This is a genomic window from Nocardioides sp. OK12, from assembly GCF_024341885.1.
GTDB lineage: Bacteria > Actinomycetota > Actinomycetes > Propionibacteriales > Nocardioidaceae > Nocardioides > Nocardioides marinisabuli.
This window is the reverse complement of the sequence record NZ_BNET01000003.1, coordinates 482,872-593,926: the sequence shown is the minus strand read 5'-3', so window position 1 is coordinate 593,926 and position 111,055 is coordinate 482,872. Positions and strand designations below refer to the sequence as shown.

Below are 111,055 nucleotides of genomic sequence, written 5' to 3'. Positions count from 1 at the left end.
CACCACCAACGCCAAGAACCTGCCCAGCCAGCTCAAGCTGCTCTACGGCATGACGACCAAGGGCCCCAAGGTGCGCCGCGCCGCCCAGGCCCGGCTGCAGCAGCAGGCCCGCAAGCTCGCCCAGGCGGCCTGAGCCACCGCCGGGTCACGGCAGGGTCCGCCGCAGCCGGTAGGTGCCGTGGCGGACCTCGTAGCCCAGGGCCGCGTTGACGGCCCGGATGCCGCGGTTGTGCTCCTCGTTCTCCGTCAGGCAGAGCGTGGCGCCGGCCGCGGCCGCGCGGCGGTGGATCTCCATCTTGACCATCAGCGCCAGCCCCCGGCCGCGGTGGACCGGGTCGACGCCGGTGTAGGCGATGAAGAAGTCCTCGCCGACGACGGTGCCCTGGGCGATGGCCGCGGGGCGCCCGTCGACCCGGGCCAGCACCCCGACCGAGCGGGCCCCCTGGCTCGAGGAGAGCAGCGAGGCGGCGGTGACGTAGCGCCCGCCGCGGACGGCCTCCGGGTTGGTCTGGCTGGCGCGCAGCATGGCGTCGAAGGCGGCCTGGTCGGGCACCCGCAGGTCGTCGCAGGCCTCCAGCGCGACCCCGGACGGCGGCAGTGGCTCGGGCAGGTCGACCAGCGGCAGCGCCGACTCGATCGAGAGCTCCTCGACCTCGTAGCCCCAGTGCCGGGCCACCGCGAGGGAGCGGGGCTCGTCGTCGAAGACCCGGCTGGTCATCAGGGTCGTGCCCGCGGGGGTGCGGCTCGAGAGCGCCCGGTGCAGCGCCGAGCCGACCCCGCAGCCCTCCGCGCCCTCGGCCACGGTCAGCCACTCGACCGCCCAGCCCGGGGGCAGGTGGGTGCCGCGGGTGATCCAGCCGTAGCCGAGCGTGGTGCCGTCGCCGCGCACCGCCTGCAGGGCCACCAGGCCCGGCCAGGTCTCCGGCACCATCAGCTGCCAGCCGGCGTCGGAGCCGGTGAGGTGGCGGTTGCGCGCGACACCGAGCGCGATGAGCGCCTCGTACTGCTCGGGGGTGGCCTGCTCGACCCGCATCCTCCGAGGATGGCACCTACACGAGGTCGCTGGCGAGGGGCTCCCGCTCCTGGCTGTCGCTGACGGCCGTGCGCAACCGCCGCTGCTGGGTGGCCATCAGCACGGTGGCGAGCAGGGTCGTGGTGACCGTGACCGCGAAGGCGGCCGTCGAGCCGTGCACGTCGGCGAGCCGGCCGGCCACCGACGAGCCCAGCGCGTAGCCGATGCCGGTGGCGCTGGCCAGCGTCGTCATCGCGGCGCCCACGCGCGGCAGCGGCACCACCCGCTCGGCCAGCGAGAAGACCGCGATCATGTACGGCGCCACCGCGCAGCCCAGCACCAGCACGACCGCGGTGGCCCCGAGCAGGCTCTCGACCAGCAGCAGCGGCCAGCTGAGCGTGGCCAGCGCCAGCGCGGCGACCAGGGCGCGCCGCTCGTGGCCGATCCGCTCGGGCAGGTACGCCGTCGCGATGCCGGCGACCGCGCTGCCGACGCCGAGCGTGGCGTGCACGAGGCCGGCGACCCCGGGCTGCCCGGCCTCGGTGGCCAGCACCGTCGCGCCGGTCTGGGTGGCGCCGAAGAGCACCCCGACCAGCAGCTGGGCGGCGGCCAGCACCACGAAGACGAGGCTGACCAGGCGGCCGGGGTGCGCCGCGTGGTCGTGGCGGGGGACCAGCCGGGCGGAGCCGTCGAGGGCGAAGGCGGTGCCGAAGACGGCGAGCAGGGCCGCGGCCAGGACCAGGCCGCCGCTGGGGGAGACCAGCACCGCGGCCAGGCCGATGAGGGCGGGGCCGAGCGCGAACGAGGCCTCGTCGGCCGCGCCCTCGTACGAGAAGGCGGCGTCGACGAGGCGGCGCTGCTGCGGGCCGGTGCCCTCGGTCATCGGGCGCCAGCGCACCCGGGCGAGCGGGCCGACCTGGGGCATCGCCAGACCCGTCGCGGCCGCGATGGCCACGACGGCCGCGTCACCGGCGTCGGCGCCGACCGCCGCCACCAGGAGCACGAGGCCGGCGGCGCCCAGCAGCGACTGGACGAGCACGACCGGGCGCTGCCCGATGCGGTCGGCCAGCGAACCGGCGGCCGGGGCGCCGAGAGCGTTGGCCACGGCCAGGGCGCCGGCCGAGAGGCCGCCGAGGCCGTAGCTGCCGGACGCGGTCGAGACGAGCAGCAGCGTGCCGAGCTGGCTCATCGCCAGGGGCAGGCGGCCGAGGAACGCCACCAGGACGTAGGTGGGGCCGGCGAGGTCGATCAGCCGCCGGTAGGAGGACAGGGGGGTCACGGGGTGGTGCCTTTCGGGTGCGTCACAGCGACGCGCCGAACCCACCTCCAAGCGCGCGTTGAACCCTCTGCGCCGTCGATCGTACGGCGGCGCCGCGCCTCGCGGGCAATCAGCGGCCGCGGACGCGGCGCGTTTGGCGGGTCCGCTCCCGGGTAGAGAACCGACCGGACGGGAACCTGCCCGTCGCGCCGAGGAAGGGCGAGCAGATGACGTCTGGTCCGGACGACCGGGTCGAGCAGGCGCGGGCGAGCAGCCTGCGACGCCTCCAGGAGATCGCGGAGATGCAGCGCCAGCTCGCGGGGGTGTCGGGCCGGGCCGAGGCCGCCGACGGGGGCGTGCGGGTGAGGGTGACCCCGGCCGGGATGCCGACCGAGCTGATGATCAGCGACGAGGCCCTCGAGCTGACTGGGACCGAGCTGGCCGCCGCGATCATGCAGGCCGTCGCGAGCGCCACCGTGAGCGCCTCACAGGAGCTGCGGGCGATCGTCGGGCAGGTCGTCCCGCCGGACCAGCTCGACGCGCTGCTGCGCGGCACCACGTCCGACGCCGACGTGGCCGGGGTCCAGGAGCAGATCGACGCCCTGCGGAGCGACGTGCGATGAGCGGCGAGCTCTACGCGCAGTATCACGTGCTCGAGCAGGCGTCCGAGGCACACCTCGACGCCGCCGAGTACGCGACCCGGATCGAGCAGGACCGGCAGGAGGCCCGGCTCGACCCGGGGTCGCTGGGCAGGATCCTGCCGTCGCAGGACATCGTGAGCGGTTTCGAGCAGGCCACCGAGCAGACCCGCGAGGCGCTGGCCGACCTGGTCGAGGCCTGCGAGGGGCTGAGCCAGCTGCTGGGCGTCCTCGAGCGGCACTTCCGCGAGGTCGACCAGGCGGTCGCCGACCAGTTCGACCAGCTCAGGGGGGTCTGAGCCGTGGGGGCGTGGGACGAGGTCGAGGGCTGGATGGGCGGCCTGATGGGTGAGATCTACAGCATCATGAAGCCGCTGGTGAACCCGCTGGTCGAGCAGTGGGAGTCGATCACCGGTGATCCCGATTCGGTCCACCAGGTCGCAGCCGAGTGGCGCGGGATGGCCGCCTCGCTGGACTCGCTGGCCCGCTTCGAGACCGACGGGCTGGCTGCCACCCAGGGCGGGTGGACGGGGCTGGCGCACGACAGCTACAGCGCGGCCATCACGGACCTCGCCTCGACCATCCGCGACATCGCGAGCCAGGTGGGGGAGGTCGGGGGTTTTCTCGACCAGGCCGCCACCGAGGTCCGCGAGACCCAGCAGCTGATCCGGGACCTCGTCTTCGAGCTGGTCGAGTGGGCAGCGATCTCGCTGGCGGTCAGCGCGGCCGGGGCGATCTTCACCCTGGGCGCCTCGGTGGCGGCGGGGGCGGCCTCGGCTGCGGCCCGGGCGGCCATCACCGCCGGCAAGATCGCCACCCTACTGCGCAAGGTCGAGGCGGCGCTGCGCCGGATCCAGGCGATGATCGCCGCCTACCGGACCTGGTTGAAGGGACTGTCGTTCGCGCAGCGCTTCGCCTTCAAGGCCGCGGTGGAGAAGCCCCTCGTGCGTGCGGTCACCGGGCTGGACGGCAACTACAAGGACCCCGCCATCGACCTCGGCGAGGTCTACACCGGCTACGACCTGCCCGCGCCGCTCGACGGTGGCCGGGTTTGACCGGCCGCCTCAGGGCCGCGAGCGGCCGCGGACGCGGCGTACGCCGTCGCGCACGAGGGTGAAGGCGCCGTAGGCGAAGTACAACGCCACCAGAGCGGCACCGACCAGCGCGCCGACCACGAGACCGGGCCCGTCAGCGACCAGGAAGCCCAGAGCGGCGCCCACCAGGATCGGCAGCGCCACCAGCGCCGCCCCCTTCGCGTCGTCCCACAGGTTCGAGGCCGCGTCACGCGCGAAGCCGGTCTGGTCGGGTCCGGGGGCCTCGTGGGGGGGCTGGGAGCTCACGACGCAGAGCGTACGTGACCCGGGCCGCTCACAGCTCGAGCATCCTCGTGGACTCCTCACGCATCTCGACCTTGCGGATCTTGCCGGTCACCGTCATCGGGAACTCCTCGACCACCAGCACGTAGCGCGGGATCTTGAAGTGGGCCAGGCGGCCCTCGCAGAAGGACCGCACGGCGGCGGCGTCCAGCGGCGGCGCGCCCTCGCGGAGCTTGAGCCAGGCGCAGAGCTCCTCGCCGTACCGCTCGTCGGGGACGCCGATGACCTGGACGTCCTCGACGTCGGGGTGGGTGTGCAGGAACTCCTCGATCTCGCGGGGGTAGATGTTCTCGCCGCCGCGGATGACCATGTCCTTGATCCGGCCCACGATCGTGCAGTAGCCGTCCTCGCGCATCACCGCCAGGTCGCCGGTGTGCATCCAGCCGTCTGCGTCGATCGCCTCGGCGGTGCGCTCGGCGTCGTTCCAGTAGCCGCGCATCACGGAGTAGCCGCGGGTGCAGTACTCGCCGGCGGTGCCGCGGGGCAGCGTCTCGCCGGTGACCGGGTCGACGACCTTGATCTCGAGGTGGGGGTGCACCCGGCCGATGGTCGCCGTACGCCGCTCGAGGTCGTCGTCGACGCGGGTCTGGCAGCTGACCGGCGAGGTCTCGGTCATGCCGTAGGCGATCGCGACCTCGCTCATGTGCATGTCGTCGACGCAGCGCTTCATGACCTCGACCGGGCAGACCGAGCCGGCCATGATGCCGGTGCGCAGGCTGCTGAGGTCGTGCTCGGCGAAGGTGGGGTGGTTCTGCATGGCGATGAACATCGTGGGCACGCCGTAGACGCCGGTGCAGCGCTCCGCGGCGATGGTGCGCAGGGTGGTCTCGGGGTCGAAGCCGGGCGCCGGGATCACCATGGTGGTGCCGTGGGAGGTGCAGCCCAGGTTGCCCATCACCATCCCGAAGCAGTGGTAGAACGGCACCGGGATGCACAGACGGTCCTCGGGGCCCAGGCCGATGAGCTCGGTGGTCATGAAGCCGTTGCCCAGGATGTTGCGGTGCGTGAGCGTCGCGCCCTTGGGGTAGCCGGTGGTGCCCGAGGTGTACTGGATGTTGATCGGGTCGTCGGGGTCCAGCGAGCCGGCACGCTCCGCCAGCGCCTCGTCGCTCACGTCGTCGCCGCCGGCCACCAGGGCGTCCCAGTCGTCGGTGCCGATGTGCACGACCCGGCGAAGGTCGGGGCACTGCGGGCCGACCTCGCGCAGCATCGCGGTGTAGTCGCTGGACTTGAACGACGTCGCGGCCACCATCAGCGACAGTCCGCTCTGGTTGACCGCGTAGGCCAGCTCGTGGGTGCGGTAGGCCGGGTTGACGTTGACCAGCACCGCGCCGGTGCGGGCGGCGGCGTACTGCACGAGGGTCCACTCGGCGCAGTTCGGCGCCCAGATGCCCACCCGGTCGCCCTTCTCGACACCGGCGGCCATCAGCCCCTTGGCGACCCGGTCGACGTCGTCCTCGAGCTCGCGCCAGGTCCAGCGGCGTCCGCTCGCGACCTCCACCAGCGCCTCCCGGTCGGGATGGGCGGCCACGGTGCGCGAGAGGTCGGCGCCGATCGTGGTGTCCGGGAGGGGCGGCTCGGTGGGGCCGGCGGCGTAGGAGTCCTGGGTCACACCGCGTACCTCACCAGGCTCGACCGGCCTGGACAAGACCCGGGCGTGGCAGGCTCGGGCGGGTGAGGGTCAGCAGGGTCGGGTACGCCGCCGCGAAGGGCACCCGTCACCTCGCCCGCGACCAGGTGGTGCTGGCCGCCGACGGGGTGGTCGGTGACCGGCGCTGGTGCTTCGTCGACGTCGGCGCCCGGCAGGTGCTGCGGACCGTGGCCCACCCGGGACTCGTGGGGCTGCTGCTCGACGAGGCCGGTGACGAGCTGGTGCTCGAGGCGCCGGGGCGTGCTGCGCTGCGGGCTCCCGCGGTGCTCTCGGGGGAGTCGGTCACCTGCGACTACTGGGGTCGCGAGGTGGCGCTCGAGCTGGTGGACGGACCGTTCGCCGAGGCCGCCTCCGCCCACCTGGGTCGCCGGGTGCGCCTGGCACGGGCCCCGGCCGGCGGGGTCGTCTACGGCGGCTCGGTCAGCCTGGTGGGCGAAGGGTCGCTCGCCGCGCTCGGCGGCCTCGACCCCGCCCGAGTGCGCGCCAACCTCGTCGTCGAGGTCGGTCGGGCCTTCGCCGAGGACGACTGGGTCGGTCGCGACGTGGCCGTCGGCAGCGCCGTCCTCCGCTTCACCACCCGCACCCCCCGCTGCGCCGTCCTCGACCTCGACCCGGTCACCGGCGCCCGCGGCTCCGGCGTCCTCACCGCCCTCACCACCCTCCGCGGCACCCCCACCCTCGGCGTCGACGGCCACGTCCTCCGCCCCGGCACCGTCCGCCCCGGCGACCCGGTCACCGTCGTCGGTTGAGCAGGGAGGGCGCCGCCGTAGGTTGAGCAGCGAGGGCCGAAGGCTCGAGCGTCGCCGAAACCCGGTGAGCCCATGGCGTACGGCGACCACGGTTGCGGTCTGCGAGTCACTTACGGGGTCTCGGCGACGCGCGTCGCTGGCGCTCCTTGCTGCTCGACCAACGGTGCTGGTCAGGGGAGGAGGCGGACCTCGAGGGGGCTCTCGGCGACCTCGAGGGACTCGACCGCGTCGCCGGTGTCGAGGGCGTCACCGGCGCGGTGCACCCGGTAGGCGCCGGCTCCCTCGCGCTCGCTGACGGCCTCGACGAGCTCGCCGTCGCGCCACAGCAGCGCCACCCCGTCGTCGGCGGCGTAGCCGGTGGGCAGGGCGCCGGTGCCCACCAGGTCGAGGTACGTGGGGCGGCGCTCGGCCTCGCCGTCGTAGTGCGGGCAGGCGCTGCCGGGCAGCAGCCCGAGGCCGTCGGGCAGTGCGGCGAGCGGGCCGTAGGAGTCGGTGACCGAGCCCTCGTACCAGCAGTTCATGCCGGCGCTGATGCCGGCGAGCACCGTGCCGGCGGCGGCCGCTTCGCGCAGCACCTCGTCGAGGCCGTGCAGGCGCCACAGCGCCAGCAGGTTGGCGGTCGAGCCGCCGCCGACGTAGACCACGTCCTGGGCGAGCACGTGCGCGCGCAGGTCCCCGCCAGGGATCTGGTCGTAGTAGAAGAGCGGCAGCACGCTGGTCTCGGCGCGCCCGGCGAAGGCGGTCGTGAACCCGTCGACGTACGACGCCGCGTCGCCGCTGGCGGTGCCCACGAAGCAGACCCGGGGCAGCCCACCGGCGCCCCGCGGGCTCTCCACCAGGGAGAGCAGGAAGTCGTCGAGCGGCGCCGGGACGGACCGGTCGTCGGCCATCGAGAAGCCGCCGCCGCCCATCGTCAGGATCGTGCCGGTCACTGCGACGACCCGCCCAGCGCGGCGCTGACCACCTCGCGGGCCTGCTCCTGGACCTGCGCCAGGTGGTCGGGGCCGCGGAACGACTCGGCGTAGATCTTGTAGACGTCCTCGGTGCCCGAGGGACGGGCGGCGAACCAGGCCGACTCGGTGGTCACCTTGAGCCCGCCGATGGCGGCGCCGTTGCCGGGGGCCTCGGTCAGCTTGCCGGTGATCGGCTCGCCGGCGAGCTCGGTGGCGGTGACGGCGTCGGGGCTCAGCGCCGCCAGCGCGGCCTTCTGCTCGCGGGTCGCGGGCGCGTCGACGCGGGCGTACGCCGGGTCGCCGTGCTCGGCGACCAGCGCGGCGTAGTGCTGGGAGGGCGTCTGCTCGGTGGTCGCGAGGATCTCGGTGCCGAGCAGGCACAGCAGCAGGCCGTCCTTGTCGGTGGTCCAGGTCGAGCCGTCGCGGCGCAGGAACGAGGCGCCGGCCGACTCCTCGCCGCCGAAGCCGAAGGAGCCGTCGAGCAGCCCGGGCACGAACCACTTGAAGCCGACCGGCACCTCGACCAGCGGCTTGCCGAGCGAGGCGGCGACGCGGTCGATCATCGACGACGACACCAGCGTCTTGCCGATCCGGGCGGTCTCGGGCCAGTCGGGGCGGGCCCCGCCGAAGAGGTGCCCGATCGCCACGGCCAGGAAGTGGTTGGGGTTCATCAGGCCGGCGTCGGGGGTGACGATGCCGTGCCGGTCGGCGTCGGCGTCGTTGCCGGTGGCGATGTCGTAGGCGTCCTTCTGGGCCACCAGCGAGGCCATCGCCGAGGGGGAGGAGCAGTCCATCCGGATCTTGCCGTCCCAGTCGAGGGTCATGAAGCGCCAGGTGGCGTCGACCAGCGGGTTCACCACGTGCAGGTCGAGGCCGTGCCGCTCGGCGATCTCGCCCCAGTAGCCCACCGACGCCCCGCCCAGCGGGTCGGCGCCGATGCGCACCCCGGCGCGGCGGATCGCCTCGAGGTCGACCACGTTCGGCAGGTCGTCGACGTAGCCGCCGAGGAAGTCGTACGTCGTCGCTGCCGCCCGGGCCCGCGCGAACGGCACCCGCCGTACGGTGTCGAGGCCGCCGCGGATCAGCTCGTTGGCGCGCGCCGCGATCACCTTCGTGGCGTCGGAGTCGGCGGGGCCGCCGTGGGGCGGGTTGTACTTGAAGCCGCCGTCGGCCGGCGGGTTGTGCGAGGGCGTGACCACGATCCCGTCGGCGAGCCCCGAACCGGTCGTCCGGCCGCCGTTGGCGCGCAGGATGGCGTGGGAGACCGCCGGGGTGGGGGTGTAGCCGTCGCGGTCGTCGACCAGCACCGTGACGTCGTTGGCGACCAGCACCTCCAGGGCGGTCGACCAGGCCGGCTCGGAGAGCGCGTGGGTGTCGCGGCCGATGAACAGCGGCCCGTCGTAGCCCTGCTCGCGGCGGTACTCGCAGATCGCCTGGGTGGTGGCCAGGATGTGGGTCTCGTTGAAGGCGGTGCGCAGCGAGGTGCCGCGGTGCCCGCTGGTGCCGAAGGCGACCTGCTGGTCGGGGTCGTCGGGATCGGGCACGCCGGTGTAGTAGGCGGTCACGACCTGCGCGACGTCGATGAGGTCGGCTGGCTCGGCGGTGGTCCCGGCACGCTCGTGGCTCATTCCCGCATCATGCATCATGAGCGCATGAGCAACCGGACGAGCCACGTCGCCTGCACCATCGAGGACGGCGTCGCCCACGTGCGTCTCGACCGCCCCGACAAGCTCAACGCGCTGACCCTCGACGTCCTCGACGACCTCGTCTCGACGGCCCGGATGCTGCGCCGCGACAAGACCCTGCGCGCGGTCGTGCTCTCCGGCGAGGGCGATGCCTTCTGCGCCGGCCTCGACTTCGCGACCGTGATGCGCACCCCGGGCCGGGTCGCGCTGGCCTTCGTGCCGCGGCCCTGGCGCGGCACCAACACCTTCCAGGAGGCCTGCTGGGCTTGGCGCCGGCTGCCGGTGCCGGTCGTGGCGGCGGTCCACGGGCACTGCCTGGGCGGCGGGCTGCAGATCGCGCTGGCCGCCGACTTCCGCATCGCCACCCCCGACTCGCAGTGGTCGGTGCTCGAGGGCAGGTGGGGGATCATCCCCGACATGTCGGGCGTCCGCTCGCTCAAGGAGCTCGTCGGCATCGACGTGGCGAAGCGGCTGACGATGACCGCGGAGACCGTCACCGGCAAGCAGGCCCACGACCTGGGCCTGGTCACCGAGATCGACAGCGACCCCGTCGCCGCCGCCCTCGAGCTCGCCGAGCAGCTCAAGGGCCGCTCGCCCGACCAGCTCGCCGCCGCCAAGCGGCTCTTCGACGACACCTGGACCTCCTCGGCGCGCCACACCTTCGCCCGCGAGCGGGTCGAGCAGGCCTGGCTGCTGGTCGCGCGCAACACCAAGGCCGCCCGCGAGGCCGCCTTCCAGCGCATCGCCCCCGAGTTCGGGCCGCGCCAGCGCTGAGCGCGTGAGGTTCTGGCGCACCGCGGTCCTGCTGGGCCTCGGCCTGTTGTGGTGGTGGCTGGGGCCCCTGGTGCCGCTGCTCGCCCTGGTCGGCCTGGCGCACCCGCGGGTGCGGCGCGCCTGGCGGCCCGGTCGTCGTACGGTCGGCGGCTGGGGGTTGGCGCTCGCGGTGCTCGCCGGCCTGCTGGTGCTCGTGCCCGACGGTCTGCTGCCGCTGCCCAGCGGCTCGGGGGCGCTGGTCACCCCCGGCTACACCGGCCGGCCCGTCACCCCGCAGCCGCTCACCCTCGACGCCCCCGGCACGGCGGCCGTCGCCGGGCCGCTCGGGCTGAGCCCCGAGGTCGACACCGCCTGGTACGGCGCCGAGCAGTGCGCGGGGATCGACGTCACCACCGGCGGCCGGCTGGTGGCGCTGTGCGGCGAGGGCGACGACCAGCGCCTGCGCGTCATCGACGCCGACACCCTGCGCCCGCTCGCCGGCAAGGACCTGCCCGACCCCGACGGCGCGCCCGGCTGCGCCCGGGTCGGCTTCCACCTCGACGCCGCCGACCGGGTCGTCGTGCCCACCGCCGACCGGCAGGTGCTGGTCGTGGCCACCGCCGACGGCGCCGGCGAGGCCGACCTGACCACCCTCGAGACCCACGACCTGGGCGCCCTGGTGCCCGACGACGACTGCCTGCTCTCGGTGGCGCCCGACAGCGACGGCCGCACCTGGTTCGTCACCCGCCAGGGCCGGGCCGGCTTCCTCGACCCGCTCGGCGGCCCGCCGCAGCTGCTCGAGCTCGACGAGGAGGTCGCCAACCCGCTCACCAGCGGCCCCGACGGCGGCGTGTACGTCGTCACGGTCGGCTCCGTGGCCCGCCTCGACGTGCGCGGCGGCGAACCGGTGCTGACCTGGCGCAGCGACTACGAGCGCGGCAGCGCCACCAAGCCCGGCCAGCTCGCCCAGGGCAGCGGCTCACCGGCGACGCTGCTGGCCGACGGGCTGGTCGCGATCACCGACAACGCCAACCCGCGCATGCACGTCGTCGTCCTCGACGGCGCCGACGGCGAACGGGTCTGCCAGGCCGAGGTCTTCGACGACGACGCCTCGGCCAGCCAGGGCGCGCTGGTCGCCGTCGGCCGCGGGGTCGTGGTCGCCAACACCCACGGCTACGACGGGGTGCTGCGCACCGTCCTGGGCCGGGTCCCGACCGGCGGCCTGGCCCGCGTCGACGTCGTGGGGCGCGAGTGCGTGCCGGCCTGGACCTCCGAGGTGGTCTCGCCCTCCGCGACCCCGGCCGTCTCCGCCCAGGCCGGGCTGCTCTACTCCTGGACCAAGCGCAAGAGCTGGTGGGGCGTCGACGCCTGGTACCTCACCGCCCTCGACGTCCGCACCGGCCGCCCCGCCTTCTCGGTGCGCACCGGCCGCGGCCCGCTGCTCGACAACCACTGGTCCGAGGTCACCCTCGGCCCCGACGGGGCGGCGTACGTCGCCACCCTCGGCGGGCTGGTGCGGGTGCGGGACGAGCAGCGCTAGGCGGTCCGCCGCTCAGGGGTAGCTGATGCCGGTGACCCGCTCGCTGAGCTCCCACAGCCGGCGCTGGGCGATCTCGTCGTGGGCGAGGCGGCGCGCGGTGACGACCTGCGGCGCGCCGGACATCTCGCCCAGCCCGCCCGGCCCGCAGTACGTCGACCCGGGCAGGTCGGCGGTGGCGGCCATCAGCGTCGGCCAGGCGCCGTGGGCGACCGGCTGGGAGACGGCCTTGATGGCGCCGTCGAGGATGCTGGCGACCCCGCCGCTGGTGCGGCCGTACTGGCCGTTGACCGCGAGGTGGCTGCCGGCGAAGCCGGGGTGCGCCGCGGTCGCGAGCACCGGCACCTCCGCGGCCCGGCAGCGCCGGTCGAGCTCGAAGGTGAACAGCAGGTTGGCCAGCTTGGTGCGCGCGTACGTCGGCCAGCGCGAGTAGCGGCCGGTGGTGCTGCGCGGGTCCTCGAGCGGGGCGCGCCGCGCCGCCCGGTGGAACTGCGAGGACACCGCCACCACGCGCCCGCCCTCGCTGTCGACCAGCTGCGGCAGCAGCAGCCCGGTCAGCAGGAACGGCCCGAAGTGGTTGGTGGCCATCTGCAGCTCGAGCCCGTCGGCGGTGCGCGAGTACGGCGTGCCCATCACCCCGGCGTTGTTGACCAGCACGTGGATCGGCCCCAGCCGGCCGGCGGCCGCGGCCGCGCGGCGTACGGAGGACAGGTCGGAGACGTCGACGAGCAGCGGCTCGAGGTCGGCGCCGGGCACCTCGGCCTCGATGCTCGACCGGGCCTCGTTGAGCTTGGCCTGGGTGCGCCCGGCGAGCACCACCCGCGCGCCGCGGCGGGCCAGCTCGAGCGCGGTGACGTGGCCCAGGCCGCCGACCGACGGGCCGGTGACCACGATTGTGCGCCCGGCCTGGTCGGGGATGTCGGCCAGCCGCCAGGTGTCCACGGGCCTGCTCACCGGGGCGCTCACGGGGTGGTCGCCATCGACGCGACCACCCGGGCGCCGAGCTCCTGGTCGCCCTCGACCCGTACGGCGCCGGGCTCGGCGTCGCAGCGCCCGCCGGCCAGCCGGGCGAAGGAGTCGCGGTCGAGGTGCAGCGCCACGGTGGGGGTCGCCGGGGGAGCCACCGGGCGGCCGCGGCCGTCGTCGCCGACGGCGTGCGCGACCGGCTCGCAGCCCTCGACGTGCAGCAACAGCGTGGTGCCGGCCGGTGCCCCCACCTTCTTGGCCAGCACGTAGCCCATCGACTCCGCGAGGTACTCGATGGTGTGCTGCGCCGCCGCGCTGTCGAGGCCGCCGGGGCGACCGGTCGCGCGGCGCACGTCCTGCTCGTGCATCCAGACGTCGAGGGGCCGGTTGCGCAGCAGCGTTCCCCAGCTCCACGGCACCCCGCCGAAGGCCCGGTCGGGGGTCGCGGAGGCGTCGGACGGGGGGTCGGCCAGCAGCGCCGTGCGCCGAGCGGTCGCCGCGGAGCGGATCTCGTTGATGATCGCGTCGGGCGAGGCGTCGCGCCGGTTGACGACGCCGATCTCGGTGTAGAGGTTCATCAGGCCCCTCGCGTGGGCGGGCTCGCCGACCTCGGCGTGCTCCTCGACGCCGGTGGCCAGCACCTGCTCGAGGTGGGCGACGTGGGCGGCGACCGCGCGCACGTCCCAGCCCGCGAGGTCGGTGGGGGTCGCCCACTCGGCCTCGTCGAGGTCCTCGAGCAGGGCGGTGAAGTCGTCGATGGCCTGCCACCAGGTCTCGGCGTAGCCGGCGAGGAGGTCGCGGTCGTCGGGGGCGCTCATGGGCGGCAGCCTAGAGCCCCCGTAGTCTCGGTCGTCGAGGAAGCACGAGGAGGGGTGGCCATGGCGGCGACACGATCGGCGCGAGCCCGCAAGGCCACGGCCGAGGCCGGGGCGCTGGCCACGGTCACCATCGACGTGGGCGCCGACGACTCCTTCGTCTACCGCATCGGCTGCTCCGAGTGCACCACCTCGGCCTCGGCCCGGGCCACCGGTCGCACCCAGCGGCGCGCGTGGTCGACGTACCGACCGGGCGCCGACAACGGCTACCTGGCCGCGATGGACCGGTGGACCTTCCACCTCACCGAGCAGCACCCCGGCCACGAGGCGCCCTGCCTGGCCTACCTCGAGGCGGCCCAGCAGCGGCTGCACGAGCGCCGCCAGCACTAGCGGCCGCACTGGCGCCCGGCGGGGTCGGCGCCTCAGTCGTCGGGCGTGAACCGCACCGCCATCACCGCGATGTCGTCGTCGAGGTCGTCGTCGGCGAGGTCGCGCAGCACGGCGTCGAGGAACTTCTCGACCGGCAGGTGGCCGTGGTCCGCCACGGCGGCGGCCAACCGCTCGAGCCCTTCGTCCAGGTGCTCGCCGCGCCGCTCGACGAGCCCGTCGGTGTAGAGCAGCAGGGTCGAGCCGGCCGCGACGAGGACGCGCTGGTCGGCGCGCTCGACGTCGGGCAGCACCCCGATCATCAGGTCGGGCGGCCCGTCCTGCAGGTAGGAGCACCGGCCCTCGGGCCCGAGCAGCAGCGGCGGCGGGTGCCCCGCATTGGTCCAGGCCAGCCAGCGCCCGCCGGGCTCGTCGCCCTCCTGGCCGGGGGCCTCGATGCGGGCGTGCACCAGCGTCGCGAGGCCCTCGACCTCGAGGTCGTGCAGCGCGTGGTCGAGCAGGCGCACGTTGGCCGCCGGGCGGTCGTCGACGGCCCAGGTGATGGCGCGCAGCATGTTGCGCACCTGGCCCATCGTCGCCGCGGCCCCGAGGTCGTGGCCCACCACGTCGCCGATCATCAGCGAGGTGTCGCCGCCGGGCATCACCACGGCGTCGTACCAGTCGCCGCCGACCTGGTCGCGGGCGGCGGCCGGGCGGTAGCGCGCCGCGATCTCCTGGCCGGTGCTGCGCGGCAGCGCCGGCAGCAGCGCGCTCTGCAGCGTCACCAGGGCGTCGAGCCGCTCCTGCACCAGCAGCGCCCGGCTCACCGCCTGGGCGGTGTACGACGCCAGCGCGGTCATCGTGGTGACGTCCTCGTCGCTCTGGTCGCGGGCGGTGTCCCAGACCAGCGCCATCGCCCCCAGCGAGACGCCGTCGGTGTCGTAGAGCGGCAGGAAGGCGCGGGCCTCGCCGACCTGGGCGCTGAGGTCGAGGTGGCCGTAGTGCTCGTTCTGCGCGGCCCGGTCGTGGAACCACACCGGCCGCTGCAGGACCATCGCGCTGCCCAGCGGGTTGGAGTGGTCGAGGCCGAGGCGCTGGTTGAGCTGGGCCGAGCGCCAGTCGTCGCCGGTGCGGGGCACGTAGTGCAGGCGGGCGTCGTCGCCGACCGGGTCGGAGGAGCCCGGGTGCAGGGACGTGTCGTCGATCCAGATGCCGGCGCGCGAGCAGCCGAGCTGCTCGATCGAGACGGCCTCGACGGCGACGGCCACGTCGCCGAGGGTGCGGGTGCTGGCCAGGCCCTCGCTCAGGGCGAGCAGCACGCTCGAGCGGCGCGACAGGTTGGCCGCCGAGTCGGCGGCCCGGGCCGCCTCGGCCCGCAGCCCGCGCTGGGCCAGCTCGCTGGAGCAGGCCGCCGCGAGGTCCTGCAGCGAGGCCAGGTCGGCCCCGCTCCACTCGCGCGGCTCGTGGGTGATCGCGCACAGCGAGCCGACGATGGTGCCGTGCTGGTCACGGATCGGGTAGCCGGCGTAGCCGATCACCCCGAGGTCGGGGATCGCCAGGTTGCTGCGCAGCCGCTCGTCGAGACGGGCGTCGGTGATGACCAGCGGGGCCTGGTCGGCGACCACCCACTGGCAGAACGAGTGCGACAGCGGGGTCTCGCGCGTGGTCGCCAGCTCACCGGTGAGCCCGTCGGCGCCGACGAACGCCTGCCGCTGCTCCTCGACCAGGCTGACCAGGGCCATGTCGGAGCCCAGGGACCGGCGCACCAGGCGCGCGTAGCGGTCGAAGGCGACGCGCAGGTCGGCCTCGGGTCCGGCCCGGAGGTCGGGGTGGGACATGGCGTGCGACCTCCGTCTTCTCGAGGACGAACGCTATCCCAGACCTGGTCGCCGTCGGGCAGCAACCGGGAAGCCCGGTCGGGTCAGCCGCAGCTGACCTCGAGCTCGCCCTGGCCGACGTCCTCGAACTCGGTGCGCGACTCGTCGACCCGGTAGAAGCCGGGGGTGGCCGAGACGGACCCGTCGCCGGCCTCGAGACCGGCCATCGGCTCGGTGGGTCCGCCCCCGCCCAGCATCGGGTTGACCTCGTAGATCGTGTCGGCCTCGCCGAAGGCCTCGGCGGTGCCGACGTAGACGACCAGCTGGTTCGGGCCCACGGCGTCGACGAAGACCGGGGTGCCGTCCTCCGCCTCGCCGGGGCCGTTGATCGAGAACTCTTGGGCGTCGCCGGGGCTGAAGACGCAGGTGGTGGGGGTGAAGGAGTAGGTGGTGCCCGCGACGACGACCTGTCCGGTCCCGCCGTCGGAGGCCTGCGTGTCGTCCCCACCGGCGTCCCCACCGTCGTCCTCGGAGCCGGTGTCGGCGCCGGTGTCGAGGTCCGCGTCGGCGGTCGTGGACGCGGTGGGCTCGTCCTCACCTCCCCCACACGCACCCAGGGTCAGCGCCAGCACGGCGGCGGACCCGGTCAGAGCGGTCAGGACGGTGGGACGAGCGGTCATGGCTTCCTGGGGTCGTGGGCAGGTGACTCCAGCACCGTAACGAGACCCGCGGTCCTCGTCAGCGACTTCGCAAAGTTCCGGGCGGTCGCCGGGCGGAGGCAGAATCCGGGTCATGTCGCACCGCCCGCGCGTCCGCGCCCCCGAGCTCGCCGGCCGAGGCTGGCTCAACACCGACGGCCCCCTGACCCTGAGCGACCTGCGCGGCCGCTTCCTGCTGCTGGACTTCTGGACGTTCTGCTGCGTCAACTGCCTCCACGTCCTCGACGAGCTGCGCCCCCTCGAGGCGGCGTACGCCGAGGAGCTGGTGGTGGTCGGGGTGCACAGCCCGAAGTTCGCCCACGAGGCCGACCCCGACGCGCTCGCGGCGGCCGTCGAGCGCTACGGCGTGCACCACCCGGTGCTCGACGACCCCGAGCTGGTGACCTGGCAGGCCTACACCGCCCGCGCCTGGCCGACCCTGGTGCTGGTCGACCCCGAGGGTTACGTGGTGGCGCAGTACGCCGGCGAGGGCCACGCCCACGCGATCGAGGCGTTGCTGGCCGACCTGGTGCCCGAGCACCGCGAGCGCGGCACGCTCCAGCCCGCCGGGTCGCCGTACGTCGCCCCGGTCGTGGAGCCGACCGACCTGCGCTTCCCGGCCAAGGCGGTCGCGCTGCCCGACGGGCACCTGCTGGTCGCCGACGCCGGGCACGACGAGGTCGTCGAGCTCGACGCCGAGGGGGCTGTGGTGCGCCGTACCGGCGGGTTCCGCGAGCCCAACGGGCTGTGCCTGCTGCCGCCCGACGTGGCCGCCGAGGTCGGGTACGACGTCGTCGTCGCCGACACCGTCGGGCACCGGCTGGCCGGGCTCGAGCTGGCCACCGGCGCGGTCCGCACCCTGGCCGGCGACGGCCACCAGTGGATGAGCGGCGACGGCACCGCCCGGCTCTCCTCGCCCTGGGACGTCACCTGGTGGCGGGAGCGGGTGTGGGTCGCGATGGCCGGCATCCACCAGCTCTGGACCCTCGACCCGCGCACCGGGGTGGTGGAGGTCGCCGCCGGCACCGCCAACGAGGGCCTGCTCGACGGGCCCGCCGGCGAGGCGTGGTTCGCCCAGACCTCGGGGCTCGCGCCCGACGGCGATCGGCTGTGGCTGGCCGACAGCGAGACGTCGTCGCTGCGCTGGATCGACGCCGACGGCTCGGTCGGCACCGCGGTCGGCAGCGGCCTCTTCGACTTCGGCTTCCGCGACGGACCCGCCGACCAGGCGCTGCTCCAGCACCCGCTGGGCGTCACCGTGCTGGCCGACGGCTCGGTGGCGGTCTGCGACACCTACAACGGCGCGGTGCGCCGCTTCGACCCCGCGACCGCGACCCTCACGACGCTCGCGACCGGGCTCGCCGAGCCCAGCGGCGCGGTCCTCGACCCCGCCGACCCCGGGGTGCTGGTGGTGGTCGAGTCGGCCGCGCACCGGCTGGCCCGGGTGCCGCTCGGGGCCGTGGCCACCGTCGACGGCTTCGCGCACTCCACGCAGCGACCGGTCACCGACGTGGCCGCCGAGCTCGAGCTCGTCGTCACCTTCGAGCCGCCGCCGGGGCAGAAGGTCGACGACCGCTTCGGCCCGCCCTCCCAGCTCGTCGTCGAGTCGACGCCGCCGGGGCTGCTGCGCGAGGGCTCGGGTCGCGGTACCGCGCTGACCCGCACCCTGGTGCTCGACCCGCACGCCGGCGACGGCGTGCTGCACGTCGCCGCCCGGGCCGCCTCCTGCGACGTCGACGGCGGCGAGGGCGCGGCCTGCCGGATGCACCAGCAGGACTGGGGCGTGCCGGTGCGCGTGGTCGCCGGGGCCCCGGCCGAGCTCGTGCTGCCCCTGGGCGGCGCCGGGTGAGCGCCGCTCGCACACCGACGCTGGCCTCGATCCACCGCTACCCGCTCAAGTCGGCGCGCGGGGAGCGGCTCGCCGAGTCGTCGGTGGAGCCCTGGGGGCTCGAGGGCGACCGCCGGTGGATGGTCGTCGACCCCGACGGCCTGGCCGTCACCGCCCGCGAGGTGCACCCGCTGCTGCTCCTGCGCCCCGAGATCACCGCCGCCGGGCTGCGCATCGAGGCGCCGGGCTGCGACGCGCTCGAGGTGGCGACCCCCGACCCGGCGCGCCAGGTGCCGGTGCGGCTGTGGCGCTCCGAGCTGACCGCCGCCCACGCCGGCGAGGCCGACGCGTGGCTGAACCGTGTGCTGGGTCGCCCGGTGCGGCTGGTGCACCTCGACGACCCGACCCGGCGCCCGGTCTCCGCCGAGTACGCCGCCCCCGACGACCGGGTCTCGCTCGCCGACGGCTACCCGCTGCTGGTCACCACCCGGGCCTCGCTCGCCGCGCTCAACGACCAGGTGCTCGAGCGCAGCGGAGGCGTCCACGACCCGCTGCCGATGGAGCGCTTCCGGCCCAACGTGGTCGTCGACGGCGTGACCGCCTGGGCCGAGGACGACTGGCGCCGGGTCCGCATCGGCGGCGTCGACTTCCGCGCCGTCAAGGGCTGCGCGCGCTGCGTCATCACCACCCTCGACCCCGACACCGCCGAGGGCGGCAAGGAGCCGATCGCCTCGCTGGCGCGGATCCGGCGCTGGGACGGCGCCACCTGGTTCGGCACCAACCTGGTCCCCGACCTGCCCGACGGGCGGCCGGTCACGATCCGCGAGGGCGACGAGGTCGAGGTGCTCGAGGGGGTCGAGCCCGGCGCCGGGCCGATCCGCCCGGTGCGCTGAGCGGGCTCAGCCCAGCGCGAGCGAGACGGCCAGGGCCAGCATCACGATGCCGATGAGCAGGTCGAGCACCCGCCAGGCGCCGGGGCGGGCGAAGAGGCCCGAGGCCAGCCGGGCGCCGTAGCCCAGCCCGACGAACCACACCACCGAGCCCAGGGCGGCCCCCGCCGCGAAGGCCCAGCGGCCCTCGACGCCGTAGCCGCTGGCCAGCGAGCCGAGCAGCAGCACCGTGTCGAGGTAGACGTGCGGGTTCAGCCAGGTCAGCGCGAGCGTGGTCAGCACCGCGGGCCACAGCCGGGTCACCCCCTGTGCCGCCGCCTCGAGCGTCTCGCCCCCGCGAGCGGCCCGCCGCAGCGACAGCACGCCGTACGCCGTCAGGAAGGCCGCGCCCGCCCAGCGCACCACCACCAGCACCTCGGGGGCCTGCTCGACGATGGTGCCGATGCCGGCCACCCCGGCGGCGATGAGCACCGCGTCGGACACCGCGCAGACCACCACGACGGGCAGGACCTGCTGGCGGGCGAGGCCCTGGCGCAGGACGAACGCGTTCTGGCTGCCGATTGCGACGATCAGGCCGAGGCCGGCGAGCAGCCCGGCGAGTGCGGTGGAGGTCATGGGACGAGGCTAGGAGGGCCCTGGCCTGAAGGACAGCGAATGTTCTTGTGGATGGCTTAGCGTTGCTTCATGACGTACGCCGCCCCGCAACTCGCCGCGCTGGTCGCGGTCTGCGACACCGGCACCTTCGAGGCCGCCGCCCGCGCGCTGCACGTGACGCCCAGCGCGGTGAGCCAGCGGGTCCGGGCCCTGGAGTCCGAGGTCGGGCAGGTGCTGGTGCGGCGCGCGACGCCGTGCACCCCCACCGACGCCGGGGCCGTGCTGGTGCGGCTCGGTCGGGCCCAGGCGCTGCTGGCGGCCGAGGCCCGGGCCGAGCTGGGTCTCGACCCGGAGGACCCCGTCGGGGCTGCCGGGCCGCGTCTCGACCTGGGTGTGGCCGTCAACGCCGACTCGCTCGCCACCTGGTTCCGCGAGGTGCTGGGGGTCGTGGCGCAGTGGCCGGGGGTGGCGCTGGGCCTGCACGTGGAGGACCAGGCCTGGTCGCACGACCTGCTGCGCGAGGGGCGGGTGCTGGGCGCGGTGACCAGCGACCCGGTCGCGGTGCAGGGCTGCCGCGTCGAGCCGCTGGGCACGCTGCGCTACCGGCCCGCGGCCGCGCCCGCCCTGGTCGGGCCGGGGGAGGCGGCGCGTCCGGACTGGTCAGGGCTGCCGATGGTGGTCTTCAACGACAAGGACGCCCTGCAGGACCAGTGGCTCGCGCGGCGCGGCGCCGGCGCGCCCCGCGTGGTGCACCGGGTGCCCACCTCGGCCGACTTCGTGGCCGCCATCGAGGCCGGGCTCGGGTGGGGGATGGTGCCCGAGCCCCAGCTCGACCCGGCGCTGCGCGCCGGCAGCCTGGTCGCCCTGGGCGGCGAGGAGCACCTCGACGTCGCGCTGCACTGGCAGCGCTGGCGCCTGGGCTCGGAGGTCCTCGACCGCCTCAGCGACGCGGTGCGGGCCGCCGCCCAGCGCCGGCTGCGCCCCTGACGGGCGGCTCCGCCGTTTGTAAAGACGGGCGGGTGGCGGCTTCACTGGGCGCATGATCAGGATGCCGTCGGTCGGCGACGACGTGGGCCGCTACCGGCTGGTGCGCCAGCTCGGGCACGGTGGCATGGGCATCGTCTACGCCGCCCACGACACCACGCTCGACCGCGAGGTGGCGCTCAAGGTCATCAGCCCGCAGCTGGCCGAGGACCCGGAGTACCGGGTGCGCTTCCAGCGCGAGGCGCTGGCGCTCTCCCGCATGGACTCGCCCCACGTGGTGGCCGTCCACGACCACGGCGAGGTCGACGGCTGCCTGTTCCTGGTCACCCAGCTCGTCCCCGACGGCGACCTGCTCCAGCGCCTGCGGGCCGAGGGGGCCCTGGCGCCCGGCGCCGGGCTCGACCTGGTCGCCCAGGTGCTCCTCGGGCTCGAGGACGCCCACCGCGCCGGCATCGTGCACCGCGACGTCAAGCCCAGCAACGTGCTGCTGCGCCGGCGCGGTGAGCGCACCGAGGCGTTCCTCTGCGACTTCGGCATCGCCACCCTGCCCGGCGCCGAGGTCACCCGCACCGGCGGCCTGGTGGGCTCCTTCCCCTACATGGCCCCCGAGCGGCACCAGGGCCGGACCGCGGGCGTGCCCGGCGACGTCTACGCCACCGGCTGCCTGCTGTGGCACGTGCTGACCGGCTCGGCGCCGTACGCCGGCACCGACGTCGAGATCGCCATGGCGCACCTGCAGGCCCCGGTGCCGCAGCTGCCCGGCGGTGACGCCTTCGCCCGCGGCCTCAACCGGGTGCTCGCCCGCGCGATGCACAAGGACCCCGCCGCGCGCTACGCCTCGGCGCGCGCGATGCGCCTCGACCTCGAGGCCGTGCGCTCCGGGGCGCCCGCCCTGGTCACGCTGCCCGAGCACACCTCGATCAGGCACGCCGTCGGCGCCGTGCCGCCCGCCGCGCCGGCACGCCGCCGTCGACGCGGGGCCGCCCTGCTCGTCGGCACCGCGGCCGCGGCCCTGCTGGTCGGCGCCGGGCTCTACGCCGGCCTCGCCGTCGAGCGCCCCGCCGAGCTCACCACCACCGGCGCGCCGCTCGGCACCGCCGTCCCGACGCCCGCACCGACCGGCGCTGCGGACGGCGAGCAGGTGGCCCCCGGCGCGACCCTCAGCCCGCTCGACGCGACCGTGTCGCCCCGGGCCGGAGCCGGTGCGGGCGGCCGCTCCGGCGACGCCGGCGGCCAGCCCCTCGCGGGTGGTGCCCCGGCGGGGAGCCTGCCCAGCGCCCCTCCCGCCGTGCCCAGCCAGGCGCCGGCCCCCGGCGGCAGCGGCAACGGCGGTGGTTCCGGTGGCAACGGCGGTGGCGGGAACAACGGCGGCGGCAACGGCGGCGGCTCGCAGGAGCCCGCCGACGAGGGCCCGCCGCCCGACTTCCGCTGCTGGGACGGCAGCGAGGTCAGCGGCGGGCAGGGCGCCTGCCCGGCCGGGCCGACCGGCGCGACGGGGCTGCGCCACATGTTCGTCCTCGACGGCGAGTGCGTCACCGCCGGCACCGCGCAGGGCCAGGTGCACGCGCTGCGGTGCAGCCGCTCCACGCCGCACGGCGAAGCCCAGGCGCGGCTGCTGGAGTGGGTCGACGTGCCGACCATGAAGTCGGAGATCGCGGCGTACAACCGCGGCAGGAAGTCCTTCGACTGGCTCTACGGACGGGCCTACTCGCGGCCGACGCCCGACCAGGGCCTCGGCTACGTCCGGTCCAACCTCTACGGCAACAAGCGCTTCAGCGTCTCGGTGCAGGGCGTCAACAAGGCCTCGCGGTCCTGGATGCTCGACCAGATCCGCTACCGGGCGCCCGCCGACTACCGCGGCTACCCGATCTAGGGCGTGTCTCGGGAGCAGCTCGCAGCTCTCAGGCGGTGAGGACCCAGTGGCCGGGCCACTGCTCGACCCAGGTGGGTTGGGGTGGGAGGAGGCCGGGTGGGTCGGGGGCGCGGGAGTGGGTGGTCTGGCCGGCGGGTGAGGTGATCTCGACGTCGTGGGGGTCGAGGGCGTAGTGGTGCAGCACTTTGTGGTGCCAGCCGGGTTCTTCCTTGAGCTGGTTGCAGGCGGCGCAGAGGCCTTGGCCGTTGGGGGTGCTGGTGGGGCCGCCGGCGTGGTCGGGGGTGATGTGGTCGTGGTGGCGGATGGGGGCGTTGCACCACGGGGTGCGGCAGGTGCGGTCGCGCAGGGTGATGAACTGGCGCAGCAGTCCGTCGAAGGTCCGGCTGGTGGATTCCATGGCGACGAGCTGGTCGGTGTCGGCGAAGAGGCGGCGTACCCGGGTGCCCATCTCGGGGGCACAGGCCAGGAGGTTGCGGGCCACGGAGGCGGGGATGGGTCCGCCGGCGCCGCCGTACATGGGCACGACCTCGGCCGGCTCGTCGGCGTCGGAGCCGTCGCCGAGGAGTGCTTCGGCGGAGATCACGATGTTGAGGGCGATGGGGGTGTGGGTGGCGGTGACCTGGCCGGTCAGGCGGGCCACGAACAGGTCGGCGATGATCTGGGCGTGGGTGCGGTCCTCGTCGGGTTGGGCCTTGAGCTGGGTGGCGCGTTGGTGCAGGGACTGCATGACCGCGGCGGCCTGGACATCGGAGATCACGGCGGTGATCTGGGCGGTGCCGTCCTCGCGTCGCTGGTAGGTGAGGTGGCGGTTGCGGTGGGCGCGTTCGCGGCGCCGGGCGGCGGCGTGGTCGTCGAGGCGGATCGCGATCCGCTGCGCCGCGAGGCGTAGCGCCCGATCCCCCAGCGGTGTCCCGGTGGCGAGGAGCTCACCGAGGGCGGTGTCGAACGCGGGGCGCAGCGCGGAGTGCACGTGGTCGGCCTCGGTGGCGAGGATCTCGGCACGACGCTCGTTGATCACCCCGTCATCGAGCGCGGCCAGGACGTGGGGCAGGTCGTCGACCAGGGTGCAGGCCATCGCGCGCAGCCGGGCACCGCGGTGCGGTGACTCGTGGCGTGCGAGCGCGACCTGCGCACCCACCGACCGATCGCTGGCGTCGGCCTGGAGGTCGTCGAGGTGCGCGGCCAACCTGGCCTGGCGTGCTGCGAGGTGTGCCTTGAGGGCCTCGAGCTCCTCCAGCATCGCGACACACTCGCCCGGCGTGCTGGGGAGGGAGTCGTCGATCGTTTCGAACATGTGTTCTATTCTAGGCGGCCCGGTAGGCCATGTCCAGGGTCTAGATGCAGCTGTGGATGGCGCTCGACGCCGCGCGGGGGAGGTGGCGCAGCGACGCACGCAACCGGTCTGTTCCGGCTCTCAGGCGGGTTGTTCGGTGCGCGCCCCAACGTGTCGGCGCTGGAGAGCCGCGGTCGGTTCGACCCGTTGTGGCAGAGCGGGCAGAACCGGATGGGGGGCGACTACGGCATCGGACCCGCCGGCGCCGCCCGGATCCTGGTCGACGTCGGTGGCGTGGCCCGGTTCGCCGGTCGCAACCGCTTCGCGTCCTGGACCGGGACAGCGCCCCTGGATGCCTTCCCGGACCCGCACGGCAGTCGCTATACCCAGACCGCTAGCACATTTGGCAGTCAGAGCCGTGGTGATTCTTGGGCATCGCCTTCATCGTCTGCTCGATCCCGTCCACGGCGATAGGCGGCTGCCGCCTGTGGGGCCGGTCCTTCCTCGCCTGATCCCGCTCACCAGAGCTTCCGCTCGCCACGACGGCTGGTCGACATGTCCTGCGACACTGAACGCATGCCGTCAGGAGCCGTGCTGGTGATGCTGCTCCTGGCTGTCCCGGTGTCGGCGTTGGCCGTCCTGACGGCCTTCGGTGAGCGTCGCCGTGGTGGTTCGCTCCCGGTGGTGCTGGGCGCCGGTCTCCTCTTCCCCCTCGCCTGGGTCAGCTGGTACGTCCGTGACCGGCGAGCAGTGGCGCGCTGACCATCCTCGCGGCAGACCAGTACGTTCCTCGCATGGGCGACCACGCACAGCTGCCTGGCTACAGGTTCCTCGGTGGGGGGCCGGAGGCCACATCCGGCGGACGTGGCTGGCACCTTGCGGAGAACTGCTTCGGACGCTGCGGGGCCTGCGGGGGCTTGCTCCGGCTGCGGAACGACCGATCCGAGCGATGTCCCTGTGGACGGCTCTCCAAGGACGCCGAGGTCGGACGCTTCGGGTCCAGTGACGGCGACGACAGCATCGCCGTCTACCGCCAGCTGTCGTAGTCCGCAGGTCGGCACGGCCACGCACTGCGCGGCGTGCCGGCGTGCGTGCGCGCGCCCGGGCGGCCTACTACTCGGCCCTGGGCTTCACGCCGTACCTCGAGCGTGAGGGCTCCATCGCCCACCGCTTGGACCTCTAGCGCCCACGACTACGGAGCCGCCGCCGGCACCCGCTCTCGCGAGGCCGACGGCGGCTCGTGGTCGTGCGGTGGGTCAGATCAGAACGCGGCCTCGTCGAGGTCCATCAGCGACAGGTCGACCGCCTCGGCGATCGCACGCTCGCTGCTGATCTTGGGCAGGTTGTAGGACGCGAAGAACTGCGCGGCCGCGACCTTGCCCTCGTAGAACGCCTTGTCCTTGGCGGACACGTCGCCGCCCAGCTTCTCCAGCGCGACCTCGGCGCCGCGCAGCAGCAGCCAGGCGCAGACGACGTCGCCGAGCACCATCAGCAGGCGGGAGGTGTTGAGACCCACCTTGTAGATGTTGCGGATCTCGTCCTGCGCGCTCATCAGGTCGTTGATGAGGTGGCCGACCATCGCGTTGGCGTCGTCGAGGGCGGTGGCCAGCAGCTGGCGCTCGTTCTTCAGGCGACCGTTGCCGGCCTCGCTGTCGATGAAGCCCTGGATCTCGGCGGCCAGGTGGCCCAGCGCCTTGCCCTGGTCCTTGACGATCTTGCGGAAGAAGAAGTCCTGGCCCTGGATCGCGGTCGTGCCCTCGTAGAGGGTGTCGATCTTGGCGTCGCGGACGTACTGCTCGATCGGGTACTCCTGCAGGAAGCCGGAGCCGCCGAAGGTCTGCAGCGACTCGGTGCCCAGCAGCACCCACGAGCGCTCGGAGCCGTAGCCCTTGACGATCGGGAGCAGCAGGTCGTTGACCGCCTCGGCGAGCTTGGTCTCCTCGGAGTCCATGGTGCCCTCGTGCTCGGCGACCATGATCTTGTCCTGCCACGCCGCGGTGTAGAACACCAGCGAGCGCATGGCCTCCGAGAACGACTTCTGCACCATCAGCGAGCGGCGCACGTCGGGGTGGGCGGTGATCGCCACGCGGGGCGCGGTCTTGTCGCCCGACTGGGTCAGGTCGGCGCCCTGCTGGCGCGACTTCGCGAACTCCAGCGCGTTGAGGTAGCCGGTCGAGAGGGTGGCGATGGCCTTGGTGCCGACCATCATCCGGGCGTTCTCGATGACCTGGAACATCTGGGCGATGCCGTTGTGGACCTCGCCGAGCAGCCAGCCCTTGGCGGGCTCCTTCTCGCCGAAGGTCACCTCGCAGGTGTTGGAGACCTTGATGCCCATCTTGTGCTCGACGTTGGTGACGTACACGCCGTTGCGCTCGCCGGTCAGCTCGCCGGTCTCGTGGTCGAAGTGGTACTTCGGGAGCAGGAAGAGCGAGAGGCCCTTGGTGCCCGGGCCGCCGACGCCCTCGACGCCCACGGGGCGGGCGAGCACGAGGTGCATGATGTTCTCGCTCATGTCGTGCTCGGCCGAGGTGATGAAGCGCTTGACGCCCTCGATGTTCCACGAGCCGTCGTCGTTCTGGGTGGCCTTGGCCCGGCCGGCGCCGACGTCGGAGCCCGCGTCGGGCTCGGTCAGCACCATGGTGGCGCCCCACTGGCGCTCGACCATGATTTCGGCGATGCGCTTGTCGCGGTCGTTGCCGTTGCGGTGCACGACCCCGGCGAACGGCGCGCCCGCGCCGTACATCCAGACCGGGGCGTTGGAGCCCAGGACGAGCTCGCCGAGCGCCCAGACCAGGCTCGAGGGGGCGGGGGTGCCGCCCAGCTCCTCGCGGATCTGCAGGCGCCAGAACTCCGAGTCCATCCACGCCTGGTAGCTCTTCTTGAAGGACTCCGGGATCGGCGCGGTGCTGGTCTCCGGGTCGAAGACCGGCGGGTTGCGGTCGCTGTCCTCGTACGACGCCGCCAGCTCCTCGCGAGCCATCCGGTCGACCTCGGCCAGGATCTCGCGAGCGGTGTCGCTGTCGACCTCGCCGAAGGGGCCGGTGCCCAGCACCTCGTCACGGCCCAGGACCTCGAACAGGTTGAACTCGATGTCGCGCAGGTTGCTCTTGTAGTGGCTCACGGCCCCCACCTTCTTCGTCGTCAGGTTCTCGGCCGGCCATGAGACACGCGTCATACTGACCGGTAACTTATATGGTACGGGCCAGTAACTTGGCTCGCAACAACTTCACCCGACCGGGTCGGACCCGAAGTCGAGTGAGTTGATCGACTCGTCTGAGACACTGGACTCGTGCGAGTTTCCGCGAAGTCCGACTACGCCCTGCGGGCGCTGATCGAGATGGCGTCTCGCAGCGACCGCAAGGCCGTGAGCGCCGAGGAGCTGGGGCGGGTGCAGGACATCCCGCACGGCTTCCTCCAGACGATCCTCGCCGACCTGCGCCGCGCCGGCATCGTGATGTCGCAGCGCGGCCAGTCCGGCGGGTGGCGGATGGCCCGCGAGGCGGACGGCGTCTCGGTCGCCGACGTGATCCGGGCCGTCGACGGCCCGCTGGTCTCCGTCTACGGCCTGCGCCCCGAGGCAGTGGAGTACAACGAGTCCGCCGAGGTGCTCCAGCACGTCTGGATCGCCGCGCGCGGCTCGCTGCGCGACGTCTTCGAGCAGGTCTCGATCCGCCAGCTGGCCGAGCGCGACTTGCCACCGCAGGTCACCGAGCGCACCGCCGACGAGGACGCCTGGCAGCCGCACTGAGCTCGGGCGGCGCCGCCAGCCTCAGCTGATGGCGGCGGCCAGCCGGGCCTTGAGGGTGGCCTTCCTGCGCGCCAGCTTGGCGACCTTGGCCTCGAGCTCGGTGGTCTGCTCGCGCAGGCGGGTCGTCTCCACCAGCAGGTCGGCCAGCGCGTCGGTCGCCGAGGCCAGGCGCTGCTCGGTGGTGCTGGTGTCGGCGGCGTACGGCGCCCCCGGCCGGGTGCCGAGGCCCAGCGGCGACGCGGGGTGCAGGTGGGCGGTGTCGCCGACGAGGTCGTAGCCGCCCTCGGCGACCGCCTTGCCCCAGGTGTCGGCGAGCTCGCACAGCTCGTCGTGCAGCTCGGGGGAGAGCCCGACCGGGGCGCCGCCGGGCTCGCGGGTGCGCAGCTGCTCGTCGAGCACCAGGCGCGAGGTGCGCACCTGGGCGCGGTCGTCGACGGCGCGGTTGACGTGGCGCAGCACGCCGAGCCCCACCGGCCCGAGCGGGGCGCGGGCGGGCTCGCGCACCGGGAGGCCCTCGGCCTCGACGCCGACGAGCTCGGCGATGGTGCGCCAGGTCGCCTCGGTGCGGTCCTGACCGGGGGCGGGCACGACCACGTGCAGCCGGTCGGCCCGCTTCAGCTCGGCGCGCCAGCGGGCGAGCACCGGCCCGACGTCCTGCGCGGCCCAGAAGTCGCTCGCCTCGGCCGTCTCGCGCCCGCTGTCGAGCACCCGGCGCGCGTAGCGGCGCAGCGACAGCGAGCCGCCGGCCCGCACCGAGCCGGCCCAGGCGTCCACGAGCTGGGAGGCGGGGTCGCGCAGCGTCGCCACGACGTGCACCTCGAAGCCGCTGAGGGAGTCCAGGAGCAGGGCGACCTGGTCGGAGGACGCGCCCGCGAGCAGCTCCTCGCTCACGACCACCGCGGCGTGCGCGGTGGCGCCCTGCTTGCGGGCGCGCCGGACCAGGTCGGACCAGGCCCCCTCCACCTCGCGGCGCTTGAAGCCCCACGCCTTGTGCAGCCGGCGCATCTCGATGGCCGCGCGCAGCGAGTCGTCGGGGGTGCGGGCCGGGCTGCGCACGCCCAGCTCTGCGAGCCGCTCACGGTGCTCGACGAGACCGGCCGCGACACCGTCGGCGCCCGCGTGCTCGAGGCCGATGTGGAGGACGAACCTGCGCTTGCTCATGGCCGCCAGGCTGGCAGCGGCGCACGGCGCGCGGGTGAACCCCGGGTGTCGTGGTCGCCACCTGCTGACGAAGGTCGCCCCCACATCACTAGAACCTGTTCCAGTTCGGTCCTACGATGCGGGCATGACGACCTCGCTCCCGTCCGCGATCAGCTCACCCGCCGTCGAGTGGCACGCCAGCCTCGAGGAGCACCCGGCGCGGCTGGCCTCGATGCGCTCCTACTCCGCGGTGGCCAAGGGCGACCTCGATGAGTGGCTCGGGGTCTACGCCGAGGACGCGGTGCTGGAGGACCCGGTCGGCCCCTCGATGTTCGACCCCGAGGGTCGCGGCCACCACGGCCACGAGGGCATCGCCGCCTTCTGGCGCCTGGCGATCGAGCCGATCGCGACCTTCCGCTTCGTCATCCGCGACTCCTTCGCCAACGGCTCGACCTGCGCCAACGTCGGCACCATCCACACCGCCTTCGCCGACGGCGGATCGACCCGCACCGACCTGGTGATGGTCTACACCGTCGGCGACGACGGCCGGGTCAGGTCCATGCGCGCCTTCTGGGAGCCCGAGCGCACGATGGCCACCTACCAGGCCCCCGCCGGGTAGGGATCAGTCCTGGCAGTGGCGCTGGAGCCACTCGACGAGCGGGCGCAGCGTGCGCCAGTCGTCGCGCACCAGGTCGAGCGCGGCCGGGGTGTGGATCTCGGGGCCGAAGCCGTGGTCGCGGCCCAGGGTCAGCGACTTGTGCCGCAGCAGCTCGATGCGCGGGTGGTCGGCGTCGAAGCCGCGGGGCGAGGTCTTGAGCCGCTCGCCGCCCAGCTCGAAGCCCGCGGCGACGAGCCCGGCGACCATCTGCTCCAGCTCGCGCCCGAACCGCTCGTGGGCCACCGCCTCCCGGAACGAGGCCAGCCTGGTGCCGGCGGCCTCGTAGAAGCCGGCGCCGGTGCGCAGCCCCCGCGGTGACAGCTCGACGTACCAGCCGGTGGCCGGCCCGACCGGCACGAACGCGCCCTGGTGCGTCTTGTACGGCGTCTTGTCCTTCGCGAAGCGCACGTCGCGGTAGGGCCGGAAGATCTTGGCCTGCCCGAACTCGGGCTCCAGGGCCGCGCACAGCGCCGTCATCGGCGCCTTCACCGACTCGGCGTAGACGTGCTTGTGGGCCTCCCAGAACGACTTGGTGTTGTCGACCTCGAGGTCGTCGTAGAAGTCGAGGGCGGCGCTCGGGAAGCCGGTGAACCCCGTGGACCCGGTGGACCCCTCCGGCGTGCCCGTCCGCTCGGTCGGTGGTGGCGTCATGCCCCCGAGCCTAGGTCGCCGCGGGGCCACCGGTCGGGTGGGATCAGCTGCCCCGGGCCCAGTGGTCGGCCGGCACGCTCGCGGCCTCGCCCTCGACGGTGTGCAGCAGGTCGGCGGCGGAGTGCTGGTTGCCGGAGGTGGCGGCGGCCAGGAGGGCCTCCTCGCCCTGGTCGGCGCTGAACCCGGGCGGCACGACGGCCAGCAGCCACACGCTGCGGTCCGACATCGTCAGGTGCACCAGGTGGGTGTCGTCGTGGGGGAAGAAGCCGACCTTGACCTGGCCCGCGGCGACCGGCAGGGAGCGGACGGGGCGGTTGTCCCAGTCGGGCGGGGAGTAGAGGACCCGCACGACGCGCCCCCGCTCGGGCGGGAAGTCGTCGACGAGCCGGCGCAGCTCGGCGCTCAGGTCGCGGCTGTGCGGCCACCACCCGCCGTCGAGGTGGTCGTGCCCCTGGTGGGCGGCGAGCCGGAGCCGCAGCCCGGTCGGCTCGAGGCCGGGAGCCGTGGAGGTGGTGGGAGGTGCGGTGGCCGTCGTCATGACGTGTGCCTCTCGACCGTCTGCGCACCGGCCCGGCGGGCTCGTGCGGACGGTCATTCACCTCGAGGGTACGCCCGGACCGGCGGGCGGTTCATTCGTGGAGCGGACGACGAGACTCGAACTCGCGACATCGACCTTGGGAAGGTCGCGCTCTACCAACTGAGCTACGTCCGCACGCGCCACCGAGGTGGTGCGGGCCAATGCTAGACGATCAGGCGCCGGCCGGTGCGATCCGGGTGTACTCGGGGTAGCGCGGCGCCATCCCGTCGCCCGACGAGCGCCCGGTCACCCGGCGGTGCACCCACGGCACCAGGAAGGTGCGCACCCAGGTGGCGTCGGTGCGCACCCGCTGCACCCACGACGTCGGGCCGGGGTCGGCCAGCACGAGCGGCTCGAGGTCGTGCTCGACGCCGAGGGTGTCGAGGACCTCGATCGCCATCCGCTGGTGGCCGGCGGGGCCCATGTGCATGCGGTCGGCGTCCCACATCCGCCAGTCGGCGTACTCGGTGAGGTGCCAGTAGTCCACGACCCGCGCCCCCTGCCGCGCAGCGATCTCGCGCACGCCCTCGCTGTAGCGGCGGAACCGCTCGCGCACCAGCCGGTACGTCGCCGAGCCGCCCGGGTCCGCCGAGGTCCACACCAGCACCTCGGCGCCGCTGGCGCGCAGCCGCGCGATCATGTCCTCGTACGACGCCAGCAGCGCCTCGAGGTCGACCGAGGGCCGCATGATGTCGTTCGCGCCGGCGTAGACGGTGACCAGCTCGGGCTCGAGGGCCAGGGCCGGCTCGAGCTGCTCCTCGAGGATCGGGCCGAGCTTGCGCCCGCGGATGGCGAGGTTGGCGTAGGCGAAGCCGGGCTCGCGCGCCGCGAGGGCCTCCGCGACCCGGTCGGCCCAGCCGCGCACCCCGTTGGGGCGCTCGGGGTCGTGGTCGCCGACGCCCTCGGTAAAGGAGTCGCCGATGGCGACGTAGCGGGAGTAGGTGGGGGTCGTGCTCATGACGCCATTGTCCCCGAGGCCCGGGCACCTGCCGCCCGCGGGGCGCGGGCGGTAGGTTGGCGCCCGTGCTCCTCAGCGACCGCGACATCATGGCCGAGATAGACGCCGGGCGGGTCGCCCTCGACCCGTTCGACCCCGCGATGCTGCAACCGTCGTCGATCGACGTGCGCCTCGACCGGTTCTTCCGGGTCTTCGAGAACCACAAGTACCCGCACATCGACCCGGCGGCCGACCAGTCCGACCTGACGCGGATGATCGAGCCCGAGGGCGACGAGGCGTTCATCCTGCACCCCGGCGAGTTCGTGCTGGGCTCGACCTACGAGGTCGTCTCGCTGCCCGACGACATCGCCGCCCGCGTCGAGGGCAAGTCGTCGCTGGGGCGTCTGGGGCTGCTCACCCACGCCACCGCCGGCTTCGTCGACCCCGGCTTCAGCGGCCACGTCACCCTCGAGCTCGCCAACGTCGCGACGCTGCCGATCAAGCTCTACCCGGGCATGAAGATCGGGCAGTTCTGCTTCTTCCGGCTCTCCTCGCCCTCCGAGCACCCCTACGGCTCGGAGAAGTACGGGAGCCGCTACCAGGGACAGCGCGGGCCGACGCCCTCGCGCTCCTTCCAGAGCTTCCACCGCACGTCGATCTGATGCCCGTGCCCGGCGACGCCCCCGTCTTCCTGCTGGGCACCGGCTGCCAGAAGGGCGGCACGGCCTGGCTGCACGGCTACCTGTCCTCCTCCGAGGAGACCGACCTGGGCTTCATGAAGGAGTACCACGTCTGGGACCGGCTCGACCTCGCCGAGGACCGCCCCGGGCTCAAGCGGATGGTCAAGCGCGGCCGCGAGGCGCTCGACGCGCTGGCCGAGGGCGGTCGCGGCGGCGACGTGCGGGCGCTGCGCCAGGCGGCGTTCATGCTGGAGCCCGAGTCCTACTTCGACTACTTCGCCTCGCTGGTCGGGCCGGGTCGCGCCCGGCTCACCGGCGACCTGACCCCGGCGTACGGCGGCCTGGGCGAGCGCCGCCTGGCCTTCGTGCGCGACGGCGTCGAGGCGCGCGGGCTGCAGATGCGGGTGCTGATGTCGCTGCGCGACCCGGTCGAGCGGATCTGGTCGGCGGTGCGGATGATGCAGATGCGCCAGCCCTCGCGCTACCCCGGCGGCTCCGCCGACTGGGTGCGCAAGCTCTACGCCGACGAGCAGGTCGAGTCGCGCACCCGCTACGACCGCACCCTGGCCGCGGCCCGGGCGGTGCTGCCCGACGACCGGGTGCACGTGGTTCTGTACGAGACGCTCTTCGAGCCCGCCTCGCTGGAGGCGCTGACGGCGGGGCTGGGCCTGGCCCCGATCGAGCCCGACACCGAGACCCGCCCCAACGAGACGCCCCGCACCGCCGAGACGCTGCCCGACGAGCTGGTGGCCCAGGTGGCCGAGCACTACCGCGACGTCTACGACCACGTCGACCGCGACTTCCCGCACCTCGACGTCCGTCGCCGGTGGGCCTCGGCCCGCTTCCTGTGAGCCGCGCCCGGCTCGAGCAGGAGCGGGCCGAGGTGCACGCCCGGCTGGCGCTGCTGCGCGCGGACCTCGAGGGCTTCCGGGCGGCCTCCGAGCGCGACAACGCCGACGACGAGCACGACCCCGAGGGCGCCACCATCGCCTTCGAGCGCTCCCAGGTCTCCGCCCTCCTGCGCGAGGGCGAGCGGCGCCTGCGCGAGCTCGACGCGGCGCTCGAGCGCGTGGCCGCAGGCACGTACGGCGTGTGCGAGCGGTGCGGGCGCGACATCGCGCCCGAGCGGCTCGAGGTGCGGCCCGCCGCCCGCACCTGCGTGGCCTGCGCCTGAGCGCCTCGCCCCCAGGGGTGGGCGCCGCTCCGTCGTACGGGTCCTAGCCTCGACCGACCGCGCGACTCGGCGTGAAAGGACTGGCAGTGACCACTGTCTGGGCAGGCGACACCATCATCTCGGCGCACCCCGTCGACTACCTGATCATCGCCATCTACTTCGGCTTCGTCCTCACCATCGGCGTCGTGGCGCGACGCCAGGTCTCCGACTCGGTCGACTTCTTCCTGTCGGGGCGCTCGCTGCCGGCCTGGGTCACCGGCCTGGCCTTCATCTCCGCCAACCTCGGCGCCGTCGAGATCATGGGGATGAGCGCCAACGGCGCGCAGTTCGGGCTGCCCGCGGTGCACTACTTCTGGATCGGCGCCATCCCGGCCATGCTCTTCCTCGGCGTGGTGATGATGCCGTTCTACTACGGCTCCCAGGTGCGCTCGGTGCCCGAGTTCATGTACCGCCGCTTCGGCACCGGCGCCCACCTGGTCAACGCGATCTCGTTCGCGGTGGCCCAGCTGCTGATCGCCGGCATCAACCTCTACCTGCTCGGCAGCATCATCCAGGCGCTGATCGGCATCGACCTGATCATCGCGCTGGTGATCGCCGCCGTCGTCGTGCTGAGCTACATCACGCTGGGCGGGCTGAGCGCCGCCATCTACAACGAGGTGCTGCAGTTCTTCGTCATCGTCGCCGGCCTGCTGCCGCTGACCCTGCTGGGCCTCTCGCGCGTGGGTGGCTGGGACGGGCTCAAGGAGCGCATCGCCGCCGACGCCGGCGGGCCCGGGGTGCCCTCCGCGGCCGAGCAGCTGAACTCCTGGCCGGGCACGGCGCTGACCGGGTTCTCCTCCGACGTCCTCTCGGTGGTCGGCATCGTCCTGGGCCTGGGGTTCGTGCTGTCCTTCGGCTACTGGACCACGAACTTCGTCGAGGTGCAGCGGGCGATGGCCACCGACTCGATCTCCTCGGCCCGCAAGACCCCGATCATCGGCGCCTTCCCCAAGATCTTCATCCCCTTCATCACGATCCTGCCCGGCATGATCGCGGCCGTGCTGGTCAGCGAGATCGCGCGCACCAAGGCGGGGGAGGAGGTCGCCGGCGGCGCCGAGGGCACCGTGCAGTACAACGACGCGCTGATCTACCTGATGCGCGACGTGCTGCCCAACGGCCTGCTCGGGGTGGCGATCGCGGGTCTGCTCGCGGCGTTCATGGCCGGCATGGCGGCCAACATCTCGGCCTTCAACACCGTCTTCAGCTTCGACCTGTGGCAGCGCTACGCCTTCCAGGACCGCGCGGACCGCTACTACCTGCAGGTGGGGCGGCTGGCGACGGTCGGCGCCACCGTGGCTGCGATCGGCACCGCCTACCTGGCCTCCAGCTTCTCGAACATCATGGACTACCTCCAGACGCTGTTCGGCTTCTTCAACGCCCCCCTCTTCGCGACCTTCATCCTCGGCATGTTCTGGAAGCGGATGACCGCGACGGCCGGCTGGGCCGGCCTGGTTGCCGGTACGTCGGCCGCCGTCCTGGTCGGCTTCCTCTCCGACGGCACGCTCGGCGGGCTGAGCATCGGGGTGCTGCCGCTCAGCGGCCAGGGCGCGGCCTTCGTGGCCGCCGGCGCCGCCTTCGCCGTCGACATCGTCGTCAGCGTCGCGGTCTCCCTGGTCACCGCGCCCAAGCCGGAGGGCTCGCTGCGCGGCCTGGTCTACTCCGAGACCCCGCGCGAGGAGCGCACCGACCCCGACGAGGCGTCGTACCCCTGGTACCGACGCACCGTCCCGCTGGCGAGCATCGCGCTCGTCATCGTCATCGCACTCAACGTGGCCTTCTGAGGAGTCCCCGATGCCTGAGAGCACGACCGGAGCCACCCGCCGACACCAGGCGGGGGCCTTCGACATCCGCAACATCATCGGCTGGCTGATCGGGGCGTACGGCGTCATCCTCGTGCTGATGGGGGTCTTCGCCGACCCCGAGACCGACAAGACCGGCGGGGTCAACGCGAACCTGTGGGCCGGCCTGGCGATGCTGGTGGTCGCCGCCGTCTTCCTGGGCTGGGCGCGGCTGCGCCCGGTCTATGTGCCCGAGGGCGGCGACGAGTCCAGCGACGGCTGACGCGCGCGACCTCTCTCCACAGGCTCGCTGCTCGAGCGGTGGCGGAGGCTCGGTCCGGGAAGGGTCCCGTCCATGGACGAGACCTCCCGGCTGCTGCGCGACCGCGACCTCACCGAGGTGCACCGCGGCGTGTACGTCGAGCACACCGGCCCGCTGACCTGGTCGCAGCGCGCCTGGGCCGCGGTGCTGTGGGCCGCGCCGGCGGCGCTGTCGCACGAGAGCGCGCTGCGGGCAGCGGAGGGGCCGGGGCGTCCCGGGCGCGACACCGACCAGCTGCACGTCACCGTCGAGCGCGGGCGGCGCCTCGAGCCACCGCCCGGCGTCGTCGTGCACCGGGTCCGTGGCTTCGCGACCCGGGTGCGGTGGAACGCCGGGCCACCGCGGATGCGCTACGAGGAGGCCGCCCTCGACGTCGCCCTGGCGGCCGACAGCGAGCTCGACGCGGTCGCGGCCCTGGCCGACGCCTGCGGCTCGCGGCGCACGACGGCGCAGCGGATGGTCACCGCCCTCGACGCGCGGCCCTGGGTCCGGCGCCGGGCCTGGACCCTCCAGGTGCTGCTCGACGTCGCCGAGGGCACCTGCTCGGTGCTGGAGCACGAGTACCTCACCCGCGTCGAGCGCGCCCACGCCCTGCCGGTCGGCTCGCGCCAGGTGCTCGCCCGCCACGAGGGGCGCAGCACGTGGCAGGACGTCGTGTACGCCGACCAGGGCGTGGTGGTCGAGCTCGACGGCCGGCTGCACCACTCCTCGGTGCGCCAGCGCGACCGTGACCTCGACCGGGACCTGGCCCACGCGGTGGGCGCCACCGGCGGTGAGACGCTGCGCATCGGCTGGGGACAGGCGGTCGACCGCCCCTGCGCGACGGCCCGGGCGGTGGCGGCGGTCCTCACCCGGCGGGGGTGGACCGGCCGGCTGGGGTCCTGCGGAAAGTGTGGAGCCCCGGACCAACCAGGTTGATCCGGGGCTCCACACTCTGCCTCGGCGCGCGGGCCGAGCCTTGCTCAGAGGTCGAAGAGCGATCCCGACTCGTCGATCTCGACGTCGGTGCGCGGCGTGTGCGCGGCGCCGCTCGAGGTCGGCTTCGGGGCCGGCTCCTCGGCCGGCTCCTCAGTCGGCTCCTCGGTCGGCTCCTCGGCCGGGGTCTCCTCCACCACGGCCTCGGCCTCGGGCTGGGCCGGCTCGGGGGTCTCCTCCGCCGTGCCGGCGGCCTGGGTGGCCGCCGCGCTCAGCGCCGCGCCGTCAGGAGCGTCGGACGACACCGCTGCCTCCGGCTCGGGCTCCGGCACGGGCTCGGACGCCTCCGGCTCCGACGGCGCGGGCGCCGCCGCCTCCGGCTGGGCGGGGCGCTCGACGGTCGTGGCCTCCGGGGCCTCGATGTCGAAGAGCGAACCCATGGCGTCGAGGTCCACGTCGGTCTTCGGTGAGGTCGCCGACCCGGACGAGGGCGCCGGGGCGCCCGCCGGGGCCGGTGCGGCCTCGGCCTTCGCCTCGGGCTCAGGCGCCGGGGTGGCTTCGACCTGGGGCTCGGGCTCGGCCTTCGTCTCGGGCTCGGCCTTCGTCTCGGCCTCCGGCTCGGCCGCGGGGGCCTTCGCGGTGGCGGTCGGCTCGGGGGCTGCGATGTCGAAGAGCGAGCCACCACCGGACAGGTCGGGCGCCGGGGCTTCGGTCTTCGATGCCGCTGCCTCGGGTGCCTCGGTCGGCTCGGCCTTGGCCGCGGGGGCCGCGGGCTCGTCGCCGGCGATGTCGAAGAGCGACCCGCCGGAGCCCAGGTCGGCCTTCGGCGCCTCGGGCTCGGCTGCCTCCGCCTTCGGTGCCTCGGCCTTCGGTGCCTCCGACTTCGGTGCCTCGGCCTTCGGTGCCTCGGGCTGGTCGCCGCCGAGGTCGAAGAGCGACCCGCCGGAGCCGATCTCGTCGGCCTCGGGCTTCGCCTCGGGCTTCGCCGCGGTCTTCGCCTCGGGCTCGTCGCCACCGAGGTCGAAGAGCGACCCGCCGGCGGACGCCGGCTTCGCGGCCTTCGCCTCGTCGGCGACCGGCTTGTCCTCGGTTGCGGTCTCGGGGGTGTCGAAGAGCGACCCGCCCGAGGTGGCGCCGGCCGGCTTGTCGTCGGCGGCTGCGGCGTCGGGGGAGTCGAAGAGGCTGGAGCCGCCGCTGGCCTTGGCGAGCGGACCGGCGTCCTGGGTCTCGACGACGGTGTCCTCGGTGATGGTCGCGTCGCCGGCCTCGGGCTCCGCCTTGGTGGCGGTGTCGTCGGCGGGGGCGGCGGGCGCCGCCTTGGCGGCCGGGGCCGCCGCAGCCGAGCCGGGCGCGGCCTTGGTGGCCATCTCGCCCTTGACCGAGGCGAGCAGCATCTGCGCGACGTCGAGGACCTCGACCTCCTCGCGGGCCTCGCCCTTCGACTGCTTCATGGTCAGGCCGTCGGAGAGCATCACGCGGCAGAAGGGGCAGCCGACGGCGATCTGGTCGGCGCCGGTCTCCACGGCCTCGTTGGTGCGGTTGATGTTGATCCGCTCGCCGGTGTTCTCCTCCATCCACATGCGCGCGCCGCCGGCGCCGCAGCAGAAGGACCGCTCGGAGTTGCGCTCCATCTCCACGACCTCGGCGCCGGGCAGGATCTGCAGCAGCTCGCGGGGCGGGGTGTAGACGCCGTTGTGGCGGCCGATGTAGCAGGGGTCGTGGTAGGTGATCGAGCGCTTGTGGGCGCCCGCGCCCTCCTTGACCGGGGTCAGCTTGCCCTCGCGCACGAGGCGGTTCAGCAGCTGGGTGTGGTGGACCACCTCCAGCTCGATGCCGAACTCCTTGTACTCGTTCTTGAGGGTGTTGAAGCAGTGGGCGCAGGTGGAGACGACCTTCTTGACCTTGTACTCGGTCAGGGTCTCGACGTTCTGCGCGGCCAGGCCCTGGAAGACGAACTCGTTGCCGGCGCGGCGCGCCGGGTCACCCGTGCAGGTCTCGCCGTTGCCGAGCACGCCGAAGGAGACCCCGGCCATGTCGAGCAGCTCGGCCACCGCGCGGGTGGTCTTCTTGGCGCGGTCCTCGTAGGCGCCGGCGCAGCCGACCCAGAAGAGCCAGTCGACCTCGTCGAGGGACTCGATGTCCTCACCGACGACCTTGACGTCGAAGTCGAGGCCCTTGGCCCAGTCCATGCGCGCCGTGGACGACATGTTCCACGGGTTGCCCTTGTTCTCCAGGCCCTTGAAGAGGCCGTTGAGCTCGGCGGGGAAGTTCGACTCGACCAGCACCTGGTAGCGGCGCATGTCGACGATGTGGTCGACGTGCTCGATGTCGACGGGGCACTGCTGCACACAGGCGCCGCACGAGGTGCAGTTCCACAGCACCTCGGGGTCGATCACCGCGGCGCCGTTGCTCGGGTTGTAGAACCACTCGCCGTCCTCGAGGCCGTCCATGCGCCCACCGGTCTCGCCGACCAGGGGACGCTCGACCTCGGTGGCCAGGGCGGTGTCGCCCTCGAGCATCGCGGCCCGCTCGTCCTCGCCGGCGCGCAGGTAGGGCGCCTTGGCGTACGTCGCGTCGCGCAGCGCGGTGATCAGCAGCTTGGGCGAGAGCGGCTTGTCGGTGTTCCAGGCCGGGCACTGGCTCTGGCAGCGGCCGCACTCGGTGCAGGTGGTGAAGTCGAGCAGGCCCTTCCAGGAGAAGTCCTCGACGGCGCCGACGCCCAGCTTGGCGTCCTCGTCGAGGTCCTCGATGTCGTCGAGGCTGACCCGCTCGCCGTTGTTGGTCAGCGGCTTGACCGCACCCAGCGCGGTGGTGGCGCCGTCGGTGTCGCGACCGGTCGACTCGCGCTTGAAGAAGATGTTGAACCAGGCGGTGAAGCGGTGCCAGGCCACGCCCATGGTCAGGTTGGAGGAGATGACCATCAGCCAGATCATCGCCAGGACGACCTTGATCATCGCGATCACGACGATGGTCGTCTCCAGGGCGCCCTCGTTGCCGGCCACCCCGGCCGGGAAGAGCGCCTCGCCGACGATGCTCGAGATCGGGAAGTGGAAGGCCGTGAAGTCCTCGGGGTGGGCCGAGTCGATCTGGCCGAGGTTGTACTCCGCGCCGCGGATGAAGAGGATCGCGGCGCTCTCGACGAGCACGAACGCCTCGACGAAGTAGGCCTGCCACTGGTTGGAGCCGAAGAACCGGCTGCGGCGGCCCTTGTCGCGCGGGTGGTTGAGCTGGCGGACCACGATCAGGAAGATGATGCCGATCGTGCCGAGGAGGCCCAGGCCCTCGCTGACCCACTCGAAGAGGAAGAAGTGGCCGATGATCGGCAGCGCGAAGTCGGGGTTGAAGAGCTGGACGTAGCCGGTGGCCACCGCCGCGGAGAGCACGATGAAGGCGGCGTACACGAACCAGTGCATCACCCCGATCCAGTGCCACTGCAGCATCCGGGTGTGCAGGAGCGACTCCTTGAGCAGCGTCACCGAGCGTCGTACCGGGTTGTCGGTGCGGCTGATGGGGGTGCCGAGCCGGACGGTGGCCACGATGGCGCGCACCGCCCGCACGGTCATCGCCACGGCGACCGCCGTGAACGCCAGGGACACCACGATGGCGAAGGTCTGCATGCGGACGTGCTCCTCGGGTTCTGTTGGCGCGCGGCTACCTGCGCGCCTGCGTGAGCCTAGGCCCCAGCGTCGGTGCCGTCAGGCTCCAGTCGGGGTGAGATGGAGCCTACCGGGCGGTAACTTCAACGCCAGCGGGTGTCTGCGCAGCGGGCCGCCGCCCGGGGGTCACGAGCGGCGCACGCCGCGCAGGGTGCCGCGCTTGGAGAAGGTCGCGGTCATCTCGACCTCCGAGCCACCGCTCCGGGCGCAGAAGCCGAAGGTGCGGCCCAGTCGCGTGTAGGGCTGGCCGACCTTGCGCATCACCTGCGTCGTGGTCATCCCGCGCTCCAGGCGGCGCTGCACGGTGGCCACCGGCAGCTGCCGCTCGGGGTTGCGGCAGGAGTCGGGGGCGATGCCGTAGGCCCGCTCCCACATCTGCAGATAGCCCTCCGCGCCGCGGGTCATGTCGTCGAGCACCGCGCGGCCGTCACCCTGCTGGGAGTCCGCGACCCGGCCGAGGTCCTCGATCCAGTCGGGGTAGAGGCCGTACTGCGCGACCCCGTCGGCGTTGATGTCATAGACCCGCTCGCCGGCGCGCTGCTGGCGCACGGTGACGCCGCCGAGGCCCTTGAAGGGGTAGGTGACCGGGTTGGGCACGTCGACGCCGCGCGGGTCGCCCTGGGCGCCGAGGCCGTTGATGTCGGCGCCGTAGCCCATGGCGAAGTAGTAGCGATCGTCGGCCCAGCCCACGTGGCGGCGCCACTTCTCGACGAAGCCGGTGGAGTCGCCGGCGTACGGCGTGATGAAGCCGCCGAGCTCGTAGATGCGCGGGTAGGCGTCGGGCGTCGACCAGGAGTGGCTGGAGAGCAGGCCCTGGTAGCCCAGCTCCTCGATCTGGTCGAGGGCCTGGTTGCGCGCCTTGACGCTCATGTGGTCGGGGTCGAAGACGATCTTGCGCTCGGCGAGGCTGTTGATGGTGTGCTCGCCCAGGGTGGTCAGGCCGCGCGCGTTGCAGTGGTTGGTGCGCGGGTAGAGCGGCAGGGCGGGCAGGTTGAGGGTGCCGAAGAGCTGGCCGATCGCCCCGAAGAGCGCGTCCTGCTGGTCGGCGGAGATCTCGGGAGCCGCGAGGGTCTGGTTGCGGTCGTGGTTCTCGGTGTCGGCCGGGGCGCAGGTGCGCATGTCCCAGAACGTGCCGGTCTCGAGGAAGTTGGCGGCGTTGACCGCGACACCGGTCTCGCCGGCGTCGCCCGCGATGCCCGACAACGCGTTGTCGAACTTGTTGACCAGCTCCATCTGGCGCACGCCCAGGTCGTGCATCTCGTCCATCTGCTCGTCGATGGTCTCGGCGTCGCACTGGGCCAGGTCGCCCAGCGGCAGCTTCTTGAAGGTGCAGCCGAAGGGCACCGAGGTCTCGATGCCCAAGATCACGGCCATCTTGCCCTCGTTGATCACCTCGCGGGCCTCGAAGGGGCTGGTCACGATCCGGTAGAACCCCTTGCCGGGGCCGCCGAACTGGGCGTCGACGTAGTCCTGGAACTCGAAGGTGCGCTGGATCTGCAGGCGCACCGAGTCCATGTCGTCGCAGGAGTTCCGCTTCAGCGGGTAGAGCTGGCACAGCTGGTTGTTCTCCACCAGCAGGTTGGTGAACAGGCGCTGGCCGCCGCGCCAGGCGCGCTCCATCCAGCGGTAGTAGGTGCCCTCGTGGGTCAGGGAGTTCGGCGCGGGCCAGTCGACGAAGGTGGGCCAGCCGACCGGGTCGTGGCCGACCTCGCCCGACAGGGCGGTCTCGAGCAGGGCGCCGTAGCCGCCGGTGATGGTGTGGTCCTCGCAGTCGGTCAGGGCGACCTCGGCCCCGAACCGGTCCCAGGGCTTGCCGCAGTGCACCTCGCCGCCGAGGAACTCGTAGGCCATGTGGTGGGTGTGCGCGTCGACGTAGCCGCGGACCTCCTGGAAGGGCGTGACGCCGGTGTGCGGGCGGCCCTTGACGTCGACCTGGGCCTCGGGCCAGCGGGCGCAGCCCCGGGCGGTCGTGAGCCGGAACGCGGTGGCCCCGTCGAGCTCGAGCCGCTCGCCGTCGTTGGTGAACGTGAACCGCTTGCCCTTCTTGGTCGCGGTCCACACCGTGCTGTCGCTGGGCTGGGTGGCGGTGCCGCCCCCGCTGCTGCGCAGGGTCTCGTCGGGCAGCAGCAGCAGGTAGTCGCCCAGGTCGGTGGCCTGGAAGTAGGTCGGCTCCCCGCCGGGGACCAGCGTGTAGCAGCCGCGGGCCATCGCGTAGCGGGTGCGCGGGTGGGTGGTGCGCTTCGGGTAGGCCTTGGTGGAGCCGAGCCGGGGGTCGCGCCGGGCCCGCTCCTGCGCGACGTACGCCGCCGCGGCGGCGCGCTCGGCCGCGGTCGTGGGGTCGCGGGTCTCCGCGCCGAGCTCGCCGGCCCGCGAGACCGCGTTCTTGGTGGCGGGGTCGACGTCGAGGCGCACCTCGTGCCCGTGGGCGTCGGTGAACGGCAGCGTCCCCTGCCCGCTGGCCGCGTCGTGGGCGGCCTGCAGCCCGCCGCGGGCCTGCGCGCCCCGCGCGGCGTCCGTCGCGGGGGTGCTGCTGCCCACCAGGCCGGGGAGCACGAGCGCGGCACCGACCACCAGGGCGGCGCCACCGGCGGTCCAGGCGAGCCGCCGGGTGGTGCCGGGCTCGCGGGAGCCCCGGGTGGGGCGGGTGTCGGACGGGGTGCGGCGCATGGTGACCTCCGGGGGGAACGAGACACGAAAGTGACACATGTTCACTGACCTGTCGAGACGCTCGTCACAGTGTGGGCACCCCGCGACGCTCGCGCCGGGGTTCGCGGGAACTCGCCGGGCGTGGGATCAGTGCGGGTCGGCGTGCGGCGGCACGCCCGGCAGCGCCGCGGTCGGGCCGGCGCTCGCGGCCACCGCGTCCCCGTCGTCGCGAGCCAGGCCGGCGACGGCGCCCAGGATCAGCACCGTGCCCACGACGCCGCCGGGGCCGAGCCGCTCGCCCAGCACGACCGCGGCCAGCAGCGCCGCCGACAGCGGCTCCACCAGCGTGACCAGCGCGGCGGTCGAGCCGCTGGTGGTGCGCAGCCCCGCGTAGAAGGCGGCGTACGCCCCGGCCATCGTGAAGAGGCCGAGGTAGGCGAGCAGGGCCAGCGCGGCGGGGTCACCGGTGAGCTGCGGGCCACCACCGAGCAGGGCGACGGGCACCAGCGCCACCGCCCCGACGCCGGTCGTCGCGGTGGTCAGCACCAGCGGCGGGGTGTCGCGGGCCAGGGCGCCACCCCAGCCGGTGGCCAGGGCGTAGAGCACCCCGGCGGCCACCGCGACCAGGAGGCCGGCCAGGGGCCGTGGCCCCACGCCACCCCCACCGTGACCCGTCGAGGTCGAGACCAGGGCGAGGCCGGCCAGCGCGGCGGTCACCACGAGCAGCCGCGTCGGGCTCGGCGCCCGGCGGGCCGTCACCGCCTCGCTCACGCCCAGGAGCACCGGGGCCAGGCCCAGGCTCACCACCGTCGCGACCGTGACCCCGGCCCAGGTGACGGCCAGGAAGTAGAGGAGCTGGTAGCCCGCGGTGGCCAGACCCACGGCCAGCACCCGGCGCGGCCGCGCCCGCAGCAGCGCCAGCAACCGCCCGCCGGTGCGCTGGGCGAGCACCACCGCCAGCAGGGCGGCCAGGGCGAGCGCGAGCCGCCAGGCGCTGATGGTCGGCACCGACAGCGGCACCTGCTCGCGGACCAGCTGCACGACCAGGCCGCCGGTGCCCCACAGGAACGCGGCCAGGGCGATCTGCGAGACGCCCCACCGCGCCGACGTGCTCACCGGGCCCGCCCGCCGCCCAGGCGGCGGGTGAGCTGGTCGGCGGTGCGGCGCACCTCCGCGGCCAGGGCCTCGACGCCGGCCGGCCGCTCGACCTCCTCGACGGGGTAGGTCACCGCCACCCCCGCGACGGGGTGGTCGTTGTGGTCGCGCACCGCGGCCGCGACGCTGGCCATCCCCGTGCTCACCTCGCCGTCCTCGGTCGCGTGCCCACGCGCCCGGGTCTGGACGAGCAGCTCGCGCAGGGCCGCCGGCGTCCGCGGCCCGAGACCGGTGCGCTCGACCATCCCCTCGGGGCCCGGGTAGGTGGCGCGCACCTGGGCCGCGGAGAGCCCCGCCAGCAGCGCGCGGCCGCTGGCGGTCAGGTGGGCGGGCAGCCGCACGCCCACGTCGGTGACCAGCGGGGCGCGGCCCGGGGCGCGCTCCTCGAGGACGTAGAGCACGTCACGCCCGTGCAGCACCGCCAGGTGGGCGTTGTGTCCGGTGCGGTCGACGAGGGCGGCCAGCGCCCGTCGTGCGATCCGCTGCAGCGGCACCTGGCGGGCGTAGCCGCTGCCGACCTCGAAGGCCGCGACCCCCAGGCCGTAGAGGTGCTCCTCGGGCAGGTGGGTCACGAAGCCCTCCTCGACCATCACGCCGAGCAGGTGGTACGCCGTGGAGCGGGGCAGGTCGCAGGCGCGGGCGATCCGGTCGACCGGCACCGGGTCGGGCTGGCCGGCCAGGAAGCGCAGCACCCGCAGGGTCCGGGTGGCCGCAGGCACCTGCGAGCCCTGGGGCGCGGGCTGCCGCGGGGACGGGTCGGAGGCCATGCGCGCAGCCTCCCAGACAGCAAGCCGGTTCAGGCGCGGTGGCGTCCCTCGGGTCCGTCGTCGGTGCCCTGCGTGTCCTGGGTGCTCTGCGTGTCGTCGGTGCCCGTGCCGGTGCTCGTCTCGGGGGCCAGCTCGTCCGCGGCGCGCAGCTGGTCCTCCTGCTGCGCCTCGTCGTGGGCGAGCACCTGCTCGGCGAGGTGCACCTCGCGGTCGGCCTCGTCGGCCCGGGCGTGCGCCTCGTCGGCGCGGACCTGGGCCTCCTCGACCCGGTTGCGCGAGGCGGCGATCGGCTCGTCGTGGGCGGCCGCGGCGGTGCGCAGCTGACCGGCCTGCTCGACACGGGCGGCGCGCAGGCGGGCGTTGCGCCTCGTCAGCGCGACGACGGCGAGACCCACGAGGACCGCGACGACCAGGACGGCGATGACGAGGAGGACGAGGCTGGTGGTGGACATGGAGATCTCCTACCCCGCTGGCCAGCGGTCGAACCCCGCTCACCCCTCAGGACAGGTCGTGCTCCTCGCGCACCGGCACCAGCCCCACGGCCAGGAGCGGGAAGAGCCCCGCCAGCGCGAACGCCACGGCGTACCCGGCCCGGTCGACGAGCAGGCCGGCCAGCGGGGGGACGGCCGAGGCGGTGAGGTACTGCGCGGTGTTCTGGGCGCCCAGCGCCCGGCCCGACCAGTGCGGTCCGGCGCGCTCGGCGACGGCGGTGAAGGCGAGCCCGTTGTCGGCGACGGTCAGGACCGTGGCCAGCACCACGAGCGGCACCGCGACCGCGGCGTCCTGGCCGGCGGCCAGGCCCAGCAGCACCATGGTGGCGCCGGCGGCCACGGCCACCCAGCGCAGCGGGCGCAACCGGCTGGCGACCACGTCGCTGAGCTGACCGGCCGCGATCCGGCCGAGCGCGCCGGCCAGCTGGGCGCCGGCGACCAGGCTGCCCGCGGCCGCGGCCGACCAGCCCCGGTCGCTGACCAGCCAGACCAGCGCGAAGGTCCACACCAGGAACTGCGGCACCACCAGCAGCACCGAGACGCCGTGGATGCGCGCCAGGTAGGAGTCGCGGCGGTAGGGGTTGGGGGCGCGCTCGCCGGCGCTGAGGGCCGGGCGCGGCGGGTCGACCACGACCAGGGCCACCACCAGCGCGGCCGCGGCCGCGACGACGACCGGGACGGCCAGGGCGGTGGCGACGCCGTACGTGTCGGCGACGACGGCGATGCTGACCGCGGCGAGCGCGACCCCGGTGGGCTGGGCCATCTGGCGCACCCCCATCGCCAGGCCGCGCCGGTGCGGCGGGAACCAGCCGACGACGACGCGCCCGCTGGCCGAGCCCGTGCTGGCCGCGGCCGCGCCGGCGACCAGCAGCGCGATGAAGAGAGCGACCGGACCCCGCGCCGCCATCGCGACCAGCCCGACGACCGCGGTCAGGGCGAGCCCGCTGACCAGCACGAAGCGCTCGCCGCGGCGGTCGGTGAGCAGGCCCCACGCCACCAGCGTCAGCATCACCCCGATCGTCGGGGCGGCGGCGACCAGCCCGGCCTGCGGCAGGCTCAGCCCCTCGTCGCGCAGCACCGGGATCAGGAAGGCCGGGCCGTGGATGGTCACCGCGGCCGCGCCCTGCGCCAGCGTCGAGGCGCCGAGCATCGCCCACCGGCGGCGGGAGGAGGGCTCGGTCGCGGGCGGGCGGGTGGTCACCGCCCCATCTGACGCCCTCGGGGGCCGGGGGAGCCACCTCGTCCCACGGATCCGGGGTGTGAGAAACCAGACGGCCCGGGGCGAGGACCCGCGTGCTGCGGGTCGTCGCCCCGGGCCGGTGCCGGGTGGTGCGGGTGGCTCAGCGGTCGGCGATGGTCACCTTCGAGGTGGCCAGGTCGACCACCGCGCCGGTCCCGTCGAGCAGCGTGATCCGCAGCCCGATGATCCGGATGCCGTTCTTGATCTTCTTCTTCAGGCCGGTCTTGATACTGAGGACGCCGGGGATGCCGATCTCTTCGAGCTCCTCGAGGCTCTGCGGCTCTCCGTCCCCGTTTGTGATGGACCCGAACGTGGCCGAGGCGCTGCGCTTGAGCCGGCCGTTCTTGAGGCGGGTCACCTTGGCCTTCGACTCGATCGCGTCGAGGACCAGGGCGCCGTCGCCGAGGTCGAGCTTCGCGATGCGCGCCACCTCGGTGCCGACCGCCTTCTTCTTGGTCTGCTTGCCCTTCTGGCGGGCGCTGGCGGCCTGCACGACGATCTGGTCGCCGAGGTTGACGTCGGCGGCGTCGGCCGCCTGCCACTCGTTGTCGGTGCCCAGGCACGGCATCGTCTGCCGCACGACGCGACCGACCTGGACCAGCTCGCCGAGGACGTTGGCCTTCACCGGGATCGCGCTGCCGCCGAAGATGCCGGTCTTGAAGCCCTTCTCGAGCTTCGACATGCTGCGCGCGACCTTCACGGTGGTGCCGGTCGGGATCACCTCGATCACCACGCCCACGGCGTAGGCGCGCGAGCGGTTCTTGTCCGGCTCGGGCTTCTCGATCATCCGGCCCAGGCTGATGTTGGCCAGCAGAGGCACCGAGACCGTCTGGCCGGGCGAGGGGATGTCGATCTGGACGGGGTCGCCGCCCGCCGGGGTCAGGGTGATGCCCGCGATCTTGGTGACCGCGGAGGAGGCCCAGCCCTCCTCGGTGTCGAAGGAGGCCTTGGTCGTTGAGACGATGCCCGAGATCGACAGGCTGCCCAGCGGGGTCTCGGCGAGGACGATCTCGGCGACCTTGTGCTTGGACTTCTGGAAGGTCGTGGTGCCCTTCTTCTTGCTGACCACGCGGGAGAAGACGCCGCGCACGGTCCCCAGGCCCGGGACCTCGGTCTCCTCGACGAAGTTGCGGTTCTTCTTGCCGGCGATCGTGGTGCAGGCCATCGAGCTCAGCGCCACCCGGCTGGAGTCGACGGGCAGGTCGCCGCCCTCCACCACGGTGCCGTAGCCGTTGCCCTTGAAGACGAAGGGGGTGCGGGTGCGCTTCTCGGCGACGGCCGGGGCCGCGGAGGCGGCTGCGCCGTCGCGGGGGGTCGGTTCGGCGGCGGTGGCGGGGGCGAGCGAGAGGCCGAGGGCCAGGGCGGCCGTCGTGGCCAGGGTGGCCACGAAGGGCAGGGGCTTGGTGGGGGACATGAGACTCCTTCGACGCCTTCTCCTGGTCCCGAGACAGGATCTGCGTGGTCGGTGGGGGAAGCGGTGTACAGCTGGTACGGACCAGTCTGGCCGATCGTGGAGGCCGGTGTGGGGTTTTGCACCACCCGATCGGTCAAGACTGGTAAAGGCACGCCACACTGGCGGCCATGAAGGCACTCGTGCTCGGCGGCGGCGGCATCACCGGTATCGCGTGGGAGACCGGCCTGCTCGCCGGGTTGGCCGACGCGGGGGTCGACCTGACCGGCGCCGACCGGGTCGTGGGCACCTCGGCCGGCTCGATCGTCGGCTCCCAGGTCACCAGCGACACCCCGCTCGACGAGCTCTACCGGCGCCAGCTCCTGGAGCCGGGCCACCCCGAGGGCCCCACCGAGGCGGCGCTGGCCGCGATCGGGCCGCGGGTGCTGGCGACGTACGCCGTCGCGGTGCTGCGCTCGCGCCGCGACCCCGAGGTCTTCGGGCGGCTGCTCGGCTCCCGCGCCGTGCGGGCCGCAGCGCGGGGCCGCACCCCGAGCATCGCCGAGCGCTACGACCAGGTGCGCCAGCGGCTGACCACCACCACCTGGCCCGAGCGCGACCTCGTGGTGACCGCCGTCGACGCGGCCACCGGCGAGCTGGCCGCCTTCCGCGGCGGCGGCGACGTGGGCCTCGAGGACGCCGTCAACGCCTCCTGCGCGGTGCCCTGCGTCTACCCGCCGATCCCGATCGGGGGCCGCACCTACGTCGACGGCGGGATGCGCTCGGGCGCCAACGCCGACCTGGCCGCGGGCTGCGACCCGGTCGTGGTGCTCTCGCCGCTCGACCGCTCGGTCGGCCCGCTGCGCAGCGCCCGCCAGCAGCTCGCCGAGCTCGGCGTGCCGCACCTGGTGATCACCCCGGACGACGGCTCCCGTGCCGCGATCGGCTCCAACGTGCTCGACCCGGCCGCCCGGCCCGGCTCCGCGCGCGCCGGCCACGCCCAGGCCGCGGCGCACGTCGCCCGGGTGCGCGAGCTCTGGGGCTGAGCGGCCGCGCTCAGCGGGGGCTGTCGAGCAGCATCGTGATCGGGCCGTCGTTGACGCTCTCGACCTGCATGTCGGCGCCGAAGCGGCCGCGCTCCACGTGGGCGCCGAGGCGCTCGAGCTCGCCGCACAGCGCGTCGTACAACGGCTCGCTGACGGGGCCCGGGGCGGCGGCCGACCAGGAGGGGCGGCGGCCCTTGCGGGTGTCGCCGTAGAGGGTGAACTGGCTGACCACCAGCACCGGGGCGTCGTCGTCGGAGGCCGAGCGCTCCTCGCGCAGCACCCGCAGCTCCCAGATCTTCCGGGCGGTCCAGGCCACGTCGGCCGGGCCGTCGTCGTGGGTGACGCCGAGGTAGACCAGCAGCCCGGGCCGGTCGGTGCGGCCGACCACCTCGCCGTCGACGGTGACGCTGGCACGCAGGGTTCGCTGGATGACGGCTCGCACGCACCCATCGTGGCCCAGGACCGGCTGCGGCCTGGACGCCGCCCCGCGGGTCGAGCAGTCTGGGGCGGTGCCGCACCCGCAGATGTTCGACGACGACGACCCGGTCCTGGCGCGGGTCCGCACGATCGCGCTCGCGCTGCCCGACGCCGCCGAGAAGGTCAGCCACGGCCGCCCGGCCTTCTTCACCACGAAGGTGTTCGCCTACTACGGCGGCTCGGTGAAGGTGGCCGGCAGCTACGTGCAGCACGAGCAGGCCGTGATGGTGCTGACCGACCCCGACGACCGCCAGGCGCTGGTCGACGACCCGCGGGTCTTCGTGCCGGCCTACCTCGGTCCGTCGGGCTGGCTGGGCGTCGACCTCGACCTCGAGGGCTCGGACTGGGACGAGGTCGCCGAGCTGCTCGACGCCTCCTACCGGCGCACCGCCGGGGCGCGCCGGGTGGCGCGCCTCGACGGCCGCTGAGCGCGGACCCAGCCCCGCTCAGCCCGGGCTCAGGACTCGAGCGCCTGCACGGCCTCGTGGATCGAGAGGGTGCGCCGGGCGGACTCGACGTGCAGGTTCTCGACCATCTTGTTCTTGTAGGTCACCACGCCGGAGCCCTGTCCGTCCTCCCAGGCCTGGATCAGGCCGCGGGCGTCCTCGACCGCCTCCGGCGAGGGCGCGAACTGCTCGTTGGCGGGCGCGACCTGGCCGGGGTGGATCAGCGTCTTGCCGTCGAAGCCCATCTGGCGGCCCTGGGCGCACTCGGCGAGGAAGCCCTCGGCGTCCTTGACGTCGTTGTAGACGCCGTCGAGGATCTGCACGCCCGCGGCCCGAGCGGCCAGCAGGCTCAGCGACAGCGAGGTCAGCAGCGGGGCGCGGCCCGGCACGTGCTCGGCGTACAGCTCCTTGACCAGGTCGTTGGTGCCCATCACGAGCACCGCGAGCCGGTCGGAGGCGGCCGCGATCTCGCGGACGTTGAAGATCGCCTCGGGGGTCTCGACCATCGCCCACAGGCGGGTGTGGTCGGGGGCGCCGGCCTTCTCGAGGGCGGCGACCAGGGTGCGGACCTCCTCGGCGCTGTTGACCTTGGGCACCACGACGCCGGCGGGGCCGGCCTGGGCGGCGGCGACGATGTCGTCGTCGTGCCACTCGGTGCCGATGCCGTTGACGCGGATCGTCACGGTGCGCCGGCCGTACTCGCCGGAGGAGGCGGCCGCGGCGGCCTGGTCGCGGGCGGCGGGCTTGGCGTCGGGGGCGACGGCGTCCTCGAGGTCGAGGATCAGGCCGTCGCAGGCGATCGACTTGGCCTTCTCGAGCGCCCGCTCGTTGGAGCTGGGCATGTAGAGGACGCTGCGCAGGGGGGTCACGTCGGTCATCTCAGGCGTCCTCTCCGGGCAGGGTGATCGCGTCGTACTGCTTCTTCAGCTCGGGGTCGATCGCGGCCAGCTCCTCGGCCAGCTCGACCATCACCAGGCACTGCTTGAGGGAGGCGTCGTCCTCCATCTTGCCGTCGAGCATCACCGCGCCGGTGCCGTCGCCCATCGCGGCGACCACGCGCCGGGCGTGGGTGACGTCCTCGACGCTGGGGCTGAAGACGCGGTTGGCGATCGCGATCTGCTTGGGGTGCAGGCTCCAGGTGCCGACGCAGCCGAGCAGGAAGGCGTTGCGGAACTGGTCCTCGCAGGCCACCACGTCGGCGATGTCGCCGAAGGGGCCGTAGTAGGGGTAGATGCCGTGCATCGCGCAGGCGTCGACCATCCGGGCGATCGTGTAGTGCCACAGGTCCTGCTGGTACGTCGTGCGGGCGCCGTTGATCGCCTCCTCGCCGGAGCCGTCGGGGTCCTGGCGGACCAGGTAGCCGGGGTGGCCGCCGCCGACCCGGGTGGTCTTCATCCGGCGGTCGGCGGCCAGGTCGGCGGGGCCCAGGGAGAGGCCCTGCATGCGGGGGCTGGCGCCGCAGATCTCCTCGACGTTGGCCACGCCGCGCGCGGTCTCGAGGATCGCGTGCACCAGGATCGGCTTCTCCAGGCCGGCCTTGGCCTCGAGCTGGGCCAGCAGGCGGTCGACGTAGTGGATGTCCTCGGCGCCCTGCACCTTCGGGACCATGATCACGTCGAGCTTGTGCCCGATCGCCGGCACCAGCGTGGTCAGGTCGTCGAGCACCCAGGGGCTGTCGAGGGCGTTGATCCGGGTCCAGAGCTGGGTCGGCCCGAAGTCCGTCTCCTGGGCGATCTTCACCAGGCCCTCGCGGGCGGCCTCCTTGTTGTCGGCCTTGACGGCGTCCTCGAGGTTGCCGAGCAGCACGTCGACGCTGCCGACCATCTGCGGGATCTTCGCCGCCATCTTGGCGTTGCTGGGGTCGAAGAAGTGGATCGCCCGGCTCGGGCGGGCCGGGATCTCCGTCGGCGGGGTCGGCGCCCCCACGGCGAGGGGGCGGAAGAAGTCCTTGGCGCTGCGGCTCGAGCTGGGCATGCGCGCGAAAGTAGCAGCGAAGCATTACCCGTGGGTATGACGGATCTGACAGCGGTGGGGTGTGGAGGGGCCCGGCGGGAGTTTCATCGGGTACCCGATGGACCTCGCGCTACCTGCACGAAGGTTCAGTCCGGTGGCGCCAGTTTCATCGGGTACCCGATGAACCTTCGGCGGGGCCGGGGCGGGGGCGGCGCCACCAGGGGCGGCGGGGCGGGCGGGTGGCGGCGGCCAGCGCCTGGGCCTGCACCTGGGCGCGGACGGCGGCCGCGCGCGCCGTACGCCGCTCGGCCCAGGCGGCGAGGGTGGCCTCGACGTCGCGGGGCATGGTGATGAGCGGGGGCGTGCCGTCGGCGGGGGTGTAGCGGGCGCGGATGACGCGGGCGTTGAAGTCCTCGACCTCGCGCCGGGCCTCGCGCTCGACGGTGAGGGCGTCGAGGCGGGCGTCGAGCTCGGCGTCGTCCTTGCGCAGCTGCAGGCTCGGGGGCAGCACGCCGGTGATCTGCTCGCGCTCGACCAGGCGCTTGACCCACCAGTCGGGGTCGTGCTCGGAGCCGAGGTCCTCGATGGGGCGCCCGCTGCCGGGCAGGTCGTCGAACTCGCCCTTGGCCATCGCCACCCGGACCTGCTGGTCGACCCAGGCGGTCTGGTTGCCGATCCGGGCGGCGGCGATGCTCTCGCCGCTGCGCTTGCGCCGCTCGACCTCGTCGGCGGCCTGGGACTCGTCGGTGGGCCGCGCGGCGTCGGCGCGGCGGTGCGGCTCCTCGGACATGTCGCCACCTCCCTGGTCCCGATCCTAGGCGGTGGGCCCGAGCCGACCAGGGCTCAGAAGGCGTTGAAGCGCCACTGCACCAGCACCAGCGCGAGCAGCCCCAGCGTGCCGGCGCAGGCGGGTCCGACCAGCAGCCAGGCGAAGGCGGCGTCACGCACCCGTGCGCCGACCAGCACCACCACGGCGGAGACGAGAAAGGGGACCAGCAGCATGACCGCCACCGCGACGGCGAGCGGGTCGACGGAGAAGACGACGGCCAGGGCGACGCACCCGGCGACGGCCAGCGCGTCGAGCACGAGCGTGGCGCGCGCGGTCCGCCGCAGCGCCGGGACGCGTCGTACGGCGCGGTCGGGGCGGGGCTCGCCAGTGGTGGCGGAGCGGCTCTCGAGCGCGGGGTCGGTGGTCATGGGCACATCCTGGTCCCCGGCCGCGGCCGGCGTGGTCGTTGTGGGATTTCAGTGGGAGACGGTCAGTAGGCGAGGTGGCGGCTGGCCGCGAGCCCGACCAGGCCGACCACGCCGAGCGCGGTCCAGGCCAGCGCCCGGGCGCGGCCGGGGCTGTGCCGCCGGGCGCGGTGGGCGGCGCCCAGCAGCGCCAGCGACGTCAGCGCCGGGGCGGCGAGGATGACGACGTAGACGAAGCCCACCCCCGCCCACGGGTCGGGGTCGACCCAGGCCTGGGCCCCCAGCGCGACCGCTGCCGCCAGGGCGAGGGCGCAGGTCACCAGCGCGAGCAGCGCCGGCACGGCGTAGGCCGCGCCCGGGGAGCGCGGCGCCGTCACATCGGCCACAGCACGGCGAGGGCGCCGAACGCCAGCCACGTCATGCCGGCGGCGGCGACGCAGGCCAGCGCCAGCGAGACCCTCGGGGCGCGCGGGCGCAGCCGGCGCGCCGCCCAGATCAGCGCCAGCGCCAGGAGCACCGGCGCGGCCAGGAGGACGGCGACGAGGTAGTAGAAGTCGGCGTACTCGCTCGGGTCGGTGGCGCCGGCCACGCACAGGGCCACCACGCCGACCAGGGCGAGGGCGCTGAGGCCCAGCACGACCCGGGTGGCGACCCGGTACGCCGTGCGGGCGCGGGGCGAGCGGCCCGGCGGGGCGCCGTACGACGTCGGGGCGGGGGTGGTGGGGGAGCTCATGGGCACAGCCTTCCCCGCCGGCCCCCGCTCAGTCGTGAGCCCGGGTACTCGGATCGGTGCTCAGCCGACGGGCACGGCGTCGAGCGGCGTGTCGGGCACGGTCTCGACGGGTCGCGGCATCATCAGCAGCACCAGGGCGGCCGCGACGGCCGAGACCGAGCAGATCGCCCACACGGTCAGGTAGCCCGACAGCGGCGCCTGGCCCGCGCCCGGTTCGCCGAGGGAGCCGGTGGAGGCCAGCGCGATCGCGAAGACCGAGCTGGCGAAGGCGCCGCCGACCGTCTTGGTCGCGTTGGTCATGCCGGTCGCGAAGCCGGTGCGGTCGGGCGGGGCGGCGGCCGCCGCGGTGGCCGGCAGCGCCGCCACCAGGGCGCCGGAGCCGATGCCCGCGATCGCCATGTTGACCAGGGTCTGGGTCGTGGAGTCGTGGAAGGGCAGGAACAGCCCGTAGCCCAGCGCCACCAGCAGGGCGCCCGCCACCAGCGCCCCGCGGGGGCCGAGCAGACGGGCGGTCAGCGGCAGGGTGAGGGCGCCGACGGCCAGGAAGACGACGTAGACGCCCACGAGCGTGGAGACGAACGCGGCGTCGGCGCCGAGGCCGTAGCCGGCGACGTCGGGGTCGGTGCGCGCGAAGGTCGAGAGCGGGATCTGGGCGCCGAGCACCGAGATGCCGAAGAGGAACGCGGTCAGCTGCACCGGCCACTGGCCGCGCGTCGCCAGCAGCCGGACGTCGATCATCGGGTCGGCGCGGGCGGCCTCGACACGGTGGAACGGCACCAGCACGGCCAGCCCGGCCGCGATCAGCAGCCACGGCAGCACGCTGCCCGGGCCCTGGAGCCGGACCGCGATCAGCCCACCCATCACCAGCAGCAGCGCAGCGGTGACCAGGCCCAGGCCCGGCCAGTCGAACCCGCCGGTGGCCTCGCCGGGGGCGTCGTCGATGCCGACCCAGATGATGACCAGGCACGCGGTGACCACGACGGCCGGCAGCGCGAGCAGCACGGTCATCGAGGTGCTCTCGACCAGCGCCCCCGAGGTCAGCGCGCCGATGATGACGGCCAGCTCGAGAGCACCGACGAGGACCGCGGCCGAGCGGCGGGTCAGCACCCCCTGGCGACCGGAGCCGGCGGTGCGCCGGTAGATGATCGCGACCTCGAGCGGCAGCCACACGACGTAGAAGCCCTGCAGCGCCCAGGCGACCAGGAAGGTCTCGAAGGACGGTGCGAAGGCGACGCCCCACGAGGCGACCGCGGTGACCGCGGTCGAGATCAGCAGCACCTTCTTGTGCCCGACCAGGTCGCCGAGGCGGGCCAGCGGCGGCACGCACAGCGCCGAGACCAGCAGCTGGGCGGCCTCGAACCAGTTGACGTCGGCGTCCTGGATGCCCAGGTGGTCGGCGATGTCGCTGAAGATCGGGGTGTAGTAGCCCTGGAGGACGCCGCTGGCGAGCTCGACGACGACGAGGAAGCCGACGACGGTGGCCAGGCCACGGGCGCCGGGGGGCAGGGAGCGGTTCACGGGAGCCTCTCGAGGAGTCGGCGGTACCAGTCGACGCCGTCGAGGAAGGCCTCGACGCCGATGTGCTCGTCGTAGGAGTGGATCGACTCGCGCTGCTGCTTGGTCATCCGGAACGGCGCGAAGCGGTAGACCCGCTCGCAGATCGCGGTGAAGTGCCGCGCGTCGGTGGCGGCCATCATCACGTACGGCGCCGGCACGGCGTCGGGGAAGACCTCGGTGATGGTGTCCTCGAGCAGCGCGAACGCCTCGTCGACGCTGCCGTGCCCGCCCCGGCCGTCGGTGGTCGAGTACGGCGAGACGGGGCTGGCCTCGCTGCTCTCGACCACGTCGACCTCGACACCCCTGCCGACGGTGCGGCGCACGTGGGCCAGCACCTCCTCGACGGTGTCGCCGACCATCAGCCGCATGTTCACCCCGGCCTTGGCGGTGGCGGCGATGACGTTGAGGGCGGGGGAGCCCGACAGCGTGGTGACCGCGACGGTGGTGCGGGTCATCGCGGCGGTCTCGGGGCCGGCCGCGAGCAGGACCCGGGTCAGCGCCGGGCGCAGCCGCTCGGCGTTGGCCATCAGCGGCCGCAGCGGCAGCGGCGCGTGCGGCGCCAGGCGGCGGAAGAGCTCGATGGTGGGGGCCGGCAGGCTCGCGGGCAGCGGTGCCTTCTCCAGCCGGGTGACCGCGCGCGCGACGCGGGCGACCGGGCCGTTGCGCGCGGGCGTCGAGGCGTGGCCGCCGCGGCCCTCGGCGCGCAGCTCGACCGAGGTGATGCCCTTCTCGGTCACCCCGATGACCCCGATCGGCGCACCGACGCCGGGGAAGGCCTCCGAGGCGATGGCGCCGCCCTCGTCGAGCACGAACCACGGGCGTACGCCGCGCCGGCGCAGCTCGTCGACGGCCAGCGGCGCCGCGTGGCCGAAGACCTCCTCGTCGCAGCCGAAGGAGAGCCACACGTCCTGGGTCGGGGTGTGCCCGGCCTCGAGGAGCGTCTCGACGGCCTCGCAGATGCCGACCAGGCAGCCCTTGTCGTCGAGGGTGCCGCGGCCCCAGATGCTGCCGTCGGCGATCGCGCCGCTGAAGGGCGGGTGCTGCCACTCGCCCTCGACGGGCACCACGTCGAGGTGGGCCATCAGCACCACGGGCCGCGCGTCGCTCGCGCCGCGCCAGTGGAAGAGGAGTCCGTGGGTGTGCACCCGGGTCAGGTCCAGGTGCCGGTGCAGCAGCGGGAACTGCGTCTCGAGCTCGACGAGGAAGGCGTCGAAGGCGGCGGTGTCGACCAGGTCGGGGTCGCGGTGGCTCACCGTCGGGATCCGTACGAGTGCCTGCAGCTTGCCCACCGCGCGCGACTGCTCCGCGCCCTCCCTCAAGGTCACGGGCGGCAGGCTACGCGGTGCGGGGGCCGGCCCGGGGCCGAACGCCCGGTCCCACCTGGTCTCGCATCCGAGACACAGGCGGGCCGGGGGTCGTTGACCCGCCACGCGGCGGTGGCTGGACTGGTGCCGTGCCCCTCCGCCCCTGCTCAGCCCCAGCCGCCACGGTGCACCACGTCGCCCACCGGACGTCGGCGACGGGTGGCCGGCGAGCCCTTCGCGCCGGTGCCCTCGGCGCGGTGGCCGATCGTGATCACGCCGATCGGGTCGACGTCGTCGGGCACCCCGAACTCCTCGCGCACCTCGGGCTCGCGGTGCGGCGGCAGCCCGAAGAAGCAGGCGCCGAGCCCCTCGTCGACCGCGGTCTGCAGGATCAACAGGCTCGCCATCGCCGCGTCCATGTGCCAGTAGGGCACCGTCCACGGGTCGCCGGCCGGTGCGCCGTTGCGCCGGCGGGTGCCGTCCTTGTCGGGCTGGGCGTAGCGGTCGAGGTACGCCGCGCGGCTGCTGCACGGCACGACCACCACGGGGGCGCGCATCATTCCGGCCAGCCAGCGGTCCGGGTCGTCGACGTCGTCGGAGGTCGTGCGCCAGAAGCGGCGCACGTCGTCGGGGGTGTCGAGCACCAGGAACGACCAGCCCTGGCTGAACCCGGCGCTGGGCGCCCGGGTGGCGTTCTCGAGCATCCGGTCGACCTGCTCGCGTGCCACCGGCCGGTCGGCGTAGTCGCGGACCATCCGGCGGCGGCGTACGACGTCCTGGAACTCCATGGCGACGAGTATGGCCACGAGCTCGGACACGACCAGCGTGGGGCGAGAGGCAGGTGGCCCGGTGGCCGATGACTTCGAGGCGATGTGGGGCGCGCTGGCGCCGGTGGGCCGCTCGGCCGCCAGCGGCGGCTACTTCCGCCAGCCGTGGGCCGGCGCCGAGCGCGAGCTGCGGGCCTGGTTCGTGGAGGCGTGCGAGCAGCGCGGCCTGCGCGTGCAGGGCGACGGCCTGGGCAACCTCGTCGGCTGGTGGGGCGAGGAGCACGCGACCCGCCCCGACGAGCGGCTGCTGACCGGCTCGCACCTCGACTCGGTGCTCGACGGCGGGGCGTACGACGGCCCGCTGGGCGTCGTCTCGGCGCTCGCGGCGATCGACCGGATGCGGGAGCGCGGCGTGGTGCCGGCCCGGCCGGTGGGCGTCTCGGTCTTCGTCGAGGAGGAGGGCTCGCGCTTCGGCCTGGCGTGCCTGGGCTCGCGGCTGCTGACCGGCGCGACGTCGTGGGAGCGGGCGCGCGAGCTGCTCGACCGCGACGGCGTGGCGCTGCCCGATGCGCTCGAGGCGGCCGGGCTGCCGGGCCCACAGGCCGGCGACCCCGACCTGCTGGCGGGCGTGACGACCTTCGTGGAGCTGCACGTAGAGCAGGGCCGGGCCCTGGTCGACCTGGGCCGCGCGATCGGGGTGGCCAGCGGGATCTGGCCCCACGGGCGCTACCGCTTCGAGCTGAGCGGCACCGCCGACCACGCCGGCACCACGCGGATGGAGGACCGGGCCGACCCGATGCTGACCTACGCGACGACCGCGCTGGCCGCCGACGAGGAGGCCCGTCTGGCCGGTGCCCGCGCCACCTTCGGGCGCGTCGAGGTGGTGCCCAACGGCACCAACGCCGTGCCGTCGCGGGTCACCGCCTGGCTCGACGCGCGCTGCGAGTCCGAGGGCGCCCTGGCCGAGCTGGTGGCCGGGCTGGAGCGGCGCGCCCGGCAGCGCGCCGAGCTCGACGGCACCGAGGTGCGGGTGGTCGCCGAGTCGGTCTCGGGCCTGGTCTCCTTCGACCCCGACCTGGCCCGCCGCGTCGCCGCCGACCACACCGGCGGCGACTGGCCGGTGCTGCCCACCCAGGCCGGCCACGACGCCGGCATCCTCTCCGGCGCTGGCATCCCGACCGTGATGCTCTTCGTGCGCAACCCCACCGGCGTCTCGCACTCCCCGGCCGAGCACGCCGAGCTGCCCGACTGCCTGGCCGGCGTCGACGCGCTGGCCGACACCCTCGAGCGGCTGTGCACGTGACGGGGCCGACGGCGTACCTGCTCGAGCGGGCCTGGGTCGGTGGGCGGGTCGAGGACGACGTGCTGGTCGAGGTCGAGGGCGGCCGGTTCACCCGGGTCGAGGCGTCGGCCCGGGTGCCGTCCGGGGTCGAGCGGGTCCCTGGCCTCACCCTCCCCGGCCTGGCCAACAGCCACAGCCACGCCTTCCACAGGGCGCTGCGCGGGCGCACCCAGCGCGGGGGCGGGACGTTCTGGACCTGGCGCGAGCAGATGTACGACCTCGCCGGGCGGCTCGACCCCGACGACCTCCTGGCGCTGGCCACCGCGCTCTACCGCGAGATGGCCTCCGTCGGGATCGCGACGGTGGGGGAGTTCCACTACCTGCACCACGCCCCCGACGGACGCCCCTACGCCGAGCCCAACGAGACCGGCCTGGTCCTCGTCGAGGCCGCCCGGCGCGCCGGGATCCGGCTCACGCTGCTCGACACCTGCTACCTCTCCTCGGGGTTCGGGGCGCCGGTCGAGGGTGCGCAGGTGCGCTACAGCGACGGCGACGCCGAGCGGTGGGCGCAGCGGGTCGAGGCGCTGGCCGCCGCGGTCGCCGACCAGCCCCACGTGGTCGTCGGCGCGGCGGTGCACTCGGTGCGCGCGGTGCCGCGCGAGCAATTGGCGACCGTGGTCGAGGGCGCCCGGGGCCGGCCGCTGCACGTGCACCTGAGCGAGCAGCGCGCCGAGAACGACGCCTGCCGCGCGGCGTACGACGCCTCGCCGACGCAGGTGCTCGCCGAGGCCGGGGTGCTGGGCCCGCTGACCAGCGCCGTGCACGCGACCCACCTCGACGACGCCGACGTGCTGGCCCTCGGCGCGAGTCGCACACACGCCTGCTTCTGCCCCACCACCGAGCGCGACCTCGGCGACGGGGTCGGGCCGAGCCGGGCGCTGCACGACGCCGGGAGCGCGCTGACGCTGGGCTCCGACAGCCACGCCGTGGTCGACCTCTTCGAGGAGATGCGCGCCGTCGAGCTCGACGAGCGGCTCGTGGCCGAGCGCCGCGGGCACTGGGCCGCCGCCGAGCTCCTCGGGGCCGGGCTGCGACACGACGCGCTCGGCCTCGACGACGCCGGCGTGATCGCGGTCGGGGCGCGCGCCGACCTGGTCACCCTCGACACCACCAGCCCCCGCACCGCCGGCACCGGCGCCGACGCGCACACCGCCGTCTTCGCCGCCACCGGCGCCGACGTCACCCGGGTCGTCGTCGACGGACGCCTGGTGCACACCCGCGAGCAGGCCCCCGAGGTCGGCCGCGACCTCGCCGCCGCGATCGACCGCGTCTGGAAGGACGACCGATGACCTCCCTGCTGATCACCGGCATCGCCGAGCTCGCCACCAACGACCCCGCCCGGGTCGGGCCCGGCGACGTCCTCGGGCTGGTGCCCGACGCGGCCGTCGTCGTCGAGGGGGGACGGGTCGCGTGGGTCGGACCCGCCGTCGAGGCGCCCACGGCCGACGCCGCGGTCGACGTCGGCGGCCGCGCGGTGCTGCCCGGCTTCGTCGACAGCCACAGCCACCTCGTCTTCGCCGGCGACCGGTCGGCGGAGTTCGCGGCCCGGATGGCCGGTGAGAGCTACTCCGCCGGGGGCATCCGCACCACCGTCGCCGCCACCCGCGCCGCCACCGACGAGCAGCTGCTGGCCCACGCCGCCGGGCTGGTGGCCGAGATGCGCCGCCAGGGCACCACCACCGTCGAGATCAAGAGCGGCTACGGCCTCAGCGTCCACGACGAGGCCCGCTCGCTCGCGGTGGCGCGCGAGCTCACCGACGAGACGACCTTCCTCGGCGCCCATGTCGTGCCGCCCGAGCACGCGGGCGACCCGGCGGCGTACGTCGACCTGGTCACCGGCCCGATGCTCGAGGCGGCCGCGCCGCACGCGCGCTGGATCGATGCCTTCTGTGAGCGCGGCGCCTTCGACGCCGACCAGGCGAGGGCGGTCCTCGAGGCGGGCGCTGCCGCCGGGCTGCGGGGGCGGCTGCACGCCAACCAGCTCGGCCCGGGCCCGGGCGTCCAGCTGGCCTGCGAGCTCGGCCTCGTCGCGGTCGACCACTGCACCCACCTCGACGACGCCGACGTCGACGCGCTGAGCGGGAGCGGCACCATCGCCACTCTGCTGCCGGGCGTCGAGTTCTCGACCCGCCAGCCCTACCCCGACGCGCGTCGGCTGCTGGACGCCGGCGTCGACGTCGCGCTGGCCTCCGACTGCAACCCCGGCTCCTGCTTCACCAGCTCCATCCCGTTCTGCGTCGCGCTCGCGGTCCGCGAGATGGGGATGACCCCGGCCGAGGCCGTCCGCGCGGTCACCCTCGGCGGGGCCCGCGCCCTCGACCGCGACGACGTGGGCGTGCTGGCACCGGGCAAGAGGGCCGACCTGGTCGTGCTCGACGCCCCCAGCCACGTGCACCTGGCCTACCGCCCCGGGGTGCCGCTGGTGCGCTCGGTCTACCGCGGCGGCGTCCCGCTGCAGTGAGGTCTCGCCGGGTGTGTCCCGGTCGACGGCCGCGCCCGGCAGCGAGAAAGTGTGGAGTCCTGGATCAACCTGGTTCATCCAGGACTCCACACTTCCGATCCGGTCTGGTTCGCGCTGCCGTCTGACGATGACCAGCAGCAGTGGGAAGCCTTGGCCGCCGAGAGTCAGGCAGATGGTTCGTTCCTCGTGCGTGCAGTGCCCCTCTTCGCCTATGACCTGAACTAGGCGACCGGGTGTCGGCAGTCCCGTCCGCAGAGGGATCGCTGGTGGCCACGCGAGTGCTGGAGGACGGGCGCCGCTTCACCTTCCGCGTCGCGCTGCACGCTGGCGGCTCGACGGTCCCGGAGGTGGTGCGTACCTACGGGTCGTTGGGATGCCTCGTCGAGGGCTGGAGCGAATCGCTTGTCGGGCTGTCCTGCGAGGAGGTGCAGGCGCAAGCCGTAGCGGACCGCCTGGCCACTGACGAGGAGCAGGACCGCCTCGCCTACGAGACGGGGCGTCAGGCGTCCTAGCTCGTAGCGCCCGTACGCCGGCGGGGTGGTCATCGCGTGCTGCACTCCTCGTCCGTGACCGGCCGCGGCCATCCAGGACTGGCGCGCGGTGCGCGTCAGCTGCCCGCGTCGATCACTCCTCCGACGACTCGGCAGCCACGACGTCGCGCGACAGCCGTCGACCCGCTGCGAGCGAGACGACGGCGAGGCCGAGGACGAGCGCAGTGAAGGGCAGAGCACGTGCGTCGAGCTCGCCACGGGACCAGCGCCACGCCAGGAGCGCGGAGTAGATCACGAAGAACCCGGCGTACCCGATGCCCGAGATGTAGGCGTAGCGCGGGTCCCGCTCTGCGTCACGGGTGCGGACGAGGACCACGAGGCGCCACGAGAGCCACGCCCAGAAGGCCAGGCCGACGGCCGCCGCGAGCTGACGGCTCGGGTCCCCACTGACGAGCCCGCCGAACGACCGGGGGACCTGGAACACGACGAACCCACCGATCACGAACACCAGGACGATGCGCTTCAGGAGCCTGGTGGCGGGGTCGTCCGGCACCTGCTGGTCATCGGTCACGCCCCGACCCTCTCAAGCCCTGCACCCGTGGGGCCGACCAGCCCACGGCATCCCGGTCAGTAGCCCCGCGGCTTCCCGTCGCGCACCAGCCACTCACGGAACAACCCGTCCAGCTCCTCGCCCGAGACCCGTTCGGAGAGGCGCAGCAGGTCGCGGGTGGTCACGTTGGCGTCGTGGTGGCGGCGCACCCAGGCGCGCAGGATCGCGAAGAAGTCGGCGTCGCCGACCCGCTGGCGCAGCGCGTGCAGGGTCATCGCGCCCCGGGTGTAGACCGGCGCGCCGAAGAGCTGGGAGCTGTCGGTGAAGCGGGTGGGCGCGGGGCTCCACAGGTCGTCGGAGGCCGGGCGGGCGTAGAGCGCCTTGAAGCGCTGGCCCGGGCGCGGCCCGCCGTGCTCGGCGGCGTAGAGCCACTCGGCGTACGTTGCGAAGCCCTCGGCCAGCCAGATGTCGTGCCAGTCGGTGAGGGTGACCGCGTTGCCGACCCACTGGTGGGCGACCTCGTGCACGACGGTGGAGGTGGTCGCGGCGCCCGGCGGGTAGAAGGCACGGGTCTGGGTCTCGAGGGCGTAGCCGACCCTCGCGTCGTCGACCACGAGGCCGGCGGAGGTGAAGGGGTAGGGCCCGAAGAGCTCCTCGTTGAACGCGAGGATCCCGGGCAGGGCCTCGCGGGCGTCGGCCGCGTCGCCGGTGGTGGGGTCGGTGAACGACCAGATCGGGATGGTGCGGCCGTCGACCGACGTCGTCGCCGACTCGTGCACGTCGAACTGCCCGATCGCGACCATCGCCAGGTAGGTGGCCATCGGGTCGCGCGCGTCCCAGCGCCAGGTGGTCGAGGTCGCGGTCTCGTCGCGGCCCACCAGGTCACCGTTGGCGGCGACCTCGTAGCCGGTCGGCACCGTGATCGCGTAGCGGAACCGGGCCTTGTCGCCGGGGGTGTTGTTGGAGGGCAACCAGGTCATCGCGCCGACCGGCTCGCCCAGCGCCACCGCACCGTCCGAGGTGCGCACCCAGCCCTCGGTGGAGCCGTCGGCGTCGGTGTGCTCGGGCGGCTCGCCCTGCCACGACACCGACACCGTGAACCGCCCGCGGCGCACCGGCTCGCTGGGGGTCACGACCAGCTCGTGCGCGCCCGTACGCCGGTGCTGTGCCGCGACCCCGTCGACGAGCACCTCGGTGACGCGCGGGCCCGAGAAGTCGAGGTGGAAGGAGTCGAGGGTCCGCTTGGCGCTGGCGCGCACCAGCACCCGGGTCCGGGCCCGGTTGGTCAGCGGCTGGTAGTCCATCGCGACGTCGTAGACGCGGACCTGGTAGCCGCTGTTGCCCTGGGACGGGAAGAGCGTGTCGCCCGCGGGACGGGCCGAGGCCGGCGCACCGGGCAGCAGGGTCGCGGCGAGGGCGAGAGCAGCGAGGGTGGGGGCCGGGCGCGCGCGACGGCGCGGGGAGGTGGGCACCGACGAAGCGTACGGCCGCGGCGGGCGGGGAGAATCAGTTGACGCGTGTCAAATCGCGCCCTAGCGTGTCCCACGTCACACCGACGTCCGCCCATGCCCCAGGAGGCCCCGTGCCCGCTCCGACCCTGCCGACCACCGCCGTCATCGGCGCCGGCATCAGCGGGCTGACCGCCGGCAAGATGCTCACCGACTACGGGGTGCCCTACACCTGCTACGAGAGCTCTGACCGGATCGGCGGCAACTGGGCCTTCGGCAACCCCAACGGGCACAGCAGCGCCTACCGCTCGCTGCACATCGACACCTCCAAGCACCGGTTGTCCTTCAAGGACTTCCCGATGCCCGAGCACTACCCCGACTTCCCGCACCACACCCAGGTCAAGGCCTACCTCGACTCCTACGCCGAGGCCTTCGGGCTGCTGGACCCGATCGAGTTCCGCAACGGCGTCGAGCACGCCGACCCCGCGCCCGGCGGCGGCTGGGACCTGCGCCTGCAGTCGGGCGAGGAGCGCCACGTCGACCTGCTCGTGGTCGCCAACGGCCACCACTGGGACCCGCGGATGGCCGACTTCCCCGGCGAGTTCACCGGCACCTCGATCCACTCGCACCACTACATCGACCCGCACGACCCGCTCGACTTCACCGGCAAGCGGATCCTGGTGGTGGGCCTGGGCAACAGCGCCGCCGACATCACCGTCGAGCTCTCCAGCCGCAGCCTGCAGAACGAGGTCACCCTCTCGACCCGCTCGAGCGCCTGGATCGTGCCGAAGTACACCGGCGGGCTCCCGGCCGACAAGTACTACGTGACCACGCCGTACCTGCCGCTGAAGTGGCAGCGCAAGGTGCTGCAGAAGATGCAGTTCATGGCCGGCTCGAACCCCGAGCTCTACGGGCTGCCCAAGCCCAACCACAAGTTCTTCGAGGCGCACCCGACCCAGTCGGTCGAGCTGCCGCTGCGGCTCGGCTCGGGCGACGTCACGCCCAAGCCCAACGTCTCGCGCCTCGACGGCTCGACGGTGCACTTCGAGGACGGCACGTCGGGGGAGTTCGACGTCATCGTCTACGCCACCGGCTACAACATCACCTTCCCGTTCTTCGACCCCGAGGTGATCAGCGCGCCCGGCAACCAGATCCGGCTCTTCAAGCGGATGTTCCTGCCCGGGCGCGACGACCTGGTCTTCATGGGGTTGGCCCAGTCGACCCCGACGCTGTTCCCCTTCGTGGAGTGCCAGGCCCGCCTGCTCGGGGCCTACGCGGTGGGCCGCTACCGGCTGCCCGACGTCGCCACGATGGAGCAGGTCATCGACGCCGACCAGCAGAAGTACACCGGCCACGTGCTCGACCGGCCCCGCCACACCCAGCAGCTCGACTACTTCATCTACGAGCACGAGATGCGCACCAAGGAGATCCCGGCGGGCCGGCGGCGCGCCGAGCGGCTCGGCGGCGGCGTGCTGGCAGGCGCCCGGTGAACGCCCTCGACACCGCCACCCCGCGCGGCGACCAGCGGCGCACGGCGCTGCTCAACGCCCTCGACGCGCTGCTGCAGGACTCCTCGTTCGAGGCCGTCAACATCGCCGAGATCTCGCGCCGCGCGGGGGTGACCCGCTCGGCCTTCTACTTCTACTTCGAGAACAAGGCGGCCGCGGTCGCGGCGCTGATGGAGCAGATGTACGACGACACCGCCGCGGCCGCCGCCCTGCTGACGGGCGAGGGCACCCCGCAGGAGCGCATCGAGGGCACCATCCGCGGGCTCTTCGCCAGCTGGGACCGCAACGAGCACCTGTGCCGCGCCACCCTGGAGGCCCGCGCCTCCAGCGCCGCGGTGCGCGAGATGTGGGACTCCGACCGCGAGTCGTTCGTGCCCGTGGTGGCGTCGATGATCGACGCCGAGCGCGAGGCCGGCCGCGCGCCCGACGGGGTGGCCGCCACGACGCTGGCCACGGTGCTGCTCGAGCTCAACGACCGCATGCTGGAACGCAGCGCCATCGGCGGCCCGCTGGGCCGCGAGGAGCTGGTCGAGGGCGTGGTCGCCGTGTGGCTGCGCACCATCTACGGAAGGACGTCATGACCGACACGACCCTGGCTGACACGACACTGGCCGACACGACCCTGGCCGCCCCGGCCCCGACCCACCACGAGGTGCGCTTCGCGTCGGGCTCCGACGAGTGCGTGGCCACCCACGTGCCGGCCGCGCACGACCGGCTGGCCGGACCGGCCGGGCGCCCGGTCGTGGTGATGGCCCACGGCCTGGCCGGCACCGTCGACTCGGGGCTGCTGCCCTTCGCCGACGGCCTGGCCGCCGCGGGGCTCGACGTGCTCGCCTTCGACTACCGCGGCTTCGGGCGCTCGGGCGGGGCGGTGCGCCAGCGGGTCTCGGTGGCCGGCCAGCTCGAGGACTTCCGCGCCGCCGCGACCGCGGCCGCCGCGCTCCCGGGCGTCGACGCGGGCCGCCTGGTGCTCTGGGGCGTCTCGCTGGCCGGGGGTCACGTGCTCGCCGTCGCCGCCGGGCGCGACGACGTCGCCGCGGTGGTCTCGCTGACGCCGCTGGTCGACGGGGCCGCGGCCGGGCGGCTGGCGCTGCGCCACCACTCGCCGCTGACGCTGGCCCGCTCGACCGTCGACGGGGTGCGCTCGCGCGCGCTGGCCTCGCGGCGCGGCCCGGTGATGGTGCCGGTCGTGGCCGACCCCGGTGAGCAGGGCGCCCTGACCCTGCCCGGCTGCAAGGAGGACTACCTCGCGCTGGCCGGGCCGTCCTGGCGCAACGAGGTCGACGCCGCCGTGGCGCTGGAGCTCGGCAGCCACCGCCCGGTCAAGAGTGCCAAGGAGGTCACCTGCCCGCTGCTGGTGCAGATCGCCGACTTCGACCGGCTCGCCCCGCCGCAGGCGGCGGCCAAGGCGGCGGTCAAGGGGCGGGCGGAGGTCCGGCACTACCCCGGCGACCACTTCGACGTCTGGCCCGGCAAGGACTTCTTCGCCCCCGCCCTGGCCCACCAGGTGCACTTCCTGACCCGGCACCTGGCGCCGGCCCTCGACACGACGGGGTGACGTACTCCTAGTATGTGACATGGCCACCTCTCAGAACGCCCTGCTCGACGCGCTCCCCGAGACCGGGGAGCTCACCGAGGAGCGGTTCCGTCGGATGAGCGGCGCCTCGGTCGGCGAGGCCGGCGCTCCCCGGGTGGCCCCGCAGGGGCTGCCGCCGGGGCCGCGGTGGCCGGCCCTGGTGCAGACAGCGGCGCTGCTGCGCTTCCGGCACTGGATGCACCCCTACCTGCACCGCACCTACGGCGACGTCTTCACCGTGCGGCTGGTGCCGCGCGCGCAGCCGCTGGTCTTCTTCACCCGCCCCGAGCACACCAAGGAGATCTTCGCCGCCGACCCGGAGTTCTTCCACGCCGGCAAGGGCAACGCCATCCTCGGCCCGATCATGGGCGAGCACTCGCTGCTGCTGCAGGACGGCGCCGACCACAAGCGGGCGCGCAAGCTGCTGATGCCGGCCTTCAACGGCGCCGCGCTGCGCGAGTACCGCTCCCTGGTGACCGACCTGGCCGCCGACGAGGCGGCGCACTGGCCCGACGGCGTCGTGCTGCGCTCCCTGGACCGGATGAACGTGCTGACCCTCGAGGTGATCCTGCGGGTGGTCTTCGGTGTCACCGACGAGTCCAGGCTGGCCGCGATGCGCCCGCGGGTCAACGCCACCGTCGACATCAGCCCCGCGGTGCTGCTGGGCTGGGGCTACCCGCGGCTGCAGCGCTTCGGGCCGTGGCGGCGCACCGTGCAGAACCAGGCCGAGCTCGACCGGCTGATCTACGCCGAGATCCGCGAGCGCCGAACCGCCCCCGACCTCGCCGAGCGCAGCGACGTGCTGTCGCGGCTGATCCGGCACGGTGTGGAGGAGGGCGACGAGCTCAGCGACACCGAGCTGCGCGACCAGCTGATCACCCTGCTGCTGGCCGGGCACGAGACGACGGCCACCTCCTTGGCCTGGGCGCTCTACGAGCTGGGCCGCGACCCCGAGCTGCTGCGGCGCTCCCAGGCCGCCGCCGACGGCGACAGCGCCGAGGACGACGCCTGGCTCGAGGCGGTGATGAAGGAGTCGATGCGCCTGCACCCGGTCATCCCGATGGTGGTGCGCACCCTGATGCGGCCCGCCACCGTCGGCGGCGTCGACCTGCCGCGCGGGGTCACCGTCGGCCCCTCGATCATCGTGACCCACCAGAAGTCCGAGCACCACCCCGACCCCGACGCCTTCCGCCCCGAGCGCTTCCTGGGCCAGAACCCGCCGACCAACACCTGGATCCCCTTCGGCGGCGGCGTACGCCGCTGCATCGGCGCCGGCTTCGCGCAGATGGAGGGCGTCGCGGTGCTCCGCGAGGTGCTGCGCGTCCACGACGTCGCCACCCCGGTCGACGACGCCCCGAAGGTCCGCAACATCACCTCGGTGCCCCGCGACGGCGCCCGGGTCCGCGTCTCCCGGCGCGACCCGGCTCATATCTCCCGCTGACCCGTCCCAGATCTCGCGCCGACCCGGCGCAAAACCACTCGCGGCGGGGCCACGCTCCTGGCAGCGTGGCCCGTCGTGGTGGGCGATGTCCTGGGGTGAGCGGCTGCGCGCGCTGCGCATCGACCTGACGCCGCTGCGCACCTCGCGCGACTTCCGGCTGCTCTTCGTGGCCGGCACCGTCTTCTACCTCGGCGCGATGGTCACCTACGTCGCCATCCCGTTCCAGGTCTACCGGGTCACCGGCTCCAACCTCGCCGTCGGCGCGATCGGCCTCGTCGAGCTGGTGCCCCTGGTGGTCTTCGCGCTGTACGGCGGCGCGCTGGCCGACCACGTGGACCGCAAGCGGCTGCTCGTGGCCACGGGCGTGGCCCAGGCCGTGGCCACCGCGGTGCTGGCCGCCAACGCGTTCGGTGCCTTCGGCCCCGACCCGCACCTGTGGCTGGTCTTCGTGCTCGCGGCCGTGCTCGCCTCGACCTCCTCGATGCAGCGGCCCTCCCGCGAGGCGCTGATGCCGCGCACCGTGCGTCACGACGAGATCCCGGCGGCGCAGGCCCTGACCAGCCTCGGCATGGAGATCGGGGTCCTCGTCGGCCCGGCCCTCGGCGGCCTGCTGATCGCGTACGTCGGGCTGGGCTGGTGCTTCGTGGTCGACGTCGTCGGGCTGGGGGTGGCCACCCTGATGTACCTGGCGATGCGCTCCTACCCGCACCGCGAGGAGACCACCCCGCCGAGCCTGGCCGGCGTCGTGCAGGGCGCGCGCTACGCCCTGGCCCGCCGCGACCTGCTCGGCACCTACCTCGTCGACATCGCCGCGATGCTGCTGGCGATGCCGGTGGTGCTCTTCCCGGCGCTGGCCGAGACCGTCTTCGAGGCCCCCGAGCTGCTGGGGCTGCTCTACTCCGCGGAGACCGTCGGGGCGCTGGTGGCGACGGCGTTGTCGGGGTGGACCGGGCGGGTCCACCACCACGGCCGCGCGATCGTGCTGGCCGCGGCGGCGTACGGCGTGTGCATCGCGCTGGCCGGCCTGATGCCGAGCTTCTGGCTGGTGGCGGCGTTCTTCGCGCTGGCCGGCGCCGCCGACATGGTCTCCGGGGTCTTCCGCGGCATCGTGTGGAGCCAGACCATCCCCGAGGGGATGCGCGGGCGCCTGGCCGGGATCGAGATGCTGTCCTACTCGCTGGGCCCGCTGGGCGGGCAGGTGCGCGCGGGCGTCACCGCCGACCTGTGGTCGGTGCGCGGCTCGATCACCAGCGGCGGCATCGCCTGCGTCGCGGGCGTGGGCGCGACCGCGCTGTGGCTGCGCGACTTCTGGTCCTACGACGCCCGCACCGACGAGCACGCCGTCGCCGAGCGCGCGGTGCGCGCCGCCCGCGACGAGGCGTGATCGCGTGGCAGGCTGGGCCACCATGAGCGGCTACTACTCCTGCATGGCCTGCGGGCACGAGTTCGACCCGATCGCCACCCGGTGGTTCTGCCCGCACTGCAAGTTCAAGGCGAACTGCTGCGAGGGCGAGCCGCTCGGCTGAGGCGCCGTCGGTGACGGCTCAGCGCGCGAACGCGTCGCGCACCCTCGTCTCGGTGAGGCCGTAGTCCTTGAGCGAGTACTGGTGGGTGGGGCGGGCGTGGCCGGAGCGGGCCTCGGCGTCGATCTCGCGCACCCGCGCCTCGGCCTCGGTCGTGAGCGTCATGCCGAAGGCCTCGTAGACGCCGCGCACGGTGCCGAGCGGGTCGCCCTGGAGGTCCGCGAAGTCGACGTCGACGAACTGGGACTGGTCGTAGCGGGGCCGGGCGTCGTGGAAGGCGTGGAAGGCGCGCGACCACAGGTCGAGCTGGGTGTGGCCGACGACGCCGCCGACGAAGGTGTCGGAGTGCCCGGCGGTGGTGGCCGCCGACAGCGAGCACGACGACGCGATGCAGGTGACCGGGTCGCGGTGCGTGTAGACCACCAGCGCGTCGGGGTAGACGCTCATCAGCGCGTCGAGGGCGGTCATGTGCGAGGGGTTCTTCAGCACCCAGCGCTTCTCGGGGTCGTTCATCCCGATCAGCTGCAGGTTCTGGCGGTGCCGCGCGTAGGCGTCCGTCCAGTCCTGGCCGCGCAGCCAGTCGGTGTAGCGCGGCAGGTTGGCCAGCGACTCGTACGAGTTCGACTTGCCGGTCTGGCGCAGCAGCCGCCAGCACTCCTCCACCGACGTGGCGTCCATGTAGTGGATGCCCATGTACTCCGGGTCCTCGACGTGGTGGGCGCTGAAGGCCTCCTGCATCGCGGCGAAGACCGGGTCGGCCTCCCACGTCGCCCGCGGCGGGCGCGGCTGGGGGAACTGGGTCAGCCACATCTCCAGGCCCTGGTGGGCGGGGTCGGAGACCAGCAGCCGGTGCAGCGCGGTGGTGCCGGTGCGCGGCAGGCCCATCACGAAGACCGGCCGCTCGAGAGGTACGTCGGCGTGCTGGGGCAGCGCGGTGAACTGGGCCTGGGTGAGCAGCCGGCCCACGAGCGCGCTCTTGACCTCGGAGCGCTGGAAGTAGTTGCCGCGCCCGGTCAGCCCCGCCTCGGGGCTGTTCAGGTCCTCGACGAGCACCCGCAGGCCCTCCTCGTGGGCGTCGCCCCCGAAGTCGTCGAGGCCGGTGGTGCGCACCGCGGCGGCGGCGATGTCGTCGTAGGACCCGACGTCGGCGCGCTCGCGGGTCATCACGTTGGCACCGCTCACGAGTGGAACTCCCCGCAGTCGACGTTGAGCGTCTGCCCGCTCACCGCGGAGGCCAGGTCGGTGGCCAGGAAGAGCGCCGCGCGGGCCACCTCCTGCGGCGAGGCCAGCCGCTGCAGGTCGGTCGGGGCGGCCTTCTCGGCGTACACCTCGTCGTGGGTGCGCCCCGACTCCGCGGCGATCCAGTCGAAGTAGGCCTTGTTGACGTCCTCGTAGATGTAGGACGGCGCGACGCTGTTGACGCGGATGCCGCGCGGGCCGAGCTCGGTGGCCAGCGACTCGGCCAGGTGCGCCAGCGCACCCTTGGAGAGCTTGTAGCCGGCGTACTCGGGCTGGGAGGAGTAGCGCACGCAGGAGTTGAGCATGATGACCGACCCGCCCGGCTTGCCCGGCGCCGCGGCGAGCGCGTCGGCGAAGGCGGCGGTCAGCGAGAGCGGCGCGAAGACGTTGGTCTCGTTGGCGCGGCGCAGCTCCTCGACCGGGATGGTCGAGATCGGGTCCATCGGGGGGATCGCGAAGGCGTTGTTGATCAGGCAGTCGACCCGGCCGTACTCCGCCAGGGTCCGCTCCACGAGCGCGGCGCGGGAGGCCTCGTCGGTGACGTCGGTCGGCACCACCAGCGCGCGCGACCCGAGCTCGCGCACGACCGCGGCCATCTTCCTCAGCCGCGACTCGGTGCGGCTGACCAGCACGAGGTCGGCGCCCATCCGGGCCGCCTCCTCGCCCAGAGCGCGGCCCAGCCCGGGGCCGACGCCGGAGAGCACCACGACCCTGCCGCGCAGCAGCGGCTGCGGTTCGTAGCGCTCCTCGACCGAGGTGTCGTGGGTGGTGGCGGTGGTGGGGGTCACGAGATCATCCTCCGGGCGACGTGGCGCTGCCGGGCGGTGATCCGCTCGGCGTGCTGCTGCGGGGTGAGCGGGGCGAGGTGGGGCAGGTGCGCGGGCACCTCGGCCAGCGCGACGACCTGCACGCGCGGGCCGTCGTCGGGGCCGAGGTCGCGCTCGAGGCGCTGCCAGCGCAGCATCATCGAGCCGGTGCGGTGCCCGGTGGTCTCCAGCCAGTTCGCCAGGTACGGCGCCTCGGCGTCGCCGCTGGGCGGGTGCTCGCTGATGACGAAGCGCATCAGCCCGTCGGGGTCGGTGACCGCCTGGGCCTTGGTCAGCGAGGTCTGGTGGGTCTCGTAGTCGGTGGAGGCGTACCAGTCGGAGCCGACCTGGATCGCCTGGTAGCTGCAGTCGTCGCAGCGCGGCACCGTCACGATCATCGCCTCGTCCTCGGCGAGCTCGTAGTGCCCGATCGAGGAGCGCTGCGAGGCCAGCCCGCCGGGGGTCTGCTGGGGCGCGGTGAGGGTGTTGACCGGCTCGGCGTACTGGAACCAGTGCGGGAAGGCGAACCAGGTGCGGATCGAGCCGGTGAGGGTGCGGGCGGCGACGTCGTACCGCTTGGCCAGCAGGTCGCGGGTCAGGTCGCGGGCGGGGCGGCCCAGGGTGTCGGTGCGCTCGATCGTGAGGGTGCCGCGCTCCTCGGTGTCCCAGTCGTTGAAGACCTCGCGCACGATGAGGGTCTTGGCGCCCGGCTCGGCGGTGTAGGTGAAGTCGAAGGAGCCGTCGGGGGCCACGTCGAGCTCGCGGTCGTCGAAGGCCATCAGCGAGGTGGCGGCGGAGTCGGCGGTGTAGGCCCCGCCCATCACCTGGAAGGACAGGTCGGCCGAGCTGCCGCGCCGCCCGCGCACGACGTACTCGACGCCCTCGCGCAGGTAGGCGCTGAAGTAGACCGCGTCGGGGTTGTCGAGGCCCTGGCGGGAGAACTGGTGGGTGGCGTTGATGAACAGCGGTCGGTCGAGGTCGTGGTCGAAGGCCATCTGCATCGCCATCCGGATGCGGCCCGCGAGGTAGTCGTAGCCCTCGAGGCGGTCCTGCTCGGTGCGGATGAACGGGGCGGTCGCGACGAGGTGCTCGCCCTCGGCGATCGCCTCGCGCAGCGGTGCGGTGAGGTCCCAGCCGGGGTCCTCGGTCGGCTCCTGCGACGGGCCGCTCACGCGCCGACCCGGCTGATGACGGACTCGGCGTACCGCTCGAGGTGCTCGACCTTGGTCGCGAGCGGCTCGGTGTCGGGGCCCTTGATGTAGGGCACCCGGAAGCCGACGATGCAGTCGGTGACGCCCTTGTCCTCGAGGCGCTTGACGCCGTCGGGGTCGTAGGCGTCGTAGGAGATCACGTGCACCTCGAAGTCGTCGCGGCTGTCGCCCTCCTCGCGGCGGATCTCGGCGAGCCGGGCCAGCAGCCGGTCGAGCTCCTCGCCGTCGCCGCCGGCGTGCATCCAGCCGTCGCCCTTGCGCACCGCGCGGCGCAGCGCCGCGTCGGCGTGCCCGCCGACCAGCAGCGGGACCGGGCGCCCGGGGGCGGGCCGCTGCTGCATCGACTCGATCGAGAAGAACTCGCCGTCGTAGGAGAAGAACTCGCCCGAGGTCAGCCCGCGCACGATGTCGAGGCACTCGTCCATCCGCCTGCCGCGCCGCTCCCACGGCACGCCCATGGCGGTGAAGTCCTCCGGCCACGGCGAGAGGCCCACCCCGAGACCGAGCCGGTCGCCCGACAGCGCGGCCAGGCTTGAGGCCTGCTTGGCCACCAGCACCGGCGGGCGCACCGGCAGCTTGAGCACGAACGGCGTCAGGCGCAGCGTGGTGGTCAGCGCGAAGAGGTGCGCGCACATCACCATCGTCTCGACGAAGTCCTTGCCCTGCAGGAACTCCCGGTCGCCGGTGTCGGTGTAGGGGTAGGTCGAGTCCGACACCTCGGGGTAGATGAGGCTGTCCGCGACCGTCATCGAGGTGTAGCCGGCGGCCTCGGCGGCCTGGGCCAGCGGCGCGTAGTGCTCGATGCTGGTCATCGCCTCGGCATAGGTGAAACGCATACCGGCACACTAGAACGTGTTTCAGTTCTGTGCCAGAGTTCCGACCGTGGACCTCCCAGAGATCAGCGACCGGCTCGAGGCGGCAGACGTGCTGACCCGCTACACCCGGGCCATCGACACCGGCGAGTGGGACCTGCTCGACACGGTCTTCACCCCCGACGCCCAGATCGACTACACCGCCTCCGGCGGCATCGCGGCCGGGTACGCCGAGGTGAAGCCGTGGCTGGCCGAGGTGCTGCCGGCGTTCTTCCTGCGCCGGATGCACATGCTCGGCCAGGTCGAGACCCGCCTGGAGGGCGACACGGCGACCACGACGGCGTACTTCCACAACCCGATGGTGATGAGCGACGGCGCCGGCGGCGAGAAGGTCGTGGAGCTCGGCGGGATCTACCACCACCGGCTGGTGCGCACCGCCGAGGGCTGGCGCAGCCGGCACCTGCACGAGGAGATCGTGTGGAGGCGCGGCCTGTAGCCGCTGCCCGCGGGGACGCGGCTTGGTCCGCGCCGCGTTGTCCGCGACAATGAGCAGCGACTGCTCGCCGAGACGACGACGGAGACCCCCGTGGCCCTGCACGACGACCGCCCCGTCCTGACGGGGCTGCTCGCGCTGGTCGGCGTCGGCCTGGCCGTCGGGCTGGTGCTCGGCGGTGGCGCCCTGGCCGTGACCCGGGTGCTGGGCATCGACGGTTCCTCCGGCGCCAGCACCGCGACCGACGCCGCCTCCCTCTACCTGCCGCGCCCCTCGCGGACCGAGGGCCCCTCGGGGCCGCTGCTGACGCTGGCCGCCGAGCCGGGCGAGGGGTCCAGTGCGAGCCAGGAGCCGACCCAGGAGCCGTCGAAGAGCGACGACGCCGAGGGCCAGATCTCGCTGTCGGCGGGGCAGACCCAGGTGGCCCCGATGGGCCAGATCGACCTCACCGGCGTCTACCCGGGCGGCGAGGGCCGGGTGCTGCAGGTGCAGAAGTTCGTCAGCGGCGGCTGGCAGGACTTCCCGGTCACCGCCGTGGTCAGCAACGAGACCTTCGCGACCTACGTGCAGACCAGCGCGCAGGGCGTGAACCGCTTCCGGGTCGTCGACAACGACTCCGAGACCGCCTCCAACGAGGTCAAGGTGACCGTCGGCTGAGCCTGCGGCTCCCTGCTCGCGCGTAGTCTCGGAGCATGCGTACGACGGGGCTGACCGGGCTGACGGGTCTGGTGGGCCTGCTGCTGACGGCTGTCGTGGTCGGCGGCTGCGCCGACGAGGGCTCCTCGCCCTCCCAGCCCAGCCCCGGTGAGGGCGTGGCCCCCACCCCGACGAGCCCGGCCGGCCCGTCGGAGGACGCGGCGGGGGAGCCGGCGCCCTTCCAGGCCCGGCCGGTGCTCGCGGCGCAGGGGCGCAGCCCCGACGGGCTCGACCCCGCCCTCGCGCGGCGCCTCGAGGCCCTCGACTGCCTGCGCAGGCCGCCGAGCGCCAACGGGCCCGGCGGCGAGGCGATGCTCGCCTGCGACGCCCGCGGCGCCGGCTTCCTGCTCGGCCCCACGGGGGTCGACGGCGGGGTCGAGGGCGTCGAGGTGGTCGAGGTCGACGGCGGGTACGCCGTGCAGGTCGCGCTCGACGAGGCCGCAGCCGGTGCGCTGGACGAGCTGGTGAGCGGGCTGGTCGGCTCCGAGGGCCGCTTCGCCGTCGTCGTCGACGGCACCCTGGTCGCGCTGCCGCGCGTCGCCGACGGGGTCGGCGCGACCCTGCAGGTCGGCGACGGCTGGACCCGCGCCGAGGCCGACGACGTCGCCGCCCGGCTCACCTGAGGCGGGCCGGGCGGCGTACGGGTCGTGCGGGGGCGGGCTCAGCCCGGGACGTAGTCGAACTCGTCGGGGTTCGGGCCACGACGGCCGTCGGCGCCGCGGTCGAGGGCGGCGATCGTCGCGACCTCGTCGGCGGTGAGGGAGAAGTCGAAGATGTCGAAGTTCTCGCGCATCCGCTCCTCCTTCATCGACTTGGGGAAGACGATGTCGCCGCGCTCGACGTGCCAGCGCAGGGTGACCTGCGAGACGGTCTTGCCGTGGGCGGCCGCGATCTCGCCGATGGTCTCGTCGGAGAGCACCGCGCCCTGGGCGATCGGCGACCAGGCCTCGACCTCGATGCCGTGGCGGATCGAGGCGGCGCGCGCCTCCTCGTTGGTGAAGTAGGGGTGCACCTCGATCTGGTTGACCGCGGGCACGACGCCGGTCTCGGCGATGATCCGCTCGAGGTGGGCGGGCTGGAAGTTCGAGACGCCGATGGAGCGGGCGCGCCCGTCGGCCACGAACTCCGACAGGGTCTGCCAGGTCGAGACGAAGTCGCCGTCGTAGAGGGTCGGCAGCGGCCAGTGGATGAGGAAGAGGTCGATCTGGTCGAGGCCGAGCTTGCTCATCGTGTCGTCGAAGGCGCGGCGGGCGTCGTCGGGGCGGTGGAAGCCGTTGTTGAGCTTGCTGGTCACGTACAGCTCGTCGCGGGGGATGTCGGCGTTGGCGATCGCGACGCCGACCTCCTGCTCGTTGCCGTACATCTGCGCGGTGTCGATGTGCCGGTAGCCCACCTCGAAGGCCTTGGTCACGGTGTCGGCCGTCTGCTCGGGCGGCACCTGGAACACGCCGAAGCCGAGCTGCGGGATCTGCGTCTGGTTGTTCAGGGTGATGGTGGGAACGCTCATGGTGTCCACAATGCCCCGCAGGCCCTGGCTCATTCCTGTCACCGGGGTGAGGAGAGGATGCTCACGTGCACTACACCGACTACGACACCCGGCTCGCGGCGTACGCCGTCATCACCGACGACCAGGGGCGCGTGCTGCTGGCGCTGTGGAACGAGGGGTCGCGGCGGCAGTGGACGATGCCGGGCGGTGGCGTCGAGCTCGAGGAGGGCGTCGAGCAGGCCGTGGTGCGCGAGGTGCGCGAGGAGACCGGGTACGACGTCGTGGCCGGCGCGCTGCTCGGCGTCGACACCTACGTGCTGCCCCCGCACCGCCGGCTCAACGACAGCGACCGGTCCCTCAAGGCCGTGCGCACCGTCTTCCGCGCCGAGGTCGTCGGCGGCGAGCTGACCCCCGAGCGCGACGGCAGCACCGACGAGGCGCGCTGGTTCACCCTCGACGAGGTGCGCGGCCTCGACCGGGTCTCGATCGTCGACATCTCGCTGCGGCTCGCCGGCCTGCTTTAGGCAGGGGGCCCGGGAGAGGGGCTGACGGCCACCCTCCTGCGTGGCACCATCGGCTGATGGACGGCGAGCCCCGCACCGGTGCGCCGGTGGGGCTGACGGGGCTCGCCGTGCTGGCCGTGGCGGTGCTGGTCGTCGTGCGGGTCTCCGACCACCGGCCAGGCTCGCCCCCGCTCGCCGACGTCGCGGTCCCTGCCGAGCGGGCTCCTGCGGTGGTGCCGCCGCTGGTCGACGAGCCTGTGCGGGTCGGCCCGGAGGTGCTGCGCGGTCTGGCCTTCGAGGACGTCACCGCCCGTGCCGGGCTCGCGCGGGGACCGGGGGGCGGCCCGTCCCTGCCCGACGAGCTCGACGGCGGGGTCGCCGTGCTCGACCTCGACGACGACGCCGACCACGACCTGGTGCTGACCGCGGCGGGCCCCGCCAGCGGTCTCTACCGCAACGTCGGGGGCAGGTTCCGCGACGTGACCGCGGGGTCGGGACTGACCGGGTTGGCCACCGTCAGCGCGCTCGCGGTGGGCGACCTGGACGCCGACGGCCACGAGGACCTCTTCCTCGGTGGCCCCGAGGGCAGGTTCGGCCGGCTCCTGCTCGGCGACGGCACCGGTGGCTTCCGCGACGCGACCCGGGCCGCGGGCATCGACGACCGGCCAGCGGTCGCGGGGGCGCAGCGGCGGCGCATCCGGGGAGCCGACATGGGTGACGTCGACGGTGACGGCGACCTCGACCTGCTGGTCACCGACTGGAACTCCGCCGCCATCGTGGCGGCGTCGATGGCGGGGCGGGGCCCGACGGGTTTCGAGACGCAGTGCGAGTTCGCGGCCTTCATCGACCGGGAACGGGTGCGTGGGGGGCTCGAGGCCACCGGCGACACCCGGCTGCTGCTCAACGACGGTGCGGCCGGTTTCCGCGACGCGACCCGCGAGTGGGGGCTGGAGCCGCTGCGCACCCGGCTGCCGATGACCCCGCAGCTGCACGACCTCGACGACGACGGGCGGCTGGACCTCGTGGTCGCCGGCGACGTGTGCACCTCGCGGGTCTACCGCAACGTCGACGGCGAGCGGTTCCTCGACCAGACGCCCTCCTCGTCCGCCGGAGGGGCGGAGAACGGCATGGGCTCCTGGCTGGGCGACCTCGACGGCGACGCCCGCCCGGACTGGCTCGTCAGCTCGATCGGCTACCCGACGAGCGACGGCGACTGCCCCGAGGTCTCCCTCTTCGCCGGGTGCTCGGGCAACCGTGCGTTCGCCAACGAGGGCGACCTGACCTTCGCGGACCGCACGGACGACTGGGGGCTGCGCGACGGCTGGTGGGGCTGGGGCATCAGCGCCGCCGACCTCGGCAACGACGAGCGGGAGGTGGTCGTGGCCGTCAACGGTCGAGCGGCGGGGCCGGGGCCCGCGGCGCCGGACGACGCCGCCGACGTCTACTACCGGGCCTTCGTCGACGACCCGAGCCGGGTGTGGGTGCCGGACGGCGGGACCTACGTCGACGTCGCCGAGCAGGTGGGGATCGACCACACGGCTGTCGGCTTCGGGCTCGTCGTCCTCGACGTCGACCGGGACGGCCGGCTCGACCTCCTGGTCGCCAACGGCGGTGCGGCCCCGACGCTCTACCGCAACGTCTCACCGCGTCGTCACTGGCTCGCGCTGAGGCTCGAGGACCCGCGCTCGACCGGCAACGCCGCGGGGATCGGGGCCCGGGTCGAGGTCCGGCTGCCCGACGGGCGCCGCGTGGTGCGCTGGGTGCACCGCTCCGGGTCCTACCAGTCCCAGCGGCCGCCCGAGGTGCACGTGGGACTGGGTGCGGTCGGGGGTCCCGTCGACGTGCTGGTGACCTGGCCGGGAACCCGGCTCCCGCAGCGCGTCGACGACCTGGCGGTCGACCGGCTGGTCACGCTCGCGCGTCGCTGAGTCCCGGCCTCAGGCCGCGGCGGGGTCGATCTCGTCGACGAGGAGCCACACGCCGTCCGCCGGCTCCAGCACGAACACCCGGTCGAGCGGACGCCCGTCGACGCTGCCGGTCGCGTGCAGGCCGAAGCGGGGCACGGCCTGCTCGTCGGACGGGTCGCGCACCAGCACCAGCTCGACGGCGTCGACGTCGTACGTCGCCGGCGCGACCCCGGCGCGGATCGCGTCCGTCGTCGCGGCCAGCCGGGTCGCCCCCAGCGCGGTGGCGGCCATGGCCGGGTCGCGCTCCTCGAGCGCCCGGTGCTCGATGGCGAGGGCGGCCAGCAGGTCGGTGGCCATCTCCCCCGCGTCGAGCCCCGAGGTGCCTCCCCGGATGCTCTCGACCTCCGCGGAGACGCCCACCTCGGGCGGCGCGGGCAGGGTCACGGCGGGGCGCGCCCCGGACGGGGTGGATGCGTCGTCGGACGCGGAGGTGGTCGGGGTGGGCGCGGGGGTCGTGGCCCCGACGACGAGCACGAGCGGCACGAACGCGGCGGCCAGCGCCAGGACCGTGGCGCGCGACATCGGGGACGCCGGGGACGCCGGCACCGCGCTCCGCTCGCGTGCCCACCCCAGCACCGGTCGCAGCGCGCAGACGGCGACCAGGCCCCCGAGCAGCCCCACCTTGGCGCCGAACTCGGTCTCGGCGGTGGCGATGAGCAGCGTGCACGCCGCCGCCACCGCGGCGCCGAAGGCGACCCGGGACCGAGGGTCGCGGGGCGAGGTCATGGGGTCGGTGATCATGAAGAACATGAAGACCAGGACCTCCGGCGAGGCCAGCACCACCAGCCACAGGTCCGCTCCGCAGACCGGTGCGGTGCTCCAGCGGGCCGAGAAGCAGTGCCCGGTCAGCGCCAGCGCTCCCACCCCGACGCCCAGGACGCCCCAGAACGCCAGCGACATCGCCAGCAGGCCCAGGCGCCGGGTCACCGCCAGCGCGCCGGCCAGCAGCACGGCGTACACGACCAGGAGCGCCGGCCCCAGGTCGCCCCACCAGAAGTCGAGCGGGTTGACGAGGTCCTCGCCGACCACCAGGAAGCAGACCACCAGCCCCAGGTTGGAGGGGTTGACGAGGGGTCGCCCCCGGTGGCGGAGCACGTACTTGGAGAGGAGCGCCAGGGCAGCTGTCGCCGCGAAGACGTACCAGCCCTGCAGGCTCCACCAGTCGCCGTGCTCGGTGCCGTTCCAGCGCAGCACCAGCGCCACCCCGTTGCCGGTGAGGAGCGCGCTCGCGGGCCAGGCGAGCACCCCCGACTCCCGGGCCACCACGACGATCTCGATCGCCGCGCAGGTCCCGAGGCAGAGCAGGATCTGGGCGATCGAGACCTGCCAGCCCAGGACGGTCTGGCCCAGCACCTGCAGCGTGCTGATGGTGACGGCCAGGTGCAGCCGGGGGTCGCGCGGTGACGGCAGGCGCACCGGGTAGTCGGTGCCGCCCAGCCGGACCGTGCGCCCGGCGGTCGCTGGCTCGGTCGCGGGCATGCGTGATCGTAGGCCGCCAGCACCGCCGCGGTCAGCCCGTCGGCACCTGTGCCTTCCAGGCCGGTCCCGCGGGTCGCTGCCGGCGCGGGCGTCGGTTTGGCGCCACCGCGGCAGGGCAGGATCGGCCCGTGCTCGACGTGCATCCCCATGCGGTGGCCACCGCCGCAGGCCGCGTGGACGCGGCCGCGTCGGCGATCCTGGACGTCGACGCGGCGCAGACCGCCGCCACGGTCTCCGGCGCCGACGGCGGCGCCAGCACGCGGTTCGAGCAGGGGAGGCCCCGATGAGCGGGTGGACGATCCCGCTGGTGCGCTCCTGGCGGCCCGCCGCCCTGACCTCCGCCGCCGACGACCTCGGCAGGGCCTCCAGCGCCGTCGACGACCAGGTCGACGAGCTCGACGACTCCCAGCGCGAGACCGCCCGGCGCATCGCGTACCGCTCCCTGCTGGCCCGTGGGGTCCTGGACCCGCCGACGCCCGAGGCGATCGCGCGGACGGCCGCGGTCCGCGACGACACGGATCCGCCGGCCCTGACCGTCTTCTCCGGCCCCGACGGGTGCTGGGTGGTGGATGCTGCGGACGAGCCGCTGCGTGCCGAGCTGGAGGTGCTGCGTGGCTGAGAGTGCGCAGCTCGACATCCCGCGGCTGCTGTCACGCCAGCCGACGACGTGGCTGGCGTTCGGAGGCACCGTGGTCGCCGTCCTCGCCATGGCGGGGTGGGCCGTGGCCACCGAGACCGGGGTCAACCAGGTGATGGCGGGACTGGTCGTCGCGGCGACGGTCGTGGCGGTGGCAGCGGTGGTCTGGCGCCGCACGTGGCTCGACACCGGCGACGGGACGCTGCACCACCGGGTCGCGTTCCTGCCGGAGCGCAGGGTGGCCTGGGCGCAGGCCACGACCGTGGACCTCGAGCGCAACCGGGCGGGCCAGCTGGCCCTGCGCGCCCGGGGCGAGCGTGGGACGGTGCGCGTCACGCTGCTCGCCGACGACCTCGGGGGCGAGCGCAGCGCCGGCCCCGACCTGCTCCGGGTCCTCGCCGACGAGATCGACCGGTGGGCCCCCGAGCGGCGCCGGCTCACCGCGCGGCTGCGGGCCCAGGCCGACCACGTCGAGTCCGGCGGGGCGCCGCGCGAGTCCCCGCTGGCGCGGCACCTCTGACGCGTCGCCCCGGAGTCCTGCTGCTCAGAGCCCGGTCGGCACCCAGTAGCGCTTCTTCGCCGCCACCGTCCCGGTGGCGGGCGCGACCCCGTCGGGCACCCCGTCGCAGGCCTCGATCACCGCGGCCGAGCCGACGTTGTCGACGTCGCAGGTGACCAGCGCGTGCTCGATGCCGTGCCCGCGGCACACCTCGAGGCAGCCGCGCAGGATCGCGGTGGCGTAGCCGCGGCGGCGGTGGGCCGGGCGCACGCCGTACCCCACGTGGCCGCCCCAGGTGGCCAGGAAGTCGTTGAGCCCGTGGCGCACCGAGGCCCGCCCGACGATCTCGCCGTCGACCTCGGCGACCAGGAAGGTGGCCGGCACCATCCAGTCCTCGAGGTCCTCGCCCCGGCGGTGCGCGTCGAGCAGCGCCACGTACTCGCCCCAGGGCTGCTCACCCGGTTCGGGCAGCAGGAACCCGAAGCCGTCGGCGGCCAGCTCGGCGTGCGCGGCGCGCGCCTGCGCCTCGTCGTCGGGGCCCAGCGGTCGCAGCAGGAGGTCGCTCATGGGACGCAGCCAAGCACGGGAATGAAAGCGGCTGCCATTGCATTGGAGCCAGTGAGCAAAGTTGAGTTGATTGGGCTCAAGTAATTTGCCAGACTCTCGGCAGCGACGCACGATGGTCGCACCGGACTTCCCCAGCACGTCCCCCTAGATGGAGGTAACACCATGGCCAGAGCGGTCGGAATCGACCTCGGCACCACCAACAGCGTCGTGTCGGTCCTCGAGGGTGGCGAGCCCACCGTCATCGCCAACGCCGAGGGCGCCCGCACGACCCCCTCGGTTGTCGCGTTCGCCAAGAACGGCGAGGTCCTCGTCGGCGAGGTCGCCAAGCGTCAGGCGGTCACCAACGTCGACCGCACCATCCGGTCGGTCAAGCGCCACATGGGCACCGACTGGAAGACCAAGGTCGACGACAAGGACTTCACGCCGCAGCAGATCAGCGCGTTCGTCCTGCAGAAGCTCAAGCGCGACGCCGAGGCCTACCTCGGCGAGACGGTCACCGACGCGGTCATCACCGTGCCGGCCTACTTCTCCGACGCCCAGCGCCAGGCCACCAAGGAGGCCGGCGAGATCGCGGGCCTCAACGTCTCGCGCATCGTCAACGAGCCCACCGCGGCCGCGCTGGCCTACGGCCTCGACAAGGGCGACGACCAGACGATCCTCGTCTTCGACCTCGGTGGCGGCACCTTCGACGTGTCCCTGCTCGAGATCGGCGAGGGCGTCGTCGAGGTCAAGGCGACCTCCGGCGACAACCACCTCGGTGGTGACGACTGGGACGCCCGCGTCGTGGAGTGGATGGTCAAGAAGTTCAAGGACAACAACGGTGTCGACCTCGCCGCCGACAAGATCGCCAAGCAGCGCCTCCAGGAGGCCGCCGAGAAGGCGAAGATCGAGCTGTCCTCGAGCTCCGAGACCACGGTGCACCTGCCCTACATCACGCACGGCGAGTCGGGCCCGCTGCACTTCGAGGAGCGCCTGACCCGCTCGGAGTTCCAGAAGATGACCTCCGACCTGCTCGACCGCACCAAGGCCCCGTTCCAGGCCGTGCTCAAGGACGGCGGCGTCGCGATCGACAAGATCGACCACGTCGTGCTCGTCGGCGGCTCGACCCGGATGCCCGCGGTCACCGAGGTGGTCAAGGACCTGCTCGGCGGCAAGGAGCCCAACAAGGGCGTCAACCCCGACGAGGTCGTCGCCGTCGGCGCCGCGCTCCAGGCCGGTGTCCTCAAGGGCGAGGTCAAGGACGTGCTGCTCCTCGACGTCACCCCGCTCTCCCTGGGCATCGAGACCAAGGGCGGCGTGATGACCAACCTCATCGAGCGCAACACCACGATCCCGACCAAGCGCTCGGAGATCTTCACCACCGCCGACGACAACCAGCCCTCGGTCGAGATCAAGGTCGCCCAGGGCGAGCGCCAGATGTGGGCCCAGAACCAGCCGCTCGGCAACTTCGAGCTGACTGGCCTGCCCCCGGCGCCGCGCGGCGTGCCCAAGATCGAGGTCACCTTCGACATCGACGCCAACGGCATCGTGCACGTCTCGGCGAAGGACCAGGGCTCCGGCAAGGAGCAGTCGATGACCATCTCCGGCGGCTCCGCGCTGTCGAAGGAGGAGATCGACCGGATGGTCAAGGACGCCGAGCAGTACGCCGAGGAGGACGCCAAGCGTCGCGAGGCGATCGAGGTCCGCAACCAGGCCGACCAGCTCGTCTACACGACCGAGAAGTTCCTCTCCGAGAACGGCGAGAAGCTGCCCGACGACGTCAAGACCGAGGTCCAGGCCGACGTCGACGCCCTCAAGGCCACCCTCGAGAAGGACGACGCCGACGCCGACGAGCTCAACGCCGGCCTCACCAAGCTCAACGAGTCGAGCCAGAAGATGGGCGCCGCGATGTACGCCGCCGCGGAGGCCGAGCAGGCCGCCGCCGGTGGCACCACCGGGGCGACCGGCGAGGGCGACGACGACATCGTCGACGCCGAGGTGGTCGACGAGGAGCCCGGCACCGACGGCACCGACGGTGCCGACGGTGGTGAGAGCAAGTGACCCAGCCCCGCGACGAGGAGAACATCCCCCCGCCCGAGGGGTCCTTCCCCGACGAGGCGGCCGAGATGGTCTCCCAGACCGACGTCGAGGCGGGTGCGGCCGGCGGTGACCCTGCCACGGCCGACCCCGCCGCCGACTCCAGCGACCCCGGTGCTGCCGGGGCCTCGGAGCCGGCCGACGACGAGCTCACCCTGGCCCGCATCGCCCTGGAGGAGCGCACGCTCGACCTCCAGCGCCTGCAGGCCGAGTTCGTCAACTACAAGCGCCGGGTCGAGCGGGACCGCGACCTGATCAAGGAGAACGCGACGTACGCCGCGCTCGCCCCGATCACCGAGGTCCTCGACACCATCGACCGGGCCCGCGAGCACGAGCCTCTCGAGGGCGGCTTCAAGGCCGTCGCCGAGCAGCTCGAGCGCACCGTGGGCGCGGCGGGGCTGACCCGCTACGGCGCGCCGGGCGACCCGTTCGACCCCAGCCTCCACGAGGCCCTCTCCCACATCGGGGAGGATCCCGAGGTGAGCGTCACGACCTGCAAGGTCATCGCCAAGGCCGGCTACCGCATCGGTGACCGGGTGGTGCGCGCCGCGCAGGTGCTGGTGGTCGACCCGGCCGACGCCGACGCGCCGGCCGCGACCGACCAGCCGGCCGAGCAGGACCAGCCAGACCAGTAGCACCAGCACGACCCGCTGCGGGTCGGCCCCCGGGCCGGCCCGCAGCACCCGTACCGAGACCTGCACCGACCGCCAGGAGCGAGGGGAGGACCACGTGAGCGACACCGACGGCATGCGCGCCGACTGGGCGCAGAAGGACTTCTACGCCGTGCTCGGGGTCAAGAAGGACGCCTCGACCGACGAGATCAAGAAGGCCTACCGGCGCCTCGCGCGGGCCAACCACCCCGACACGCACCCTGGCGACACCGCCAAGCACGACACGTTCAAGAAGGTCGCCGAGGCCTACGACGTCGTCGGCGACCCGGCCAAGCGCTCCAAGTACGACGAGATGCGCCGCCTCTACGCCTCCGGGGGCTACCCCGGCGGCGGGGCCGGTGGCTTCGGCGGCGGTGGCTTCGGCGGCCAGCAGGGCGGGGTCAACCTCGAGGACCTGCTGCGCGACGGCGGCGGGGCCGGCGGCTTCGGCGACATGTTCGGCGACCTCTTCGGGGGCGGCGGCGGTGGCCGGCGGCGTACGGCGCGCCCGCGCCCCACCAAGGGCAGCGACGTCGAGACCTCGGCGACCATCAGCTTCACCGACGCCATGGACGGCGTCACCGTCTCGCTGCGGCTCTCCTCCGAGACCGCCTGCACCACCTGCGGCGGCTCGGGCGGCAAGCCCGGCACCAGGCCGCACATCTGCACCACCTGCGAGGGCGCCGGCTTCGTGGTCGCCTCGATGGGCGGCTCGTTCTCGGTCAACGAGACCTGCCCCGCCTGCGGTGGTCGCCAGCTGGTCTACGACGACCCGTGCCCCGCGTGCCGCGGCACCGGTCGCGGCACCTCCGCGCGCACCATCCAGGCCCGGATCCCCGCCGGCGTCAAGGACGGCCAGCGCATCCGGGTGCGCGGCAAGGGCGCCCCCGGTGAGAACGGCGGCCCGCCCGGCGACCTGTTCGTGGCCGTGAAGGTCTCGCCGCACCGGGTCTTCGGCCGCAAGGACGACAACCTCACGATCGACGTGCCGGTCTCCTTCGACGAGCTGGCGCTCGGTGCCGAGGTCCGCATCCCCACCCTCGGCGGCAGCCCGGTCACGCTGCGGCTGCCGGCCGGCACCCCCAACGGTCGCACCTTCCGGGTGCGCGGCAAGGGCGCCAAGAAGGCCGACGGCTCGTACGGCGACCTGCTGGCCACCGTCGAGGTGCAGGTGCCGGCGGTGCTCGACGCCGCGACCCGCGCCGCCATCGAGGCCTACCGCGAAGCGACGGCGTCCAAGCCGCTGCGCGCCAACCTCTTCGAGCAGGCAGGTGCCTGATGGCCGGGCGGTCGGGCAACCCCTTCGGTGACGCCCACCCCGACGCCGCCGTCTTCGTCATCTCGGTGGCCGCCGAGCTCACCGGGCTGCACCCGCAGACGCTGCGCACCTGGGAGCGCCTGGGCCTGATCACCCCCGGTCGCACCGGGGGCGGCGGGCGCCGCTACTCGGGGCGCGACATCGAGCGGCTGCGCGAGATCGCCGAGCTCTCCGGCGCCGGCATCGGTATCGAGGGCGTGCGCCGCATCCTCGACCTGGAGAACCGGGTGAGTGCCCTCTCCTCCCGCAACGAGGAGCTGGTGGCCGAGCTCGAGGCGACCCGCGCCGCCCTGCGCCAGGCCGTCGCCGTGCGCCGCGGCGACCTGCCGCCCAACAAGCTGCCCGTCCTGCGCGCCCCCGACGCCTCCGGCTCGATGGTGGTCTGGCGCCGGCGCTGACCAGGCACAGATCTCGCGCCCACCCGGCGCAAATCTCACCCTGACCTGGCGCAAACCTCGCGCTGACCCGGCGCAAACCTCCCACGAGGAACTTCGGGCCGGCTCGGTGGGAGATTTGGGCCAGGTCACTGCGGCGGGTTCTAGGTAGTGATGCAACACCTCGATGACTGAGGAGTTGTGCCATGGCTCGTCCGATGCGGCCCAGGGAGTTCGATCGTCCGTTCTGGGAAGCGATCCGGTCAGGGTTGGGGGTGAAGTCAGCGGCGCGGGTCTCGGGCATGTCGTCGACCACCGCGAAGCGGGTCTTCGGCAAGGCTGGCGGGGTGAACCCTGTTCCTGTGAACCCGCCGGTGGGTCGGTATCTGTCGTGGGCCGAGCGCGAGGAGATCGCGGCACTGACCCACGCCGGTCACGGGGTCCGCGAGGTCGCGCGTCGTACCGGCCGCAGCCCGGCCACGGTCAGCCGCGAGTTGGCCCGGGGCGCGACCGGTCGCGGTTACCGAGCCTCCGTGGCCCAGGCCAAGATCGACCGTGGCCGTACGCGATCGCGGTCCGCGAAACTGGCCACGAACCTGGCGCTACGCCGAGTGGTCCAGGAGTACTTGGTCCAGCACCTGAGCCCCGAGCAGATCGCTGGCAGACTCGTCCTCGACTTCCCCGACGATCCGGAGATGCGGGTGTCGCCCGAGACGATCTACCAGTCGCTGTACATCCAGGCCCGCGGTGGGCTCAAACGCGAGCTGACCACCCATCTGCGCACCGGGCGCTACATGCGCAAACCCCATCGCCGTGAGGCCGAGCGCCGCGGCCGGATCCCCGGCATGGTGATGATCAGCGAACGCCCCGCCGAGGTCGAGGACCGCGCGGTGCCCGGGCACTGGGAAGGCGACTTGATCCTCGGCTCGACCGCCTCGAAGTCGGCGGTGGGCACCCTGGTCGAGCGCAGCACCGGGTTCGTGATGCTGCTGCACCTGCCAGGCGACCACGGCGCCCTGGCGGTCCAAGACGCACTCGTGGCGAAGATGGCCACCCTGCCCGAGCAGCTGCGCCGCTCGTTGACCTGGGACCAGGGCGGCGAGATGGCCAACCACGTCCAGATCGCTGAGGCCACCGGCCTGGAGATCTACTTCTGCGACCCCCACTCGCCCTGGCAACGCGGCTCGAACGAGAACACCAACGGCCTGCTGCGCCAGTACCTGCCCAAGGGCAGCGACCTGTCCTTCTACGGACCCGGCCTGCTCGACAAGATCGCCTCCGAGCTCAACGCCCGACCCCGCAAACGCCACGGCTTCCGCACCCCAGCAGAAGTGCTGGACCAACTACTCTCACAACCCACCACCAACAACGGTGTTGCGTGACTACCTAGATTTCGCCTGCAACATTTGCGCCGGGTCAGGGTGAGATCTGCGCCGAATCGGGGAGCCAGGTCGCGGCAGCGTGGTGCGAGGGGTGGCGTGAGTCACCCCACAACGCTATCGAGCCCTGTCGCGGGACCGACCTCGACGCTAGTCTCGCCAGGTCAGCCCGGGTGCCGCGCGCTCGGGGCAGGCTCTGGGGAGGGTCGGACGAAGGGCGAGACGTCGGTGGACTGGTTCTACGAGTGGGTGGCGGGAATCCACTGGGTCCACTTCCTGACGATCCCCGTCTTCACCGGCGTCGTCGGCTGGCTGATCAACTGGTCGGGGCTCTTCATGCTCTTCAGCCCGCTGCACTTCAAGGGCGTGCGGATCCCCGGGATGCGCGAGCTGGCCTCGATCCTGCCGCGCAAGGTCCAGGAGGTGCCCGGCGTCCTCCAGGGCGGCATCGGCTGGCAGGGCATCGTGCCCGCCCGGGCCGCGAAGATGGGCTCGATCGCGGTGGACAAGGCGATCTCCAAGCTCGGCACGCCCGCGGAGTTCTACCAGCAGCTCGAGCCCGAGCGGATCGCCGAGCACATCGTCGAGTCCTTCCGACCCGAGGTGCCGGGCCTCGTCGAGGAGGTGATGCGTCGCGAGCACCCGCGGCTGTGGCGCGACCTGCCGCGACCGATCCGGCAGGCGATCATCGACCGGGTGCAGTCGCAGCTGCCGAGCGTGGTCAGCGGCATCACCACCGAGATCGGCGTGCACATCGACCAGCTGCTCGACCCCAAGATCATGGTGATCGACCACTTCCGCGACAACCCGTCGCTGGTGGTGCGGATCTTCCGAGACTTCGGCCAGCGCGAGCTCAACCTGATGGTCGCCTTCGGGTTCGTCTTCGGCTTCGCCCTCGGCGTGCCCGTGGCCGTCGTCGACAGCATCTTCGGCCAGTGGTGGCTGCTGCCGGTGATGGGCGTGGTGGTCGGCTGGATCACCAACGCCCTGGGCATGTGGCTGATCTTCGAGCCGCCCGAGCCGCGCCGCATCCTGGGCGTGAAGGTGCACGGGCTCTTCCTGCGCCGCCAGGCCGAGGCGGCCGAGGTGTACGCCCGGATCATCGCCGAGGACGTCATCACCCTCGAGCGGATCGGCGACTTCCTGCTCGACGGCCCCAGCGGCGACCGGACCCGCCAGATGCTCGCCCACTCGCTGCGCCCGGCCATCGAGCGGGCCGCGGGCCCGGCCCGCGGCGCCGTGCGGGTGGCGGTCGGCACGCGCCGCTTCGACACCATCCGCGACCAGGTCGCCCAGGAGGCGGTCGGACGCACCCTGACCCCGTTCCGCGACCCCGAGTTCAGCCGGCAGCAGTCCGACAAGATCCAGGTGCTGATCGCGCGCCGCACCAAGGAGCTGCCGCCGCGCGACTTCGTCGAGATGATGCGCTCGGCGATCCGGGAGGACGAGTGGATGCTCTACGCCCACGGGGCCATCATGGGTCTCGGCGGCGGGTTCCTGCACCTGTGGATCTTCGGTGTCGCGTGAGCCGACAGGAGGGCTGGTCATGACCGATCTGCACGACGAGGTGGCGCCGCCCGCCGGCGCGCCCCTGCCCCCCGAACCCCAGCCCCCCGAACCCCTGCCCCCCGCGCCCCAGCCCCCCGCGCCCCAGCGGGACGACCCGCGTGCCCACCCGAGCGCCCACGACCGGCTCGCTCCCGCGGTGGAGGCGCTGCCGGGCCTGGCTCGCGTGGCCGCCTCGGCGGCCTGGCACACCACCGGCTGGGGCGTGCGCCAGTCGCTGCGCAACACCGCGCGGCTGGCCCGCGCCGTCACCGACCGCGACGAGGCGGCCGCCCTGGCCCACGAGGCCACCGAGGCGGTGCAGGTCGTCAGCGACCTGGCGCGCTCGGTCTCGGCCGGCATCCCCGTCTCCTCCGCGCTGGTGCGCGCCGGCGAGACCCTCGGCTCCTTCTCCGAGCCGCCCGAGCGCCGGGCCCGCCGCCACGACGAGGACGCCCCGCCGCGGCCCCACCCGCGCCGGCCCTCGCTGCGCGAGCGCGGCGCCGAGCTCCTGGAGCGCTCGCGCGACGTGTGGAGCGAGCGCGACGGGCACCCGGCGTACGAGCGGATGCTCGGCGAGCTGGCGCCCGACGAGGCCCGCGTCCTGCTGCTGCTGCTCGAGCACGGCCCGCAGCCCAGCGTCGACGTGCGCACCGGGGGCCCGATCGGGATGGTCAGCAGCCAGCTCATCGCGCCCGGCCTGACGATGATCGGGGCCCGCGCGGGCTGCCGCTACGTCGACCAGGTGCCGGCCTACCTCAACAACCTCTTCCGTCTCGGCCTGGTGTGGTTCTCCCGCGAGCCGCTGCGCGACCCGATGGACTACCAGGTGCTCGAGGCCCAGCCCGACGTGCTGGAGGCCTGCCACACGGTGAAGTTCGCCAAGGTGGTGCGACGCAGCATCCACCTCACGCCCTTCGGCGAGGACTTCTGCCGCACCTGCCTGGTCGACGAGGTCACCGCCGAGCGCTCCTTCCCCGAGCACCAGGCGCCGCCCGAGGCCGAGAGCGGCGAGCCCTCCCAGCACGGCGGCACCGCCGACTGAGACCCCCGGCCCAGAGGTGGGGCGGGGTCCGGAGCAGGGTCCGGCCCCCGACCCGGTGGCCGGGTCGGGAGCCGGTGTCGCTGGCGGCGTCGACGCCTACTCCGAGGAGTCGCCCACTCCCTCCACAGGCGGCTCGGGGAGCGACGGGGCCTCCACCGCCAGCGAGATCGTGAAGACCGAGCCGCCGTAGCGGCCCGGCGCGTAGCCCACCGTGGCGTCCTGCGCCTCGGCCAGGGTGCGGACGACGTACAGCCCCAGCCCGGTGCCGGTCGCCACCGTGCCGCTGGCCCGGGTGAACTCCCGGAACAGGTCGTCGCGGAAGCCCTCCGGCACCCCGGGGCCGTGGTCGACGACGTCGATGCAGACCCGGTCGTCCTCGCCGCGCACGTGCACCAGGAACGGGGCCCGCCCGTACTTCAGGGCGTTGCCGAGCAGGTTGCCGACCATCTGCTCCAGGCGCAGCGGGTCGACGCGCACCTCGCGGTCGTCGTCGACGCGGACCTCGACCACCGGGTCGGGGTCACCCCGGTAGCGGTCGTGGACCAGCGACTCCACGACCTGGCGCGGGCGCACCGGGCGCAGGTCGAAGCGCAGGGTGCCGCGCTGGATCTGCGCCGCGGTCAGCAGGTCGGCGGTGATCGAGTCGAGCATCCGCGCCTGGCGGGCCACCGAGCCCATCAGTCGGGCGCGCACCTCGGGCCCGAGGTCGTCCTCGCCCCACTCGCTGGTCTCGGCGATGCCGCAGATGACCGCGACGGGGCCGCGTATCTCGTGGGCGGTGGTGGCGATGGCGCGGCGCAGCAGGCCCACGTCGTCGCTGGCGGAGTCGAGGAAGACCAGCACCGACCAGCCGGTACGCCGCATCGTCGCGCGCACCGTCGCGCCGTCGAGCTCGACCTCGAAGGAGGCGTCGGCGTCGAGGCGGTGGTAGGCCACGAGCGTGGCCAGCGGCCCCGACGTGAAGCCCAGCGGGGTGCCGGGGCTGGCCGAAGAGCCCAGCAGCCGCTGCGCGGTGGTGTTGGCGAAGACGATGCGGAACAGCGGCTCGTCGGCGAGCTCGAGGATGCCCATCGGGGCCATGCTCAGCGCCTGCCACCAGGAGATCTGCGACGCCGAGGCGGGGTTGCGCGGCGCCTGCTCGACCGGCTCCGGCGCCCCGGCGGCGCCGGCGGCCCCCGCGGCCTCCGCACCCGGGGCCCCGTCGTCCTCGCGGACCGGGTGGGTGCGGCTCTCGGACTCCTCCAGGGGCGGCACCACCGACAGCGAGCGCGGTGCCCGGGGCGACGACGCCCCGGAGGTCATCTCCCCGACGTAGTCGAGGATCGAGTCGAGCGAGGCGCCCTTCTGCACGTAGCCGTCGGCGCCCACGGCCAGCGCCCGCTCCGACATCTGGGTGGCCCCGAACCCCGAGAGCACCACGACCTTGGCCCGCGGCACGCTGCGCCGGATCGAGGGCAGCGCCTCGAGGCCGTCCATCACCGGCATCGACAGGTCCAGCAGCACCAGGTCGGGGCGCTGCTCACGCACCACCTCGATGCCGCGGCGCCCGTCGCCGGCCTCGCCGACGACGTCGTACCCGCCGCGGCCCAGGGCCAGGCGCAACAGCTCGCGCAGGTCGGCGGTGTCGTCGATGATGACGACCCGCAGCGGTCGGGCTCGGGCGGCTGCGCTCACGGGGCAGGCCTCTCTGGTGGGGCGGTGGGGTCGCCGTCGGGCGGCTCCTTGAGGATCTCGGCGGCGGCGCTGCGCACCAGCTCGAGGGACTGGCTGGCGCTGTTGCCGAGCAGGTCGGTGATGATGCGGCTCGCCGAGTCGATCGACGAGGAGAGCGCGGCCTGCGCCCGGGCGGGGTCGTCGAGGTCGAGCGCCATCTTGGCCACCACCAGGCCCTGCAGGACGGTGTCGTTGAGCTCGAGCGCCTGCTGCTCGCGCTGGCGCAGGTCCTGGAAGAGCTGGGCGCCCTCCATCAACGAGGAGTACTGGCGTCGCTGCGACCAGTAGTAGACGCCCACGGCGGCGCCCACGACGTCCCACAGCGCCAACGGCCAGCCCCACGCGGTGCGCATCGCCAGGCCCTGCACGTCGTCGAGCCCGAAGCTCGGCAGCAGCATGTGCACCGAGTGGGCGCCGTGGTGGACCGCGCAGGTCAGGAAGATGGCCGCGGTGGCGGCGCCCAGCGGGTTGGTGCGCAGCTGGTTGCTACGGGCCAGCGGCACCACGATGGCGGTGCTGATCAGCAGGTAGGCGATCGCGATGACGGTGTTGCAGACCAGTCCGACGACCCAGGGCTCCACGCTCATCCGCCCGCCCCGCTCAGGGAGAGCAGCGCCAGCGCCGTCACCGAGACGCCGAGGTACGCCGTCGCGGCCGGGTGCCAGCCGGCCGCAGCACCGCCGGGCGCCGGCGGCGCGCCGCGCAGCAGGGCGACGCAGACGCCGACGACGACGAGCTGCCAGGCCACGGCGGCGAGGTCCCAGGCGCCGACCGCCTCGGGGGTCCCCATCAGGCCCAGGGGCAGCCCGACCGTGCGGGTCAGCGCCCACAGGGCCAGGCAGGCCGCGTTGCCGACGGCGCCGAGCAGCAGCAGGCGGCGGCTCGGTCGACCGGGGCGTTGCAGGGCGGCGGCGGTCCAGGCCAGCTGGGCCAGCGCGGCCGCGGCGAAGAAGAGCCCGAAGAGGGTCTGCTCGCGCAGGTGAGCCGGGCCCATCGCGGCGTGCACGCCCGCGGCGGCGGCGCTGGAGACCAGCGCGAGCGGCAGCAGCAGGGTGCCCGCGGTGCCGGCCCGGGGCCGCGCGGCGGGGCCGGGGGTCGTCGCGAGCGGGCGGACCTGCAGGGTGCCCGTGGCCGCGGCGTGGCGCAGCGCGGCGACCCGCAGGTCGTGGGCGTCGGGCGCGCGGTGGGCGGTCGGCAGCAGCCGGGCGCCGAGCAGACCGGCGAGCGCGACGAGTCCGCCGACCACCAGTGCGTAGTGCACGGTGTGCGCGGCGGCGCTGGCGCTCGTGGCGCCGACCCAGGCCGTCACCGGCTTCCCTCCCGGGTCCCTCCTCCCCAGGCGGGACCCTGCTCCGCGCACCACCGTAGGGCGCGAGGAGGGCCGTGCGAGCCGAATCACAGAAAAATTGTTGACCGGACAAAGTTGAGTGGAACAGACTCAACTTGTCGGGCGTTGAGGCCAGTGACCGACCCGCACGACCCAGCCAGACACCGCACGACACCGCACGAGACAGGGAGAGCAGCCGTGAGCCAGTTCGGGGCCGAGAAGTTCACCACCCGCAGCCGCGAGGCGATCGAGACCGCCCAGCGGCTCGCCACCACCTCCGGGCACAGCCACACCGAGCCCGTCCACCTCCTCGTCGCGCTCCTGGGCCAGGACGACGGCATCGCGCGCAGCCTGGTCACCAAGGCCGGCGTCGACGTGCAGCAGCTGGTCACCGGTGCCGGGGCGGCGCTCGAGGCGCTGCCGCGCGCCAGCGGTGCCACCGTGCAGCAGCCCTCCGCCTCCGCCGCGCTCACCCGGGTGCTGGCCGGGGCGCTCGACCTGGCCTCCTCGATGAAGGACGAGTACGTCGCCACCGAGCACCTGCTGATCTCGATGGCCGGCACCGAGTCCAGCGCCCAGAAGGTGCTCGCCGACGCCGGGCTGACCGAGGCCGGCCTGCGCGAGGGGCTCACCGCGGTGCGCGGCAACCGCCGCGTGACCAGCCAGGACGCGGAGTCGACGTACGAGTCGCTCGAGAAGTACTCCGTCGACCTCACCGCGGCCGCCGAGGAGGGCCGGCTCGACCCGGTCATCGGCCGCGACGCCGAGATCCGTCGCGTCGTGCAGGTGCTGAGCCGGCGCACCAAGAACAACCCGGTGCTGATCGGCGAGCCCGGCGTCGGCAAGACCGCCGTCGTCGAGGGCCTGGCCCAGCGCGTGGTCGCCGGCGACGTGCCCGACTCGCTCAAGGGCCGTCGGGTGCTCAGCCTCGACCTGGCCGCCATGGTCGCCGGCGCGAAGTACCGCGGCGAGTTCGAGGAGCGGCTCAAGGCCGTGCTCGAGGAGATCAAGGACGCCGGCGGGCAGGTGATCACCTTCATCGACGAGCTGCACACGGTCGTCGGCGCGGGCGCCGGCGGCGACTCCTCGATGGACGCCGGCAACATGCTCAAGCCGATGCTGGCGCGCGGCGAGCTGCACATGATCGGCGCCACCACCCTCGACGAGTACCGCGAGCGGATCGAGAAGGACCCGGCGCTCGAGCGCCGCTTCCAGCAGGTCTTCGTCGGCGAGCCCAGCGTCGAGGACACCATCCAGATCCTGCGCGGCATCCAGGAGAAGTACGAGGCGCACCACGGGGTGCGCATCACCGACGCGGCGCTGGTGGCCGCGGCCACCCTGTCCGACCGCTACATCAGCGGGCGCCAGCTGCCCGACAAGGCCATCGACCTCATCGACGAGGCGTCCTCGCGGCTGCGGATGGAGATCGAGTCCTCGCCCGAGGAGATCGACCAGCTGCGCCGCCACGTCGACCGGCTCAAGATGGAGGAGTTCGCGCTGGCCAAGGAGAGCGACGAGGCCTCCGTCGAGCGGCTCGAGGCGCTGCGCGCCGACCTGGCCGACGCGGAGGAGGAGCTGCGCGGGCTCGAGGCCCGCTGGGAGTCCGAGAAGGCCTCGCTCGAGGGCGAGGGCGAGCTGCGCCGCCAGCTCGACGGGCTGCGCATCGAGGCCGAGCGGCTGCAGCGCGAGGGCGACCTGGGGCGCGCCAGCGAGATCCTCTACGGCCGCATCCCCGAGCTCGAGCAGCAGATCGAGGCCGCCGCGGCCGCCGAGAGCGGCGAGGTCGAGGGCACCGAGCCGCTGGTCGGCGAGGAGGTCGGGCCCGAGCAGATCGCCGACGTCGTCGAGGCCTGGACCGGCATCCCCACCGGCCGGATGCTGCAGGGCGAGACCGCCAAGCTGCTGGAGATGGAGCAGGTCATCGGCGAGCGGCTCATCGGCCAGCGCGAGGCGGTCGCCGCGGTCAGCGACGCCGTACGCCGCTCGCGCGCCGGCATCGCCGACCCGAACCGCCCGACCGGCTCGTTCCTCTTCCTGGGCCCCACCGGCACCGGCAAGACCGAGCTGGCCAAGTCGCTGGCCGACTTCCTCTTCGACGACGAGCGCGCGATCGTGCGCATCGACATGAGCGAGTACTCCGAGAAGCACTCGGTCTCGCGGCTGGTCGGCGCGCCCCCGGGCTACGTCGGCTACGACGAGGGCGGCCAGCTGACCGAGGCGGTGCGCCGCCGGCCCTACTCGGTGGTGCTGCTCGACGAGGTCGAGAAGGCGCACCCGGAGGTCTTCGACATCCTGCTGCAGGTGCTCGACGACGGCCGGCTCACCGACGGCCAGGGCCGCACCGTCGACTTCCGCAACACGCTGCTGATCCTGACCTCCAACCTGGGCTCGCAGTACCTCGTCGACCCCACGCTCGACGCGGCCACCAGCCGCGAGCAGGTGCTGGCGCTGGTGCGGGCCTCGTTCAAGCCCGAGTTCCTCAACCGGCTCGACGAGATCGTCACCTTCGAGTCGCTGAGCCAGGAGGCGCTGACCCACATCGTCGACCTGCAGCTGGCGCTGCTGGAGAAGCGGCTGGCGGTGCGGCGGATCTCGATCGACGTCACCGACGCGGCGCGGACCTGGCTCGCCGAGACCGGCTACGACCCGGCGTACGGCGCCCGGCCGCTGCGCCGGCTGATCCAGACCGCCATCGGCGACCGGCTGGCGCGGATGCTGATCGGCGGCGAGGTCGTCGACGGGGGCTCGGTGCAGGTCGACGTCGGCGACGACGGGCTGGTGCTGCGCACCTGACGTCGCAGGGCGGCCGGGCTCAGGCCCGGTCGCCCCGGTCGTCGCGGCGGCCCAGCCAGCCGCCGCCGAAGAGGGCCCACAGCACCAGCACGGGCTGGAAGAACAGCCGCACGAAGCGGGCCCGGTCGGTGGTGAGGCCGAAGGCGTCGGTGCGCTCGAGGTACTGGCCCACGTTGCCGGGGAAGATCGCCACGAAGAACGCCGCCAGGAGCGCGCCGACCAGGCGACGGCGCCTCGGCAGCGCCACGAAGGCCGCGCCGAGGCCGATCTCGACGACCCCGGAGCCGACGACGACCAGGTCGTCGTCGAGGGGGAACCAGTCGGGCACCTGCGCCTGGAACTCCTCGCGCTGGGAGGTCAGGTGCAGCACCCCGGCGCCCACCATCGCCGAGCCGAGCAGCAGCCGCGCGGCGGTGCGCAGGGCGGAGGAGCGGGGCGCGGACCGGGCGGGAGTCATGGCCCCAGCGTAGGCAGCCCGGCGGGCTCCCTTGGTCGTCTGGTGGAATGGGCGTCATGTCAGATGCCGCTCCCGCCCGCCCGCGGCAGGTGACCGTCGCTGCCTGGTTGATCATCCTCGGCTCGGTCTTCGTCGTGCTCTCCGCCTTCGGCCAGGTCTCGGGGGTCAGCTCGCTCGAGACCCGCGAGCGCATCGAGGCGCTGCTCTCCGAGCCCCCGGCCGACGGCCTGGGGCTCTCGGTCGGCACCGTGCTCGACATGCTGCGCGTCGTGGCGATGGTCGCCGCGGCCACCGCGACCGCCACCGCGATCCTCGGCACCCAGGTCCTGCAGCGCTCCCGTGCCGCCCGCACCTGGCTCTCGGTGCTGGCGGTGCCGCTGTTCCTCTCGGCCGCCTTCATCGGCGGCTTCATGGGCGCGCTGGTCGCCGCGGCCGTGGTGATGCTGTGGCTGCAGCCCGCCAAGTCCTGGTTCGCCGGCGAGCCGCTGCCCGAGCGCTTCAACGCCGACGGCACGCTGCGCAAGGACGAGTCGGCCCAGAAGCCGGCCCAGAAGCCGGCGCCGGCACCCGAGCGGGACCACCAGCCGGTCGGCCACGGCGCGCCGCCGCAGCAGCCGTCGGCGTACCCGCCGCCCCCGGCGTACCCCCAGCAGCAGCCCGGCCCCGCGCCGTACGCCGGCTTCGGCCACCCGCAGGCCGAGCGCCCGCAGGCGGTGCCGGGTGGCGCGCCCGCCCCCGGCCCCCGGCGGCGCCCGGCCGCCCTGGCCTGGGCCTGCGCCCTGACCTGGGTCGGCAGCGGCCTGGTCTCCCTGTTCTGGTTGCTGGCCACGCTGGTCTTCGTCGCGGTGCCCCAGGCCGACTTCGACGAGCTGCTGGAGGGCCAGCCCGAGGCCCAGGCGCAGCTGGCGGCCTACGACTGGGCCGAGGTGACGCAGAGCGTCTACGTCATGACCGCGGTCAGCGTGACGTGGAGCATCGTGGCCATCGTGCTCGCGGTGCTGGCCTTCCGGGGCGTGGCCTGGGCGCGTCTGGCCCTGACGGTCTCGAGCGCAGCGCTCGCGGGCGTGCTCTTCGTCTGGGGTGTCGTCTGGGCCCCCGCGATGCTGCTGGTCATGGTGCCGGTGGCCGCGACCGTGGTGCTGCTGCTGCGCCCCGACGTCCGCGCCTGGCGCCGCTGACCAGGCCGCCACCTCGCGCCGACCCGGCGCATACTTCGCGCCGACCCGGCGCATACTTCGCACCGACCCGGCGCGAACCGGCGCCGGCGCGCGCTCAGGCGGTGAGGTCGGCGGCGGCCAGGCGGGCCAGCCCGTCCTCGATCACCGGCACGGTCTTGCAGAAGGCGAAGCGCACCAGGTGGCGCCCCGCGTCGGAGTCGGGGTAGAAGCCGCGCAGCGGGATCGCCACCACGCCGGCGCGCTCGGGCAGCGCCCGGCAGAAGGCGGTGGAGTCCTCCCAGCCGAGGTGCTCGACGTCGACGCTGGCGAAGTAGGTGCCCTGCGGCACCCGCGCCGGCAGCCCCGCGGCGCCCAGGCCCTCGCAGAGCAGGTCGCGGCGGCCCTGCAGGTCGCGGGCGAGCTCGAGCGGGAAGTCGGCCTCCTCGTCCAGCGCCTGCGCCACCGCTGGCTGCAGCGGCGAGCCCGAGGTGAAGGTCAGCCACTGCTTGGCGTTCAGCACGGCCTCGACCAGGTACGACGGCCCGGTGGCCCAGCCGACCTTCCAGCCGGTGAAGGACCACGACTTGCCGACCGACGACAGGCTCAGGGTGCGCTCGGCCATCCCCGGCAGGGTGCTGATCGGCGTGTGCACGGCGTCGTCGTAGACCAGGTGCTCGTAGACCTCGTCGGTGATCACGACCAGGTCGTGCTCGATCGCGACGTCGGCCACGGCCTGCAGATCCTCGGGGCCCAGGACGGTGCCGGTCGGGTTGTGCGGGGAGTTGAGCAGCACGAACCTCGTGCGCGCGGTGACCGCCGCCCGCAGCTCGGCCACGTCGAGGCGGTAGTCGGGGGCGCGCAGGGTGACCGGGCGTCGTACGCCGCCGGCCATCTGGATCATCGCGACGTAGGAGTCGTAGTAGGGCTCGAGCACCACCACCTCGTCGCCGGGGTCGACCAGGCCGAGCAGCGCGGCGGCGATGCCCTCGGTGGCGCCGGTGGTGGCGCAGACCTGGGTGTCGGGGTCGAGGTCGATGCCGTAGTGACGGCGCTGGTGCTCGGCGACCGCCCGGCGCAGCGCGGGGACGCCGGTGCCGGGGGCGTACTGGTTGGCCCCCTCCTCGACGGCGCGCGCGACCCGGGCGCGGCTGCTCGCCGGCCCGTCGACGTCGGGGAAGCCCTGGCCCAGGTTGACCGCCCCGGTGCGCAGCGCGAGCGCCGACATCTGGGTGAAGATCGTCGGCGGGATGCCGTCGAGGCGGTGCGCGGGCGAGGCGCCACGCGGCCGGGAGGCGGGGGCGGAGGTGGAGGACGTGCCGGGTGCAGCCATGGCCCCACCGTAGCCACGCACCCGGGTCGGGTTGAATGTCTCGCGTGAGCGAGACGACTGCTGCCCCCGACGCCGCCCTGGCCGCCGACATCGACGCGCTGTGCCGCCTGACCGGCAGCTTCACGCTGCGCTCGGGGCAGGTGGCCTCGGAGTACTTCGACAAGTACCTCTTCGAGTCCGACCCGGCGCTGCTGCTGCGCGTGGCGCGCCAGATGGTCGGGCTGCTGCCGGATGACACCGAGCTGCTGGGCGGTCTCGAGCTCGGCGGTGTCCCGATCGCGACGATGGTCTCGAGCCTGACCGGGCGCCCGGCGCTGTTCGTGCGCAAGAAGGCCAAGGAGTACGGCACCTGCAAGCTCGCCGAGGGCCCCGACGTCGAGGGCCGCCGGGTCACGCTGGTGGAGGACGTCATCACCACCGGTGGCGCCGTGCGCGACGCGACGAACGCGCTGCGCGCCGCGGGAGCGGTCGTCGAGGTCGTCGTCTGCGCCATCGACCGCAGCCCCGAGGGCGAGAACCCGCTGGCCGACGTCGGCCTCGAGGTCCGCCCGGTGCTCACCAAGGCCCAGCTGGACGCCGTCTCGTGACCGAGGCCCGCACCCTGGCGACCAACCGCCCCCGCCACGCGCTGCCGCTCGACCTGGTGCGCGGCTTCCTGATCGGCTGCGCCGAGCTGGTGCCCGGCGTCTCGGGCGGCACCGTCGCGCTGGTCACCGGCGTCTACGAGCAGCTCATCGACTCCGCCCACCACGTCGTCTCCGCCGTACGACGCCTGGTCACCGGCCCCGACCGGCTCGCGTCGGCGCGCGCCGAGCTCAGGCGCACCGACTGGTTCCTGATCGTGCCCGTGCTGGTGGGCATGGCCGCGGCGCTGCTGACGATCGCGGGCGTGATGGGCGCCTTCGTGACCGACCACCCCGAGCTGTCGCGGGGGCTCTTCCTGGGGATGGTCGCGGTCTCGATCGTGGTGCCGCTGCGGATGCTGCCGGCCGGGCACCGCCCCGCCTGGGTCGACGCCCTGCTGGTGGCGCTGGTCGCGGTCGCCACGTTCTGGACGGTCGGCCTCGCGGGCGGCGGGGCCGAGGTCGACCCGTCGCTGGTGGTCGTCTTCGGGGCGGCCGCGATCGCGATCTGCGCGCTGGTGGTGCCGGGGGTGTCGGGGTCGTTCTTCCTGCTCACCGTCGGGCTCTACACCACCACGCTGGAGGCCGTCGACAGCCGCGACCTGGTCTACGTGGGGGTCTTCGCCCTCGGTGCCGTCGTCGGGCTGGCGTCGTTCGTGCAGCTGCTCAACTACCTGCTCGACCACCGCCGGCGCACCACGCTGCTGGTGATGGTCGGGCTGATGCTCGGCTCGCTGCGGGCGCTGTGGCCGTGGCAGTCGGTGCCGGAGGCGTCCTCCGACGGCGAGGCCCACGGGCCCGGCGCGCTGCTGGCGCCGTACGCCCCGTTGGCCGGCCCCGTGCTGCTGGCGCTGCTGGGCGCCGCGGTGGTGCTGGTGCTGGTGGTCGTCGAGGCGCGCGCGACCCGCGACACCGCCCGAGGCTGACGGTTCGTGCCGGCTCGAGGCGAAGTTCGCGCCGGGTCGGCGTGAGATCTGCGCCGGGTCGGCGTGAGATTTGCGCCGGGTCAGCGGGTGGTGCGCGACTCCCGGCGCCACTCGAGCACGAGCGGCACCGCGAAGACCGCGAGGATCAGCAGGATGGCGAAGTCGAGGTTGTCGCCGAGCCAGGGGATGCCGCCCAGGAAGTAGCCCAGCAGGGTGATCCCCACGACCCAGAGCACCGCGCCGACGAAGCTCCACAGCCAGAAGGTGCGCCTCGGCATCCCGGTCGCACCGGCCACGACGGTGACGAAGGTGCGCACGAACGCCACGAACCGGCCCAGCACCAGCGCGGTCGAGCCGTGCCGGTCGAAGAAGTCGTGGGTCTGGTCGAAGTGCTTGCGCTTGATGATGCGCCCGTCGCGGGCGTAGAGCGGTGGACCGATGCGTCGCCCGATCTCGTAGCCCGCGACGTTGCCGGCGAAGGCGGCCGCGATCAGCAGCACGATGGCGATGGCGAGCTCGGTGACCACGCCGCCGGGGAACAGGTCGATCTGGCCGGTGGCGATGAAGAGCCCGAGGCTGAAGAGCAGGGTGTCGCCGGGCAGGAACGGGAACAGCAGCCCGCACTCGACGAACACGACAGCGAGGGCAATCCAGAAGAGCGTCTGCCCGAAGTGGCCCAGCCACCACTCCAGCTGGAGCCACTCGATGCCGAACAGGAACGGCTCGATACCCAGCACGGACGTGAGCCTATCGGTCGACGCCGACTAGCCTGCGGACGTGTCCGCGCAGAGTCCCCCTCCCGTCGGCCCCGACCTGCCCGAGGAGGCCCGCCGGGCGCCGTACGACCCGATGCCGCACGGCCCGGCCGAGGTCGGGGTGGGCCCCTGGGAGGGTCCCTGGCCCACCGGGGAGCAGTGGGACGCCGAGCTGCTCGCCGGCGGTGACCGGCGCAACGTCGTCGACCGCTACCGCTACTGGAGCCTCGAGGCGATCCGGGCCGACCTCGACACCCGCCGCCACGACTTCCACGTCGCCATCGAGAACTGGCAGCACGACTTCAACATCGGCACGGTCGTGCGCAGCGCCAACGCCTTCCTGGCCGCCGAGGTGCACATCGTGGGCAACCGTCGCTGGAACCGGCGCGGGGCGATGGTCACCGACCGCTACCAGCACCTGCGCCACCACGAGGACGTGCCGGCGCTGCGCGACTACCTGCACGCGCTGCCCGGCGGCCCGGTCGAGCTGCACGGCATCGACAACCTGCCGGGCTCGCGCCCGCTGGAGGCCGGGCCGGTGCCGCGACGGGTGTGCTTCCTGCTGGGCCAGGAGGGGCCGGGGCTCTCCGAGGGGGCCCGCGAGGCCTGCGACGCGACCTTCTCGATCGCCCAGTTCGGCTCGACGCGCTCGATCAACGCCTCGGCCGCCGCGGCGATCGCGATGCACGCGTGGGTGCGCGACCACGCCGACCTCGGCGACGAGCGGGCCTGGCGCGGCTGAGCCGGCCCCCGCGGTGCGCGGGAGCCGGCTCAGGGCTGGTGCTGGGTGCTGCTGGGCGTCGCTGGATCAGCGGCAGGCGCGCTTGAGGTTGAAGCGCTTGACCTGGCCACGGTCGATGAAGACCTTCTTCGACGCCAGGGTCTTGCCGCCCACCTCGCAGCTGAGCGTGTACTTCTCGCGTGCGCCGTCGGTGAAGGTCGACCGGCTGGCGTACTGCCCCACCTCGAGCGTGTACGACGGGCTGACGGAGGCGTAGTTGACGACCCGCAGCACGTAGGTGCCCTTCGCCGCGTCGAAGACCTGCACCTCCTCCTTCTCACCGGGGGCGTTGCCCGAGGTGCCGACCTCGACGAGCTCGCCGGAGGCGTCCTTGCGGTAGACCTCGAGGTCGAAGTCGTCGGGGGTGGACCAGTCGAGGTTGATGCGCAGCACGTCGGAGTCCTCGGTGGCGACGTACTCGTGGTCGACGGTGCCGACCACGGGCTCGGTGGCGCCGCCCTCGATGGTCTCGCCGGCGAACGGCTCGTCGTCCAGCTTCTCGATGGGCCGCGACTGCAGGAGCGGGCGGGTCGAGGGGTTGACCACCCACGAGAAGCGCCCCTTCTTGCCCACGGTGATCGTCGAGTCGAGGAAGTCCTCGAAGGAGGACTCCCAGGTCGGGGACTCGAAGTCCTTGCGCAGGCGCAGCGTCGCGCCCTTGGGGGCCTTGCCCTTGATCACGCCGTGCTGGCTGGTGTCGATGGTGTGCTGCAGCGCCAGCAGGTACGCCGCCCGGTTGCCGCGGCCCTCGTGCTCGCCGGCGCCGAGGTACTCGTCGACGACGTGGGGGAACGGCGGGTGGAACTCGTCGGGGCCGATCTCGAAGGTGTAGCCGAAGCCGCCGGTGGCGTTGTAGGACCAGTCCTCGGTGGTGCCGGTGGTGTCGTAGAGCTGCCAGCTGTTCTGGTTGAGGTAGCCGTTCTGCGCGGCCATCTTGGCGCCGAGCGCCTTGAGGCCCTTCTCGTCGGGCGCGTTGCCGACGGGGTTGCCGTCGGGGCCGATGGTGGTCGGCGCGACGCCGTTGGGGCGCAGGATCAGGTTGGAGAAGGTGTGGTTGGAGATCATCATCGTGACCTGGCGCTCGCGCACCAGCGTCTGGATGTTCTGGGTCTCGGGCTCGGAGAACGCCGAGGCGCCGCGGTAGGTCGGGTCGAGGAAGCCGGTGTCGACCTCGGCGGGGTTCGGGAACGTGCCCGCGGCGCCGGGGCCGCCCCAGAAGCCGCCGTAGTTGCGGTTGAGGTCGACGCCCAGGCCGAACCCGCCGGGGCTGGCCAGGGTGGCGCGGCACGAGCCGTCGGGGATGTCCTGGCCGTCGACGACGCGGCAGTTCTTGCGCTTGTAGGCCTGGCCGGGGGTGGCCAGAATGGTGGTGGAGCCGCCCAGCGGGTCCGCGCCGGTGTCGTTGAGCGCGCGCAGGTCGACGTACTCGCCGTCGGTGCGCGAGAGGTCGAAGCCGTCGGGGTTGACGACGGGGACGACCAGCACCCGGGCCTTCTTGAGCATCCGGGTGATCTGCTTGTCCTTGCCGAAGCTCTGCGCCAGGTCGGTGGCGAACTCCATCGCCAGCTCGCCCGAGGGCCACTCGCGGGCGTGGTGCAGGCCCATCAGCAGGAAGGTGGGCTTGCCCGAGGCGGGCTTGTCGACGTCGGCGCCGATCTCGATGGCGTGCACGGTGTTGCCGTCGAGGGTCGGGTTGGCCAGGTCGAACATCCGCACGTGGCCCGGGAAGTCGGCGGCCAGGGCGGTCATGTCGGCGACGTAGTCGGCCAGCACGCGGTAGCTGTCGCGGCCCGAGGGGAGCGGGGAGACGTCGACGGAGGCGGCGTACGCCTCGTTGATCTCGGCGATCTCGACGCCGCGCTCGACCAGGTTCTCGATCCGCACGTCGTAGGTGAAGCCGGCGGCGCGCAGCGCGGCCCGCTCGGCGGCCGTGTGCAGGACGACCTCGACGTAGTCGTGGCCGGCGTGCTCGGTCAGGTCGAGGCCGAGCTTCTGCAGCCGGGTGCGGTCGGCGCGGTCGGGGGTGTCGACGGTGACCAGCTGGGGTGCGAAGACGCTGGGGGCGCCGGGGGTGGCGGCGCTGCTGCCCACCGTGGCGGCCATCGGCGCGGTCACGGCGAGCGCGGCCAGGGTCGCCAGGCCGGCGACGCGGCGGCGCGCCCGGTGGCGGTGGGGGACGGGGCGGGGTCGGCGGGTCATCGTCGATCTCCAAGCGGGGTCGGGGCGAGCGGATGTGCCCCTTACAACGCCGCTTTGCCCCGTGGGTCACGCCGGCCCCCGACCCGCCCCGCCGACCCGGCGCCACTTCCTCGCCGAGTCGGCGCCACTTCCGGAACTGGCGCCGGCTCGCGGGGGAACTGGCGCCGGCTCGCGTCAGGTGGGCGGGGTCAGGGTGCGCTGCAGGGCGGCCAGGCCGCGCGAGGAGTGGCTCTTCACGGTGCCCTCCGAGATGCCCAGCTCGCTGGCGGTCTCGGCGACCGAGAGCCCCAGCCAGTGCCGCAGCACGACCACCTTGCGCTGCTGCGCCGGCAGGGCCTGCACGGCGGCGAACAGCTCGCTGCGCTCCTCCAGGCCCGGTACGTCGCCCGCGGCAGGGTCGGCGACCCCGCTCAGCGTCTCGCCGGCCTGCGAGGAGGGCACCTCGCGGCGCCAGGGGCGCCGCCGCTCGTCGACGTCGGCGCGCACGATGATGCGGCGCGCGTAGGCCTCCTCGCGCCCGTCGCGGTGCAGCCGCGGCCAGGCGACGTACAGCTTGACCAGCGAGGTCTGCACGAGGTCCTCGGCGCGGTGCCAGTCGCCGCAGCAGGCGTAGGCCACCCGGCGCAGGTGGGTGCGCCGGGCGGCCACGAAGTCGCTGAACTCGCTGTCGCGCGTCACCGCATGCCCGTGCCGCCCTGGTCGGCGTAGCGCTCGGTGGCCAGCTCGAGGAAGCTGTCGATGTCGTCGCCGGTCTCCTCGGAGAGCGGGGTGGCGACGTAGTCGCGCTCGCCCTCGAGCTCGCGGGCCAGCACGAACCAGGTCAGCCCGTCGCGCTCGACCTGGGCCACCGCGGTGCGGGCCGAGGCGGGCGCGAACGGCGCCGGCAGGTCGGGGTCGGGGCGCTGCTCGAGGATCGTGGCGCCCTCGCCGGCCTCGAGGCTCTCGCCGCCCCCGAAGCGCACCAGGTCGCGACCGATCGCCTCCACGGTGTCGACCGCGTAGGCCTCGAGCCACTCCTCGAAGCTCCAGGCCGGCACCGTCGAGCTCTCCTGCGCGAAGCGGGGCCGCTCGCCGTCGGTCCACAGCAGGTAGCGCCAGGAGCGCCTGCCGTCGGTCTCGGCCAGCGCCAGCGCGGTCGAGGAGAAGGCCGGTTCGAGGCCCAGCGGGTCCTCGGCCACCTCGGTGACCTCCAGCCCCTCACGCACCACGACCTCGCCGTCGACGTAGCCGGCGAGCTGTCCCTGGCCCCACGAGTCGGGCACGTCGTCGGAGTACGTCGGCGGCTCGGGCTCGGCGCTCGGCTCCTCGCCGGGCTCCTCGCTGGGCTGGTCATCGGGTTGGGCCGGCTCCGAGGCGCTCGTGCCGCCCGCCACCAGGTCGTCACCGCCGCCGGGGGTGCCGGTCTGCGCCACCACGGCGCCCACGCCGACGACGCCGAGCACGGCCAGCGCGCCGCCCCAGGTCGCGGCCCGGCGCCGGCGCAGCGCCCCGCGCCCGGCGGCGACGACCTCGTCGACCGGCCCGGCGGGGGGCCCGTCGCCGAAGGAGTCGTCGATGCGGCGGGAGAGGTCGCGCTCGTTGTCCTGGTCCATGCCCTGTCTACGGATCTCGTGGTCGATCGGTTGTCATGCGTCGCGACGGATCTTCGCCCAGACCGGCCCCGATCAGGGGGCGGCGCGCTCGAGGTCGCGCACGACCCGTCGGTGCACCAGCTCCATCAGCGCCTCGCGGGCCGGCACGTCGGTGAGCAGGTAGGCGCGCCCCAGCACCCCCGAGGGCGTGAACGTCACGGTCTGCGCCACCCGGCAGCAGCGCGGCCCCTCGGGGGTGACCTCGGTGGTCAGGCGCACCGTGCCGGGCGCGCGGACCTGCGCCTCGAGCACCAGCCGGTGGTGGTCCGCGGGCCCCTCGGCCACCGGTCCCGACTCCACGACCTCCCAGAAGCCGGCCGTGTCGCCGGCGCGCAGCACCGGCCGGTCGGGCACGGGCCAGCGGCGCCCACGCCCCAGCGCGAGCCGGTCGACCGCACCGCGGAGGACGAACGGCGCGGCGTCGACGTACCACTGCGGTCCGGCGCGGGCCGAGGCCACCAGCCGCCAGGCGTGCGCGGCGTCGAGGCTCAGGCGGCTCGCGCGGGTGGCGCTGGTCAGCGACGTGCGACGCTCCATCCTCCGCAGCGTACGCCGCGCGCGGGCTCCACTAGGGTGGCCTCGCCCACCCACGACCGTGACCCAGGAGCCCGCAGTGCCGATCGCAACGCCCGAGAAGTACGCCGAGATGCTCGATGCCGCCAAGGCCGGCGGCTACGCCTTCCCCGCCATCAACGTGTCGTCGTCGCAGACCCTCAACGCCGCGCTCAAGGGCTTCGCCGACGCCGGCTCCGACGGCATCATCCAGGTCTCCACCGGCGGCGCGGAGTACCTCTCGGGCCCCAGCGTCAAGGACATGGTCACCGGCTCGGTCGCCTTCGCGGCGTACGCCGCCGAGGTCGCGAAGAACTACCCGGTCAACATCGCGCTGCACACCGACCACTGCCCGCAGGACAAGCTCGACGGGTTCGTGCGCCCGCTGCTGGAGATCTCGCGCGAGCGGGTCCAGCGCGGCGAGGCGCCGCTCTTCCAGTCGCACATGTGGGACGGCTCCGCGGTGCCGCTCGAGGAGAACCTCTCCATCGCCGCCGAGCTGCTCGAGCGGTGCATCGAGGCCAAGATCATCCTCGAGATCGAGGTCGGCGTGGTCGGCGGCGAGGAGGACGGCGTCGAGAACGCGATCAACGACAAGCTCTACTCCACCCGCGAGGACGCCATCGCCACCGCCAGGGCGCTGGGCCACGGCGAGCGCGGCTACTACATGACCGCCCTGACCTTCGGCAACGTGCACGGCGTCTACAAGCCCGGCAACGTCAAGCTGCGCCCGAGCGTCCTCAAGGACGCCCAGGAGGCCGTGGTCGGCGAGTTCGGCCTCGAGCCCGGCTCCAAGCCCTTCCACCTGGTCTTCCACGGCGGCTCCGGCTCCAGCGCCGAGGAGATCGCCGAGGCCGTCGACTACGGCGTGGTGAAGATGAACGTCGACACCGACACCCAGTACGCCTTCACCCGCCCCGTCGCCGAGCACATGCTGCGCAACTACGACGGCGTGCTCAAGGTCGACGGCGAGGTCGGCAACAAGAAGCAGTACGACCCGCGCGCGTGGGGCAAGGCCGCCGAGGCCGGGATGGCGGCCCGGGTCGTCGAGGCCTGCGAGAACCTGCGCTCCGCGGGCCGCGCCCTGGCCTGAGGCCCCGACGGGGCGGCGTGCGGCCCACGCCGCCCCCGGTCAGGTCGTGGCGCCGTCCTGGAGCACCATGACGGCGAACAGCGCCGCGGACGACGACAGCGAGACCAGGACCAGCCCCCACAGCCGGGAGCGTCGCCACCCGGCGAGGGTGGCGACCGACACGGCGAGGAAGCCGACCGCGCCGACGACGGTGCCGGCGGCGCGCACCGCCGGGTCGGCGTCGCTGAGCAGCCCTGCCAGCAGGCACAGCGCGGCGACGAACAGGGCCGCGTAGGTGGCGAGCCCGCGGGCGACGTCATCGCCGACGTGCGCGAGGAGACCGGTCGTGGTGGTGCCCTCGGCCCCGCTGGCCGGGGGCCGGTCGGACGGCAGGTCGTGGTCGCGCTGCTCGGCGGGCATGGCGGCAGCCTTCCCCCGGTGGCGCCGTCGACACCAGGGCCGGGTGGCCGGACCCCGGGTGGCACCATGGCGGCATGAACATCGGACAGGACCTGATGGCCGGACCGCCCCCGACCCACCTCCCCGCGGATCCCGCGCAGGCGCTGCTCGCCTCGGGCACCGACCGCCACGACGTGGCCCGCACCCACCCCGCCTCGCCCTTCGCCTGGGCCGCGCTGGCCGGGGCGGCGGCGGAGGCGCAGGAGGACGCGATCACCGTCTACGCCTACGCCCGCGTGGGCTACCACCGCAGCCTCGACATGCTGCGCCGCAACGGCTGGAAGGGCCACGGGCCGGTCCCGTGGGAGCACGAGCCCAACCGCGGCTTCCTGATGTGCCTGGCGCTGCTCGCGCTCGCCGCTCGCAGCATCGGCGAGGACGACGAGTGGGAGCGCTGCCGCGACTTCCTGCGCGACTCCAGCCCGACGGCGTACGACGAGCTGGTCAAGGACGCCTAGCACCTCCCCGCAACGCCGAGCCGGCTCGTTCGAACGAGCCGGCTCGGCGTTCGTCGTCAGGGGGTGAGCAGGCTGCGCACCTTCTCGGCGCCCAGCGCCAGGAACAGCGTCGGCAGGCGCGGGCCGCGCTCGGCGTCGACCAGCAGCTCGTAGAGCAGCCGGAAGAACGCCTTCTGGTCGGCCTTCACCTCGTCGGTGGGGGCGTCGTCGAGCCCCAGGCCGCGCGCGAGCTTGGGCACGCCGTAGATCAGCGCGGTGGTCTCGTCGAGCTCGAGCCGGTCGGGCATCCGGTCGAGCAGCTGGCGCAGCCACAGCTCCTCGTCCTCGTCGAGCGCGGCGAGGCGGGCGGTGTCGGGCTCCGAGCGCACCGTGGTGCGCTCGGTCTCCGGCACGTACTCCGACATCCAGGTCATCGCGCGGCTCAGCCGCGGCTCGAGGTCGGCGACCGAGTCGTGTTCGTGGCCGACGTCGCCGACGATGCGGCTGACCAGCTCGGCGCTGCCGGCGGTCACGTCGGCCACCGAGGAGAGCAGCCGGAAGGGCACCACGACCGGCGGCGTGGGCAGCGTGCCCGCGGCCGCCGTCGACGAGGCCCGCTCGTAGGCCAGCACCTGGGCGTCGCGCTTGGCCGGGTCGGCGGCCTTGCGGGTCAGGGAGTCCCACTCGTCGTAGAGGCGCACCACCTCGGGGCCGAAGTCGACGTTGAAGGCCTGCTTGGGCTGGCGGCGCACGTAGAGCCAGCGCAGCACCGGCGCCTCGAGGATCTTCAGCGCGTCGGCCGCGGTCGGCACCCCGCCGCGCGAGGACGACATCTTCACCTGGCCGCCGGCACCCACGAACGAGTAGCCGACGAAGGACGGCGCGCGGGCGCCGTACACGGCCTTCACGACCTCCTTGCCCACGGTGTACGATGACCCGGGACTGGCGTGGTCGACGCCGCCCGGCTCGAAGTCGACGCCCTCGACCGACCAGCGCATCGGCCAGTCGACCTTCCAGACCAGCTTGCCCTCGTGGTCGGTGCGCAGGTTGGTGACGCCCTCGAAGCCGCACGAGGTGCAGGTGTAGGCGAGGTCGGCGCTCTCGTCGTCGTACGCCGTCGCGGTGGTGGTGTCGCGGCCGCACTCGCGGCAGTAGGGCTTGTAGGGGAAGCGGGCGAGGTCGCCGGACCCGTTGCCGTCGCCGGCGCCGGTCGCCTCGTCGTCCTCGAGCACGGAGTCGGCCAGGGCCGCGGCCTCCTGCTCGGACTCCGCGACCGGGGCGGCCTTGGTGCGGTAGCGGCCCAGGATCGTCTCGATGCGGTCGCGGTGGGCCACGGCCTGCAGCACCTGCTCGACGTAGTTGCCGCGGCGGTAGGCCTCGGTCTGCGAGACCTCCTCCATCTCCACGCCCATCGCGCGCAGGGAGGCCACCAGCGGCTCCTTGAAGTGCTCGGCCCACGACGCGTGGCACTCCCACGGGTCGGGCACGGCCGAGAGCGGGCGCCCGATGTGGTCGGCCCACGAGGGGTCGACGCCGGCGGGGACCTTGCGGAAGCGGTCGTAGTCGTCCCAGCTGTGCAGGTGGCGCACGGGCAGCCCGCGGCGGCGGATCTCCTCGGCGACGAAGTGGACCGTCAGGAACTCGCGCAGGTTGCCCAGGTGCACCGGGCCCGACGGGCTGGCGCCCGAGGCGCAGGTGATGGTGCGGCCCTCGGCGCGCACCGCGTCCTCGCCGCCGGCGTGCCGGATCGCGTCGTCGGCTGCCCGGGTGACCCAGTCGGTGGGGTCGGGCCGGTCGGTACCGCGTGCGTCGCCGCCTCGTGCCATGGGGTGGGGAGCTCCTGCGTCGTGGGGTGCTGTGGCCGCGCAAACGCTACCGGAGCGCCGAGGGGGTGCAGGACGCCGGAGCCGTCCCCTGTGGCAGCTCCGGCGCCCTCCTGCGGTGGTCGGAGCAACGTCATCCCCCGATGTCGCGAGACTCCAGACCCCGGCCGAGGACGGCGGGGCACCGCGGCACCCATCTTTGCCTGACCGGACCGTGCCAGTCGCGGCGTACCTGTCGCTGGCAGCAAGTTGCCACTACAGTGGAGCGATGGTCCGCTCGAGCTACCCCTCGGTGATCAGCGCGCTCGGCTTCTCCCGCAACGCCGACCGCGCCTACCACCGGGTGCTGCCGCAGTCCGGGCGCGAGCTGGTCTCGGTGGCGGCCTCGCTGCTGCAGACGCCCGAGGAGCTGCTGCGCGACCTGGCGCCGCTGCGCGAGCGCGGCATCGTCACCGTCGAGGACTCGCGGCTCTTCGTCAGCTCGCCGGCCGAGGTGATCGGCCAGATGGTGACCTCGGCGGCCGAGTCGGCCGCCGCCTCGCACGCCCGGCTCAACGCCGTGGCCGACGCGATCCCCTACCTCAGCGGCAGCAGCGCCCGGCCCGGCCCGGTCGACATCCTCGACGTGGAGCCGATCGACGGCGAGGTCACCTCGGGCGGGCAGCCCGTGGAGCTGCTGACGGCGCTGATCCGGGAGAGCCGGGGCGACCTGCTGTGGCTGCGCCCCGACCAGTTCCGCAA

The 111,055-nt window shown here is 73.7% G+C and carries 112 protein-coding genes and 1 tRNA gene (2 of these 113 running past the window's edge); 57 read left to right on the top strand and 56 right to left on the bottom strand.

What is annotated here, in order from left to right; all coding sequences use genetic code 11:
- A protein-coding gene (locus OCU29_RS10315; protein ID WP_261819842.1) for an acyl-CoA desaturase crosses the window boundary here: on the top strand, positions 1-133 show its final stretch. 1,103 nt of this gene lie to the left of the window's left edge; the window shows 133 of its 1,236 coding nt (coding positions 1,104-1,236); its start codon lies beyond the left edge, outside the window; the stop codon is at positions 131-133.
- 12 nt (positions 134-145) lie between these two features.
- Here OCU29_RS10315 and OCU29_RS10310 read toward each other — a convergent pair whose 3' ends face one another.
- Both OCU29_RS10310 and OCU29_RS10305 read right to left on the bottom strand, forming a co-directional pair.
- Positions 146-1,033, bottom strand: a complete 888-nt coding sequence (locus OCU29_RS10310) for a hypothetical protein (RefSeq protein ID WP_179614640.1) — start codon at positions 1,031-1,033, stop codon at positions 146-148.
- Between the two features lie 16 nt (positions 1,034-1,049).
- Positions 1,050-2,291, bottom strand: a complete 1,242-nt coding sequence (locus OCU29_RS10305; protein ID WP_261819841.1) for an MFS transporter — start codon at positions 2,289-2,291, stop codon at positions 1,050-1,052.
- A gap of 206 nt (positions 2,292-2,497) precedes the next feature.
- On the opposite strand from OCU29_RS10305, the gene OCU29_RS10300 reads away from it, so the two are divergent.
- Genes OCU29_RS10300 through OCU29_RS10290 form a run of 3 tightly spaced genes read left to right on the top strand, consistent with a single transcriptional unit; the run spans position 2,498 to position 3,963 of the window.
- The gene (locus OCU29_RS10300) at positions 2,498-2,893 is read left to right on the top strand and encodes a YbaB/EbfC family nucleoid-associated protein (RefSeq protein ID WP_261819840.1); all 396 of its coding nucleotides are present in this window, start codon (positions 2,498-2,500) and stop codon (positions 2,891-2,893) included.
- Positions 2,890-3,207, top strand: coding sequence for a hypothetical protein (locus OCU29_RS10295; RefSeq protein WP_261819839.1), 318 nt, complete (start codon positions 2,890-2,892; stop codon positions 3,205-3,207). Before OCU29_RS10300 ends, OCU29_RS10295 begins: the two co-directional genes overlap by 4 nt.
- A 3-nt stretch (positions 3,208-3,210) precedes the next feature.
- Positions 3,211-3,963 carry a WXG100 family type VII secretion target gene (locus OCU29_RS10290; protein ID WP_261819838.1) on the top strand — a complete coding sequence of 251 codons (753 nt, stop codon included), beginning with the start codon at positions 3,211-3,213 and terminating at the stop codon, positions 3,961-3,963.
- A 9-nt stretch (positions 3,964-3,972) separates the two neighbouring features.
- Here OCU29_RS10290 and OCU29_RS10285 read toward each other — a convergent pair whose 3' ends face one another.
- Positions 3,973-4,248, bottom strand: a complete 276-nt coding sequence (locus OCU29_RS10285) for a hypothetical protein (protein ID WP_261819837.1) — start codon at positions 4,246-4,248, stop codon at positions 3,973-3,975.
- Positions 4,249-4,276: 28 nt separating this feature from the next.
- Positions 4,277-5,896, bottom strand: coding sequence for an AMP-binding protein (locus tag OCU29_RS10280; RefSeq protein WP_261819836.1), 1,620 nt, complete (start codon positions 5,894-5,896; stop codon positions 4,277-4,279).
- A gap of 62 nt (positions 5,897-5,958) precedes the next feature.
- Here OCU29_RS10280 and OCU29_RS10275 point away from each other — a divergent pair, with 62 nt between their 5' ends.
- Entirely contained in the window at positions 5,959-6,684 is a 726-nt protein-coding gene (locus OCU29_RS10275) for an MOSC domain-containing protein (RefSeq protein ID WP_261819835.1), read from the top strand.
- 170 nt (positions 6,685-6,854) lie between these two features.
- Here the strand turns inward: OCU29_RS10275 and OCU29_RS10270 are convergent, their stop codons facing one another.
- Positions 6,855-7,616, bottom strand: a complete 762-nt coding sequence (locus OCU29_RS10270) for a peptidase E (RefSeq protein ID WP_261819834.1) — start codon at positions 7,614-7,616, stop codon at positions 6,855-6,857.
- Positions 7,613-9,265, bottom strand: coding sequence for a phosphoglucomutase (alpha-D-glucose-1,6-bisphosphate-dependent) (pgm, locus tag OCU29_RS10265; protein WP_261819833.1), 1,653 nt, complete (start codon positions 9,263-9,265; stop codon positions 7,613-7,615). The genes OCU29_RS10270 and pgm overlap by 4 nt, the downstream gene beginning before the upstream one ends.
- 24 nt (positions 9,266-9,289) lie before the next feature.
- On the opposite strand from pgm, the gene OCU29_RS10260 reads away from it, so the two are divergent.
- Entirely contained in the window at positions 9,290-10,096 is an 807-nt protein-coding gene (locus tag OCU29_RS10260) for a crotonase/enoyl-CoA hydratase family protein (RefSeq protein WP_261819832.1), read from the top strand.
- Between the two features lie 4 nt (positions 10,097-10,100).
- A complete protein-coding gene (locus OCU29_RS10255) occupies positions 10,101-11,615 on the top strand; it encodes a hypothetical protein (protein WP_261819831.1) in 1,515 nt (504 codons plus the stop codon).
- Positions 11,616-11,627: 12 nt separating this feature from the next.
- Here the strand turns inward: OCU29_RS10255 and OCU29_RS10250 are convergent, their stop codons facing one another.
- Entirely contained in the window at positions 11,628-12,566 is a 939-nt protein-coding gene (locus tag OCU29_RS10250) for an oxidoreductase (protein ID WP_261819830.1), read from the bottom strand.
- 8 nt (positions 12,567-12,574) lie between these two features.
- A complete protein-coding gene (locus tag OCU29_RS10245; RefSeq protein ID WP_261819829.1) occupies positions 12,575-13,396 on the bottom strand; it encodes a maleylpyruvate isomerase family mycothiol-dependent enzyme in 822 nt (273 codons plus the stop codon).
- A gap of 60 nt (positions 13,397-13,456) precedes the next feature.
- Here OCU29_RS10245 and OCU29_RS10240 point away from each other — a divergent pair, with 60 nt between their 5' ends.
- Positions 13,457-13,783 carry a hypothetical protein gene (locus OCU29_RS10240; RefSeq protein WP_261819828.1) on the top strand — a complete coding sequence of 109 codons (327 nt, stop codon included), beginning with the start codon at positions 13,457-13,459 and terminating at the stop codon, positions 13,781-13,783.
- Positions 13,784-13,815: 32 nt separating this feature from the next.
- On the opposite strand, the gene OCU29_RS10235 is transcribed toward OCU29_RS10240, so the two are convergent.
- Both OCU29_RS10235 and OCU29_RS10230 read right to left on the bottom strand, forming a co-directional pair.
- Complete coding sequence (locus OCU29_RS10235) at positions 13,816-15,597, bottom strand: GAF domain-containing SpoIIE family protein phosphatase (RefSeq protein ID WP_261819827.1); 1,782 nt, start codon at positions 15,595-15,597, stop codon at positions 13,816-13,818.
- Between the two features lie 83 nt (positions 15,598-15,680).
- Positions 15,681-16,256: a hypothetical protein gene (locus OCU29_RS10230; RefSeq protein ID WP_261819826.1), complete on the bottom strand. Its 576-nt coding sequence runs from the start codon at positions 16,254-16,256 to the stop codon at positions 15,681-15,683.
- Between the two features lie 112 nt (positions 16,257-16,368).
- Between OCU29_RS10230 and OCU29_RS10225 the strand changes: the two genes are divergently transcribed.
- On the top strand, positions 16,369-18,123 hold the full coding sequence (locus OCU29_RS10225) for a redoxin domain-containing protein (RefSeq protein WP_261819825.1): 1,755 nt from the start codon (positions 16,369-16,371) through the stop codon (positions 18,121-18,123).
- The gene (locus tag OCU29_RS10220; protein ID WP_261819824.1) at positions 18,120-18,995 is read left to right on the top strand and encodes an MOSC domain-containing protein; all 876 of its coding nucleotides are present in this window, start codon (positions 18,120-18,122) and stop codon (positions 18,993-18,995) included. The genes OCU29_RS10225 and OCU29_RS10220 overlap by 4 nt, the downstream gene beginning before the upstream one ends.
- Positions 18,996-19,001: 6 nt before the next feature.
- Here OCU29_RS10220 and OCU29_RS10215 read toward each other — a convergent pair whose 3' ends face one another.
- Positions 19,002-19,607: a LysE/ArgO family amino acid transporter gene (locus OCU29_RS10215; protein ID WP_261819823.1), complete on the bottom strand. Its 606-nt coding sequence runs from the start codon at positions 19,605-19,607 to the stop codon at positions 19,002-19,004.
- A 69-nt stretch (positions 19,608-19,676) separates the two neighbouring features.
- On the opposite strand from OCU29_RS10215, the gene OCU29_RS10210 reads away from it, so the two are divergent.
- Both OCU29_RS10210 and OCU29_RS10205 read left to right on the top strand, forming a co-directional pair.
- Entirely contained in the window at positions 19,677-20,573 is an 897-nt protein-coding gene (locus tag OCU29_RS10210; RefSeq protein ID WP_261819822.1) for a LysR family transcriptional regulator ArgP, read from the top strand.
- A 52-nt stretch (positions 20,574-20,625) separates the two neighbouring features.
- On the top strand, positions 20,626-22,443 hold the full coding sequence (locus OCU29_RS10205) for a serine/threonine-protein kinase (RefSeq protein ID WP_261819821.1): 1,818 nt from the start codon (positions 20,626-20,628) through the stop codon (positions 22,441-22,443).
- A 28-nt stretch (positions 22,444-22,471) separates the two neighbouring features.
- Here the strand turns inward: OCU29_RS10205 and OCU29_RS10200 are convergent, their stop codons facing one another.
- On the bottom strand, positions 22,472-23,737 hold the full coding sequence (locus OCU29_RS10200) for an HNH endonuclease signature motif containing protein (RefSeq protein WP_261819820.1): 1,266 nt from the start codon (positions 23,735-23,737) through the stop codon (positions 22,472-22,474).
- Between the two features lie 210 nt (positions 23,738-23,947).
- On the opposite strand from OCU29_RS10200, the gene OCU29_RS19840 reads away from it, so the two are divergent.
- Positions 23,948-24,190, top strand: coding sequence for a transposase (locus OCU29_RS19840; protein ID WP_368858981.1), 243 nt, complete (start codon positions 23,948-23,950; stop codon positions 24,188-24,190).
- 102 nt (positions 24,191-24,292) lie between these two features.
- Positions 24,293-24,478, top strand: a complete 186-nt coding sequence (locus tag OCU29_RS10195; protein ID WP_179614618.1) for a hypothetical protein — start codon at positions 24,293-24,295, stop codon at positions 24,476-24,478.
- Positions 24,479-24,977: 499 nt separating this feature from the next.
- Here the strand turns inward: OCU29_RS10195 and OCU29_RS10190 are convergent, their stop codons facing one another.
- Entirely contained in the window at positions 24,978-26,837 is a 1,860-nt protein-coding gene (locus tag OCU29_RS10190; RefSeq protein WP_261819819.1) for an acyl-CoA dehydrogenase, read from the bottom strand.
- A gap of 168 nt (positions 26,838-27,005) precedes the next feature.
- Here OCU29_RS10190 and OCU29_RS10185 point away from each other — a divergent pair, with 168 nt between their 5' ends.
- Positions 27,006-27,464 (top strand): Rrf2 family transcriptional regulator, encoded by a 459-nt coding sequence (locus OCU29_RS10185; protein WP_179614616.1) that lies wholly within the window; start codon positions 27,006-27,008, stop codon positions 27,462-27,464.
- A gap of 21 nt (positions 27,465-27,485) precedes the next feature.
- Here the strand turns inward: OCU29_RS10185 and OCU29_RS10180 are convergent, their stop codons facing one another.
- Positions 27,486-28,625 carry a PspA/IM30 family protein gene (locus OCU29_RS10180; RefSeq protein ID WP_261819818.1) on the bottom strand — a complete coding sequence of 380 codons (1,140 nt, stop codon included), beginning with the start codon at positions 28,623-28,625 and terminating at the stop codon, positions 27,486-27,488.
- Between the two features lie 124 nt (positions 28,626-28,749).
- Between OCU29_RS10180 and OCU29_RS10175 the strand changes: the two genes are divergently transcribed.
- Positions 28,750-29,223: a nuclear transport factor 2 family protein gene (locus OCU29_RS10175; RefSeq protein ID WP_261819817.1), complete on the top strand. Its 474-nt coding sequence runs from the start codon at positions 28,750-28,752 to the stop codon at positions 29,221-29,223.
- Positions 29,224-29,226: 3 nt separating this feature from the next.
- Here the strand turns inward: OCU29_RS10175 and OCU29_RS10170 are convergent, their stop codons facing one another.
- The 4 genes from OCU29_RS10170 to OCU29_RS10155 form a co-directional block, all read right to left on the bottom strand.
- The gene (locus OCU29_RS10170; protein ID WP_261819816.1) at positions 29,227-29,913 is read right to left on the bottom strand and encodes a DUF2461 domain-containing protein; all 687 of its coding nucleotides are present in this window, start codon (positions 29,911-29,913) and stop codon (positions 29,227-29,229) included.
- Positions 29,914-29,956: 43 nt separating this feature from the next.
- On the bottom strand, positions 29,957-30,451 hold the full coding sequence (locus OCU29_RS10165) for a DUF5994 family protein (RefSeq protein WP_261819815.1): 495 nt from the start codon (positions 30,449-30,451) through the stop codon (positions 29,957-29,959).
- Between the two features lie 98 nt (positions 30,452-30,549).
- A tRNA-Gly gene (locus tag OCU29_RS10160) sits at positions 30,550-30,625 on the bottom strand.
- Positions 30,626-30,662: 37 nt separating this feature from the next.
- Positions 30,663-31,448, bottom strand: coding sequence for an SGNH/GDSL hydrolase family protein (locus tag OCU29_RS10155; RefSeq protein WP_261819814.1), 786 nt, complete (start codon positions 31,446-31,448; stop codon positions 30,663-30,665).
- Between the two features lie 65 nt (positions 31,449-31,513).
- Between OCU29_RS10155 and dcd the strand changes: the two genes are divergently transcribed.
- The 6 genes from dcd (at position 31,514) to OCU29_RS10125 (ending at position 36,338) form a co-directional block, all read left to right on the top strand.
- On the top strand, positions 31,514-32,089 hold the full coding sequence (gene dcd / locus OCU29_RS10150; RefSeq protein WP_261819813.1) for a dCTP deaminase: 576 nt from the start codon (positions 31,514-31,516) through the stop codon (positions 32,087-32,089).
- Complete coding sequence (locus OCU29_RS10145) at positions 32,089-32,958, top strand: sulfotransferase (RefSeq protein ID WP_261819812.1); 870 nt, start codon at positions 32,089-32,091, stop codon at positions 32,956-32,958. The genes dcd and OCU29_RS10145 overlap by 1 nt, the downstream gene beginning before the upstream one ends.
- A complete protein-coding gene (locus OCU29_RS10140) occupies positions 32,955-33,281 on the top strand; it encodes a TraR/DksA C4-type zinc finger protein (RefSeq protein WP_261819811.1) in 327 nt (108 codons plus the stop codon). The genes OCU29_RS10145 and OCU29_RS10140 overlap by 4 nt, the downstream gene beginning before the upstream one ends.
- Positions 33,282-33,367: 86 nt before the next feature.
- Complete coding sequence (locus tag OCU29_RS10135; RefSeq protein WP_219633626.1) at positions 33,368-35,101, top strand: sodium:solute symporter family protein; 1,734 nt, start codon at positions 33,368-33,370, stop codon at positions 35,099-35,101.
- A gap of 10 nt (positions 35,102-35,111) precedes the next feature.
- Positions 35,112-35,381: a phosphoethanolamine transferase CptA gene (locus OCU29_RS10130; RefSeq protein ID WP_261819810.1), complete on the top strand. Its 270-nt coding sequence runs from the start codon at positions 35,112-35,114 to the stop codon at positions 35,379-35,381.
- A 72-nt stretch (positions 35,382-35,453) separates the two neighbouring features.
- Positions 35,454-36,338, top strand: a complete 885-nt coding sequence (locus OCU29_RS10125; protein ID WP_261819809.1) for a hypothetical protein — start codon at positions 35,454-35,456, stop codon at positions 36,336-36,338.
- Positions 36,339-36,382: 44 nt separating this feature from the next.
- Here OCU29_RS10125 and OCU29_RS10120 read toward each other — a convergent pair whose 3' ends face one another.
- The 7 genes from OCU29_RS10120 to OCU29_RS10090 all read right to left on the bottom strand — a co-directional run bounded on the left by OCU29_RS10120 (position 36,383) and on the right by OCU29_RS10090 (position 47,704).
- The gene (locus OCU29_RS10120; protein WP_261819808.1) at positions 36,383-39,952 is read right to left on the bottom strand and encodes a (Fe-S)-binding protein; all 3,570 of its coding nucleotides are present in this window, start codon (positions 39,950-39,952) and stop codon (positions 36,383-36,385) included.
- Positions 39,953-40,117: 165 nt separating this feature from the next.
- Positions 40,118-42,658 (bottom strand): hypothetical protein, encoded by a 2,541-nt coding sequence (locus OCU29_RS10115; protein ID WP_261819807.1) that lies wholly within the window; start codon positions 42,656-42,658, stop codon positions 40,118-40,120.
- A 126-nt stretch (positions 42,659-42,784) separates the two neighbouring features.
- Positions 42,785-43,753, bottom strand: coding sequence for a DMT family transporter (locus OCU29_RS10110; RefSeq protein WP_261819806.1), 969 nt, complete (start codon positions 43,751-43,753; stop codon positions 42,785-42,787).
- Positions 43,750-44,559 carry an IclR family transcriptional regulator gene (locus OCU29_RS10105; protein WP_261819805.1) on the bottom strand — a complete coding sequence of 270 codons (810 nt, stop codon included), beginning with the start codon at positions 44,557-44,559 and terminating at the stop codon, positions 43,750-43,752. The genes OCU29_RS10110 and OCU29_RS10105 overlap by 4 nt, the downstream gene beginning before the upstream one ends.
- Before the next feature lie 29 nt (positions 44,560-44,588).
- The gene (locus OCU29_RS10100) at positions 44,589-45,011 is read right to left on the bottom strand and encodes a hypothetical protein (RefSeq protein WP_261819804.1); all 423 of its coding nucleotides are present in this window, start codon (positions 45,009-45,011) and stop codon (positions 44,589-44,591) included.
- A gap of 46 nt (positions 45,012-45,057) precedes the next feature.
- Positions 45,058-46,251, bottom strand: coding sequence for an MFS transporter (locus OCU29_RS10095; RefSeq protein WP_261819803.1), 1,194 nt, complete (start codon positions 46,249-46,251; stop codon positions 45,058-45,060).
- Positions 46,252-46,390: 139 nt separating this feature from the next.
- Positions 46,391-47,704, bottom strand: coding sequence for a choice-of-anchor P family protein (locus OCU29_RS10090; RefSeq protein WP_261819802.1), 1,314 nt, complete (start codon positions 47,702-47,704; stop codon positions 46,391-46,393).
- Positions 47,705-47,871: 167 nt separating this feature from the next.
- On the opposite strand from OCU29_RS10090, the gene OCU29_RS10085 reads away from it, so the two are divergent.
- Positions 47,872-48,726: a patatin-like phospholipase family protein gene (locus OCU29_RS10085; protein ID WP_179614599.1), complete on the top strand. Its 855-nt coding sequence runs from the start codon at positions 47,872-47,874 to the stop codon at positions 48,724-48,726.
- A 10-nt stretch (positions 48,727-48,736) separates the two neighbouring features.
- Here the strand turns inward: OCU29_RS10085 and dtd are convergent, their stop codons facing one another.
- On the bottom strand, positions 48,737-49,168 hold the full coding sequence (gene dtd / locus OCU29_RS10080) for a D-aminoacyl-tRNA deacylase (RefSeq protein WP_261819801.1): 432 nt from the start codon (positions 49,166-49,168) through the stop codon (positions 48,737-48,739).
- A 67-nt stretch (positions 49,169-49,235) separates the two neighbouring features.
- Between dtd and OCU29_RS10075 the strand changes: the two genes are divergently transcribed.
- Entirely contained in the window at positions 49,236-49,631 is a 396-nt protein-coding gene (locus OCU29_RS10075; RefSeq protein ID WP_261819800.1) for an MmcQ/YjbR family DNA-binding protein, read from the top strand.
- 29 nt (positions 49,632-49,660) lie between these two features.
- Here OCU29_RS10075 and OCU29_RS10070 read toward each other — a convergent pair whose 3' ends face one another.
- The 9 genes from OCU29_RS10070 to OCU29_RS10030 all read right to left on the bottom strand — a co-directional run bounded on the left by OCU29_RS10070 (position 49,661) and on the right by OCU29_RS10030 (position 57,178).
- Positions 49,661-50,527, bottom strand: a complete 867-nt coding sequence (locus OCU29_RS10070) for a CoA ester lyase (RefSeq protein WP_179614597.1) — start codon at positions 50,525-50,527, stop codon at positions 49,661-49,663.
- Between the two features lies 1 nt (position 50,528).
- Positions 50,529-51,623 (bottom strand): CoA ester lyase, encoded by a 1,095-nt coding sequence (locus OCU29_RS10065; protein ID WP_261819799.1) that lies wholly within the window; start codon positions 51,621-51,623, stop codon positions 50,529-50,531.
- A gap of 145 nt (positions 51,624-51,768) precedes the next feature.
- Positions 51,769-52,392 (bottom strand): DUF1992 domain-containing protein, encoded by a 624-nt coding sequence (locus OCU29_RS10060; RefSeq protein WP_261819798.1) that lies wholly within the window; start codon positions 52,390-52,392, stop codon positions 51,769-51,771.
- A gap of 53 nt (positions 52,393-52,445) precedes the next feature.
- Positions 52,446-52,799, bottom strand: a complete 354-nt coding sequence (locus OCU29_RS10055; protein ID WP_261819797.1) for a hypothetical protein — start codon at positions 52,797-52,799, stop codon at positions 52,446-52,448.
- 62 nt (positions 52,800-52,861) lie between these two features.
- Positions 52,862-53,173, bottom strand: a complete 312-nt coding sequence (locus tag OCU29_RS10050) for a hypothetical protein (RefSeq protein ID WP_261819796.1) — start codon at positions 53,171-53,173, stop codon at positions 52,862-52,864.
- Positions 53,170-53,529 carry a hypothetical protein gene (locus tag OCU29_RS10045; protein WP_261819795.1) on the bottom strand — a complete coding sequence of 120 codons (360 nt, stop codon included), beginning with the start codon at positions 53,527-53,529 and terminating at the stop codon, positions 53,170-53,172. Before OCU29_RS10045 ends, OCU29_RS10050 begins: the two co-directional genes overlap by 4 nt.
- 60 nt (positions 53,530-53,589) lie before the next feature.
- Positions 53,590-55,047 (bottom strand): MFS transporter, encoded by a 1,458-nt coding sequence (locus tag OCU29_RS10040; protein ID WP_261819794.1) that lies wholly within the window; start codon positions 55,045-55,047, stop codon positions 53,590-53,592.
- Complete coding sequence (locus tag OCU29_RS10035; protein WP_261819793.1) at positions 55,044-56,411, bottom strand: M20/M25/M40 family metallo-hydrolase; 1,368 nt, start codon at positions 56,409-56,411, stop codon at positions 55,044-55,046. The genes OCU29_RS10040 and OCU29_RS10035 overlap by 4 nt, the downstream gene beginning before the upstream one ends.
- Before the next feature lie 146 nt (positions 56,412-56,557).
- Positions 56,558-57,178 (bottom strand): nitroreductase family protein, encoded by a 621-nt coding sequence (locus OCU29_RS10030; RefSeq protein WP_179614591.1) that lies wholly within the window; start codon positions 57,176-57,178, stop codon positions 56,558-56,560.
- 61 nt (positions 57,179-57,239) lie between these two features.
- Here OCU29_RS10030 and OCU29_RS10025 point away from each other — a divergent pair, with 61 nt between their 5' ends.
- The 4 genes from OCU29_RS10025 to OCU29_RS10010 all read left to right on the top strand — a co-directional run bounded on the left by OCU29_RS10025 (position 57,240) and on the right by OCU29_RS10010 (position 61,472).
- Positions 57,240-58,460, top strand: a complete 1,221-nt coding sequence (locus tag OCU29_RS10025; RefSeq protein WP_261819792.1) for an allantoate amidohydrolase — start codon at positions 57,240-57,242, stop codon at positions 58,458-58,460.
- Positions 58,457-59,788, top strand: coding sequence for a formimidoylglutamate deiminase (locus OCU29_RS10020; RefSeq protein WP_306799017.1), 1,332 nt, complete (start codon positions 58,457-58,459; stop codon positions 59,786-59,788). The genes OCU29_RS10025 and OCU29_RS10020 overlap by 4 nt, the downstream gene beginning before the upstream one ends.
- Complete coding sequence (gene hutI, locus OCU29_RS10015; protein WP_261819790.1) at positions 59,785-60,960, top strand: imidazolonepropionase; 1,176 nt, start codon at positions 59,785-59,787, stop codon at positions 60,958-60,960. Before OCU29_RS10020 ends, hutI begins: the two co-directional genes overlap by 4 nt.
- Positions 60,961-61,226: 266 nt before the next feature.
- Entirely contained in the window at positions 61,227-61,472 is a 246-nt protein-coding gene (locus OCU29_RS10010; protein WP_261819789.1) for a hypothetical protein, read from the top strand.
- A gap of 112 nt (positions 61,473-61,584) precedes the next feature.
- On the opposite strand, the gene OCU29_RS10005 is transcribed toward OCU29_RS10010, so the two are convergent.
- Positions 61,585-62,022 (bottom strand): hypothetical protein, encoded by a 438-nt coding sequence (locus OCU29_RS10005; RefSeq protein WP_261819788.1) that lies wholly within the window; start codon positions 62,020-62,022, stop codon positions 61,585-61,587.
- Between the two features lie 56 nt (positions 62,023-62,078).
- Positions 62,079-63,473, bottom strand: coding sequence for a M1 family metallopeptidase (locus OCU29_RS10000; RefSeq protein ID WP_261819787.1), 1,395 nt, complete (start codon positions 63,471-63,473; stop codon positions 62,079-62,081).
- A gap of 110 nt (positions 63,474-63,583) precedes the next feature.
- Here OCU29_RS10000 and OCU29_RS09995 point away from each other — a divergent pair, with 110 nt between their 5' ends.
- The 6 genes from OCU29_RS09995 to OCU29_RS09970 all read left to right on the top strand — a co-directional run bounded on the left by OCU29_RS09995 (position 63,584) and on the right by OCU29_RS09970 (position 69,500).
- Positions 63,584-64,939 (top strand): NAD(P)/FAD-dependent oxidoreductase, encoded by a 1,356-nt coding sequence (locus OCU29_RS09995; RefSeq protein ID WP_261819786.1) that lies wholly within the window; start codon positions 63,584-63,586, stop codon positions 64,937-64,939.
- On the top strand, positions 64,936-65,538 hold the full coding sequence (locus OCU29_RS09990) for a TetR/AcrR family transcriptional regulator (protein ID WP_261819785.1): 603 nt from the start codon (positions 64,936-64,938) through the stop codon (positions 65,536-65,538). The genes OCU29_RS09995 and OCU29_RS09990 overlap by 4 nt, the downstream gene beginning before the upstream one ends.
- On the top strand, positions 65,535-66,515 hold the full coding sequence (locus tag OCU29_RS09985; RefSeq protein WP_261819784.1) for an alpha/beta hydrolase: 981 nt from the start codon (positions 65,535-65,537) through the stop codon (positions 66,513-66,515). The genes OCU29_RS09990 and OCU29_RS09985 overlap by 4 nt, the downstream gene beginning before the upstream one ends.
- A gap of 19 nt (positions 66,516-66,534) precedes the next feature.
- A complete protein-coding gene (locus OCU29_RS09980) occupies positions 66,535-67,974 on the top strand; it encodes a cytochrome P450 (RefSeq protein ID WP_261819783.1) in 1,440 nt (479 codons plus the stop codon).
- Between the two features lie 85 nt (positions 67,975-68,059).
- Positions 68,060-69,358, top strand: a complete 1,299-nt coding sequence (locus tag OCU29_RS09975; protein ID WP_261819782.1) for an MFS transporter — start codon at positions 68,060-68,062, stop codon at positions 69,356-69,358.
- Positions 69,359-69,362: 4 nt separating this feature from the next.
- On the top strand, positions 69,363-69,500 hold the full coding sequence (locus OCU29_RS09970) for a hypothetical protein (protein ID WP_179614585.1): 138 nt from the start codon (positions 69,363-69,365) through the stop codon (positions 69,498-69,500).
- A gap of 18 nt (positions 69,501-69,518) precedes the next feature.
- Here OCU29_RS09970 and OCU29_RS09965 read toward each other — a convergent pair whose 3' ends face one another.
- From OCU29_RS09965 to OCU29_RS09950, 4 genes are read right to left on the bottom strand one after another with little or no spacing between them, the layout of a single operon-like run.
- A complete protein-coding gene (locus OCU29_RS09965; protein WP_261819781.1) occupies positions 69,519-70,679 on the bottom strand; it encodes a sulfotransferase in 1,161 nt (386 codons plus the stop codon).
- Positions 70,676-71,524, bottom strand: a complete 849-nt coding sequence (locus OCU29_RS09960) for an SDR family oxidoreductase (RefSeq protein WP_261819780.1) — start codon at positions 71,522-71,524, stop codon at positions 70,676-70,678. The genes OCU29_RS09965 and OCU29_RS09960 overlap by 4 nt, the downstream gene beginning before the upstream one ends.
- Complete coding sequence (locus OCU29_RS09955) at positions 71,521-72,714, bottom strand: hypothetical protein (protein WP_261819779.1); 1,194 nt, start codon at positions 72,712-72,714, stop codon at positions 71,521-71,523. The genes OCU29_RS09960 and OCU29_RS09955 overlap by 4 nt, the downstream gene beginning before the upstream one ends.
- Positions 72,711-73,589: a TIGR03619 family F420-dependent LLM class oxidoreductase gene (locus OCU29_RS09950; RefSeq protein WP_261819778.1), complete on the bottom strand. Its 879-nt coding sequence runs from the start codon at positions 73,587-73,589 to the stop codon at positions 72,711-72,713. The genes OCU29_RS09955 and OCU29_RS09950 overlap by 4 nt, the downstream gene beginning before the upstream one ends.
- Before the next feature lie 46 nt (positions 73,590-73,635).
- Here OCU29_RS09950 and OCU29_RS09945 point away from each other — a divergent pair, with 46 nt between their 5' ends.
- The 3 genes from OCU29_RS09945 (at position 73,636) to OCU29_RS09935 (ending at position 75,377) form a co-directional block, all read left to right on the top strand.
- Entirely contained in the window at positions 73,636-74,061 is a 426-nt protein-coding gene (locus OCU29_RS09945) for a nuclear transport factor 2 family protein (protein ID WP_179614582.1), read from the top strand.
- Positions 74,062-74,151: 90 nt separating this feature from the next.
- Positions 74,152-74,715, top strand: a complete 564-nt coding sequence (locus tag OCU29_RS09940; RefSeq protein ID WP_261819777.1) for a hypothetical protein — start codon at positions 74,152-74,154, stop codon at positions 74,713-74,715.
- A gap of 35 nt (positions 74,716-74,750) precedes the next feature.
- Complete coding sequence (locus tag OCU29_RS09935; RefSeq protein WP_261819776.1) at positions 74,751-75,377, top strand: hypothetical protein; 627 nt, start codon at positions 74,751-74,753, stop codon at positions 75,375-75,377.
- A 38-nt stretch (positions 75,378-75,415) separates the two neighbouring features.
- On the opposite strand, the gene OCU29_RS09930 is transcribed toward OCU29_RS09935, so the two are convergent.
- Positions 75,416-76,261, bottom strand: coding sequence for an aldo/keto reductase (locus OCU29_RS09930; RefSeq protein WP_179614579.1), 846 nt, complete (start codon positions 76,259-76,261; stop codon positions 75,416-75,418).
- A 65-nt stretch (positions 76,262-76,326) separates the two neighbouring features.
- Between OCU29_RS09930 and OCU29_RS09925 the strand changes: the two genes are divergently transcribed.
- Positions 76,327-76,764 carry an NUDIX hydrolase gene (locus tag OCU29_RS09925; protein ID WP_179614578.1) on the top strand — a complete coding sequence of 146 codons (438 nt, stop codon included), beginning with the start codon at positions 76,327-76,329 and terminating at the stop codon, positions 76,762-76,764.
- A gap of 56 nt (positions 76,765-76,820) precedes the next feature.
- Entirely contained in the window at positions 76,821-78,671 is a 1,851-nt protein-coding gene (locus OCU29_RS09920; RefSeq protein ID WP_261819775.1) for an FG-GAP-like repeat-containing protein, read from the top strand.
- A 9-nt stretch (positions 78,672-78,680) separates the two neighbouring features.
- Here the strand turns inward: OCU29_RS09920 and OCU29_RS09915 are convergent, their stop codons facing one another.
- Complete coding sequence (locus OCU29_RS09915; RefSeq protein WP_261819774.1) at positions 78,681-80,189, bottom strand: hypothetical protein; 1,509 nt, start codon at positions 80,187-80,189, stop codon at positions 78,681-78,683.
- Between the two features lie 128 nt (positions 80,190-80,317).
- Between OCU29_RS09915 and OCU29_RS09910 the strand changes: the two genes are divergently transcribed.
- The 3 genes from OCU29_RS09910 to OCU29_RS09900 are packed head-to-tail and all read left to right on the top strand — an operon-like array spanning position 80,318 to position 81,346.
- Complete coding sequence (locus OCU29_RS09910) at positions 80,318-80,476, top strand: hypothetical protein (protein ID WP_261819773.1); 159 nt, start codon at positions 80,318-80,320, stop codon at positions 80,474-80,476.
- Positions 80,473-80,808, top strand: a complete 336-nt coding sequence (locus OCU29_RS09905) for a hypothetical protein (protein ID WP_261819772.1) — start codon at positions 80,473-80,475, stop codon at positions 80,806-80,808. The genes OCU29_RS09910 and OCU29_RS09905 overlap by 4 nt, the downstream gene beginning before the upstream one ends.
- The gene (locus OCU29_RS09900) at positions 80,801-81,346 is read left to right on the top strand and encodes a hypothetical protein (RefSeq protein ID WP_261819771.1); all 546 of its coding nucleotides are present in this window, start codon (positions 80,801-80,803) and stop codon (positions 81,344-81,346) included. Before OCU29_RS09905 ends, OCU29_RS09900 begins: the two co-directional genes overlap by 8 nt.
- A gap of 24 nt (positions 81,347-81,370) precedes the next feature.
- On the opposite strand, the gene OCU29_RS09895 is transcribed toward OCU29_RS09900, so the two are convergent.
- Positions 81,371-81,892 (bottom strand): GNAT family N-acetyltransferase, encoded by a 522-nt coding sequence (locus tag OCU29_RS09895; protein WP_261819770.1) that lies wholly within the window; start codon positions 81,890-81,892, stop codon positions 81,371-81,373.
- Positions 81,893-82,054: 162 nt separating this feature from the next.
- Between OCU29_RS09895 and dnaK the strand changes: the two genes are divergently transcribed.
- The 7 genes from dnaK (at position 82,055) to OCU29_RS09860 (ending at position 90,279) form a co-directional block, all read left to right on the top strand.
- Entirely contained in the window at positions 82,055-83,932 is a 1,878-nt protein-coding gene (dnaK, locus tag OCU29_RS09890) for a molecular chaperone DnaK (RefSeq protein WP_179614571.1), read from the top strand.
- Positions 83,929-84,603: a nucleotide exchange factor GrpE gene (gene grpE, locus OCU29_RS09885; protein ID WP_261819769.1), complete on the top strand. Its 675-nt coding sequence runs from the start codon at positions 83,929-83,931 to the stop codon at positions 84,601-84,603. The genes dnaK and grpE overlap by 4 nt, the downstream gene beginning before the upstream one ends.
- 112 nt (positions 84,604-84,715) lie before the next feature.
- Positions 84,716-85,897 carry a molecular chaperone DnaJ gene (dnaJ, locus tag OCU29_RS09880; protein ID WP_261819892.1) on the top strand — a complete coding sequence of 394 codons (1,182 nt, stop codon included), beginning with the start codon at positions 84,716-84,718 and terminating at the stop codon, positions 85,895-85,897.
- Positions 85,897-86,334, top strand: a complete 438-nt coding sequence (locus OCU29_RS09875; RefSeq protein ID WP_261819768.1) for a heat shock protein transcriptional repressor HspR — start codon at positions 85,897-85,899, stop codon at positions 86,332-86,334. Before dnaJ ends, OCU29_RS09875 begins: the two co-directional genes overlap by 1 nt.
- 182 nt (positions 86,335-86,516) lie before the next feature.
- Positions 86,517-87,692 (top strand): IS30 family transposase, encoded by a 1,176-nt coding sequence (locus OCU29_RS09870; protein WP_261819767.1) that lies wholly within the window; start codon positions 86,517-86,519, stop codon positions 87,690-87,692.
- 225 nt (positions 87,693-87,917) lie between these two features.
- Complete coding sequence (locus tag OCU29_RS09865) at positions 87,918-89,216, top strand: hypothetical protein (protein WP_261819766.1); 1,299 nt, start codon at positions 87,918-87,920, stop codon at positions 89,214-89,216.
- A gap of 19 nt (positions 89,217-89,235) precedes the next feature.
- Positions 89,236-90,279, top strand: coding sequence for a DUF4393 domain-containing protein (locus OCU29_RS09860; RefSeq protein ID WP_261819765.1), 1,044 nt, complete (start codon positions 89,236-89,238; stop codon positions 90,277-90,279).
- Positions 90,280-90,375: 96 nt separating this feature from the next.
- Here the strand turns inward: OCU29_RS09860 and OCU29_RS09855 are convergent, their stop codons facing one another.
- From OCU29_RS09855 to OCU29_RS09845, 3 genes are read right to left on the bottom strand one after another with little or no spacing between them, the layout of a single operon-like run.
- Positions 90,376-91,953 (bottom strand): hybrid sensor histidine kinase/response regulator, encoded by a 1,578-nt coding sequence (locus OCU29_RS09855; protein ID WP_261819764.1) that lies wholly within the window; start codon positions 91,951-91,953, stop codon positions 90,376-90,378.
- Entirely contained in the window at positions 91,950-92,579 is a 630-nt protein-coding gene (locus OCU29_RS09850) for a hypothetical protein (RefSeq protein WP_179614566.1), read from the bottom strand. Before OCU29_RS09850 ends, OCU29_RS09855 begins: the two co-directional genes overlap by 4 nt.
- Complete coding sequence (locus tag OCU29_RS09845; protein ID WP_261819763.1) at positions 92,576-93,301, bottom strand: hypothetical protein; 726 nt, start codon at positions 93,299-93,301, stop codon at positions 92,576-92,578. Before OCU29_RS09845 ends, OCU29_RS09850 begins: the two co-directional genes overlap by 4 nt.
- 216 nt (positions 93,302-93,517) lie before the next feature.
- Between OCU29_RS09845 and clpB the strand changes: the two genes are divergently transcribed.
- A complete protein-coding gene (gene clpB / locus OCU29_RS09840; protein WP_261819762.1) occupies positions 93,518-96,112 on the top strand; it encodes an ATP-dependent chaperone ClpB in 2,595 nt (864 codons plus the stop codon).
- 19 nt (positions 96,113-96,131) lie between these two features.
- Here the strand turns inward: clpB and OCU29_RS09835 are convergent, their stop codons facing one another.
- Positions 96,132-96,569: a hypothetical protein gene (locus OCU29_RS09835; RefSeq protein ID WP_261819761.1), complete on the bottom strand. Its 438-nt coding sequence runs from the start codon at positions 96,567-96,569 to the stop codon at positions 96,132-96,134.
- 56 nt (positions 96,570-96,625) lie between these two features.
- Here OCU29_RS09835 and OCU29_RS09830 point away from each other — a divergent pair, with 56 nt between their 5' ends.
- On the top strand, positions 96,626-97,747 hold the full coding sequence (locus OCU29_RS09830) for a hypothetical protein (protein WP_261819760.1): 1,122 nt from the start codon (positions 96,626-96,628) through the stop codon (positions 97,745-97,747).
- A 94-nt stretch (positions 97,748-97,841) separates the two neighbouring features.
- Here OCU29_RS09830 and OCU29_RS09825 read toward each other — a convergent pair whose 3' ends face one another.
- Entirely contained in the window at positions 97,842-99,056 is a 1,215-nt protein-coding gene (locus tag OCU29_RS09825) for a pyridoxal phosphate-dependent aminotransferase (RefSeq protein WP_261819759.1), read from the bottom strand.
- Positions 99,057-99,100: 44 nt separating this feature from the next.
- Between OCU29_RS09825 and pyrE the strand changes: the two genes are divergently transcribed.
- Both pyrE and OCU29_RS09815 read left to right on the top strand, forming a co-directional pair.
- A complete protein-coding gene (gene pyrE, locus OCU29_RS09820; RefSeq protein WP_261819758.1) occupies positions 99,101-99,643 on the top strand; it encodes an orotate phosphoribosyltransferase in 543 nt (180 codons plus the stop codon).
- Entirely contained in the window at positions 99,640-100,605 is a 966-nt protein-coding gene (locus OCU29_RS09815; protein ID WP_261819757.1) for a DUF368 domain-containing protein, read from the top strand. Before pyrE ends, OCU29_RS09815 begins: the two co-directional genes overlap by 4 nt.
- Positions 100,606-100,685: 80 nt before the next feature.
- Here OCU29_RS09815 and OCU29_RS09810 read toward each other — a convergent pair whose 3' ends face one another.
- The gene (locus OCU29_RS09810; protein WP_261819756.1) at positions 100,686-101,342 is read right to left on the bottom strand and encodes a DedA family protein; all 657 of its coding nucleotides are present in this window, start codon (positions 101,340-101,342) and stop codon (positions 100,686-100,688) included.
- Between the two features lie 112 nt (positions 101,343-101,454).
- Between OCU29_RS09810 and OCU29_RS09805 the strand changes: the two genes are divergently transcribed.
- Positions 101,455-102,102: a TrmH family RNA methyltransferase gene (locus OCU29_RS09805; protein ID WP_179617208.1), complete on the top strand. Its 648-nt coding sequence runs from the start codon at positions 101,455-101,457 to the stop codon at positions 102,100-102,102.
- A gap of 66 nt (positions 102,103-102,168) precedes the next feature.
- On the opposite strand, the gene OCU29_RS09800 is transcribed toward OCU29_RS09805, so the two are convergent.
- The 4 genes from OCU29_RS09800 to OCU29_RS09785 all read right to left on the bottom strand — a co-directional run bounded on the left by OCU29_RS09800 (position 102,169) and on the right by OCU29_RS09785 (position 106,508).
- Entirely contained in the window at positions 102,169-104,340 is a 2,172-nt protein-coding gene (locus OCU29_RS09800) for a M14 family metallopeptidase (RefSeq protein ID WP_261819755.1), read from the bottom strand.
- Between the two features lie 174 nt (positions 104,341-104,514).
- Positions 104,515-105,018: a SigE family RNA polymerase sigma factor gene (locus OCU29_RS09795; RefSeq protein ID WP_261819754.1), complete on the bottom strand. Its 504-nt coding sequence runs from the start codon at positions 105,016-105,018 to the stop codon at positions 104,515-104,517.
- A complete protein-coding gene (locus tag OCU29_RS09790) occupies positions 105,015-105,932 on the bottom strand; it encodes a hypothetical protein (protein WP_261819753.1) in 918 nt (305 codons plus the stop codon). The genes OCU29_RS09795 and OCU29_RS09790 overlap by 4 nt, the downstream gene beginning before the upstream one ends.
- A 72-nt stretch (positions 105,933-106,004) precedes the next feature.
- Positions 106,005-106,508 carry a DUF2867 domain-containing protein gene (locus tag OCU29_RS09785; RefSeq protein WP_261819752.1) on the bottom strand — a complete coding sequence of 168 codons (504 nt, stop codon included), beginning with the start codon at positions 106,506-106,508 and terminating at the stop codon, positions 106,005-106,007.
- A 76-nt stretch (positions 106,509-106,584) separates the two neighbouring features.
- On the opposite strand from OCU29_RS09785, the gene fbaA reads away from it, so the two are divergent.
- Positions 106,585-107,616, top strand: coding sequence for a class II fructose-bisphosphate aldolase (gene fbaA / locus OCU29_RS09780; RefSeq protein ID WP_261819751.1), 1,032 nt, complete (start codon positions 106,585-106,587; stop codon positions 107,614-107,616).
- Between the two features lie 39 nt (positions 107,617-107,655).
- Here fbaA and OCU29_RS09775 read toward each other — a convergent pair whose 3' ends face one another.
- Positions 107,656-108,015 carry a hypothetical protein gene (locus OCU29_RS09775; protein ID WP_261819750.1) on the bottom strand — a complete coding sequence of 120 codons (360 nt, stop codon included), beginning with the start codon at positions 108,013-108,015 and terminating at the stop codon, positions 107,656-107,658.
- Positions 108,016-108,089: 74 nt separating this feature from the next.
- On the opposite strand from OCU29_RS09775, the gene OCU29_RS09770 reads away from it, so the two are divergent.
- Positions 108,090-108,512 carry a DUF3151 domain-containing protein gene (locus tag OCU29_RS09770; RefSeq protein WP_261819749.1) on the top strand — a complete coding sequence of 141 codons (423 nt, stop codon included), beginning with the start codon at positions 108,090-108,092 and terminating at the stop codon, positions 108,510-108,512.
- Positions 108,513-108,568: 56 nt separating this feature from the next.
- Here the strand turns inward: OCU29_RS09770 and lysS are convergent, their stop codons facing one another.
- Complete coding sequence (gene lysS, locus OCU29_RS09765; RefSeq protein WP_261819748.1) at positions 108,569-110,317, bottom strand: lysine--tRNA ligase; 1,749 nt, start codon at positions 110,315-110,317, stop codon at positions 108,569-108,571.
- A gap of 265 nt (positions 110,318-110,582) precedes the next feature.
- Here lysS and OCU29_RS09760 point away from each other — a divergent pair, with 265 nt between their 5' ends.
- Positions 110,583-111,055 carry the 5' end (the start) of a helix-turn-helix transcriptional regulator gene (locus tag OCU29_RS09760; protein ID WP_261819747.1) on the top strand. 520 nt of this gene lie beyond the right edge of the window, so the window shows 473 of its 993 coding nt (coding positions 1-473); it begins with the start codon at positions 110,583-110,585; its stop codon lies off the right edge, out of view.

Excerpts from the sequence above, each read along its gene's own strand:
- OCU29_RS10245 (WP_261819829.1), bottom strand. The coding sequence starts at position 13,396 with ATGAGCGCCCCCGACGACCGCGACCTCCTCGCCGGCTACGCCGAGACC.
- OCU29_RS09835 (WP_261819761.1), bottom strand. The coding sequence starts at position 96,569 with ATGACTCCCGCCCGGTCCGCGCCCCGCTCCTCCGCCCTGCGCACCGCC.
- OCU29_RS09920 (WP_261819775.1), top strand. The coding sequence starts at position 76,821 with ATGGACGGCGAGCCCCGCACCGGTGCGCCGGTGGGGCTGACGGGGCTC.
- OCU29_RS10175 (WP_261819817.1), top strand. The coding sequence starts at position 28,750 with ATGACGACCTCGCTCCCGTCCGCGATCAGCTCACCCGCCGTCGAGTGG.
- OCU29_RS09950 (WP_261819778.1), bottom strand. The coding sequence starts at position 73,589 with ATGCGTTTCACCTATGCCGAGGCGATGACCAGCATCGAGCACTACGCG.
- pgm (WP_261819833.1), bottom strand. The coding sequence starts at position 9,265 with ATGAGCCACGAGCGTGCCGGGACCACCGCCGAGCCAGCCGACCTCATC.
- OCU29_RS10045 (WP_261819795.1), bottom strand. The coding sequence starts at position 53,529 with ATGAGCTCCCCCACCACCCCCGCCCCGACGTCGTACGGCGCCCCGCCG.
- OCU29_RS10155 (WP_261819814.1), bottom strand. The coding sequence starts at position 31,448 with ATGAGCACGACCCCCACCTACTCCCGCTACGTCGCCATCGGCGACTCC.
- OCU29_RS09870 (WP_261819767.1), top strand. The coding sequence starts at position 86,517 with ATGGCTCGTCCGATGCGGCCCAGGGAGTTCGATCGTCCGTTCTGGGAA.
- OCU29_RS10115 (WP_261819807.1), bottom strand. The coding sequence starts at position 42,658 with ATGCGCCGCACCCCGTCCGACACCCGCCCCACCCGGGGCTCCCGCGAG.
- OCU29_RS19840 (WP_368858981.1), top strand. The coding sequence starts at position 23,948 with ATGGGGGGCGACTACGGCATCGGACCCGCCGGCGCCGCCCGGATCCTG.
- OCU29_RS10085 (WP_179614599.1), top strand. The coding sequence starts at position 47,872 with ATGAAGGCACTCGTGCTCGGCGGCGGCGGCATCACCGGTATCGCGTGG.
- OCU29_RS09980 (WP_261819783.1), top strand. The coding sequence starts at position 66,535 with ATGGCCACCTCTCAGAACGCCCTGCTCGACGCGCTCCCCGAGACCGGG.
- OCU29_RS09905 (WP_261819772.1), top strand. The coding sequence starts at position 80,473 with ATGAGCGGGTGGACGATCCCGCTGGTGCGCTCCTGGCGGCCCGCCGCC.
- OCU29_RS10215 (WP_261819823.1), bottom strand. The coding sequence starts at position 19,607 with ATGACCTCCACCGCACTCGCCGGGCTGCTCGCCGGCCTCGGCCTGATC.
- lysS (WP_261819748.1), bottom strand. The coding sequence starts at position 110,317 with ATGGCACGAGGCGGCGACGCACGCGGTACCGACCGGCCCGACCCCACC.
- OCU29_RS10065 (WP_261819799.1), bottom strand. The coding sequence starts at position 51,623 with ATGCCCAGCTCGAGCCGCAGCGCCAAGGACTTCTTCCGCCCCCTCGCC.
- OCU29_RS10195 (WP_179614618.1), top strand. The coding sequence starts at position 24,293 with ATGCCGTCAGGAGCCGTGCTGGTGATGCTGCTCCTGGCTGTCCCGGTG.
- OCU29_RS10240 (WP_261819828.1), top strand. The coding sequence starts at position 13,457 with ATGGCGGCGACACGATCGGCGCGAGCCCGCAAGGCCACGGCCGAGGCC.
- dnaJ (WP_261819892.1), top strand. The coding sequence starts at position 84,716 with ATGCGCGCCGACTGGGCGCAGAAGGACTTCTACGCCGTGCTCGGGGTC.
- OCU29_RS10235 (WP_261819827.1), bottom strand. The coding sequence starts at position 15,597 with ATGTCCCACCCCGACCTCCGGGCCGGACCCGAGGCCGACCTGCGCGTC.
- OCU29_RS10100 (WP_261819804.1), bottom strand. The coding sequence starts at position 45,011 with ATGTCCACCACCAGCCTCGTCCTCCTCGTCATCGCCGTCCTGGTCGTC.
- OCU29_RS09805 (WP_179617208.1), top strand. The coding sequence starts at position 101,455 with ATGCCGCACGGCCCGGCCGAGGTCGGGGTGGGCCCCTGGGAGGGTCCC.
- OCU29_RS10310 (WP_179614640.1), bottom strand. The coding sequence starts at position 1,033 with ATGCGGGTCGAGCAGGCCACCCCCGAGCAGTACGAGGCGCTCATCGCG.
- OCU29_RS09775 (WP_261819750.1), bottom strand. The coding sequence starts at position 108,015 with ATGCCCGCCGAGCAGCGCGACCACGACCTGCCGTCCGACCGGCCCCCG.
- OCU29_RS09985 (WP_261819784.1), top strand. The coding sequence starts at position 65,535 with ATGACCGACACGACCCTGGCTGACACGACACTGGCCGACACGACCCTG.
- OCU29_RS10300 (WP_261819840.1), top strand. The coding sequence starts at position 2,498 with ATGACGTCTGGTCCGGACGACCGGGTCGAGCAGGCGCGGGCGAGCAGC.
- OCU29_RS09975 (WP_261819782.1), top strand. The coding sequence starts at position 68,060 with ATGTCCTGGGGTGAGCGGCTGCGCGCGCTGCGCATCGACCTGACGCCG.
- OCU29_RS10105 (WP_261819805.1), bottom strand. The coding sequence starts at position 44,559 with ATGGCCTCCGACCCGTCCCCGCGGCAGCCCGCGCCCCAGGGCTCGCAG.
- OCU29_RS09785 (WP_261819752.1), bottom strand. The coding sequence starts at position 106,508 with ATGGAGCGTCGCACGTCGCTGACCAGCGCCACCCGCGCGAGCCGCCTG.
- OCU29_RS10120 (WP_261819808.1), bottom strand. The coding sequence starts at position 39,952 with ATGCAGACCTTCGCCATCGTGGTGTCCCTGGCGTTCACGGCGGTCGCC.
- OCU29_RS09895 (WP_261819770.1), bottom strand. The coding sequence starts at position 81,892 with ATGAGCGACCTCCTGCTGCGACCGCTGGGCCCCGACGACGAGGCGCAG.
- OCU29_RS09830 (WP_261819760.1), top strand. The coding sequence starts at position 96,626 with ATGTCAGATGCCGCTCCCGCCCGCCCGCGGCAGGTGACCGTCGCTGCC.
- OCU29_RS09770 (WP_261819749.1), top strand. The coding sequence starts at position 108,090 with ATGAACATCGGACAGGACCTGATGGCCGGACCGCCCCCGACCCACCTC.
- OCU29_RS10210 (WP_261819822.1), top strand. The coding sequence starts at position 19,677 with ATGACGTACGCCGCCCCGCAACTCGCCGCGCTGGTCGCGGTCTGCGAC.
- OCU29_RS10260 (WP_261819832.1), top strand. The coding sequence starts at position 9,290 with ATGAGCAACCGGACGAGCCACGTCGCCTGCACCATCGAGGACGGCGTC.
- OCU29_RS09790 (WP_261819753.1), bottom strand. The coding sequence starts at position 105,932 with ATGGACCAGGACAACGAGCGCGACCTCTCCCGCCGCATCGACGACTCC.
- OCU29_RS10295 (WP_261819839.1), top strand. The coding sequence starts at position 2,890 with ATGAGCGGCGAGCTCTACGCGCAGTATCACGTGCTCGAGCAGGCGTCC.
- OCU29_RS09915 (WP_261819774.1), bottom strand. The coding sequence starts at position 80,189 with ATGCCCGCGACCGAGCCAGCGACCGCCGGGCGCACGGTCCGGCTGGGC.
- OCU29_RS10030 (WP_179614591.1), bottom strand. The coding sequence starts at position 57,178 with ATGGAGTTCCAGGACGTCGTACGCCGCCGCCGGATGGTCCGCGACTAC.
- OCU29_RS10180 (WP_261819818.1), bottom strand. The coding sequence starts at position 28,625 with ATGAGCAAGCGCAGGTTCGTCCTCCACATCGGCCTCGAGCACGCGGGC.
- OCU29_RS10145 (WP_261819812.1), top strand. The coding sequence starts at position 32,089 with ATGCCCGTGCCCGGCGACGCCCCCGTCTTCCTGCTGGGCACCGGCTGC.
- OCU29_RS10130 (WP_261819810.1), top strand. The coding sequence starts at position 35,112 with ATGCCTGAGAGCACGACCGGAGCCACCCGCCGACACCAGGCGGGGGCC.
- OCU29_RS10165 (WP_261819815.1), bottom strand. The coding sequence starts at position 30,451 with ATGACGACGGCCACCGCACCTCCCACCACCTCCACGGCTCCCGGCCTC.
- OCU29_RS10170 (WP_261819816.1), bottom strand. The coding sequence starts at position 29,913 with ATGACGCCACCACCGACCGAGCGGACGGGCACGCCGGAGGGGTCCACC.
- dnaK (WP_179614571.1), top strand. The coding sequence starts at position 82,055 with ATGGCCAGAGCGGTCGGAATCGACCTCGGCACCACCAACAGCGTCGTG.
- OCU29_RS09860 (WP_261819765.1), top strand. The coding sequence starts at position 89,236 with ATGACCGATCTGCACGACGAGGTGGCGCCGCCCGCCGGCGCGCCCCTG.
- OCU29_RS10060 (WP_261819798.1), bottom strand. The coding sequence starts at position 52,392 with ATGTCCGAGGAGCCGCACCGCCGCGCCGACGCCGCGCGGCCCACCGAC.
- OCU29_RS09875 (WP_261819768.1), top strand. The coding sequence starts at position 85,897 with ATGGCCGGGCGGTCGGGCAACCCCTTCGGTGACGCCCACCCCGACGCC.
- OCU29_RS10090 (WP_261819802.1), bottom strand. The coding sequence starts at position 47,704 with ATGTCCCCCACCAAGCCCCTGCCCTTCGTGGCCACCCTGGCCACGACG.
- OCU29_RS09825 (WP_261819759.1), bottom strand. The coding sequence starts at position 99,056 with ATGGCTGCACCCGGCACGTCCTCCACCTCCGCCCCCGCCTCCCGGCCG.
- OCU29_RS10200 (WP_261819820.1), bottom strand. The coding sequence starts at position 23,737 with ATGTTCGAAACGATCGACGACTCCCTCCCCAGCACGCCGGGCGAGTGT.
- OCU29_RS10125 (WP_261819809.1), top strand. The coding sequence starts at position 35,454 with ATGGACGAGACCTCCCGGCTGCTGCGCGACCGCGACCTCACCGAGGTG.
- OCU29_RS09930 (WP_179614579.1), bottom strand. The coding sequence starts at position 76,261 with ATGAGCGTTCCCACCATCACCCTGAACAACCAGACGCAGATCCCGCAG.
- OCU29_RS10225 (WP_261819825.1), top strand. The coding sequence starts at position 16,369 with ATGTCGCACCGCCCGCGCGTCCGCGCCCCCGAGCTCGCCGGCCGAGGC.
- hutI (WP_261819790.1), top strand. The coding sequence starts at position 59,785 with ATGACCTCCCTGCTGATCACCGGCATCGCCGAGCTCGCCACCAACGAC.
- OCU29_RS09800 (WP_261819755.1), bottom strand. The coding sequence starts at position 104,340 with ATGACCCGCCGACCCCGCCCCGTCCCCCACCGCCACCGGGCGCGCCGC.
- OCU29_RS10205 (WP_261819821.1), top strand. The coding sequence starts at position 20,626 with ATGATCAGGATGCCGTCGGTCGGCGACGACGTGGGCCGCTACCGGCTG.
- OCU29_RS10055 (WP_261819797.1), bottom strand. The coding sequence starts at position 52,799 with ATGACCACCGACCCCGCGCTCGAGAGCCGCTCCGCCACCACTGGCGAG.
- OCU29_RS09935 (WP_261819776.1), top strand. The coding sequence starts at position 74,751 with ATGCGTACGACGGGGCTGACCGGGCTGACGGGTCTGGTGGGCCTGCTG.
- OCU29_RS09850 (WP_179614566.1), bottom strand. The coding sequence starts at position 92,579 with ATGAGCGTGGAGCCCTGGGTCGTCGGACTGGTCTGCAACACCGTCATC.
- OCU29_RS10070 (WP_179614597.1), bottom strand. The coding sequence starts at position 50,527 with ATGACCGACGTGACCCCCCTGCGCAGCGTCCTCTACATGCCCAGCTCC.
- OCU29_RS10230 (WP_261819826.1), bottom strand. The coding sequence starts at position 16,256 with ATGACCGCTCGTCCCACCGTCCTGACCGCTCTGACCGGGTCCGCCGCC.